Genomic DNA, 112,698 nt, shown 5'->3' with positions numbered 1-112,698 from the left:
CTTCCGCCGCACATGGATCGACAACGCGCTGTTCCTGTTCAAATGGCTGCTGCTGGCCTACCTGTTCGAGGCGCTGATGTTGCACTACGTGCCGTCCGAGACGATCGCCCGCGTGCTGGGCGGCGAGGGTGTCGGCACGGTGCTGCTGGCTGCGCTGGTGGGCATGCCGGCCTATCTCAACGGCTATGCCGCCGTGGGGCTTCTCAGCGGCCTGCTGGATCAGGGTATGGCGCAGGGGGCGGCGATGTCCTTCGTCCTGGCCGGTGGCGTCAGCTGCATCCCCGCCGCCATCGCGGTCTGGGCGCTGGTGAAGCCGCGCGTCTTCGCCGCCTACCTTGGCATCGCATTGGTGGGCGCGGTGATCGCCGGGCTTGCTTGGGGTCTTGCCGCCGGGATGCTTGCCTGACCCAACACACCGCGCGATCACACACGGACCGCCCCGCCACGCCCCAGCGTGCCGGGGCGTTTGTATTGGTCGGACTGGCCCCGCAGTCTTATCCGCTCCTTGGGACTGTTTCTCCTGCGACGACAGATCGCGTGACAATCCGATGGATTCCCGTAGATTGACCACCCAACGTGGCCGATACACGCCATCTTGTTACCACAATCCCCGGCGCGTCCTTCCGAAGCGTTGAAATCAATCGGGCCTACCAGACATAATTGGGCCTAAATAGCTGCCTATAGCTCATCGTTAACGATGCGCGCGTTAAGCGGGACGGGGCAGGACAGCGGAACCGGAACACGGATGCTCGAATTCGAGAACGTCAGCAAATCCTTCTGGACCGGAAGGCAGCGCAAGGTGATCCTTGACCAGGCGACATTCCGGGTCGAGCTTGGGCAGTCGCTTGGCATCCTTGCGCCGAATGGCACCGGCAAGACCACCATCATCAACATGATGGCCGGGCTGGAGAAGCCGGACGAAGGGATCATTCGCCGCAACTGCCGGGTGTCGTTCCCGCTGGGCTTCATGGGCGGGGTCGTCTCGCGCCACACGGCGCGGGAAAACACCCGCTACATCGCGCGGCTCTACGGACTGGACCCCGACTATGTCGAGGCGTTCTGCCGCTGGATCTGCAACCTTGAAGAATATTTCGACATGCCCGTCGGGACGTACAGCCAAGGGATGCGGGCGCGCCTGAACTTCGCTTTGCTGCTGGCATTGGACTTCGACATCTACCTGATCGACGAAGGCATGCCGTCGACCACCGATGTGGCCTTCAACAAGCGCGCCGGCCAGATCCTGCGCGAACGCCTGAAGGATTCGACCATCGTCGTGGTCAGCCACAAGCCTCAGACGCTTGAGAAATTCTGCCGCTCCGCCGCCGTGCTGCGCGACGGCAAACTTTATATGTTCGACACCTTGGAAGAAGCACAGGCCCTTTATGACTACCAAACCCAAGGCTAGAAAATACCGCATACGCCGCAGCCCGGTCACGCCGGGTGGGCCGGGCGCCGATCCGTCGCACCCGCCGCGCCGGCTGTCGCCGGACGCCGGCGATCCGATGCCCTTCGCGGGCGACGATTCAGACGACGGCTTCGGCGAAGAACGGTTCCCGACGGCCAGCGCACCGAAGGGTATGCCCCGCACCGCGCCCGGCACCCCCGGACGCAACATGCCCCCGACGAAAGCGCCGGGCACCGACCCTGCCCTGACGGTCGAAGGTGAGCTTGCCGCGATCCGGCGCGAGGGGCTGACCGGCCGCCAACTGCGCATGGCGCGCCGCGTGGCTCAGAAACACGGGCTGGCCCCGACCAGCGACTTCGACGCCGTCCGCCTGTTGCGCAAACAGGGCGTCGACCCGTTCCAGCGGTCCAACATGCTGGAACTGGTGACCGACCACCCGCGCCCCGAACCCTCGCGCGAACTGACGGTGCCGAAAACGCAGCCCCGCCCGCAGCTTCCGTCCACCGAAGTGGCCGCCGAGGACGAGCGCGCGCGCGAAATCGTGCGGATGCAGCGCGACATCGTTCGCCGCCGCCGTCGCAAGCTGGCGCAGCTGGGCGCCCGACTGGCCTTTTTCGTGCTGCTGCCGACGATCATCGCGGGCTACTATTATTACAAGATCGCGACCCCGATGTACGCGACCCACTCGGAATTCGTGATTCAGCAGGCGCAGAACCCGGCGGCCGCCGCCTCGGGGCTGGCCGGGATGTTCTCGGGGACCACCTTCGCGACCAGCCACGATTCAATCGTCGTACAGGGCTATCTTCAGTCGATCGACGCGATGCTGCGACTGGACAACGATCTGGGCTTCCGGGCGCATTTCAGCGACGACGACGTCGACCCGCTGCAACGCCTTGAACTGGATGCCACCAAGGAAGAAGCCTACGGCGTCTACAAGAAGAACGTGAAGATCAGCTACGACCCGACCGAGGGCGTGATCAAGATGGACGTCGTCGCCGCAGAGCCGGAGATGAGCCAGATGTTCTCGGAACGGCTGATCCGCTACGCCGAGGAACAGGTCGACGCGCTGTCGCTGCGGCTTCGGTCCGACCAGATGGCGGGCGCCGAGCAAAGCTACGAGAACGCCGAAGCGGCGATGCTGGCGGCACAGCAGAAGGTGCTGGGGCTTCAGGAAAAGCTTGGCGTGCTGGACCCGATGACCGAGTCGAACTCGCTGATGACGCAGATCACCGCGCTGGAAACCCAGCTGTCGGAGAAGCGGCTTCAACTGCAGCAGCTGATGGACAACCCCAACCCGAACCAGGCCCGCGTGGACGGCGCCCGGGGCGACATCCGGCGGCTGGAAGGGCTGATCTCGGAACTTCGGTCGCAGCTGACGGTGACCACCTCGGACGGCCAGTCGCTGGCCCGGATCACCGGCGAGTTGCGGCTGGCCGAGCGCGAGTTGCAGACGCGCGAGCTGATGGTGACGCAGGCGCTGCAACAGCTGGAAACGGCCCGGATCGAGGCGAACCGCCAGACACGCTATCTGTCGATGGCGGTGGCCCCGATCGCCCCGGACGAGGCGAGCTATCCCCGCAGCTTCGAAAACACGATCCTCGCCTTCCTGATCTTCAGCGGCGTCTACCTGATGATCTCGCTGACGGCGTCGATCCTGCGCGAACAGGTCTCGAGCTAGACGCGGCACGCGCCTGCAGCTAGGTCTGTCCCGGCATCGCCTGCGGCGATCGGGGGGCTCTGCCCCCCGCCGCGCGTGCCGCGCGCCCCCCGGGATATTTCCGGACAGAAGAAGGATCTGGAGATGGCAGAACACCACGAGGTTAGCATCCGCGACGTGACGGTCGGAACCACCCGCCCGCTTACCGTGATCGCCGGCCCGTGCCAGTTGGAAAGCGCGGACCACGCCCAGATGATCGCGGGCCGCATGGCAGAGGCCTGCGCCGAAGCGGGCGCGGGCTATGTGTTCAAGGCAAGCTTCGACAAGGCGAACCGCACCTCGGTGTCGGGACGGCGCGGGCCGGGGCTGGACGAGGGGCTGAAGCTTTTGGAAGGCGTACGCAAGGCCATCGGATGCCCGGTGCTGACGGATGTACACCTGCCCGACCAGTGCGCCGCCGCCGCCCAAGCGGTGGACGTGCTGCAGATCCCCGCCTTCCTGTGCCGCCAGACCGATCTGCTGGTCGCGGCGGGCGAAACTGGCGCGGTGGTCAACGTGAAAAAAGGTCAGTTCCTTGCCCCGTGGGACATGCCGAACGTCGTCTCGAAAATCGAAAGCACTGGGAACCGCCGGATCCTTCTGACCGAGCGCGGCACCTCGTTCGGCTATAACACGCTCGTCACCGACATGCGTGCGCTGCCGCAGATGGCGGCCACGGGCTATCCGGTGGTGATGGACGCCACCCACTCGGTGCAGCAGCCCGGTGGCCTTGGCGGCGCGTCGGGCGGCCAGCGCGAATTCGCGCCGGTCATGGCGCGTGCGGCCGTGGCGCTTGGCGTTGCGGCGGTGTTCATCGAAACGCACGAAGACCCGGACTCTGCCCCGTCAGACGGGCCGAACATGATCCCGCTCGACCAAATGCCCGCGCTGATCGCGTCGCTGATGCGCTTCGACGCGCTGGCGAAGGCAGAGCCGCTGTAACCGCGCAGCCGCGTCTTTGGTCCGCAAATGTCCCGCCGGAGGCAGCCGCCACCGGCGGCTTGACCACCGTCCGCGCGGGCGCGGTCAATTCCGGATTGCGCGCCCCTTCCCCCCGGCTAATCTGGCGGCACAGATCCTTTTTACGTTCAAGGTTTCCATGCGCCGCATCATCTTTCTCGTCTGCCTTTTCCTCGCCGTCGCCCCGCACTCGCTGTCCGCCCAAGAGACACAGCCCTCTGGCACCATCGAGACAGAGAACAACGCGTCGACCGACGCGGCCATCGCGGTGCGGATCCGCGAGATTCTCGGCCAGCTTGACGGGTATGCCGATGTCACGGTTCAGGTGAACTCAGGCATCGTGACCCTGCGGGGCCGGACGCTTGACGGAGACGCGATCACGCGGCTGGACGGGCTTGTCGCGCGCGTGGCGGGCGTCGTCGCGATCGAGAACGAGGTTGTCGAATCCACCGATCTTGTCGAGCGGCTGAACCCCGCCGTGGACCGGTTCCGCAAGCGGATGGAACAGATGGTGGCCTTTCTGCCGCTGCTGGTCGTCGCGGCGATGGTGTTCCTTGTGGTCGCCTTCATCGGCTTTCTGCTGGCGCGGGGCCGCTGGCCGTGGGACCGGCTGGCGCCGAACGCGTTCATTGCCGACATCTACCGCCAGATCGTCCGGCTGGCTTTTCTGGTCGGCGCCGTCGTCATCGCCTTGGACATCCTGAACGCCACCGCTCTGTTGGGCACCATCCTGGGCGCGGCGGGGATCATCGGCCTTGCCATCGGTTTCGCCGTGCGCGACACGGTCGAGAATTTCATCGCCTCGGTGCTGCTGTCGATCCGCCAGCCGTTCCGCCCCAACGACGCGATCGAGATCAACGGCGACGAGGGCAAGGTGATCCGCCTGACCTCGCGCGCGACGATCCTGCTGAGCTGGGACGGCAACCACATCCGGATCCCCAACGCGACCGTGTTCAAAAGCCGTATCGTCAACTATTCGCGCAACAAGGAGCGGCGGATCCTGTTCCAGCTGGGGCTGGACTCCAGCTGCGACTATGCCGCGATGCGAAAGCTGGCCGAAGAGACGGTGCAGGCCCTGCCCTTCGTCCTGTCCACCCCCGCCGCATCGGTGTGGATCGAGGAGTTGGGCGACTCGGGCGTGGTCCTGACCGTCACCGGCTGGATCGATCAGAACGAAACGTCCCTGGTGCTGGCCCGCGGCGAGGCCCTGCGGCAGGTCAAGCTGGCGATCGAGGCTGCCGGCGTATCCATCGCCGACACCACCTATCGCGTTCTGCTGGACGGAGCAGCGCCTGCCGAGCGGCCCGCGACCGCGCCGTCCGCCCCCGGCACGCCCCCGCGCCAAGAGCCCCCCAAGGCCCCCGATGCCAGCACAGAGAACGTCGCGGCCGAGACAGAGCACGAGCTGGAACGCATCGTCGATGCCGAGCGCGCCGAGACCGCGCACGCCGACCTGTTGGACGACGGCGCCCGCACAGAATGACGTGTCGAAAATTTACCCTTTCAGGGCTTGCGGAGCGTGTCACGAATCCGTAAGACACGCCTCGCTGCTGGGGTGTAGCCAAGTGGTAAGGCAGCGGTTTTTGGTACCGTGTACCGTAGGTTCGAATCCTACCACCCCAGCCAAGCACTTTCCTGAAATCGGGCGGTACGCGTTTGGCTCCACTATGTGGCGTCAATTCAGTGGCTTGCGCGTGTGCGGCTCTTGCTGAGACCGCAGTATGGGGCTGAATAGAGCCCATTTCCGGCCCCGGTCTCAGATCGGTAATTCCATGGTAGCAGGTTGAGTTTTAGGGTCGTCAGAGCGCGGCGACGATGGCGCGCTGCTCGTGCCAATCGGGCGGCAGGTTGTTCCGCTTGAACCAGTCGGAGGTGAAGCCCGCGGGTTGGTTTCCATCCATGACCATTCGAATGATGTCTGGCGCGAGGAAGGCCAGGCCGATCATCTGCTGGATACGGCGCTTCGAGGTGTCGCTGTTCTTTGCAATTTCGTCGAAGGTCTCGCCGGCGCGCACCCTATCGAACCATGACTGTGCCCGCGCGATGTTGCAAATGAGCCTGTCGTCGGTTTCGAGCGGAGCATCGGCCAGGATGATCCGCGTCTCGACGCCACGCTTACGGAGCTGGAACGGGAAGCTGCGCTTGAGCAGATCGGGACACATCGCCTCCACATCGTTCCCAAGGCGGCTTGCGATGGCAGCAGTTTCCAGTGCGAGCTGCAGAGTGGCGGGTGCAATCTCGACCCGACTTACAAGTTCCAGCAGCGCGGCTGCGTTTCTTTCGGCCTTCAATGCGTCAAGCCCTGCTGCGAGCATGCAGATCGCATCCGCCGTCGGCTGAACCAGTATCCTTGCAGGCAGGCTGGGTTCTGCAAGCATCCTCCCAACCAACTCGGCCACGTGGCGTTCGAGCTCCTCCGCGGGCAGGCGCCAGGCATCGGGGTGCTGTTCTGCTCGCCCCACAACCAGCCGGTTAGAGATGTAGTAGCGCAGACGGGTTCCCGCCCGCGTCTTGCTGTGCGACGGGGTCAGACGGTCGCCGGTTTCATCGAATACCTTGCCGCAGAGCAGGCTGGTGCGTGCCGCCTTTCCCTGCCCTCGTGGCCGAGCTGAGGCCTGTTGCAGCAAGGTCTGGATATGATCCCAGCGCGCCGGATCAATGATTGCCGGATGCGCGCCGTCGTAGACCTGTGTCCGATGCCGGATCCGGCCTGCGTAGAGCGGGTTGGTTAGGATGTGATGTATATGGCCGCGGTCTAAAGGGCGCCCGCCGGTGTTCTTTCCGCCCGCCTTGCTTCTGAGGCGACTCCTGAGCCCAAGATCCGAGGCTGCATCGCGGACCGCAACGACGGTGCCATGTTTCTCGTAGAGATCATAGATTTGCTGGATGGTCTCGGCCTCACCTTCGTCGATCGCCAGTGTCCGGCCGTCCGCCTGGTAACCGAGGGGCACCAGCCCCCCCATCCACAGACCCTTGCGCTTGGACGCTGCGATCTTGTCTCGAATACGTTCGGCCGTGACCTCGCGCTCGAACTGAGCGAAGCTGAGCAGCATGTTCAGTGTCAACCGCCCCATGCTGGTGGCTGTATTGAACGACTGGGTGACCGAGACGAAGGAAGCGCCGGCCGCGTCGAGGATGTCGACGATCTTCGCGAAGTCGGCGAGTGAGCGGGTCAGCCGGTCGATCTTGTAGACGACGATCTGGTCGACCCGGCCCTGTCGCGTGTCCTCCAGAAGCTGCTGCAGCGCAGGGCGTTCGAGGCTCCCGCCGGACAAGCCGCCGTCGTCATAGTGCTCCGGAAGCGCCACCCAGCCCTCGTGCTTCTGGCTGACGATGTAGGCAGCACAGGCCTCCCTCTGGGCGTGGAGCGAATTGAACTCCTGCTCCAGCCCGTCCTCGGAGCTTTTGCGGGTGTAGATGGCGCAGCGGGTTCTATTCACTGCTTTGCGCCTCCCCTGCCCTTCAACCCAAAGAACCGCGGTCCTGACCATGCGGTCCCGGTGATATGCCTTGCCACCGCCGAAAGTGAGGGCCAGGTTTTGCCGTCCAACCGGTAGCCGTCCTCGACCACCTCCACCTGGTAGGTTCTCCCGTTCCACTCCCGAACGAGATGAGCACCTGTACGGACCTGTCTGCCAACAGCTCTTGAGACGCTCTGGCCCGCCGCTATGCTGCGCAACTCGCGCCGAAGCTTGTTCGGCAACCTACCGTGTCGCCGGCACTGTTCCTCGTGCGCCATAGCGCGATGCATGAAATCCACCGACAGATAGGCTGGCGGAGGATACCCAAAGGCCTCCTTCCATCCTCTGACGGCCCGTTGGCGTTCCGGGTCCGGCTTACCCATTGGCCGCCTCCGGCTCGGCGGTAATACGGTAGCGCGGCGGCTTTCCTTCGGAGCGATCCATACTCAGGACATAGCCAGCCTTGCGCAGGCCAGAGAGGGCCGCCCGGGTCGTATGCGGCTGCCAGCCCAGCCGCTTGCTGATGCTCGCAATATCTGCCCCCGCCTTCGCCTTCAGCAGGCGGATCAGCTGCGCCTTCTTGGTCCCGCGGGATTTGGGCTTGGTCGCTTGTATTGTCTCGGTCATCTGGCTCTCCTGTGCTCGGAGCAGGAGCACGCTTGCCCCTGCTACCGAGCAGAGCCCGGAAGGCCGGGCGGAGAGCGGTGAAATACGTGTGTCGCTAACTTCACCGACAGTACCGCTCTGGTGGGCAACGAAGTCCAGCGACGTCTTCAGTTCTGAGGCTCAAACTCTAGGCAACGCTTAATCGCCATTCGTAAAAGGGCGGACACCGGACCTTCGCCGCTTGCACAACGAAAGTCCGGTCTGCGCCTCCTCGGCGGGGCATCAGCAGGCGAGGTCACCCCGACAAAGTCCTCGCCTACGCCTTCCGTCCGGGGTTTCCCCCGGATCAGCTCCTTACCCTCGGATGAAGTGGAGCCGGTCAAACCCCCCGCGCCACGCGGCGACATCCGGTGCCAGCGTTTCGGACTGCGATGATCGCAGGGCCCGGGCGATGAAGTTTGCCAGCTGCGCCATGTCCTGGTCCGTCATGCCCCAGCGACAGAGCTCCGGCGTGCCGAGGCGCAGGCCGTTGAGGTCTTCGTCCACGTTCGCGATCGGCAGGCCGATGCCACAGGCGAGAAGGTTGGCCTTGCGCAGGTGTTTCGACGCGGCTTGCCCGCCCCCGAAGGCCGCGGCCTCCAGGGCAAACTGGTGCGAGCCGGTGTAGCCTTGCGAGGTTGCGAAGACCGGCATGCCCTCGGCCGCGAGGGCCTCGGCCAATGCACTGGAGGTCGAGACCATCGCCTCGGCGTAGGCGACACCATGTTCCCGCCAGTCCAGGAGCCCGATCGCGAGCGCCGCCGATTTCGCGACGTCGAAGTTCGCGGTCAGCCCGGGGAAGGCGATCTGCTCGAGCCGCTGCGCCAGGTCATCGTCGTTGGTCACGATGAGGCCGCCTGCCGGACCGCCGAGGCTCTTGTAGGTGCTCATGGTCATCAGGTGGGCGCCTTCGGCCAGCGGGTTTGCGAAGATGCCGCCCGCGATCATGCCGCATTGGTGGGCGGCGTCAAACAGGACCTTTGCGCCGACCTCGTCCGCGATGGCGCGGATCTCGCGGATCGGATGCGGGAAGAGGTTCAGACTCATCCCGATGGTGATGAGCTTCGGACGCACCTCGAGGGCAAGGTCGCGCAGCCGGTCGAGGTCGACGGTGTAACCGTCGGCATTCACCGGCGCGGCATGCGTCTTGAGGTGATAGAGGCCGGCGCATCCGGCGCCATGATGCGTCACGTGCCCGCCGATGCTGGCCGGCGGCGCGATGATCGCATCGCCCGGCGCGCAGGTGGCCATGAAGGCGTAGAGGTTCGCGAGCGCGCCGGAGGCCACGCGGATCTCGGCGTGCTTGGCATGGAAGATCTCGGCCGCGAGTTGTGCGGCGATCACCTCGATTTCCTCGATCGCCTCCAGCCCCATCTCGTACTTGTCGCCGGGGTAGCCGAGCGACGGACGCGATCCGAGCCCGCTGGCGAGGATCGCCTCGGCCCGGGGGTTCATGACGTTGGTCGCAGGATTGAGGTTGAAGCACTCGCGCTCGTGGATGGCGCGGTTGCGTTCGGCGAGCTCAGCGACACGCGCTTCGAGCCGATCCGACGGCGCGCGCCCGGTCTCGGCAGTGATCTCGGCAATGCGGGTGGTAACGGTGTCGGGCAGCCAGGGGCGAAGGTCTTGAATGGTCATCTGAGGTCTCCAATCCGGGTGACGGCATCCTCGGCAGATCCCGGCTTTCCGGCAACGCAGATTTCAGGAATAATAGGCTTAGAAAAAATGAGGCTGATATGTCCGTCGCGCCGCCGTTTCCCCGCCTGCCTTCGCTCAATGCCCTGAGGGCGTTCGAGGCTTCCGCCCGGCTCGGCGGCTTCGCCCTCGCCGCCGAGGAGCTGCGGGTCACACCCGGCGCCGTGGCGGCGCAGATCAAGAAACTCGAGAGCGAGGTCGGGGCTCCGCTCTTCAAGCGGAACGCCCAGGGCGTGACGCTGACCGAGATCGGGGCACGCGCGCTGCCGGGGTTCGTCGAGGCGTTCGACCGACTGGGGGAGGCCGTCCAGGCGCTGCGACAGGACGCGGCGCCGAAGCGCATTCACATTGCCACCCTGCCGGCGCTCGCGCAGCTGTGGCTGGCGCCACGCCTCCCTGCCCTGCGGACGGCGATGCCGGGTGTCGAGCTCTCCGTCACCGCCGTCGAAACGCCACCGAACCTGAAGCGCGTCCCCTTCGACATTTCCCTGTTCTACGTCGATGATCGTCGTGACATGGGCGGACGCATCACCGACGACGAGATCCTTCCGGTATGCGCCCCCGACCTGGCCCCGATGATCCGGACGCCCGATGATCTGCGGACGATGACCTGCCTGACAGACGCCATATGGGCCGACGACTGGACAACGTGGGCGGCCTCGGCGCTGTCCGGGCAGGCCTTCGCCCCTCGCGGACCGGTCTTTTCTCTCTACGCGGTCGCTGTCGAGGAGGCGCTGAACGGCGCGGGTGTCCTGATTGCGCGGCGGGCGCTGGTGGCCAGGCACCTCGAGGCCGGGACCCTTGTCGCCCCGCTCGGGGCAGGCGTCAGGGCCCCCGAGGCGATCAGCGCCTGGGCCTTGCCGGGCCTGGATTTGCCCCGCCACCGGGAGCTGCTGAAAACGCTGCGCGATCTGCGTTAAATGGAAGTGGGCCAGGCGAGCAAGAAGCGGTCAATCGTTTGGCCGGCTTGGAATGTCGGCTATGGGCCGGGAGCGACCACGGCTGCTGCGGGATGGAAGGCGGAAGCTCCCTTCAAGGGCGCGGTCTCGACCTAATTAATCATCGCTGACGTTGAAATGTAGCAGTACGAAGCCGCTGTAGCGTTCACTACGATATTTAGCTTTTCGAGGAAACTATGCTCGACTTTGCTCTATAGCGGCAGCTGTGTCGTGTATTTCAGCTCGTCCAGCAACACTGAGCTCTGGAGTTCTTCGACCCCCGGAAGCAGGACCAGCTGGTCGCGCAGAAGGGCGTGGAAATGATCCATATCGCGCACCACAACGCGGACGTTAAAATCGTAGTCCCCGAGCATGAGTTGAACGACCTGGACCTCGGGAATTCGCAACACGGCCTGCTGAAATTTCTCAAACGACTTGCGACCGTGCGACGTCAGCTTGATCCGCACCAGGATGATCGCGTTGAAGCCAAGCTTCTTCCGGTCCAGTACAACCGTCTTGCCAAGAATGATGCCACTTTCGGTGAGCCGGGAAACACGTCGCGAACACGGCGATTGAGAAAGGCCAATCCGGTCAGCGATCTCCGTGACCGAAAGCGTTCCGTCAGCCTGCATGACTCGCAAGATACGCCGGTCAACCTCGTCAATCTGGTGCATATCGCATTCCTTTTACTGCCGCCCCGTGGCTGCCTTATGCAGGAACTCCGGCGATTCTTAGCAAGAAAACAAAAAGAATTTCCGATTTCTTGCATAGAGTTTCCGTCGGAGACAGTCAGGGGCGGTGCTGATAGCCAGTACAAAACCCACGAAGGGCGGGTTTCGCGAGGACAGGCACTGTCAGGGAGGATGACAATGGCCAAGATGACGTTCAGCGCGCAGGGGGCCTACACGCAAGGCATCCTGCTGATGTGTGTGGGGGTGGCCTGTCTGAGCGCCAATGACGCGATTGCGAAGACGTTAACCTCCGGCTATTCGCCACTGCAGATCCTGTTTCTGCGCAACGCGATCGCCCTGCCGATCACCATAGTCATCGCGTTGGTCATGGGCGGCCGGTCGGCCCTGCGTTCGCACCGGCCCGTTGCGCATCTGATGCGCGGCGCGCTCTGGGTCGTTGCGACAATGATGTTCTTCACGAGTTTCATCTATCTCGGGTTGGCCGAGGCCACCGCGTTGATCTTCGTCGCGCCGTTTTTCATCACCCTGATCTCGGCCCTTTTCCTGGGGGAGGAGGTCGGTTGGAGACGCTGGCTGGCCGTACTGGCGGGGTTCTTGGGCGTTCTCGTGATCATCCGCCCCGGCGGGACAACGTTTCAGTTGATCTCTCTGCTCCCTGTCGCGACGGCGCTCGTTTATGCCCTGTTGATGCTGAGCGCTCGTTGGGTAGAAGCCCGCGAAAGCGTGTGGACCCTGCTTGTCTACCTGACCGGGGCGGGGGCGTTGCTGAGTGCGCTGATCGTGCCGTTCGTCTGGGTTCCTGTCAGACTGCGCGACCTGTGGCTGTTTGCCGGGATCGCCTTATTCGGCACCGCTGGGATGACGATGATGACACAGGCCTTCCGCCTTGCCCCTGCGGTCGTGGTGGCGCCGCTCGATTACACAGCCCTCGTCTGGGCCACACTCTTTGGCTGGCTCATCTGGCGCGAGAGCCCGGACGCGATGACCTTTCTAGGCGCGGCGATCATTATTGCGAGCGGTGTCATCACCATTTTGCGTGAACAGAGACAAGCCGGTTCATAGAATTCTGAGATTAAGGAAAAAGGGAGTGCGGGCATTGTGTATAGCCCCGCGTTTCTTAAACGCCTTCGTGTCTCAGTCTTTGCTGTCGCCCGTTGACTTCGAAATCAGACAGCAAGAACTGAACCAGGTAGGTGTCTAAGAAACTAGTGGCACCTCACCGGTTACCTCACTACGGGGTCAATTTTGCACGCCGGTTCACAAAAAAATTTTTTCGCTACATGCAGGGACCTTGACCTTCCCCCTGCTGGAAGCCCCATCTGCGCTTCGAAACCAAACCGGAAAGGGTCCGACATGGAATTCAAAGTTCCCGCCATGAGCTGTGGCCACTGCGCTTCTGCGATCGAGAAATCCGTCAAGGCGGCCGACCCCGCTGCCTCGGTCAACTGTGACTTGGGTGTACGCAGGGTGAAGGTCGAAAGCACACTTACTCCCGAACAGCTCAGCGCCGCGATCAAGAACGCCGGCTATGACGCACAGCCTATCGCAGCCTGAAACATCGCCCGCGCCGGTCAGCATCGGCGCGGTACATACCGTTACTCCAAGGCATCCCGCGCCTCGCCCACCAAGTCGGAAAGACGCTCTTTTTCGACGAAGCCGGGCACAAGTGCGTCGCCTATGACGAAAGACGGTGTCCCATTGAACCCAAGCGCCTGTGTCAGTTGCATTGATGTTTCTATGTGTTCGATAACATTCGGAGCCTCCATGTCCCTTCTAAGCTGATCTAGGTTCAGCCCAACCTCCTCTGCGACACGCATAACAGAATCCTCGTTTGCGCGGCCGTTAATAGCCATCATCGCCCAGTGAAATGCTTCGTATTTGCCTTGTTCACGCGCCGCGAGCGCAGCCTTGGCGGCAAAGACGGATCCGTCGCCGAGGATGGGCCATTCGCGGTAGACAAGCCGAATGCTCGGGTCTTCCTCGATAAGGGCCCGAATCTCCGGTTTTGCGCGGCGGCAATAGGGGCAATTATAGTCGAAGAACTCCACCACGGTCACATCGCCGTCCGGGTTGCCGAGCACGGGCGCGTTCGGATCATGCTCGATCAGGTCACGCTGGTTGCGCAGCACGTCTGACTGGTTCTGGGCCTGGGCATCCGCCTGCCGCTGTTCGAGCAGCGCGACCGCCTCCATGATGATCTCGGGGTTCTCGCGTATCGCCTCAAGGACCAGCTCCTTGACCCGCGCCTCGTCAAGCTCCTGCGAGAGCGCAGGCATCGGCAGAAGGGCTGCCATCGCCAGCACAAGGATGGGTTTCTTCAGCGTCATTTCAGTTCGCTCCATTGTCCGCTTTCGTTCGTTCTGCCTGGGCTTGTTTCACGTCTTCGGGCCAGGTCGACCTGATGTAACTCAGAATGTTCCGGATCTGTTGATCCGTCAGGCTGTCACCGAAACCCGGCATGCCACTGTCGAATTCCATGCCGCGTTGCGCCATCAGGGCCCCTCCGCCCAGCTTGGTGTAGTCGAACAGTACGCTGTCCGGGTGGTGCCAAGTATGACCCGTCTCGTCATGCGGAGGCGCCGGCAGACGCCCATCAGGGCCGGGTGAGCGCCAGTCGGGCTGGCCCTCAAGGTCGTCCCCGTGGCAGGAGGCGCAGTTCTCGGCGTAGAGCGCCTTGCCTTCGGCGATGTTCACCGGCGCCGCAGAGCCATTCTCGGTCGTACCCTGCCCGAGGACGAACCAGAAGCCCGCAGCCGCAAGAACCGCGAGGACTGTCCCGATGGCAACGCCCCTCATGTGACCCGCACCCATGTCGTCATGCCCGAGGCCGCGTGACCAAGCATGTGGCAATGGAACAGCCAGTCGCCGGGATTGTCGACGATGAAGGCGATCTCGCGCGTCTCCCTGCCGCCAACAAGGATCGTGTCCCGAAGCGGTCCCAACGCGCCGTCCTTGGACACCTCTCGGAAATGCATGCCGTGCAGGTGCATGGCGTGCGGGAAAACGGTATCGTTGACGATCTCCAGCCGCACGGGCTCGCCCAGCCCCAAGTCGGCCAGCGGCGTATCTGTCATCTCTGCCACGCCGTTGAATGCCCAGAACCGACCCGCGGCCGCCAATTCGCGGAAACCCATGCGTTCGCCGTTCAGGATGGCGGAGTCCATGCCCCCCATCGCGCCACCCGACATGACGAGCCGCAGCGGAGTCGCCCCGGCCAAGTCCGGCCGATCCATCTTCGGGTTCGGCGGCAGGGCCACGGGCGCCGCGCGCCGCGTCTGGCTTGCCGTGCCCGACACAGTAAAAACGACCTGCGAAAAATTCTCGGCATCGCCGACATGGACCAGGTCTGCCGTTTCCCCTTCATCTGCCAAAACGTCGACGATCAGGTCCGTCCGCTGTGCCGGGCCAAGGACTAGGACATCCTCTACCGGGGCTGGCGTGGCGAGCGGCATTCCGTCCAGGGCCACGATCCAGCCCTCCAGCCTCGACAGCCTCAGCGGGAAAATCCGGGCGTTCGATGCGTTGATCAATCGCAGGCGCAGCCGCTCGTGCCGTCGCACGGGCAGCGACAGGTTGTAACGCCCGTTAGTGGTGACGTAATTCCCGGTGCGTCCGCCGTGGCTCATCATCATGGGATGGTCGAAACTGTCATCGATCTGGCCGGTCTCGGGATTCAGCAACCAGTCGTCGAGAATGAGCACCTCTTCGCGATCGACATCCGGCGCCTCGGCTTCGTCGACGATGAGCGGGCCATGCAGTCCGCGTGCCACCTGTTCCCAGGACCTGTTGTGCGCGTGATACCAGTAGGTCCCGGCATCCGGCGTTACGAAATCGTAGTCGAAGGTGCCGCCTGGCGCGACGGCGTCCTGCGTCAGGCCTGACACCCCGTCCATCGCATTGTCGATGCGTATCCCGTGCCAGTGGATCGAACTGGCCTGCGGCAGGTCGTTGACAAAGCGCCGGCGCAGTCGCTGGCCCTGCCCCAGCCGGATCTCGCGTCCCGGGATGGTGCCGCCATAGCCCCAGACCTCGGTCTGCGGGTAACTGTCGGGCAGCAATTGAAGCCGAGCGACCTGCGCCGCGAGTTCGGGGATCTCCTCGGCGGCGAAGAGCCCCCGCGGAAGGCCCGCGCCAAGCCCAGCAAGTCCGGCCAGTTTCAGGGCATCACGCCTTGTGGCTATCATCGGTTCATTCCTTTTAGAGCGGGGCCGAAGGCCCCGCCGTTCTCTCAGTCGATCCGGGTCTTCCGCTCTGCGGACTCCCCTTCTTCCTTCACGATGTCGTCGGCCCCGCCTACCTCCGCGTCGAACAGGTAGATCGCCATCGCCTCGCGATCCTGTAGAGACAGGAACCGCGTGCTTTCGCGGACAACCTCGGCCATGCTGCCGCCAAAGGCGTCGCCCGAGGGCGTGAGGCCCGATTGCAGCGCATAGGCCAGCGACGAGACCGTCCATCCGTTCTCTTCGAGGTCTTCGGCCCGGATGGACGGCGCCTTGCTGCCGCCCGGAAGCTCGGCATTGCCGGCGAAGACGGCGCCAAGGTCACGGCCACCCGCCAGGTTCCGTGGCGTGTGGCAGGCCCCGCAATGCGCGGCACCACGCACCAGTTCACGGCCCCGGTTCCAGGCGTCGCTGCGGTCCGGCACAGGCTGCGTATTGGGCTCGTAGAAAAAGGCGGCGCGCCAGAGCTTCAGTCCCCACCGCTGATCGAAGGGAAAGCTCACGTCGTGTTCGGGCGCGGGTTCGGAGACCGTCGCGACGGTCTGGAACGCGGCCCAGAGATCGGCGATGTCCTGGTCCGAGAACTCCGCAAAAAACGGATAGGGGAAGGCCGGGAAATAGGGCTCGCCGTCCGGGCTTATGCCCTGACGGACGGCCTTGGCAAAGCTCTCTGCCGTCCAGTCTCCGATCCCGTGCTCAGGGTCCGGGGTCAGGTTCGACGGGTAGAAGGTGCCGAACCCGGTCTCGAGTGGAGCGCCGCCGGCAAGGGGGGCGCCTCCGGCCTCGAAATTCGAATGGCAGGCGATGCAGCCGCTGGCGCGCGCCAGGTAGGCACCCCTGTCGACGTTACCCTCCAGCTCGATCGGCGCCGGTGCGCTGCCGACCGGCCACGCGATCACCGCGGCCAGGGCGGCGCCGCCAAGCGCCGCCACCCCAACCGACCAATAGATTATCCGACGCATGGTCAGTCGTCTTCCGCCCGGAACCGCGAATGGCAGGCCGAGCAGAGCTGCGTCGTCATGTTGAACGCCGCATCCGCCGGCATCTGGGCGATATCCTCTGCGCTCATCATGCCGGTCGCGGCATCGCCCATCATGCCGGAACCGGAGCCCATCATGGAACTGCCTCCCATCATGGAGCCTGACCCCATGCCGGAGCTGCCGCCCATCATGGATCCTGCGCCCATGTTGCCGCCGCCGGCCATGCCGTTCCCGGCGGCGCCTTCCAGGCCCTCGGCGTAGACGTCGAGCTGCCGGGCCAAATCCTCGAACCGCTCCCAGTCAGACCAGATCAGGTCCTTGGCTTCGGAAGGCGCTTCGTTGGAACCTTCTGGGAAAAGCTCGATCATGGCCTCCCCTGAATGCTCCTGAAAGATTCGCGCAGCCTCGCGCATGACGTCGGCATCATACTCGGCCTCGCCCCGCATCATCGGCGTTACCGTCTTCACGGCGTCGCCCATGGCTTTCATCGCTTCCATGCGATCCATGACGACGCCGGTCGCGCCGCTGTGAGCAAGGGCCGCCGCCGCCGTTCCGGTCACGGCAATTGCCGCCAGAATGGTCGTTCTCTTCATCGTCTTGATCCTCCTTAATGTTGGCTTTTTGACAATTCAGAAGAGCAGACGCGGCGGCGGGAGAACCGCTTCGAGGCAAACGTCTTCAACGATTTGAAAGGGCGTGTGGTATTTTGCAGTGGTAACGACAACAGACGTTGTGATGTCCACCGACAGAACGAAGACGGCCGCCGTGAAGCAATCTAGTCCGGGATGGCAATGCCCCGCAGGTTCCTTGCCCGCGGAGCGGCTCGAAGCGTTGTGTAAATCATGCAGGACTGCCGCGTCGGCTGGCGTGTGATCGTCCTCGTGGGCCAACGTTGCATCGGGCGCGCTCGCAAAAAACATAACAGCAAACAAAACCAATGCATTCAGTAATTGGTTCGCGCGCCGCAAGTTCATGACTCTATCCCGTTTGCCCTTTGCAGCTCGCGGACGTACGCCACGACCATCTTGACTTCGCGGGCCGTTATGCCTTCGAGCGGGGGCATGTTACCGAAACCCCAGTGATGGGACCGCACCCCGTTCTGAGCCGCCGCGACGAATGCCATGTCGGAACGGTGGTTTGGCTCGTAGATCTTATGCACCAATGGCGGCGCGACTCCTTTCTGTCCTGCTGCGTTTCGGCCGTGGCAACTGGAACACTTGACCTCGAAGATCGATTTACCCAGTCGGGCGTTACCGGAAAGCTCTTCCGGCAGGCTGACCTCCACAATCGGGGCACCTTCTGCAACCTCGCCGGTGTCAGTTGGTATCATCGAATGCCCCGCCGGTGCGGTCGCGGGCGGCAGAAACTGCCAGCCCGCAACCCCCAGGCCCACGGCCAGTACCACGGCCACCATCAAGGTCAGCTTATCCATGCACCCGTCTTTTCTAGGCTTTCCGTGAATCAGAGGAGCTTGACCTGGGTTCCCACGGGCGCCCTTTCATAGACCTCCTCGATCTGCCGGTTGTAGAGACCGATGCAGCCGCTCGAGGAGCGGCGCCCGATCTTGCGCGTGTCCTGCGTGCCGTGGATCCGGTAGTACTGCCACGAGAGATAAAGCGCGCGGGTGCCGAGGGGGTTTCGCGGGTCGCCGCCTTCGACGTAGGCGGGCAAGGTCGGATCGCGCTCCCGCATCGACGCCGTGGGCCCCCAGCCCGGGTTCTCGCGCTTTTCGACAACCTCAGTGTATCCGCGGCGGGTGAGTTCCTCGGTCATCGGCACGGACGTTGGATAGATGCGCATTTCGCCGTCTTCCGTCCAATGCTGAAGCGCCCTGGATGTCGTGTCGGCTATGATGATGCCCTTGCCGATCCGGTCGAAATGGTCGCGCCAGTTGTGCGTGCGGAACGACGAAATATTGCGCAGCGCCTTATCGCCGGCGGCGTGAACGATACCCGGCGTGGCTATCAGGGCGAGAGTGCCGCCGATCAGTCCGCGCCGGTTCAAGTTGATCGAACGATCTGCCTTCATCGGCCTGTGTCCCTCTGCCTTGCGTCTTCCAAGAAGATGAATACCCGAGAAGGTGCATGCGACAACCTGACAAGCCTGCGAGAAATGTATCGGTTTGTATCCTTGACCTTCCACTGCGGAAGGGCGGCAGATGAAATGGCGATTTCTGAGGGGTAAGACGACCATGTTACACGCAAATCGACCAGGCAATCGCCAGGGCAACAAGCTCTTTCGATACGGAATGATGGCTTGCTGCGCGGTTATGCTGATTCCCGTCGGCGTATTCTTCGTTGCGGGAAATAACGTTTCAGGTCTCTGGGCCAAAGCCGGGATTTTCGCCCCGTTGATCCTGTGCGCCGGGGGCCATGTTGTCATGCACAGGATGATGGGCAAGTCATGCCACGGGGGCGGTGTAGAAGATCCCAAGCTCCTCCCTGCGCCCGTTCCTGTTGTCGACCATCTGCCAGAGTTCGAAAACCGGATGGGGAGCCAAGGTGGCCGGTCCACAAGCCTTGAAAGTTAGCGCGTTGCTATTTGTGCTCGGCGGATGCTCGACCTCGATTGCCGAGTGTTTTCGCGATACCGGCGTGATGTCGGCCCGGGAAGAGGGGATCGCACTTTCTACGGGGTGTCGCGTGGCGGGCGGAACCGGCACAGACCTGCGAACGCTCCAATGCGAAGATGGCCGCCAGGGCTTTTTGATTTGGCCGTGAGCCGACCGAGGCGAGGATGACAGGTATCACGAGAAGGTGCTTTATTGTCGTCGGTGGCATCGTAGCGATCGGCGCGGGCTATCCGTTCGCGCGAAAGTTCGCCGGTCACTTCACCCCACCGCCGGAATTCGAGCCAATCTCGGACCCGGCCGGATTTCGCCGTGTTTCGGGCGGGTCGAGCAGCCTCGGGGCAGCCCCTTTTGCGGGACTGGACGGGACGTCGGAGGAATTTTCCGGCCTCCCGGTGACGGAAGTGAGGGACAGCATTTGCACCGCGCTATACGGCGAAGAGCCGTTGGCGCCAGGAACGGTGCCTGTAGCATCGTTTTCGGATTTCTATTGCCCTTATTGCAGGGTTCAGACCAAAGAACTGGCGCGGCTCGAAGACCGGATGGGGTACAAAGTTAGGGTTGCGTGGCACGAGTTGCCTCTCCTCAGCGAGGCATCGCTTCTCGCATCCAGGGCAGCGCTCGCCGCGAAACGACAAGGGGCCTACGTGCGCTTCCAGGAACGCCTGATCTCGACACCCTTCCGCGCCAACCCAGGCTATCTCAAAGCACTATCCGAGGAAATCGGCATAAGTTACTTGCGGTTGACCGCCGACATGAACAGCGACGAGGTGGGTCATGACATCCGGGTCAGCGCGGCACTGGCTGACATTTTCGGATTTGTCGGCACCCCGGCGCTGGTGATCGGGAGGACGGTCATCCAAGGCCAGGTTGGTGCCGCGACCCTGAAAAAGATTATCGAACTGGAACGCGCTGACGGATGGTCACAGGTATGCTGAAGATGCTCCGTTCCGCCATTGGTGTTGCCGTCACGGCGGTCGGACTTGCTCCGGCCGCGCAGGCTGCATCTTCGGAAAAATTCGACTCCCCCGCCCTCACCGCGCGCCTGATCGCCGCCCAGGACGGTGTGCCACAAAGTGGCCGCACACTTTCAGCGGGTCTGGACCTTCAGCTTGGCGACGGCTGGAAGACCTACTGGCGGTCGCCGGGCGAAGTCGGCATCCCCCCATCGGTGGACTGGACAGGATCGGAGAACGTCTCGGAGGTGGAATTCCTCTGGCCCGCACCCAAACGCTTCACGGCCTTCGGCATCGAGAACTTTGGCTACCACGGCGAAGTCGTATTTCCACTCCGGATCGAACTCGCTCGGCAAGGAGAAGCAGCAAGGCTCCAAGCCGAGATCTCTCTGCTAGTTTGTTCCGACATTTGCGTGCCGCAGGATTTTGACCTGAGCCTCGATCTGCCCGCCGGCAACGGAATCGATCAGCCGGCCGCTGAACGGATCGCCGGTTTCCTCACTCGTGTTCCAGCCGAGGGGGACGGCATCGGCATAGAACAAGCACTCGTGCATCTCGACGATGAGACCAGGGCACTTACCGTATCGCTCCGCAGCGCGACACCGTTCGACGACCCGGACATCTTTACGGAACTCGGCGCAGGCAACGCGCTCGGCAAACCAGAAATCCGGCTTGGCGACGGCGGGCGCAGCCTCTGGGCGACGCTGCCGGTCCTTTCAACCGACGACACGACGCGTCACGACCCGGTCCTCACCGTAACAGACGGGCCGGACCGGGCCTTCGCCATAACACCGAACCGTGCCGCCGAGGCCCCTGCCCCGCCTTTCAGCATCACGGCCGTGTCCCCTGGCATCGAAACCCTGATCTGGATCGCCTTGGTCGCTTTCCTCGGAGGGCTGATCCTGAACGTTATGCCATGCGTGCTACCGGTCCTTTCGATAAAACTCTCCACGGTTATCAAGTACGGCGAGCAGGATAGGCGCACGGTGCGCGCGGGTTTCCTCGCGGCAGCCGGGGGCGCCCTGACATTCATGTGGGGCCTGGCGCTAATCCTCTTCTTGTTGCAGCGGGCCGGTGTCGTGGTCGGCTGGGGACTGCAATTCCAGAACCCCCTGTTCCTCTCGGCGATGGTGCTGCTGCTGTCAGTTTTCTCGGCCAATATGTTGGGCGGTTTCGAGCTCAGCCTGCCCTCCGGCCTGCAGACGCGGCTGGCTAATGCAGGACGCGGGCAAGGGCATGCCGCGGATTTCCTGACCGGCATGTTCGGCGCCGTCATGGCAACGCCCTGTTCGGCCCCGTTTCTCGGGACGGCCATCGCATTTGCGCTGGCCGGGCACGGTATCGACATCTTCATCGTCTTCACCAGCCTCGGGATCGGGTTGGCCGTGCCGTACCTCGTGGTCGCCGCCGTGCCGTGCGCCGTGGCGCTCCTGCCGAAGCCCGGGCGCTGGATGGGGGTGTTGAAAATCGCCCTTGGAATCTTCCTCGTGGCGACCGTGGCCTGGCTTCTCTGGGTGCTGGACGGGGTGGCGGGGACAGCCGCCGCAGCCGCCGCGGGCGGGCTGTCGTTGTTTCTGGCGGTCGCTCTCTCGGTCCGGCGCCTCCCCCGTCTCGCGCGATGGCCGATCGTCGCAACCTGCGCCGGGCTGGCACTGATCACCGTCCCTCGTCTAATCGAGCCGGAGGCGACCGAGCTCGCGGCCTCGTCCTTCCACTGGGAAACCTTTGACCGGGCCGAAATAGCGCGGCGCGTGTCGCGCGGCGAGGTCGTCTTCGTCGATGTGACGGCCGACTGGTGCCTCACCTGCAAGGCCAACAAGGCCCTCGTGATCGAGCGCAATCCGGTGCTGACGGCGCTGCGCGCCGAGGGCACAGTCCCAATGCAGGCCGACTGGACACGACCGGACAAGAGCATTTCACGCTATCTCGAAAGATTCGGGCGCTACGGCATCCCGTTCAACGCCGTCTACGGCCCCGGCGCGCCCGATGGAATCGTGCTGTCGGAAATCCTATCGAGCGATGCGGTGATCGATGCGCTGCGCTCCGCCGCGGGCAACCAGACGACCACGTCTGGCCTTTTCGATCAGAACTGGTAAGTCGCGGCAATAGTGACCAGCACGCCGCCCCTCTGTCTTTCGTTACTTGGCTTATATGCGTCGCGACTCATTCGTCGAGGGCGGCCTTGCGGCGGCGGTATTCCTCTTCATCAATCTCGCCCTTGGCGAGCCGCTCTCGCAGGATGTCGAGCGCGTCTGGGGACCGCTTGCCGCCGGTACCGCTGTTGTCACGCAGCCAGTGAACCGCCAGCACGATCAGGGCGATGATCACGCCCCAGAAGACCAACATCATCAGGCCGCCGAAGACGCCATAGCCGCCGCCCCAAGTCATGTGCCCGTCCCATGAGCCGTCGGGACCGGCCAGGGCCGTCGAGGCTGCAAGGTTCGCAAGGGCGGTCATGCTCCAGAGTTTGAAGGTCATCGTTCTCTCCTTTCTTCAGGTGGTTTCGGTGCGAGCGGGATCGAAACCGCCGCGCGCAGCCCGCCGGTTTCCCGGATTGCGAGCGTGATGTCGCCGCCATGCGCCTGGACGATTGTCCGCGCGATCGACAGGCCCAGGCCATGTCCCCCGGTTTCGCGCGAGCGCGACTCCTCGATCCGGTAGAACGGATCGAAGACCTTATCGAGCTTGTCCTGCGGAATTCCGGGACCATCGTCCTCGACCGTCACCACAACGGCATCATCCTGGCGATGCCAACCGACCATGACGCCGCCCCCGTAGCGGCTGGCATTCTCGATCAGGTTGCGTAGTGCCCGTCGCATGGCGTTCGGCCGCAGGCGCGCTTCGATCCGGGGGCCGGCGTCGATGGCGAACTCGCCGGGCATGTCCGCGCGCAGCGCCTCGAGGAAGTCGTGCAGATCGACGGTCTCGGGCCGCTCCGACCCGGTCAGCCCGCGCGCGAAGGTCAGCGTCGCATCGACCATACCCTGCATTTCCTCGACCGAGGCGACGAGGCTGTCGCGCGTCTCGGTGTCGTCGACCATCTCGGCCTGCACGCGCATGGCGGTCAGCGGCGAGCGGAGGTCATGCCCCAGTGCGGCCAGCATCCGCGTCCTGTCGCCCACAAATCGCGTCAGGCGATCCTGCATGCGGTTGAAGGCCCCGGTCAGGTCACGCACTTCGGTCGGCCCAGCAACGGGAAGCGGGGCCACATTCTCACCTCTACCAAGGCTATCGGCCGCCCGGGCCAGCCGACGCAACGGCCCGGTAAGGCGCGTCATGACGAACCAGATCACGGCGACCAGCAGCAGCCCCGCCGATATGGTGAAGGTCAGCATCGAATAGAGTGGCCACTGTATCGGCGGACGCTCGAACCGGGTGCCCACGTTGAGCCACTGGCCGCCCCGGATGGCGATGGAGAGGTTCATCTCGACCGCCGTCAATTCGCCACGCATCATCGCCATGTGCATGTCGGTCATCTCGCGCGACAGGTTCGGCAGCGGCATCAGCTCGCCTTCGACCTGGTGCAGTTCCACACGGATGTCGCGGCTGTAGCTGTCGTCGAGCAAGGTCCGGATCCGCGCTTCGACAAGTCCGCCATCAGAATGATCCGTATGCTGAACCGACGCGGTCTCGGACAAATCGAAGCGCACCAGCGGCGAATTCGCGGCCCTGACTATCGAGGGGTGCAGTTCGGCGGGCGCCTCCTCGATCAGCCGCGCCACGTTCGCCGCCCGGCCCGCCGCCTCGAACCCCAGGGCGGCACGGATTGCAAGGCTCCGCTCATCGGCAAACAGAAACAGGCTGACTAGTTGGGCCGCCAAAAGTGCCGTTACGACAAGTAGGATCAACTGGACCCGCAGTGAATTCAGATGCTGCGAGGTCACCCCTCCTCCTCCACGTCGGTGCCTAGGCAATACCCGCCGTTGCGCACCGTCCTGATAATTCTCGGGCGCAAGACATCGGGCTCGATCTTGCGGCGCAGGCGGCTGATCTGGTTGTCGATAGTGCGGTCGAGCGGGCCGGCCGTGCGGCCCGCCGTCAGGTCGAGCAATTGATCGCGGCTCAGCACCATCCGCGGGCGCTCTAGCAGAACGATCAGCAGCCGAAACTCAGAGTCGGTTAGAGAAATCTCTCCCTGATCGTCATCGATGAGGACTTGCCGGTCGGTGTCGAGGACCAGATGCTCAAACCGGACCTTCCGGCCCGCCAACCGCGTGACCAGCGGCTCCTTCCGGTTGCTCCGTCGCAGGACGGATCTGATCCGGGCCAGAAGTTCGCGAGGGTTGAACGGCTTGGCAAGATAGTCGTCCGCCCCGATCTCGAGCCCGGCGATGCGATCCGCGTCTTCGCCAAGGGCCGTCAGCATTATGACCGGCACCGCCCCTTCCGCGGCAAGCCTTCGGCAGACCGAGAGGCCGTCTTCGCCGGGCATCATCACGTCCAGCACGACGAGGTCGAAATGTCCCGCTGCAAACTTCGCGTCCATGTCGGCGGCGTCCTTCGCCGAGGTTGCGCGCAGCCCATTCCTTTCCAGGTAGCGCGTCACGCTCTCGCGTATCTGCGCGTGGTCGTCCACGACAAGGATATGTGGCAGCGGTTCCATGACTTCGTCCTACTGGAACGGAGGATCCGATTTCAGCAACGGATTTGTAGCGGATTGTATCAGGCAATCGCTTTGCGACAGACGGATACAATTCGGATAATGCGGAGACATTCAATTCCGCGCAATCCTCCCCACGTCATTGGTGGCAACCCAGTTAACAGGAGGGATCCATGCGAAAAGTCGCAAGAACAGCAAGCATTCTAGCCATCTCCGTGCTGACCGCCGGAGCAGCCTTGGCCGACACCGGACATCACGACAAAGATACCACAGGGCCTGATGTTAGCCGCGACGCCCGACCGATGGGCGCTGAGCGGCACGAGATGATGCAAAGCATGATGCGGATAATGATGCAGATGCACGGCTCGGGCGTAGTGAGCCCGGGAATGGGCTTCATGGCTGGGCCCGGAATGGGCGGGATGTCCATGATGGACCGTGACATGATGCAGATGATGATGGGTCCAGCCATGATGCAGGGCTTGCCCGACGGTATGCCCGGCCGGATGATGCGGTCGCGCCTGGAGGACTACGACGCCAACGGCGACGGCGAGCTAAACCTTGAAGAGTTTGCCGCCTGGCACGCTTCGATGCTCCGCGAAACGATGGTCGATCGCTTCCAGCACATCGACGCGGACGGGGATGGCGCGGTCACTTCCGAGGAAATGAGAGCCCTCGCCGGCCGAATGAACCGCATACGCGCGAACGACGAAGACGACCGCCCGGTGATGCGAGACATGCCGGACCAGAACTGAATCGGGGACATTGCGTTACGTATGGACCAGGTAGAACAGACCGGGCCCGGTTATTGGGAGAGGAACAGTTCCATGAGCTACACCCACGACCGCCTGCCGAAAGACATCTCTATCGACGATACCGACGCCCGTGTCCGCGCGGCGCTTTCAGATGCCGGCTTTGGCGTCCTGACCGAGATCGACGTCAAGGAGACGATGAAAAAGAAGATCGGCGCCGAGATGGACGGCTACCGCGTCCTCGGGGCCTGCAACCCCAAGATGGCCCACCAAGCGATCAGGGTCGAGCCCCGCGTAGGCGCTGTGCTGCCGTGCAACGTGACCTTGCGCGAAACCCATGGAGGGACCGAGATCAGCGCAATCGACCCCGTCGCCTCGATGACGGCCATCGACAACGACGACCTGCACACAGTAGCCGGCCAGGTCCGCGACATGCTGGTCGGTGCCGTCGATGCCGCCTGATCCCGTCCGGTCATGACGCTTGCCGCGATTGCAATCGGAGTGGGCCTCGTCGCCCTCGTGGGCCTTGTCCACCACTACGCCCTCTAAGCCCTCGGACGGGCGGCGCCGCGGCCGGATTCCAGCTCGACGCTGGCGATACAGTCGACCTTCATCGGTCTGCTGCTTCTGCACATCGCCGAGATCCTGGGCCTCGCCGCGGCTAACCGATGGCTGCTGGGCTGGGACGGCCTGGGCGGACCCGCCTCCGCTACGCTGTCCTGGGCCGACCTCATCTACCTGACCGGGGTGAACTTCACCACGCTGGGCTTCACGCAGATCAAGCTGGCCGGGGACATCAGGTTCGTGACCATGCTGCAATCCCTAGGCGGCTTCATGATCCTGACCTGGTCGGCCACATACCTCTTCACCGTTTACCAGAGGAACTGGCGACGCGCCGAAAACGAATGACGGAAGCCACGGGCAAGCGAACACTCAGGATCGTCGCGCCGGGCGCCGGGGTCCTGCTGCTGGTCGCGTTGGTCGCGGCCTGGCTGACCGGCTGGCAACCCGATGACCTCGACCGTGAGACGATAACCCGCTGGGTCGCGGGCGCCGGACCATGGGGGCCGCTTGCAGTGATCGCGTTGATGACGGCGGCGGTCGTGGCAAGTCCGCTGCCCAGTGCGCCGATCGCGCTCGCTGCGGGGGCGGCCTACGGGCATTACGCGGGTGCGGCCTATGTCGCGCTCGGCTCCGAGCTCGGCGCGGTCTCGGCCTTTCTCATCGCGCGCGGGGCCGGCCGCGGCGCGGTCGAGCGCATGCTCGGCGACAAGCGCGACTACGGCCTGCTCGGCTCGCAGAACGCGCTGACACTGACCGTCTTCGTCAGCCGCCTGCTGCCCTTCGTGTCCTTCGACGCGATGAGCTACGCCGCCGGGCTGAGCCGCCTGCATTTCTGGCGGTTCGCCCTGGCCACGATGGCCGGGATTCTTCCAGCGAGCTTCGTGCTCGCGCACTTCGGCAGCGTTGCCATGGAGGGCGATTTCGGCACGGCGGACTGGATCGTCCTCGCCCTCGGGCTGCTGACCGCGGTGCCGCTGGTGCTGCTCGCCCTGCGCGGCGGAACGGGCGCGAACCGACGGCAGACCGAACAGATACAGGACAAGGAACACACCGGATGAGCTTCGACTACCGGGAAAACAGCATCACCCTTCTCGACGCCATCGCCATGGGCACCGGCGTGATGATCGGCGCCGGCATCCTCGCGCTGACAGGGCAGATCGCCGACCTGGCCGGCCGGCTCTTTCCCTTCGCCTTCATCGCCGGCGCGGTCGTCACCGCCTTCAGCGCCTATACCTACGTCAAGATGTCGAACGCATACCCGTCGGCGGGCGGCATCGGGATGATCCTGCAGAAGGCCTACGGGGCGACAACCATCGCTGCCGGCGCCGCCCTGCTCATGGCGCTGTCGATGGTGATCAACGAAAGCCTCGTGGCGCGCACCTTTGCGAACTACCTGCTGCGCGGGCTCGACATGCCGCGCGACACATGGATGGTGCCCGCCATCGGCGTCGGGGTGATCGTCTTCGCCTGGCTCATCAACGTCTCGGGGAACCGTTCGGTCGGGTGGCTCTCGGTGCTGATGGCCGCCCTCAAGGTCGGCGGCATCACGCTCTTCGGCGCGGCGGCGCTCTGGGCCGGCGGGTTCAGCTTCGAGGCCACGGGCCGCGGCGGCGAAACGACCGTGGCCGCCGGCTTCGTCGCCTCGATGGCGCTGGCCATCCTCGCCTTCAAGGGCTTCACCACCATCACCAACAGTGGCGCCGAGATAACCAAGCCGCACCGCAACGTCGGCCGCGCCATCGTCATCTCCATCGCGGTCTGCACGCTGGTCTACCTGCTGGTCGCCTTCGCCGTCGGCAGCAGTCTGCCGCTCGACCAGATCGTCGAAGCCAGGGACTATGCGCTGGCCGAGGCCGCCGAGCCCGCGCTCGGGCGCACCGGCTTCTACCTCACCGTTGCGCTCGCGCTTGTTGCCACGGCCTCGGGTCTGATCGCGAGCGTCTTTGCCGTGTCGCGCATGCTGGCGATGCTCACCGACATGAAGATGATCCCGCACAGCCATTTCGGGATGCCCGGCGTCATCCGCGACCACACGCTGGTCTACACGGTGGTGATCGCCTCGCTGCTGACGGTCTTCTTTGACCTCAGCCGCATCGCCTCGCTCGGGGCGTTCTTCTACCTGATCATGGATATCCTCATCCACTGGGGCGTTTTCCGTAACCTGCGCGAGGAAGTCGGCGCCCGAGGCTGGATCCTGTTGACGGCCATCGGGCTTGACGCCGTGGTGCTTGCTGCTTTCGCGGCGATGAAATGGCAGGCAGACCCGTCGATCGTGCTGATCGCCGTCGCCGGGATCGGTGTGGTCTTCGTCTTCGAACACGTCTTCCTGCGACTGCGCCCGCCGCCCCGTCACAACCATCGACACGGCGCTTGACCTTCCAGTCGCTGGATAGCTCATCAAGGCGGCCTGAAAGGGAGTCGGTCATGTCCGAACACGCGAAACATCACCACCACGATCACGGCGCCCCTGTCCCCGACGGGTCCGAAACCGCGAAAGACCCTGTCTGCGGCATGACCGTCGAGGTCAAGGACGACACCCGAAGTGTGGATGTCGGCGGCAAGACCCATTATTTCTGCTCGGACGGCTGCGAGGAGAAGTTCAAGGCCGATCCGTGGTTCTACGTATCGGGCAACACCGACGACGCCGGTCAGCAGGCAAAGCCGGGCACGCAATGGACCTGCCCGATGCACCCCGAGATCTTGCGGGACGCGCCGGGCGATTGTCCGATCTGCGGCATGGCACTGGAGCCGATAGTGCCCAGTGCCGAAAGCGGCCCGAACCCGGAATTCGCGGACTTCAAGCGGCGCCTCTGGATCACGGCGCCCCTTGCCGCACTGGTATTCCTGCTGGAGATGGGTGCCCATGTCGGCATCCCGTTCGCGGACTGGATCGGACACACTCTGTTCGGCTGGGTCCAGTTTGCGCTGGCCACTCCGGTGGTCCTTCTATGCTGGCCCTTCTTCAAGCGCGGCTGGGCTTCGATCGTGAATCAAGCGCCGAACATGTGGACGCTTATCGCGCTGGGAACCGGCGCGGCCTACCTTTTCTCCGTGGTGTCGCTCCTGGCGCCGGGCCTGTTCCCCGCGGCCATGCGCGACGGCATGGGCATGACACCAGTATACTTCGAGGCTGCTGCCGTGATCCTTGTGCTCGTGCTGGTGGGCCAGGTCATGGAACTGGCGGCACGCGAAAGGACAGGCGACGCGATCAGGGCGCTGCTGGACCTTGCGCCGAAGACCGCTCGGCGGGTTAAGGACGGCGCAGAGACAGACGTTCCTCTGGACGAGGTTCAGACCGGCGACGTGCTAAGGGTGCGTCCCGGTGAAAGTGTGCCGGTGGACGGCATCGTGACAGAAGGGCGTTCCTCTGTGGACGAAAGCATGATCACGGGCGAGCCGGTCCCCGTCGAGAAAACCGACGGCGAACCTGTAACCGGGGGCACGCTGAACAAGACCGGCAGCTTCCTGATGCGGGCCCAGAATGTCGGCGCAGACACCACGCTTTCGCGGATCGTCGAGATGGTATCGAAAGCCCAGCGTTCCCGCGCGCCAATCCAGGCTATGGCCGATCGCGTCGCGGGCTGGTTCGTGCCGGCGGTTGTCGGAATTGCCGTGCTGGCCTTCCTGGCATGGGTTTCATTCGGCCCTGCTCCGGCCTTGTCTTATGCCTTCGTCGCGGCGGTTTCCGTTCTGATTATCGCCTGCCCCTGCGCACTGGGGTTGGCGACTCCTATGTCGATAATGGTGGCCACCGGGCGCGGCGCCCATGCCGGGGTGTTGATCCGGGATGCCGAGGCGCTGGAGCGTTTTTCCAAGGTCGACGTACTGGTTGTCGACAAGACTGGGACACTGACAGAAGGCAAGCCGACCCTGACCAACGCTGAGCCGCTGGAAGGCGACCGCGCGGAATTTCTCTCGCTGGTAGCCGCACTGGAACGCGGGTCCGAGCATCCCCTCGCCGAGGCGATCGTAAACGGTGCGCGTGAAGCCGGCGCCCAGGTTCTTGACGCTTCGGATTTCGATGCCGTCACAGGCAAGGGCGTAACGGGTACCGTTTCCGGCAGGCGAGTGGCGCTTGGAAATTCCGCGCTCATGCAGGAAGAGGGGGTCGACACTGGTGCGCTGTCAGACCGCGTGGCGGAACTGCAATCTAACGGCAAGACTGCTATGTATGTTGCCGTGGACGGCGCCGCGGCAGGCCTGATCGCTGTGGCCGACCGTGTTAAGGAAACGACACCGGGCGCGATCCGTTCCCTTCACGAGGCAGGTCTACGGCTGGTCATGGCCACGGGCGACGCAAAGGCGACTGCGGATGCCGTGGCAGGCCAATTGGGAATAGACGAGGTCCATGCCGGCGTCAGTCCCGAAGACAAGCACGCTTTGATCGAGAATCTGCAGAAAGAAGGCTTTTCGGTCGCGATGGCCGGGGACGGTGTAAACGACGCGCCTGCCCTTGCAGCAGCTGATGTCGGGATCGCCATGGGTACCGGCGCGGATGTTGCAATGGAAAGCGCGGGCATCACGCTGGTAAAGGGCGATCTGGGCGGCATCGTCCGGGCGCGGCGGTTGGCGCAGGCCACCATGCGCAATATCCGGGAGAACCTGTTTTTTGCCTTCGTCTACAACTCCGCCGGCGTTCCGCTGGCGGCGGGCATCCTGTACCCGTTCTTCGGCGTCCTGTTGTCGCCCATCGTGGCCGCGGCCGCCATGAGCCTGTCCTCCGTTTCCGTCATCGGAAATGCGCTGCGCCTCAGGGGTGCGAAGCTTTGAACCGGCGCGCGGTGACGGCGGGGGTATTGGGCCCCTCCGCCCGAGCCGTCTGAAATTGAAGTGGGCGGACTCTATCCAGCCGGCGCAGATAGAAACACCCCACGGCACGGCAATAATCTCGGAACCTTCCAGCGCTGTAACCCCGTTGTCCCTGAAAGAGGAAAACAGGAGACGACATGACCTATTCCCGATTTGCGCTGATGATCTTCGCTTCGACGGTCATCATGTTCGGCTTGATGTACCTGAACACCTACGCCTTCAAGCACATATTCTTTAGCGAAACGCGCGCCTACATGGCGATTGTGATGGGATCCACAATGGCCTTTGTCATGATGGCCTTCATGGTTTCGATGTATCCCAGCCGGGCTATGAACCTTGCCATCTTCACGGGCAGCGTAATGGTCTTCGCGATCTCTCTTTGGCTGGTCCGCAGCCAGGTAACGGTAAATGGCGTCAGCTACATGCGCGCGATGATCCCTCACCATTCGATCGCGATAATGACCTCGGAAAGGGCCGGCATCGAAGACGCCCGCGTTCGGAAGATGGCCGATGGTATCATCGACGCCCAGAACAAGGAAATTTCCGAAATGCGAGCGCTGATTGCCGATGTGGCGGGCGGCAACTTGGTTTCCGAAGTTTACCGCGACCCGCCGGCGCGACCCGGTTCACTGGAAGACGCGCTGAACAATACTCTGCTTTCCACTTTGGACCCGGCCCCGCTGACCGCCGAGGAAGCGACCGAGGCGATGCCGGAAGGAGATACCTGTGTGTTCCGCCGGACGCGGTCCGAAGCTCCGGTGCTGATCGCCTCCAGCGATGGAAGTGCGGCCGTCGCCAAGTTGAACGGAATCATCCTGACGCTGGAAAGCGGATCTGCCGAGGGTACCTATGCATCGGACGGCCTGAGCATGACGGTTGAACCGGTTGACACCATGCGCTCTGACAGCCTGCTGACCTTCCGCCTCAATCCCGGTCCCGAGGCGATCTACCGAGGGTTCTGGAGTTGTAGCGGATGACGATTTCCGAGCTGACTTGGCCATTTCCCAAGGCTGGAGATTCATGCCGTGAACGTGATCTGACGCGTCCCGTTAATGGGCGTAGCGTGCGCCAATGATTTGGCATGCGCTTCGGGCGTTGATATTGACGACACTGGTAATCTGGACGGCGCTGCCGCCCGGACCGGCACGTGCCATGGCCCTAAGCGCGCTGTGCTGCGACCATCACGTCCAGCTAAATTCGGTTGATAACGAAGCTTCGACGCATCACGGCAAACCGGACTCGGGGCATGCGCAGATATGCGAGAATTACTGCATCCTGGTGGATGCGCTGCGCATGCCAGTCCTGTCGGCCGGCGTGACAGGTCGCGTCTGGCGCGTGACCGCCCCGAGCGAAGAAGCCACGCACGCGTCTCGCGAGATTGCGCCCTCTTCCCCACCACCACGCGCGTGATCTCCACGGGAGACTGTCCCGCATCCGCGAAACACAATTCCTGCCGGAGATCACGATGACCCGACTTTCCCGCCGCGGCTTTCTTGCCGCTTCTGCCGCCATGTCCGCCTCGCTGGTCGTGCCCGCTCGCGCCCGCGCGGCATCGGACAGCCTTAGCCTCGTCGCGGAGACCCGCACGATAGATGTCAACGGTCGCGCCGCCACGGTGATGGGCCTGACCGGTCCCTCCGGGCAGCAGGGCCTGACTCTTAGTCCAGGCCAACGGTTCCAGGTCGAGCTGCTTAATGGCATCGACACGGACACGATCATCCATTGGCACGGGCAAATCCCGCCCAATGCGCAGGACGGCGCCCCCAATACGAACCGCATGCTGACCCCGGGCGAGCGTCGTGCCTACGACTTTGCGGCCCGCCCCGGCACCTACTGGATGCACAGCCATATCCCGCAGCAAGAGATCGCAATGCTTGCGGCACCCCTTATCGTCCGCAGTCCCGAGGACGTCGCCTCGGACCGCCAGGAAGTGGTGATGTTCCTGCACGATTTCAGCTTCCTGTCGCCTGAAGAAGTGATTTCCCAAACCGCAAGGGGTACTGGTGGCCATCACGGCATGGCCCATGCTCCTACGCCCGTGGACCACGGCGCGATGCACCATAATGGCGACAACGCAGCGGCAGCCCCGGACATGCCGCCGCTGCACGGGATGGACGCCACGGGCGCCATGCCGATGGATCTGAACGATTTCGACTTCGACGCCTATCTGGTGAATGACCGGACTCTGGAAGACCCCGAGATCGTACCGGTCGAATCCAACGGCCGGATCCGCCTTCGGATCATCAACGCCGCGTCCATGACGGCATTCTGGATTGATACGGGTGATCTCACCGGCCGACTCGTCGCAGTGGATGGCGATCACGTTCAATCATTGCCCGGCACGCGTTTTCCGATAGCTCCGGGGCAGCGACTGGAGATCGACCTCGATCTACCCGGCGACGGGATCGCGCGGCCGGTTCTGGCCCTTCGCGAAGGCGCACACGAACAGACGGGGCTTGTCCTTGCCCCGGCTGGCGCTCCGGTATCCCGCCTGTCGTCACGGGCCAAAACGGAAACCCCGCCAGTCGCCGGCGACATGCGCATGGAACTGGCCATGCGCGCCATGTCGCCCCTGTCGCAAAAGCAGCCGGACGACCGCCACATGGTCATGCTGGGCGGATCCATGAGCCCCTATGTCTGGACCATCAATGGCTCTGTCTGGAACGAGCACACGCCCATATCAGTCGCGCAAGGCGCGCGGGTCGCGATGATGTTCCACAACATGTCAATGATGGCCCATCCGATGCACTTGCACGGCCATGTTTTCCAAGTGATCGCTATCGGCGGCCAGTCCATTTCGGGAGCGCTGCGGGACACGGTACTCGTGCCTGCAATGGGATCGGTCACCGTCGCATTTGACGCCGGTGAGGCCGCGGCTTGGATGATGCACTGCCATCACATGGGGCATCTGGCTACGGGCATGATGACGGAATTGCAGGTCAGGGCCACGGCCTGATGTCGTAATCGGTAGCGCCGCGTGGAAAGCGGCGTTACCGAGTGTTCGGCGCCGTGCTCCGGTTGATCGCTGCGCATCCCGTGCGTGGCCATATGCCAGAAGTCCTGGCCCGTGACGACGTCTTTCATCCACCGCGCCCACGTCGCAGGTTGCGCGCGGCAGGCGGCAATTGACCTTGCCGTGCCGGATGAGGCAGATTTGTCCGGCACCTAATCGGAGGCACCGTGCGCCTGATCGTCTCCCTTTTCCTCGTTGGGCTTGTGGCAGTGATCACGCTGCCAGAGGCAGGCATGGCTGGCAGTATGGCCCATGGGCATGACTGCGTGACCTGCCCCGAGGACGTGAATGTTCAAGGCAGTCTTGACGATCCGGCCGCGCCTGCCTGCGCAGGTATGGAAAACTGCACGCTGGCACTTTTGCCCGCGGCGCCCTTGGTATCCGGAAACGGGGAACCCGTTCATCTCGGACGCGTCCGGCCGGACGGGACGCCCATTTTTTCGATTTCCATTCGCTTCGACCTGCCACCGCCGCGCGGCTGAAGCGATCGACTTCAGCATATTGGCGGAGCGTTTCCGCCTGACGGAACCGGTGCGCGGGAAGCTCCGCGCGATGCAGGATAGAAGAATGAACAGAACACTCGTCATCGGGGCCACGACTTGCGTCATCGCAGCAGCGGCCTATTTCGCAACCCACGGGACGGAAACCAAGACCCAGCCAGTGCCCGCGGAAGGTGATCCCATCGTTGCCATCACCTTGCCCGATAGCCTTTCACCCGAAGCTGAAATCGGCAAGCGTGCCTTCGACGCGATTTGCATGTCCTGCCATGGGGTGGATGCAACCGGGGTTCAGGGATCTGGCCCGCCCCTGGTGCACAAGATCTACGAGCCTTCGCACCACGCAGACATGGCATTCCAGATTGCCGTACAGCAGGGCGTGCGCGCCCACCATTGGACGTTTGGCAACATGCCACCGCAGGAAGGCCTGACCACCGCCGATGTCGGGGCGATCGCAACCTACGTGCGCGAGCTGCAGCGCGCCAACGGCATCAACTGAGACGTCTCAGATAGCGCTGAGCCGTCCCCGCTTAGTGTGCCCTCTCGGCCAGAACACAGCCGCTGCAAGGCTGGGGCGTCCTACATCAGCGGCAGCCCAACTTAACTTGCGTTTCGCTTCGCCTCTGTCTCTATAGAACAGCCTTTCTACCCGTCTCGGATATTTATATAACATGCAACGAATGTCCGCTGTGCGCCTTTCTTCCGGTGTTTCTTCGGAAGTGCAAAGTAATTTGAACAGGTGCGACGAACTGTAAGAAGGTCCCGCACATCTGAATTTCTTCCATACGATTTTGCTACGCTATATTGCGCAAGCCTATTTCGGAAAAACTGCGCCGCAGCGACGACCAAGCTCGCTAACGTTTGACTAGGGCCGCCATTGCCATCGCGACCCCGCCGCTCAAATCTCACTAGCGTCGGCGTTGGTTAGCGCATCTCCGAGCTAGGCGCCGGGTGAGTGCAACCTGCTATCCATCTTCAGATTACTCAAGCGGGGGCTGAGACCCGAAGGCCTCTACAAATCCGGGGCCTATTCAACCCAAGATCATGTGCCGCGCTCACCCTCGCCAGACCCTATTGAGATCCGCTAGTTTGCGTTCCCCCATTTCGATGAACTTCAAGTTGTCTTGGATCTCTGCCGGATCTGTTGCTGTTTCGTTGGCAGAGCGGAGTTGCGCAATGCAATCTTCCAACATCTCTTTCTCACGGAATACCTCATCCCAAATTGCCTTTTCCTCCCGGGTGGCAGGTCCAACGATCCGGACGCTTCCGCTGCGAACATCTACAACAACGTGATCGGGATGCGGGAGCGGCGGTGGCAGGTCCGTGACGCCAAGGGCCTGCCTTCGCGCGAGCTCACGTTCCCATTCAACCTTGTATTCAACCGCTGTTTCAAAAAAGCGCACTTGGAGGTCTCTGCGAGAGCTTTCCACCGCAGACAACAACTCCGAGAATAGCCGTTGCGCCCGATGCTGCCCTTTTGCTGCGTTGACAGCAAGCGACCGGATAACCGCCTGCGCCATCGGGACAGAGACACTGCGGTCTCCGTCCCGGACTGTAATGGTCCGATAGGCCTCCTCCAGAATGATGTTCTGCAACCGCTCTTCACTCAGCGAGGCGTGCTTGTTTTTCGCGCCCTTGGGCCGTCCGCGCGGATTGCCCGACTGGCCGGGCTTAAACCTCGTGTCCTTCGGCGGCTTGCCATAACCGACGTCATAGCTCGGTCGTACTTGGAGCGCCCTGCCCGCCCCGTCATCCTTATGTCGAGTCATTCGGATGTCTCCAGATGTTCGCCAACTCGGGGCCAGCCGCAGATGACGCACTCGGCATCATCCTTCGCCCAACCTTCCCAACGCTTGAGAATGCGGTCACAATAGAGTTCATCGAGCTCGACAACATACCCGCGCCGGCCCGTCTTGTCGGCCGCAATCAAGGTCGACCCCGAGCCGCCAAAGAGATCCAGAACGATCTCGCCGCGACCGGATACGTCACGGATGGCATCCGCGATCATCTGTACCGGCTTCACAGTCGGGTGGAGCGCCAGTTCGTCCATGCGACCGGTGCGCATAGTATTCACGCCTCTGTAGTTCCACACGTTGGTTCGGTAGCGACCATGTTGACCAAGCTCGAACGTATTGACGTGTGGCACCTCACCCTTCTTGAAAGCGAAGATCAGCTCATGGCGAGAGCGGTAGAAACTACCCATTCCGCCGTTGTCCTTGGCCCAGACGATCAGGTTCTTGAGTTCGTCATAGACGCTGTGCCCCGCCTCAAGCATCTCCCCAATGTGGCGCCAGTCCATGCAGAGGAAATGGATTGAGCCATCCAGACTGTGGTCCGCCATATTCCGGAACGCTTTGGCCAGAAACTCAGTGAACTCGGGAACCGACATCTCTCCGGACGCCATGGCAAACTCGCGGTGCTTGGTTTTGCCGGACCCTCCGACGTGTCCATCAATCTTCACATTGTAGGGCGGATCGGAAAACACCATCCGTGCCAATTCCCCAGCCATCAGCTGATCGACCACTGAGCTGTTGAGCGCATCCCCGCACACGAGCCGGTGACGGCCGAGTTGCCAGACATCACCGGGATGAACGCGACGCGGAGCAATAACTGGCAGAACGTCATCTTCAGGGTCGCCCGGTTCAACAACCGAAACATCACTCACAAGGGCATCAATTTCGCCGAGATCGAAACCGGTGACGCCGATGTCGAAGCCAATGTCTTCCACACCAAGGAGGGCCTGGAGTTCCTCGGCCAGGAGCTCCTCATCCCACCCCGCATTCAGCGCGAGTTTGTTGTCAGCAAGCACGTAGGCTCGTTTCTGCGCCTGCGTCATCTTTTCCAGACGAACGCAGGGGACCGCCGTCATGCCGATCATCTTTGCGGCCTCTACTCGCCCATGCCCCGCCAGGATGGTGTTGGACGTGTCAATCAGCGCGGGGTTGGTGAAACCGAAGGTACGTATGCTCTCGCCGAGCTGGCGAAGTTGTTTTCTGGAATGGGTGCGGGCGTTTTTAGCCCAAGGTTTGAGATCACTGATCGCGATCTCTTCGATGGCCATCGCCATAATCCTACTCCTTGTATTGAACTCGCGGCCGCAAAGGGTCGGAGAAAATACGGGAAACGCCCATAGAGGGCCTAAGAAGTTGAAGGCTATGCCGCTGCCCGTACACCGGGGGCGGACTGGTTGGGGTCCCATCGGGGTGGCCTGTCCTTTCCGGAGGGGCCGTATCCGTTCGGGGTGTCCCGCACTGCGTATCCGGGTGCAGGGGCGGCTTCTTCAGCGGCGCCTTTTCGGAAACGCGATGATCGATCGTCGTCAGCCTGAGCTGATTCCCATCACGTGAACATAATAGGAACACCGCGGTGAAGTCCAGCGCTCCCAAAAAACAAAATGAGGGCCCATTTGGAGAGGGCATCGAGTTGGGGCAGGACACGATCGCATTCACTCGCGACGATCCGCCGGATAGCGCCTGTTGCCTGCCGCAAAGGTTCCCTGCTCCGCGACGCCCAAAACCCTAATCCAGGGCAAGAAATTCCCTGTTTTACTACACAGGGAAATCCGCCTGAACCCTTTGAAATTGCGTTCGTTTCCGGGGCTCACTGCGCCCGAACCGACCCCAAACCGTCGAAATACCCTGTATTTTCCCTGTAAATCCGACCTCCAAAGCCGAGACCAGATAGCCCGGGAGTGGCTGCCCAGCCAGCGAGTTCCCCTAATTCAGATCTCGCGACGCAGGATGCGAATCCTGCACTGGCCTCCGTGCGCGGCGGTCATCCAGTCGACTCATTGATTGCCACCCTGAGGTCCCAGCACGGCTTGGGTGGAGCCGGACGCGCGGAGAGGACGGGAAGCGCACGCTGCGGCGAAGCGTTGCCCCGCCGCGATCGCCTTCGGCACTTTCGAGATTCTTAAGCTTGTTCGAAGCGCAACGCCCGGTCGGACGTTGGAGGGCACCCCGAGGTGCACAGCGCCGCCAGTTGGCTTTGAAAGGTTACCTGTCGGCCCCCATCACCCTATCGGCGCACGGTCCGACCTTAAGCCACCACCCGAGGCGGAACGCTCGGGTGGGGTCGATCAGGCGCGTTGGTCCGGCGCCCGGCGCCATCTGCGCGCCAGGTTCAGGCTTCCAAGACCCGCCAGCATGAGCAGAACGCTTTCCGGCAAGGGCACCGGCACCGGGATCACCGGGTCCGGAGACACCGGTTTGTCCGTGGGCCCGGGGGACAGCGGCGGGTTCGGCAAGGGCCCGTCCGGGTCGCCCGCGAACAGCCGCGGCTTGCTGGTCGGAATTCCACGGCTCAGGATAATGCCGTCGCCCGTCGGCGTGGGGCCCGGCTGGAAGATCGAATCCTGGTCCGGATCGGCAGGCGCCGTGGCCAGGGTGGGGCCGGTTTCGCCCTGCTTGATGATCGCCCAGTTGTCGCAGGCGTCCAATTTCACGAAGGACCAGCCGGCCATGTGCCACCCACGCGCCGTTTCCGGGTCGGACAGCAGGGCGACGGTGTAGGTGCGATAGGCGTAGGGGACGCCGTCCTTTTGATAGGACATCATCGAAAACACGGTTCCGTCGTCGACGATAACGGGCTCCGGCTCTGGATGCGCGGTCATCGCGGCCTCCAGCTCTGCCAGTTCGACATCCGTCAGCTGTTCCTTGGCCCAGTCCAACGAACAGTTGCCGCGGCAGGCGTTCGGCCCCGGACCGCTCCACGTCGACAGCGAGACCGCCGCGGCGGTCTGCCCCCATAGGAGTAACACGAATACAAGAAATGCGCGTTTCACCGCACCACCCACTGAACAACTGTTTTCGGCATCGTTTTCGGTACCTGATATATGGGCAGGCGCCACATAAATTCCACAAACCTGCCCAAAAGGAGATGCGTTTCCGCCCATGCATTTCATCAATGCCTGACGTCAAGTTAATATTGTCTTTACGCGTGAAACGAAGCCCGCAACCTGTTGCTTTTCTGCTTCGTTTTTCGGGTCGAAATGGGTGTATCGGCTGAGGTAATCGACCGTGCTTAGCTGCGCCGCGCCCCCAAAAAGCCGCAATTCACCAAGCTGTTAGCAGGGTCGTGCAATGCGGGCCGCGGCGGGAACCAAGGCGGCGTCGGTCGCAACGACCAATATATTTGCGAGCGGTCGCTCAGGACATGACGCGCATCCGCTGAACGCCAGTCCAGCGAGAGCGTTCCTTAGGCCCGAAGGACGCAACGCCCCTGCCCCTCACGGGCGCGCCGCGCCAAGGACGCTCCGGCGTCGCCCGCTCAGGCGCGCCGAAGGACGTGGTGGCCGGGTTCGACCTCGGTCATCACGTCGTCGGGCCTGTGCGGATGATCCGACGGGTCGAACCGGATCCGCTGGCGCGCGCGCTCCTGCGCGGGGTTGGGGATCGGGATCGCCGACAAAAGCGACCGCGTATAGTCGTGCTGCGGGTTCTCGAACAGCATCTCGGTCGGGGCGATCTCGACGATGCGGCCGCGCATCATCACGGCCACCCGGTGGCACAGGAACCGCACCATGCTGAGGTCATGCGCGATGAACAGGTAGGCAAGGCCAAGCTCGGCCTGCAGGTCACTGAAAAGGTTGACGATCTGCGCCTGAATCGAAACGTCGAGCGCGGTGATCGGTTCGTCCGCGACAATCAGCCGGGGGCGCACGCCGATGGCACGCGCGATGTTGATGCGCTGTCGCTGGCCACCCGAGAACTCGTGCGGGAAGCGTTCCATGAAATCCACCGGCATGCCGACCTGCGTGAACAGGTCGGCGACCCGGTCGCGGGTCTCGGTCCGGTTCTTCGTAAGGCCGTGGATCTGCAGCGGTTCGGCCACGAAGTCGCCGACCTTCATGCGCGGGTTCAGCGCGGCATAGGGGTCCTGAAACACCACCTGCATCTCGCGCCGATACATTTTCATCTGGCGCTGGTCGATGCCGTGGATCGGGTTGCCGTCGAAATGGATCTCGCCCGCGGTGGGGTCTTCCAGACGCAGGACCAGTCGGCCGGTCGTGCTTTTGCCCGAGCCGGATTCACCGACAAGGCCGAGGATCTCGTTCTGCCCCACCTCGAAGTCGATGCCGTCGACGGCGCGCACCTCGTGGCCAGAGCCAAGAAAGCCCGATTGGCCGTAGATCTTTTGCAGGCCTGCGACGGACAGCAGCGGTGTCTTGCTCATGCCCCTGCTCCGTTCTGGTCCGCCAACAGTTTCGGCAGGTCGTACCATGCCGCGACCATGTGGCCGGGTGCGCCGCCTTCGACGGGACGCAGCGGCGGCATCTCGGTGTGGCAACGGTCGGTCGCGAACCGGTTGCGCGGCGCGAAGGGATCGCCCGGCGGCGGATCGCGCAGGTCCGGCGGCGCGCCCGGGATCTGGTACAGGCGGCCCATCTGGCGGCGTTCGTCGGTCGGCAGCGACTGCAACAGACCCCAGGTGTAGGCGTTGCGCGGCGAGGCGAACACGTCGTCGATCGGCCCGCGCTCGACCACGCGGCCCGCGTACATCACCTGAATCGTGTCGGCGAGCCCGGCCACCACGCCCATGTCGTGGGTGATCCAGATCACGGTCATGTTGTTCTCGCGCTTGAGGTCCTGCATCAGTTCAAGGATCTCGGCCTGCACGGTCACGTCCAGCGCGGTCGTCGCCTCGTCCGCGATCAACAGGTTGGGGTCGCAGGCGATGCCGATGGCGATCATGACCCGCTGACGCATCCCGCCCGAGAACTGGTGCGGATAGTTACGGATGCGCCGGGCGGCGTCGGGAATACGGACCATTTCCAAAAGCTCGATCGCGCGCCGGGTGGCGGCCTTGCCGGTCAGGCCCATGTGGCGATTGAGCGCCTCGACCAATTGCCGCTCGACGGTCAGGACCGGGTTCAACGACGTCATCGGGTCCTGAAACACGAAGCCGATCTCGCGGCCCCGGATCGACCGGCGCTCGGCCTCGGACATCTTCAGCAGGTCCCTGCCGCGATACAGCACCTCGCCCGACACGATGCGGCCCGGAGGCTGCGGCACGAGACCGGCCATCGCCAGAACATGCACGCTTTTACCGGACCCGGATTCGCCGACGATCCCCAACGTCTGCCCCTCTTCGAGGGTGTAGGACACGTCGTTCACCGCGTGCACGGTGCCGCCGCCGCTGTCGAATTCGACGGTCAGATTGCGGACTTCCAGAATGGGGGCCATGTCGCGTCTCTCTCCGGCAGTCATCGGCGCAGTTTCGGGTCAAAGTAGTCGCGCAGCCAGTCGCCCATCAGGTTCACCGACAGCACCGTCAGCGCGATGGCGATGCCCGGGAAGGTCACCACCCACCACGCGGTGTTGATATAGGTGCGCCCGTCGGCCAGCATCCGCCCCCAGCTGGGCGACGGCGGCTGCACACCCAGCCCAAGGAAGCTGAGTGCGGCGTCCATGACGATCACGCGGGCCAGTTCAAGCGTGCCGACCACCAGCGCGGGTGTGACCACGTTGGGCAGGATGTGCCGCACCATGGTGCGCATCGGCCCCGAACCGGCGGCGCGGGCCGACAGGATGAACTCGCGCTCGCGCAGGCCCAGCACCTGCCCGCGCACGATCCGGGCATAGTTGGTCCAGCTGGTGAGCCCCAGCACGATGATCAGGTTCATCAGGCTCGGCCCCAGCGCGGCCACGACCAGCAGCGCGAACAGCACAAGCGGAAAGGCCAGCTGGATGTCGACAAGCCGCATCAGCACGCGGTCGGTCCAGCCGCCGAAATAGCCGGCCACGATGCCGATGGCGAGGCCGATCACCGCCCCCACCAGCACCGCGCAGATCCCGATGGTCAGCGTCACCCGCGCGCCATAGACGATGCGGGACAGCACGTCGCGGCCAAGCTCGTCGGTGCCCAGCGGGTGCGCCCCGGGCGAAAACAGGCCCTCCCACGTCGGCGGCGCAAGGCGGGCCAGCAGGTCGGGGCGGACCGGGCTGGCCAGTCCGAAATAGGGGGCGAACAGCGCGCCGAGGATCAGCACCAGCAGCAGCACGGCCCCGATCAGGCCCGAGCGGCTTTTCAACAGTGCGGGGAAGAACGTGGTCATGTCAGCTCCGCCGTTGTTTGATGCGCGGATCGAGGACGGCATACATCAGATCCACAAGGAAGTTGGCGAGCACGAAGATCGTGGCCACCATCGCGACGCCCGCCTGAATCAGCGGGAAGTCGTTGGAATCGATCGCCTGGAAGATCAGGCGTCCGACGCCGGGCCACGCGAAGACGGTCTCTGTCACCACGGCGCCGCCCAGAAGCTCGCCCACGAGGATACCGATCATCGTGACCACCGGGATCAGCGCGTTGCGCAGGGTGTGCCACATCAGGATCGTGCGCGGCAGCAGGCCCTTGGCGCGGGCGGTGCGGACGTAGTCCTCTTTCATGGTGTCCAGCATCGACGACCGCAGCAGGCGCGCGATCGACGCGCTGATGAAAACCGCCACGGTAAAGGCCGGCAACAGCAGGTGCGACCAGCTGCCATAGCCACCGGTGGGCAGCCAGCCAAGCTGCACCGCAAACAGCAGGATCAGCATGATCCCCAGCCAGAACACCGGCGTCGCCTGCCCCAGCATGGCAAGGCTCATCACGATGAATTCGGCGAAGGTGCCACGCTTGAGCGCCGCGATCAGGCCCGCGGCCCCGCCCAGAACGATACCGATCGCCAGCGCGGCCGAGGCCAGCTGGATCGTCGCGGGCATCCGTTCAAGGATGACCTCGGCGGCGGGGCGGTTGTGAACGAAGCTGTCGCCGAAATCGCCGCGCAGCACGTCGCCGAGGAACGAGAGATACTGGACGATCAGCGGCTGATCGAGCCCCAGCTGCGCGCGCAGGGTGTCCATCTCGGCGGTCGAGGTCCCGACGGGCACCAGCAGCGTGACCGGATCGCCCAGCAGGCGCGTGACGAAGAACACGATGGTCATCACGCCCCAGATCGAGATCACCGCCTCGAGAAACTTGGTCAGTACGTAACGGGTCATGCTGGCTCCTGCCCGGCTGGGGCGGGGCGACGGCGCGCTGCTGTCGCTCTACCCCGGATTGATCTGTTTCTCTGCCTCACGAGCCGACTGTCCTCGCCCACTCTTCGTATGTGATTTTCACATACTAAAGGGTTACAGATGCGCGTCAAGAATTTGCGAAGACGTCGCGTCCTCCGCTCCGAAGCCGTTCAGGACCTGCTCTGACAGGCTTTTTAGGCTGTCATTTTCAAGGTCCAGACCGGCCAGAAGATCGTTCTCGGCCACGAAATCGCGGCCATATATGGCATTGCACAGGATCAGGCCAGCGGAATGCACCGGTGTCGGCACCCCCGCAAGCTTGCCCAGCGCCACGATGAAAGCGATGCCGAAGGGCACGTCTTCGGTGATGAAACGCGTGGACACGTCGCGCGGCCCCGGCGAGGTGCCCTTGCGGCGCGCCGCGATGGCCTGCGCCAGTTCGTGGACGCTGTCGGTGTCGGGCAGGTCGTCGTGGGACTTGCGATAGTGTTCCAGAGCGGTGCGGACGGTGACGCCCATCCGGTCGGCAAGGGCCAGACGTTCGGCATCCAGTTCCTCGACCAGCTGGCCCACCGCGGCGGTGATGCCGCCGTAATTGCTCCAGTCCTCGGCATTTTCGATGCGGGTGAAGTTCAACAGCGCGTTCGCCATGTGGAACGGCGGGTTGAGGTTGCTGAGCGAGATCGCGAACAGGTTCGGACAGACCCCGAAGCGGTCGCCGAACAGCGCGGCGGACAGGGCCACTCCCTCGTCCGCGCGGTCCGCCGGGATCGTCGCGACCTCCAGCATGTTCCGCAGCATCCCGATCCGCACCTTGCCGTCAGCCATCGGGCCGCCGGTCACGGTCGTCGCCCAGCAGGCGATCAGCGGCCGGATGCCGCGCGCCGCCAGCATCCGCGCAAGGTACAGCCCGCCGAGCGACGCCTGCGAGCTGATGATCACCGACTGATCTGCGCGCAGGTACGGCGCCACCGCATCCATCGCGGCGCGGTGGCCGTTGCCCCGCAGTGCGAACATGACGACATCGGCGTCGGCCACGGCCTCGGGACCGGCGGCAACCGCGACATCGGTGGTGATCTGGGCCAGACCCGCCGTGGTGATGGTCATGGGTCCTCCCTGCCCCAGCGAGCCGCGCGGCGACCACAACATTGCCGTGTGGCCCCGCTCGGACAGAAGCGCGGCGGCGCCTTGTGCAATGGGTCCGGAACCGATGATGGCGACGTGCATTTTATTTCCTTCGAAGCGCGGTCAGCATCCCGAAACGCTGCCGGTCGAGGCGTTGCCAGACAATGAATAGCAGCTATTCAGGCTGCCCTCTTCCATCCCTTGCTCAAATCGTAGTCTGATTGGCGCCAATCCGAAAGAGAGGCCGTCATGCTTGATTCCCGACCCACAGATTCTGGCACCCAAGCCGGTGTCGAACGCCTGCGCGTAGGCGTGGATTCGGGGGGAACGTTCACCGACGTGACGCTGTACAGCGAGACGACGGGCGAGTTCTTCATCTGGAAGGTATCGAGCACCCGCGACGATCCCTCGCGCGCTATTTCCGAGGGGGTGCAGCAGGCCATCACCGCATGGCGCGACGACGCCCCGACCGAGGTCGTCTATTTCGGGCATGGCACCACCGTGGCCACGAACGCCCTGATCGAGAAGCGCGGCGCGCAGACCGGGCTGATCACCACCCGTGGCTTCCGCGACGTGCTAGAGATCGCGCGGCAGGTCCGGCCGGGCCTGTACGACCTTGCCCACCGCCGCCCGACGCCACTGTCGACCCGCGACCTGCGATTCGAAGTGACCGAGCGCATGACCTACGAGGGCGCGGTGCAGGCCCCGCTGGACGAAGCCGAGGTCCGCGAGGCCGCCCGCGCGCTGAAGGCCGCCGGGATCGGCGCCGTGGCCGTCTGCCTGATCAACAGCTACCGCAACCCCGCCCACGAGGCCCGCATCCGCCAGATCATGGCCGAGGAATACCCCGAGGTCTTCCTGACCGTCTCGACCGAGATCGCACCGGAATACCGCGAGTTCGAGCGCACCTCGACCTCGGTGGTGAATTCATACGTCGGCCCGATCATCCGCGATTACCTTCAGAACCTCGTCGGCAAGCTGGAAGATCAGGGCATCGTCACCTCGCCAAACCTGACCCAAAGCACCGGCGGCGTGATCTCGTTCGCGCAGGCCCAGCGAGAGCCGGTGCGCACCATCCTGTCCGGCCCGGCCGCAGGCGTCATCGGCGCCACGCAGATCGCCAGCGCGGCGGGCTTCGACAACATCATCACCTTCGACATGGGCGGCACCTCGACCGACGTGGCGCTGATCGAAGGCGCCTCGCCCCGCATGGCGGCCGAGGTCGAGGTGCACGGCTATCCGCTGTCGATCCCGATGCTGGACATCGAAACGGTCGGCGCCGGTGGCGGGTCCATCGCACGGGTCGACGCGGGCGGGCTGCTGGAAGTCGGCCCCGCAAGCGCGGGCGCCAATCCGGGACCGGCCTGTTATGAAAAGGGCAACACCGAACCCACGGTGACCGACGCCAACGTTTTGTTGCAGGCGCTGAACCCGGTGTCGCTGCTGAACGGGCGGATGCCGATCTCGCAAGAGGCGTCGCGCAACGCCATCGCGGGGCTGGCCGACCGCATGGGCGTGGACGTGATGGACGCCGCAACCGGCATCCTGCAGATGGCGATCGCCAACATGGTCAAGGCGGTCCGCGTGATCTCGGTCGAGCGCGGCCACGATCCGCGCGACTTCGTCCTGATGGCCTTTGGCGGCGCCGGGCCGCTGCACGCGACGCGGCTTGCGCGCGAACTGGGCATCGGCCGGGTGCTGCTGCCAAAGACGCCCGGCGTGTTGTGTTCTCTGGGGCTGCTGCTGTCCGACCTGCAGACCAGCTTCGCCGCCAGCCGCCCGATGGTGCTGGAGGCAAGCGCGCTGGACGACGTGCGCGCGGTGTTCGAAGACCTGTCCGCGAAGTCGGCCGACTGGTTCGATGTCGAAGGCATCGCCGACGAGGACCGGGCGACGACCTGTTCCGTCGACGTCCGCTATGCCGGTCAGGGGCACCAGCTGAACGTGCCCTGCGACCCCGCCTTGGACGCAGAGGCGTTTGTCGCCTCGGTCCGGACCGCATTCGAGGCGCTGCATGAACAGATGTATGGCTACATCGTCGACGGCGAAGCGATGCACGTCACCACCTTCCGGATGGAAGCCTCGGCCCGCGTCCCCAAGGTCCCACTGGCCGAGCACGCCCCAGCGACCACCCCGCTTGAAGACGCGGTGCAGGACCATCGCGACGTGTGGCTGACCGAGGTGGGCGGCATGGTCCGCTGCCCGGTCTACGACCGCGACCGGATGGGTCCGGGCCACGTTGTCGAGGGACCCGCCATCATCGAGCAGTTCGACTCGACCGCACTGGTCCTGACCGGCCAGACCGCGACCGTCGACCGCTTCCTGAACATCATCATCGAGGGCTGAGCCATGAGCGACACCGTCACCGCCGTCAAAGCCGATCCGTCCACCGGCACGACCGCCGCGCTGGATCCGATCACCGTGTCGGTCATCGGCAGCGCCCTGTCGACCATCGTCGAAGAAATGTCCCGCGTGCTGGTGCGCGCTGGCTATTCCACCTCGATCAAGGAACGCAAGGACGTCTCGACCGCGATCATGGATGCGGACGGGCTGGCGCTGGCGCAGGCCGCGCACCAGCCGGTGCACCTTGGTTCGCTTCTGGGGATCACGCAGGAGGTGCTGGCCTCGTGCGATCCGGCGACGATCCGGCCGGGCGACATCTTCGTGGGCAACGACGCCTATACCGGCGGCGGCACCCACCTGAACGACATCACCTTTATCGAGCCGGTGTTCTCTGGCGACAGGATCGTCGCGTGGATCGCCAACATCGCCCACCACGCGGACTTCGTGGACCGCAGCCACCAGCATATCTTCCAGGAAGGCCTGCGCATCCCGCCGGTGCGCCTGTACCGCGAGGGCAAGATTCAGGACGACGTGCTGAACATGATCCTGCTGAATTGTCAGGTCCCGCACGAGCGCATCAACGACTTCCGCGCGCAAAGCGCCTCGAACCGCTTCGGCCGCACGCGGTTCCTTCAGCTGATCGAGAAATACGGCCTGACCACCGTGCAGGCCGCCAGCCGCGCCGTGCTGGACCACACCGAGGCGCGCACCCGCGCCGGCATCCGCCGCCTGCCCGACGGCGTCTACCGCGCCGAGGGTCTGCTGGACTCGGGCCGGTACGACCCCCTGGTGCCGCTGAAGGTCGAGATCACCATCGCGGGCGACGAGATCGAGATGGATTTTTCCGGCAACCCGGAACAGGTGCGCGCGCCGATCAACCTGACCTACATGGGTCTTCTGGTGTCGGCCTATTTCGCGATCATGGTGCTGGTCGACCACGAGGTCCCGCCGAACGCGGGCTTCCACCGCCCGATCAAGGTGAAGGCCGACAGCGGCACCATCGTCTGCTCGGCCCCGCCCGCCGCGGTCTATAGCCGGACGGACACCTCGGAACGGCTGTGCGACCTGATCTTCAGCGCGTTGGCCCCGGCCTGCCCGGAACGCGCGCTGGCGCCCTGCACCGGCCGCGGGCTTTTGACGCTGTCGGGGATAGACCCGCGCACCGGACGCTTCTACGTTTACAACGAAAGCATGGGCGGCGGCGAAGGGGCTCACATGACGATGGACGGGGCGGACGCGGTACAGATCCACGTATCGAACTCGCACAACATCCCCGTCGAGGTGGTCGAGGCCGAGTATCCGCTGCAGGTGGAAAGCTATGGCCTTGTCGCCGACAGCGCCGGCGCGGGCCGCTGGCGCAGCGGGCTGTCCTACCAACGCACCATCAAGGTCGTCGGACACGAGGCGAAGGCCGCCGTGGCGGGCAACTGCTTCCGCGATCCGGGCTGGGGTCTGGACGGCGGGCAACCGGGCGCGCTGGGCTACCGCGAGCTTTCCGAAGGCGTCGAGCCCTTCGTCAACGGGCGCGGCACGCTGCGCGACGGGCAGACCGCTCGGCTGGTGACCTCGGGCGGCAGCGGCGTCGGCGTCCCGACAACGCGCGACCGGGCGCTGGTGCGGCGCGATCTGGCCGAAGGCAAAATCTCTCAGACGGCGGCCCGCGACGTCTATGGGCTGTCGGAGAGCTGAATGAAGACGGACGCCGCGACCTCGCCGGACCACACGCCGGACCATGCGCCAGCCCCCTCGGCCGACGCGATGCCGGAAACCGTGGTCGAGCGTCTGCGGCGTGACATCTTCTATGGGCGGCTGGAGCCGGGCACACGACTGAAGCAGATCGTGCTGGAACGCCGCTACGGCTGCACCCGGATCGCGTTGCGGCAGGCGCTGGACGCGATGACCCGTCAGGGGTTGGTGGTACACGAGCCGATGCGCGGCTACAGCGTCGCGACCTTCGACCGGGCGACAGTGAAGAACCTGACCGAAGCCCGCGCCGTGGTCGAGGCCGAGTCGGTCGTGGGCGCCCTGCCCCACGTCGACGCGGACCTGATCGACCAACTGACCGGCCATGCCGAGCGGTTCCGCGAGGCCTGCGAGACCGGCACCACCGAACAGATCGGCGAGGCGAACATGTCGTTCCACCGCACGCTGATGAGCGCGGCGCCGAACCCCGTTCTGGCGGAACTGGCGTTCGAACTGCGGCAACGGCTGCCGATTGCGGTGTCACGCTCGATCAACACGCCCGAACGTATGAGCGTGCTGGCGGACCAGCATTTCCAGATGATCGAGGCGTTGAAGGCCCGTGACGCGGCAACGCTGCGCAAGCTTGTCTGGGATCACATCGCCTACGCTGGCGACTGACCGCCGCCCGGTCAGGCGCTGGCCCGCGCCTGTTCCGCATCCTCCCATTCGTCGCCCAGCAGTTCGGGCTCGTCATAGGCTTCCAGCCGGGCGTAATGCTCGGCCACGTCTTCGACGAACAGGCTTTCGGTGATCCCGCGCACCATCCGGTCAGCCCCCTCGCTGACGGCGGGAATGTCCCCGGTCAGCTTGCCGTGGCTCAGCGTCGCCGGGAAGTTGAAGCCGTAGATGCTGGACAGCATCGGGCACGCGCCCGGCTCTTTCTCGGTCAGTTCGAAGTGATCGCCCAGCACCGGCGAAAACGCCAGACCGTCCTGCGCCCGCGCGCCGTCCACCTTGCCATCGCGCCACAGGCGGACATGGGGGGCGATCAGGGCCAGTTCGGGCCGCTGTTCGAAATCCACCGCGAAGCCGGTCGCGAAGATCGCGTAGGCGGTGCGGAACTCGCCGCGCGGGGTCGAGATCACCAGCCGGTCGCCGTCCTCGCGGAAGCTGTCCAGCCGGGCGCCGAACCAGAAGCGCGCGTTCTCGTGCTGCGACACCCGCAGCGTCGAGTTGCGCGGCGGCGGGGTCTGGCAGCGGCCGATGTAATCCTGAAACTTCCATTTCCAGTCGTCGGGCAGCCCGCGGAAGCCGTGCGTCATACCGGGCGAGCCGACGCCCATACCCTTGTTGATGGTCGGCATCCGGTCGCGACGGATCAGGATGTCGACCCGCTCTGCCCCGGCTTCCAGCGCGGTCGCGGCGTTGTCCATCGCCGAGGCCCCTGCCCCGACGACCACCACCGGCTTGCCGCGCAGGGCTTCGAAGTCGATCTCGTCGGCGGAGTGGGCCCAGAACTTCGGGTCGATGTCACGCACGGCAGGTGGGACGTAGTTGCCGCCCAGACCGTCGCGCCCGGTGGCCAGCACCAATTTGCGCGTCAGCACGCTTTCGGTCCGGCCCGCGACCGACAGCGTAACCTCGATCAGCCCGTCCGGCCCTTCGGCCAGCCCCGTCATCCGCGCGTCATTGACCACCGGCACGTCCATCACGCGGCGATACCACGTCAGATAGTCCATCCAGTCGGCGCGATCGATGCGGCCCAGCGCGTCCCATGCCTTGCGGCCACGGGTCGCCTCGAACCACGCGCGGAAGGTCAGCGACGGCAGGCCATAGGCCGGCCCCGTCAGTTGCTTGGGCGAGCGCAGCGTTTCCATCCGGGCGATGGTGATCCACGGCCCCTCGCGGCCCTCGGGGGCCATGTCGTACAGGACGTGGTTGCGGATGCCGTGGCGGCGCAGCGCGACAGAGGCGACCAGCCCGCACATCCCGGCGCCGATGATCACCACGTCCCGCACCTGCTGGCCCGCGACGGTGCGCTGCGGCACCCAATCCTTGCCGTCGAAATTCAGCCGGTCGAGATCCTCGCGAAGGCGCGCCTCCAGCCCGTCGAGGCCGCCGCAGAAAAGGTCGTTGGTCATGTCACGCGCTCCCGGATGATTCGTCTCAGCATAGCTTCGCCGCTCATGCGATTTCAGCATTCATATATTCTTCGCATCCGTTTTCAACATATATGACCGTTTTTTGCCCCTGCGTCGGCTCGATTTGCTCTTTATGCAAAAAACGACTTTCAAACACACCCAGATTGGCGCCAATATCAGGCAGGCCCGATACCGCAAGGATACCCGAATGCCGACAGTCACCATCGATGGCGCCACGTTCAACTACGCGGTCGCCGGAGAAGAGAACAAGCGCACGATCTTCACCCTGCACGGCGGACGCGGCGCCGGCGATCACAAGAGCGATTTTGCCACCTACTCCAAGCTGGCCGACGAATACCGCGTGATCAGCTTCGACCAGCGCGGCCACGGCAAGTCGTCTGAAACGCCCCCCTTCACCTTCAATCAGCTGGCCGACGACGTGGAATTGATGCGCAAGCACTTCTGCGGCGACGACCAGTGCATCGTGATCGGCGGCTCGTTCGGCGGCTTCATCGCGCTGACCTATGCCGTCCGCCATCCCGGCAGCTATTCCCACCTTGTCCTGCGCGGCACCGCGCCCAGCTTCCAGACCGAGGTGGAAGCGATCGAGATCATGAAGGAACGCGCCCACCGCGTGCCCAGCCTGACGCCCGAGATGATCGACAAGCTGTTTTCGGACCGGGTGGAAAGCGACCTTGAGTTCCGGCTGATCTGGCTGGCGATGCAGCCGCTGTATTCCGAGAACTTCAACGCGCAGGCCGCGTTCGAACGGACCCGCGACATGGACGTGCACGTCTGGCCGCACAACGATCTCTATAAGAAGGAAGAGTGGGAGCAGTGGGACGTCCGGCCGCAACTGGACAAGATCACCGCCCCCACGTTCATCATGGTTGGCGAAAACGACTGGATCTGTCCCCCGTCGCAGTCGCAAGCCATCAAGGACGGTATCCCGCACGCCGAACTGCATGTCGTGCCGGACGCGAACCACGCCGTCCATGCGCAGAAGTCCGAGGTCGTGCTGCCGCTGCTGCGCACGTTCCTGAAAACCTGACCGACAACCAGAACCGGGGACCACAACCCCGAAAACCCCGACCCGAAACCCGACAGAGGATCCCATCATGACTTACTTGGCCCGAACGGCACTTTCCTCGCTGGCGCTGTGCGCCGCGCTGTCCAGCCCCGCGCTGGCCCAGCAGAACGATGACGATACGCTGATCATCGCGCTGGGCAGCGACGTGAACACGCTTGACCCGCACATGACCGCTTCGGTCGGCACGGACCTTAGCGTCGCCAGCCACTTCTACCCGGCGCTGGTCATCCGTGGACCCGACATGAAACTGCAGGGCGAGGTCGCGACCTCGTGGGAAGCCGTCGACGACCTGACGTGGCGCTTCACCCTGAACCCCGACGCGGTCTTCGCCAACGGTGAACCGATCGACGCCGAAGCCGTGAAGGCGAACCTCGAGCGCGTGACCGACCCCGAGCGCCAGTCGCGCATCTCGTCGTGGTTCCGCGTGATCTCGGAAGTGAACGTGATCGACGCGACGACCATCGAACTGAAGACAGAAACCCCCTCGGCCGCTCTGGCCGACCAGCTGTCGATGTTCTTCCTTGTGCCGCCCGCATGGGCCGCGGAGAACAACCCGGCCAACGAAGTCAGCGCCGGTGGCCGCTATATCCTGACCGAGCGCGTGCCCGGCAGCAGCATCACGATGGAAGCGAACCCGGACTACTGGGGCGAGGAGCCTCCGTTCCAGACCGTGATCTTCCAGATCATCCCCGAAACCGCCGCCCAATCCGCCGCCCTGCGCGCCGGCGAGGTCGACTTCATCGAGGGCTTCCCGGTCAACGAGGTCGAGCTTCTGAGTGCAGAGGACGGCATCGAGGCGGACGCCATCAGCTCGACCCGCTCGGCCTTCCTGAAGATCAACACCTTCAAGCCGCCGATGGACAACAAGCTGTTCCGTCAGGCGCTGAACTACGCGGTCGACAAGGAAGCCATCGCGCAGTCGCTGTACGGCGGCGCCGCCGAAGTGTCGGCCTGCCAGTGGATGACCGACGACTACTTCGGCTTCAACGCGGACCTCGAGCCCTACCCCTATGACCCGGAACGCGCGATGGAACTGATCGCGGAATCGGGTGTGGACCTGAGCGAGCCGCTGACCTTCGAAGTGCCGGTCGGTGTCTACGTGCAGGGCGAGGAAGCCTCGCAGGTCATCGCCGCGATGTTCGAGGCCGTCGGCGTGCCGACCACCCTGAACGAGATGTCCTTCGGCGCGTTCATGGAAAAGCACGTTCCCGCCAAGGACCTCGGCCAGATGGCCTATCTGACCTACGCTTGGGCCACGCTTGATGCCGACGGCATCCTGGGTCTGACCGAGCCGGGCACCGCCTACGACTACTGGAACAACGCCGAGTTCGGCGAGTACTTCAACGAAGGCCGTTCCAGCACCGATCCCGAGGTCCGTATGGAAGCCTATCGCAAGGCGACCGAGGTGATGTGCGACGACGCCCCGGCGGTGTTCCTGTACGCCCAGCCGGTGACCTACGCGCTCAGCGACGCCGTGACGTGGGAAGCCCGCGGCGACGACTGGAAGCGCGCTTGGGACTTCGCCCCGAACTGATCGTGACCGTCCTGTCCCCCGACCCCGGGGGGCAGGACCACCCCGGCGGGACGACCGCGCCCCGCCCCCTTTTCGGCATTTCCTTTCCCCGACACGATGCGCGCCCGCGCACTGGATGGATGACGGCTATGGAACTTTGTGAAATCAAGAGCTTTCTGGCCATTGCCGACCTTGGCAGCATCTCTCGCGCGGCGCTGCGGCTTGGGGTTCCCCAACCGACGCTCAGCCGCCAGATCAGCCGGCTTGAACAGGACCTCGGCGCCGCGCTGCTGTACCGCCACGGTCGGGGCGCAAGCCTGACCGACACCGGGCGGCAGTTCCGCGAAAAGGTCGTTCCGCTGATTCAGGATCTCGAACGCCTGCGGACCGAAATCTCGGCCCGCGCGGGCACCGACGCCGGGACCGTGCGGCTTGGCATCCCGCAATCGGTCAGCCGTTCGATCGCGGCCTCTGTCGCGGCCAGTTTCCACCGCCAGTGCAGCCCCGCCCGGCTTCAGCTGGTCGAAGCGAACAGCAGCACGCTTGCCGAATGGCTGGCCGACGGCGAGGTCGACGCTGCCATCTTTTACGAACCCCACAAGGCACCGCATATCTCGGTCGAGCCGGTCTTCTCGGAAGAGCTGTTCCTGATCACCGCCGCCGGTCCGGCGCAGCCCGCCGGTCCCGCGCGCATCGCCGACATCGACCCCGGGCGCCTGATCCTGACCACCGACGGACAGGGCCTGCGCCGCAGCATCGAAGCGGCCTTCGACGATGCCGGTCGCGCGCTGGACGCCGCGATGGAGATCGACTCGATCGCGGCGGTCAAGGAACTGATCGAGACCGAGGGTTTCGTGGGCATCCTGCCCTTCGGCGTGGTCCACCGCGAGGTCGAGGCCGGACGCCTTGCCGCCCGCCCGATCCTCGCCGGCGTGCCGATGACGGCAGAACTGGTGGTGGGGACCGCCCTATCGCAGCCCGTCACCTCGGCCACGCGACAGTTGTTGCGCATCATCGGCACCGAGGTCTCGACCTTCACCGCGCGCGGCATCCTGCGGGGCCGTGCCCGGCGCATGGGCACCGCCGCGCCGACGGAAGAGCGCCCTGCCCGGGCGCTGCACGCCTAGGCGGCGCCTTGACCGGGTTTGTCTTCTCCGTCGGCGTCGAAGTCGTGGATGTTCTTCAGGATCGCCTCGAGATCGCGCACATCCCGCTCGCGGTAGCCGGGAAGACCCACCTTCGACGCGTCGGCCATCGCCTGGATCAGCAGCGGCATCACGGGCGAACCCGGCACGCCGACCGGTGTCACCACGCCCCAGAGATAGGGGATGTGAACGCTCAGCGGGCGCACCGCCAGCCCTTCGATGTTCTGGATGATCGGCGACACGGGTTCCAGCAACGCGGCGCCGAGGCCCGCCTTGACCATCTGAAGCGCCGCCGCGGACGAGTTGGTGCGGATGACCGAGGGCGTTTCCAGATGCACCCGCTCGATCGCCGCCGAGATCCGTCCCAGCACGCGGTAGGGATTGAGAAGCGTCACCAACTGCCAGTCGGCAAGGTCGGTAAGGTCGATCGTCTCTTTGCGGGCCAGCGGCGCGTCCTCGGGCAGGACGCAGACACAGGACACCTCGGCGATCCACTGCACTTCCAGACCGGGGTGGTTCAGCGGCATCGACGCGATACCGATGTCCGCCGCGCCCGAGGCGACGGATTGGATCACCGCCTCGGAGGTCTGGATGCGCACGGTGACGTTTGGCGGCAGGTTGCCACGCTCTTTCAGGATGCGCAGCGCCGAGGGCACGATGGTCGATGCCATCGCGGCGGTCGACACGATCTCGACGGACTCGGTGCGCCGGGCGGACATGTCCTCGGCCCGAAGCCGGGTGCGGCGCGCGTCGTCAAGCAGCCGCTCGACCTCGCGATAGAAACTGACGCCATTCTCGGTCGGAGTGATCCGGCGGCCGTAGCGGGTGAACAGGTCGAACCCAAGGTCGCTTTCCAATTCCTGGATCAGGCGGCTGACCACCGGCTGGCTTTTTCCAATGACCTTGGCGGCCCCGGTGACCGAGCCCGTGGAAATCACGGCGGCAAATGCCTCGAGTTGCCGAAGGTCGAAAAGTCGTTCGCTGTCCATGAAAATCCCGCCTTGATCAAAGCCTTCATACAATCGGTCGTCCGGCGCGTCAAAACTCCTGAACCTGTAACGCAACGCCTGCGCCAAAGCCGTCTCTTTATACCTATAGGACATTTGCACTTGAATCACATGCTATTTTCGCATCAGATCACACCGTCCGGCGAAAGACCGGATCTGCAACGAAAACAGGGCAATTGACCGCGCTTATGGACGATACTCAGACCGACACCCCGCCATCGCACGTCGGCCCGCGCCCCGAGTTCGCGGATGGCACGGACGCCGCGCGCCAGTCGGTGATCTCTCCGGTACAGACCCACGGGCTGGACAGCGACCTGCGGCGGGCGCTGGTCGCGCGCATCTGCGCGATGGCCGGGCAGGACGACCTTGCGGCCCGCTACCGCGCCGAGATGCAGGACACCACCTTTGCCGCGATCGCCGAGGGCGCCGAGGCCGGGACCGATCCCTTCCTTGCCGCAATCCTGCGCCACGCCGATCACGTCACCACCCGCCCCATCGACAGCACCGCCGCACATATCACCGCGCTTGAAGACGCGGGCCTGACGGCTGCGCAGATCGTGGCGCTGTCGGAACTGATCGCCTTTGCGAACTATCACGCCCGCGTCCACGCCGGACTGGCCCTGCTGGGAGCCCCGTCATGAGCACCGGATTCACCATGCGCCCCCTCGTCTGGCACCCACACATCGCGCCGCTGGAGATGGAGGACGCAAGCCCCGCGCAACTGGAAGCGATGCAGGTGACGCCCTCGGGCGGCAAGGTGTCGCCCTATGTGCGGACGCTGGCCCACGACCCGGAATCCTATGCCGCGCGGACCAAGTTGTATAACCTGGTGATGTACGCCAAGGGCGGTCTGGCGAACGAGTGGCGCGAGCTTGGCGCGCTGGTCGCGTCGCGCGTGAACGGCTGCGTCTACTGCGCGTCGGTCCACGCCAAGCGGCACATGCAGATCACTGGCGAAGACACCGTGGTGAAAGAACTTTACCTCAAGGGGCTCGACGGCGACTTCGACGCGAAGACGCGCGCGGTGATCGCCTTTTGCCGCGATCTGTCGGCCACACCTTCGACCGCCACCGCGGACCAGGTCGCGACGTTGCGCGATCTTGGGTTCTCGGATGACGACATATCGGACCTCGTCCATTCCGCCGCGATGTTCGGCTGGGCGAACCGGTTGATGCACACGCTGGGGCACGCCGTGCCCAGCGACAAGAAATAAGGAGACCGCGCCGTGCCTGAACACGCATCCGGCGGCCACACGCTGCGGGTCGGCGCCGACACCGGCGGGACCTTCACCGACATCACCTTCTTCGACCCGGCGACGCAAAAGCTGACGGTCTGGAAGGTGTCCAGCACCACCGGCGACCCGTCCGAGGCCATCGCCACCGGCATCCGCGAGGGGCTGGAGCATTACGGCCGCGACGCGGGCGAGATCGGCTATGTCGGTCACGGCACCACGGTCGCGACCAACGCGCTGATCACGGGACAGTTCGCCCGCACCGCAATGGCGACCACCAAGGGCTTCCGCGACGTGATCGAGATCCGCCGCCAGATGCGCCCGGACCTGTATGACCTGCAACAGGTCAAACCCGCCCCCCTGATCCCGCGCGACATGCGGTTCGAACTGGACGAGCGGGTCGATTTCGACGGCTCGGTCCGTCAGCCGCTGGACCCCGAGGCGGTCCGTGCGCTGGCGCGCGAGATGAAGGCGCAGGACGTCGAGGCGGTCGCCGTCGGTTTCCTGTTCTCGTACCTGTTCCCCGGTCACGAAGCCGAAGCGAAGCGCATCCTTGCCGAGGAACTGCCGGACGTCTTCATCTCCACCTCGTCGGAGGTGGCTGCGGAATACCGCGAATACGAACGCTTCTCGACCACCGTGATCAACGCGGCGCTGGGGCCGGTGATGCAGGGCTATCTGAACCGCCTGCGCCCGCGCCTGCGCGAGCTGGGTATCGCCGAGGACCCGCACCTGACCCAATCGAACGGCGGCGTGATCTCGGCGACCGAGGCCGCGACTTACCCGGTGCGGACGGTCCTGTCCGGCCCCGCCGCGGGCGTCATGGGCGCGCGAGAGATCGCGGTCGCCGCCGGGATGCCCGACGTGATCACCTTCGACATGGGCGGCACATCGTCCGACGTCGCGATGATCTCGGGCGGGCGGCCGCAACTGGCGACCGACACCGAAGTACATGGCCATCCGCTGAAGGTGCCGATGCTGGACATCCACGCCGTTGGCGCGGGCGGCGGCTCAATCTCGGCTGTGGACAGCGGCGGGCACCTCAAGGTCGGCCCGCGAAGCGCGGGCGCCGTGCCGGGGCCGGTGTGTTATGGCAAGGGCAATACCGAGCCGACCGTGACCGACGCGAACGTCGTCCTGCAAGTGCTGAACCCCACCCACCTTCTGGCCGGGCGGCTGGAGATCGACCGCGACGCCTCGGTCGCCGCGGTTCAGCGGCTGGCGGACCGGCTTGGGCTGGGCGTGATGGAAACCGCGCAGGGCATCATCTCGGTCGCGACGGCGAACATGGCCAAGGCGATCCGCGTGATCTCGGTCGAGCGCGGCCACGACCCGCGCGACTATGCGCTAATGGCCTTCGGCGGCGCAGGCCCGCTGCACGCGGCGCGGCTGGCGCGCGAACTGGACATGCCGCGCATCCTGATCCCGCGCAATCCCGGCATCCTGTGCTCGATGGGCCTGCTGCTGACCGATCTGAAATCCTACTTCTCGCTGGGCCGCATGACCCCGCTGGACGCCGACCGGATCGACAGCATCTCTGCCGACTTCGCCACGCTCGACGCCGAGGCGGACGCTTGGTTCAAGCGCGAGGACATCGCCCCCGACGCACGCGAGACCGCGCGCACGCTGGACCTGCGCTACGAGGGACAGGCCTTCGAACTGTCCGTCGACTGCCCCGAAGGGCCGGTGACCCCCGACCTGCTGGCCGAGGTGCGGCGGCGGTTCGAGGACGCGCACCGTCAGGTCTATGGCTATGCCTCGCCGGACGAACCGGTGCACATCATCGCGATCCGCCTTGTGGCGACCGGCAAGGTCGACAACGCGCGGCTTGTGACCTCGGACCCCGCGACCACGCCGGTGTCGGACGCCCAAACCGGCACCCGCGACGTGTGGCTGCCCGAAACGGGCGCCTTCACCCCCTGCCCGTTGTACGACCGCGATCTGCTGGGCCCCGACCACGTCATCGACGGCCCCGCCATCGTGGAACAGATGGACACCACCGTGTTCCTGCTGCCGGGCCAGCGCGCCACCGTCGACAGCTATTTGAACCTCGTGATCGAGGAGACCGCAGAATGACCGCAGACCAGACGCTTGACCCGATTACCGTCGAGGTGATCGGCAACGCGCTTTCCACCGTGGTAGAGGAAATGGGCCGCGCCCTGATGCGCGCCTCGTATTCGGCCAACATCAAGGAACGCCGCGACTGTTCCGCCGCGATCTTCGACACCGAGGGTCATGTGATCGCACAGGCGCAGCAGATCCCCCTGCATTTCGGCTCGCTGCTGGGCATCCTGCAGGAAACCGTCAAGCGCACCGACATGTCGCAGCTGCGGCCCGGCGACGTGTTCATCGGCAACGACGCCTTCACCGGCGGCGGCACGCACCTGAACGACATCGTGTTCCTTGAACCCGTGTTCTACGACGATGCGCTGGTCGCTTGGGTGGCCAACATCGCGCACCATTCCGACTTCGTGGACCGGGGCCATGCCCACATCTTCCAGGAAGGTCTGCGAATCCCGCCGGTCAAGCTGTACCGCGAGGGCGTGCTGCAAGACGACGTGATGAACCTTGTGCTGCTGAACTGTCAGGTTCCGGACGAGCGGGTGAACGACTTCCGCGCCCAGTACTCGTCCAACCGGCAGGGTCTTCAGCGGTATCAAAGCCTGTGCGAACGCTATGGCGTTGCCAAGCTGCACGCGGCGCAGAATGCCCTTCTGGACTATGCCGAACGTAAGGCGCGCGCCGGGATCACCGCCATCCCGGATGGTGTCTACCCGTTCGAATGCGACTTCGACACCAGCCTGTGGCCCGATATCCTGCACCTGAAGGTGCTGGTCGAGGTCTCGGGCGACGAGATCCGCTTCGACTTCGACGGCTGCCCGGATCAGACGCGGTCCGGTCTGAACATGGTATTCACCGTGCTTCAGGCCTGCGTCTACCTTGTCGTCAAAAGCCTGATCGACCGCGACACCCCCGCCAACGCGGGCTTTCACCGGCCGATCCGGATCGAAGCGCCGTACGGCTCGATCGTCAACGCCGCTCCGCCGGCGGCGGTGTATTCGCGTCACGACGTGGCGCAGCGGCTGGTGGACATGATGTACGCCGCCCTTGCACAGGCGATCCCGGAACGCGTGCCCGCCGCCTCGACCGGCGTCACCGTGCAGACCATGAGCGGCATCAACCCGCGCACGGGCGCGTTCTATGTCTATAACGAAAGCATGGGCGGCGGCATGGGCGCGCGGGCCACGCTGGACGGGCTGGACGGGGTGCACGTAAACACCACGAACTCGGCCAACATTCCGGTCGAGGCGCTGGAGACAGAGCATCCGCTGCGGGTCGAGGCCTATGAACTGGTGCAGGATTCCGGTGGTCCCGGCCGGTTCCGGGGCGGCATGGCGATCCGGCGCAAGATCTCGCCCGTCGGCCACGCCGCCACGGCCAACCTTGGCGGCCCGCTGACCCGCATCCCCGCGTGGGGGCTGGACGGCGGCCATGACGGCAGCTTGTCGCACATCGAGATGTCGGCGGGCGCCGCGGCTCTGAAGGAACGCAACGGCGTGCTGACCGATGGCCAAAGCGCGGCGGTGCACACCTCGGGCGGCGGCGGTCAGGGCGACCCCAAACTGCGCGACCGCGACCTGGTACGCCGCGACCTGCGCGAGGGCCGGATCTCGGAGAAGGCCGCGAAAGAGATCTACGGTCTGGAGTGACCCGGTCCGCGTCGCTCTAACTGCGGCGTTCCAAGAACTGGTGGCCGAAGACGATCCCGGCGATGCGAACATGAAAAAGGGCCCCCGCGCAGAGGCCCATCTCTTTAATAAACGGGTCGACCGCCGGGCGGACTGTCCTTCAAGGACGTTCGTTAAGGTCCGCGGCACAAGCTTGGGGTTTCGCTTCGCCTTGGGGCTCTGCCATAAGCGCATCATGAAGAAATACGGACGCACATTTCATTTGCCCAATTCACCCGGCGTTGGGAGCGACGACAAGATCATTCAAGATCTTGCTCAATTGCGTGCGGCCCCCGAGGTTGTGTTCACCGAGAAAATGGATGGTGAAAACACGACCATTTTCTCTGGTGGCTGCCATGCGCGAAGCCCTGACAGCGGCTACCACCCATCTCGCGACTGGATGAAGGCGTACGCCGCTGGCATCTCACCAAGTCTCTCTGCCGATGAACGAATTGTTGGCGAGTATTTGTTTGCAAAGCACTCGGTCGCCTACGACCACCTTCCATCATACTTCCTTGGCTTTGCTTGGTTCGTTGGCGACGAGGTTCAAGGCTGGGACGATACGATAGAGAGGTTCACAGAATTGGGCATAGCGCCCGTGCCAGTCTTGCATCGGGGTCAGTTCAATGACGCTATGGTCAAAATGGTTTTGGAAAGCCTCGATCTTCAAAAACAAGAAGGCTTCGTTGTGAGATCAAGCGCGTCATTCCTCGAGCGTGAACAGCCGACTCATATCGCGAAGTACGTCCGCGAGGGCCACGTTCAAAGCGACACGCATTGGACCAAAGCCGAGATCGTCAAGAATGGGCTTCGTCGCACCAGCTGACGTTTGCCGTGCTTAATCATTCGGTTGGTTAGGTCTGGCGCAGTCATCAGACCGCCTGCCACAGCGGGTCCTACCGTGGTCCATCAAGGACAAGGGCCCTCCGCGCGGGGGCCCTTTTCCGTTCGCTGCAGCGGGGCAAAAATGCCCCGCCCGCTTGCCACACGCCGTCAGCCCAGTTCCGCCGCCCGCGCCAGCGAGTTGAACATGCCGATGCGTTGCAGGAACGACCTCCGGACGTCCGCGTCTTCCATACGGCGCGCCATCGCGTCGCGATAGGCGGCGCGGTCCTCGGGCGTCTTCGCCTCGAGGTCGCGCTTGTTCTGGATGGTGATGGTCTGGACGTGTTCCTCGGTGACCTGACGACGCTGCAGATCATAGCGGTTCAGTTCGTCGTCGCCCGCGTCGCCGTTCCAGACCGAGATCATCCGACCGGTCAGGTTCACCGCGTCATGGATGCCGCCGTTCATCCCCATTCCGCCCAGCGGGTTGTTGATGTGCGCGGCATCCCCGGCAAGGAAGATGCGCCCCTTCTGGAAAGTGTCCGCCACACGCTGGTGCACCCGGTACAGCGTCCGGTGCTCGACCGGCAGGTCCATGTCCGTTTTGGGCAAAACCTTTTGCAGCAGGCCGTCCCCATAGCCGGGTTCCAGTGCCTGATCGTCCGACATGTCGTTCGGAACCGGGAACATCACGCGCCACGCGGTCGGGATTTCTAGGAAGAAGTTCCACTGCTCGGGATCGGCCACGTAGGTGACGGTGTCGAGATCGGGCACCAGCGCCCGCAGATCCGCCGTCGTGGTGACGACAAGGAACCGCTCTGCCCACGTGAACCCCTCGAAACCGATGCCATTCGACTGACGCACGACCGAGCTTGCGCCGTCTGCGCCAATCAGCCAGCGGCCGGTCCGGGTGCGGGCCGCGTCGCCCTCTCCCAGCGTGACCGTCACGCCGGTTTCGTCCTGAGTCATTTCCTTGACCGGACTGTCGAAGCAAATCTCGAAATCGGGCTCGGTTCCAAGCTTCTCCAGCAAAGCGCGGCACAGGCGCCATTGTTCACACTGAAGCCGGTAAGGATGGTCCGTCAGGTCCGCGATCTCGCCAAAGTCGAACCGCCCCAGAAGTCCCTCGGAGCGCGAGCGGTACTGGACGTAGGGCGCGGCAAGGCCCTGCTCGATCAGCCGATCGGCCACGCCCAGTTCGGCCAGCATGTCCAAGGTTGGCGGGTGGAACGTGGAAGCCCGCGACTGGGTCGACAGGTCGCTTCCGGCCTCGAACACGGTCACGGGGATGCCAGCCTGCACCAACCGCGCGGCGGCAACCATGCCGACCGGCCCGGCCCCTGCGATGAGAACTCTGTTATCGGTCATGTCTTCCTCGTGGATCAGTATGAGAGAATGTCGGCCAAGTGCATCGAAAGGCCCAGAACCTGCGCATCGGCGCCGGCGATGCCTGCGACCGACAGGCCAACAGGGGCGCCGCGCGCGCCAAGCAGGGGAAGGCTGGACGCGCAGCCGCCCAGAAGATTGATGGCGGTGGGATTGCGCAGCATCAGCAGGTTGGCCACGCCATAGGCGGCGTCGTCCGCAAGGTCGTCGATACGCGGCGCGATGGTCGGGACGGTGGGCATCAGCAAGCCGTCATAGCCCTGCAACTCGGCCTGTAGCTCTGACACATAGGTCGCGCGGACCCCGTCCAGCCGGTCCTTCGCGTCTTCCGGAAGGTGTCCGGCCGCAAGGATGCGCCCCGCCACGCGCGGGTCGAAGCCGTCGGGGTCCGCGGCCAGCCGTTCCTTCTCGGCCGCGAAGGCCTCGATCCCAGGGTAGGCGCCGATCTTGCCCATTTCGGGCAGTCGGTCGAAGGCCGCAACGCGCTTGCGGTCCAGCGTGACGCCAGCAGCCTCAAGCCGGTCCAGCGCCGCCTCGAACGCCTCGGCGACGGTGTCGTCGATCCCGTCCGCCACGAAGTTGGTCGGCACCAAGACGCGCGGCGGCGCGGTGTAGGTCGCGTGCAAGATATCGGCGCCGCTCAGGACCCCGTGCAGCAGCACGCAATCCGCGAGGGTCGGCGCGATGGGGCCGATGGAATCCAGCGTCGGCGACAGTGGGTAGACCCCTTTGCGCGAAACCGTGTTTTGCGTCGGCTTGAATCCGGTCAGGCCGCACAGCGCCGCCGGGATGCGGACCGACCCGCCCGTGTCGCTGCCGATGCCAGCCGCCGCCATGCCATCGGTGACGGACACCGCCGCCCCCGAGGACGAACCGCCGGGAATGCGACGCGCAGCGCGGTCCCACGGATTCGCGGGCGTGCCGTGATGCGGGTTCAGGCCGAGGCCTGAAAAGGCGAGTTCGGTCATGTTCGTGCGCCCAACGATCACGGCCCCCTCAGCCCGCAACCGCGCGACGACCTCGGCATCGGCTTGCGCCGCCGGATCGCTGGCAAGCGCCACCGAACCGGCCATCGTCACGCGCCCGGCAATGTCGAACAGGTCCTTGACCGAGACAGGCACACCGTCCAGCCGCCCCAGCGGTTCACCGTCCGCCCGGCGCCGGTCGGACGCCTGTGCCTCGGCCATCGCCGTGTCGGCAAACACGTCGCGGAAGACGCGCGCTCCCTCGCCTTCCGGATCGGCGATCCGGTCCAGCGCGGCGGTCAGAAGTCGCACGCTTGTCGTGTCCCCTGCCGCGAGCGCGGCAAGGCAATGGGTCACACCCTGTTCCAGCATGTCAGATCACTTTTAGAATTGTGCTTCGGAAAGACTTGATATGCGCCTCGGCCGCTTGCCGCGCCCCGTCCGGGTCGCGCGCGCCGATGGCGCGCAGGATGGCCTTGTGCTCTTCGTGGACCTGTTCGACATGCGGCGCGTCGCTCAGCGACAGGAACCAGAACCGCGCCGAGCGATCCTGAAACTGGTCCAGCACATCCGCCAGAACCCTGTTGCCGCCGACACGGTTGGCCCACGAATGGAACGCCCCGTCCAGCTTCATCAGCGCCTCGATCCGCGCCTCGCCGCCAAGCTCGGCCTCGGCTTCGGTCAGGATGCGGCGAGGGTGTTCCAGCTGGTCCTGCGTCACCCGCTCGGCGGCGCGGGCGGCGCAATAGGGTTCCGTCACCAGTCGCGCTTCGATCAGTTCGGCGATCTCGTCTTGCAGCACGGGCCGGACCCGGACGCCCTTACGCGGCAGGATGTCGACCAGTTCCTCTTGCGCGAGACGGTGCAAGGCGTGGTGAACCGGCGTGCGTCCGATCTCTAGCTCTTCGGACAACTGCGCTTCGTTCAGACTAGCCCCGGGAGGATAGGCCGTCGTGACGATGCGGTGTTTGATGCTTTCATAGGCCTGGTCGACAAGCGAGATCCGCTTGCCGTCCTTGCCGGCATCTGCGCCGCGACGGATCACCGGGGCCATTGGGGTCAGTCCTCGAAATAGTGGATTTCGAACAGAACACAGCCGTTCTCGGACTTGAAAGGTCCGTGATAGGCCCCCGGCGGCCGCGAGGCATAGGTCGGGCCGGTGAAGGACTCGCCGCCTTCGCCGTTCTCGTCGTTGCCCACGGTCAGATCGCCCGACACAAGGAAGACCTCTTCGAAGTACTCGTGGACGAACGGCGACGTGGTGTAGACACCCGGCGCAAAGCGCAGCAGGCGCGACCGGTTTCCCTTGCCGTTCTCTTCGTCAAGGCTGCCCGCAAGGATCTTCTGCTCGATGCCCTCCGGGTAACCCGGCGGGACCTCCCAGCCTTCGTCCATCGAGACCCGGAAGAATTCGAGGTGCGGCTTGCTTGTCATGTTGCTCATCATCTGTCCTTCTATCTTACGTTCAGCCAAGCCTGTCAGTCGGCAATCTGCAATGCGTTGACGCCAAACTCGTGCCGCAAGGTGCGTTCCAGCACCGGGTCGACCAGTTCGAGGGCCATCTTCTCGGCGAAGTATAACGCTCCGATGATCGGGACGGTGCCGCAGAACATCACGCTGCCCGGCCCAAAGGTCCCGCCCTCTTCGGCGTACTGTTCCAGCAACATGTCCGGAGACATCAGCCCCGCCAGTGTGCCCTCCTGGTACAGCTGCCATTCGCCATCGCGCCAGACGAGCGAACGCAGGACCAGCTGGTCCCAGTGCCCGCGCAGGTCGTCCAGCTTCCACAGCGCGGCGCCGACCGGCTTGCCGCAAATCTGCTTGGACAGGGTGACACCCACCGCTTCCAGCTTGCGGTCGGTATGGTCCGATCCGATCCCGATGCACAGCGCGCCATCCGCGTTCACCAGCACGACTTCCGCCTCGCCCGTCGCTTCGCGCCCCACCACGTCCATCGCCGCGTCGACCGTCACCAGCGACGGAGCCAAGCGATAGAACATCGGCGTCCGGCGCGGGCGTGCGACACCGATTTCCTCCAGCTCCTTGATATGAGCCTCGACCGCCGCCGAATCGCGGCCCGCCCACCCGGCGATCACCAGCGACGCGGGGTCGATACTCACCAAGGTCGCCTCGCCAGAGGCGGCAGTACACTGGAATTCCAGGGAGTTGGTGGACATGGGATCTCCGCATTCATTTGTGATGTATCACTGTATGGATTCGCACCATTCCAGCGTCAACGCAAAAACGAAATTCTCAACAAAACACGCTACAACCGCTCTGCCGAGCAAACATAATCGTGCGTGAAGTGCATATAATTTCATCGAGGTAAGTAATTTTCAGCCCTATTTCGCGAGGTTTTCCGAAATTCTGGCCTTCCCCTTGCGCGAAACAGATTGATACGTCATCACTGTGAAGTATCACAGATACAAAGGATCGCCACACAGGCGACCCCAAACAACAGGAAGGTCTTTCATGTTCCTCAGAAATTGCAGCTACGCCGGGCTGACGGCCCTTGGCCTCCTTAGCGCGACCGGCCCCGCCGCCGCGCAGGATTCGGTCGACCTGACCGTTGCCTCCTTCCGCGCCGGATCCAGCTGGTTCGTCTATTCCGCGACGATCGGCGAGATCCTTCGCGACGCCCTGCCGGAAGGCTCCACCATCGACACGCCCCCGCTGGGCGGCGGCCATGCAAACGTGCGCCTTGTCGGCGCCGGTCAGGCGGACATCGGCCTGAGCCACGCGATGACAAACAGCTGGGCCGCCGAGGGCATCGTTGCCTACGACGCCCCGATCGAGAACATCCGCGCCCTGATGGGTGGCCTTGATGTCTACTTCCTGAACGTCACCGCCGCCGGTGCCGAACCGGGCACGACGGTGTCCGAGTACTTCACCGAGGTGAACCCCGAGGCCGTGATCGGCCTGAACCCGCCGGGCAGCGTCGCGACCTTCGCGGGCGAACTGCTTCTGGCCGAGGCCGGAGCCTCGGAAGACGAGCTTGAGGCAACCGGCGGCCGCTACAACTACATCCCGATCCCCGACACCATCTCGGGCTTCGCGGACGGCAGCGTCAGCGCCACGCCGCAGATGATCACCATCGGCCACCCGATGACCACCGAGATCTCGCAGACCTCGGACGTCGTGCAACTGACGCCCTCGCCCGAGTTGCTGACCACCATGACCGAGAAATACGGCTTCGGCACCGCCGTCCTGCCGGCCGGGTCGTTCCGCGGTCAGGACGCGGACATCACCCTGCCCTCGTCGACCACGACGCTGATCGCCTCGACCGACCTGTCGGACGACGTGGCCTATACCATCGTGAAAGCGCTGGTCGAGAACACCGAACGTCTGGTCGCCGGTCACGGCGCGCTTGCGGACTTCGATCCCGAGAACGCATGGCGTCCCGAAGTCGTGAACCTGCCGCTGCACCCCGGCGCAGAGCGTTATTTCCGCGAACGCGGCTGGATGGAATAAACTGACCCGGCCCGCGCGTTCCGGCGCGCGGGCCAAACGACCCCGAATTCCTGGAACGTGTCCGGAGCCCTCGAATGAAACGCATCGCTACCGCCACGGCCCTTGTCTGGGCGCTGTTCCAGATCTGGATCTGGTGGGACAGGGAACTGGACCTGATTTTCGTGCGCTCCGCGCACCTTGGGCTGGCGATGGCGACCGGCGCGGCGATGCTGGCTGCGCGAAGTACCCGTCGCGCCGAGCAGGTCATCCTGCTGTTGATCGGCGTGCTGTCGCTTGTTCCGCCCCTGTATCACTATCTTGGCCACGACCGCTGGCTCAGCCGGATCTCTGGGCTTGATCCGGTCTACGCGATGGACTTCGCCACTGCCGCGGTTCTGCTGCTGACGCTTGGCGCGCTTGCGTGGCGACTGGTCGGCAAGGGCATGGTCTTCGTCGTCGCCGCCTTCGTGATGTACCAGCTGTTCGGCGGTTCGCTTCCCGGAGACTTCGGCCACCGTCAGGACAGCATCGGCCTGTTCGTCGACCAGCAGTTCATGTCGATGGAAGGGATCTATGGCATCCCTCTCGGGATCTCGGTGTCGGTCGTCTTCTACTTCATCCTTTTCGCCGCCGTGTTCGAACTGTTCGGCGGCGGCAAGATGATCGTCGACCTGGCGCTTGCCATGACCGGGCGCTATCGCGGCGGCCCGGCGAAAGCCGCCGTTGTCGGCTCGGCCCTGACCGGGCTGGTGTCTGGCAGCGCGGTCGCCAACGTCATGAGTTCCGGTATCTTCTCGATCCCGCTGATGAAGCGCGCGGGCTACAAGGCGACCTTCGCCGGCGCGGTCGAGGCGGTCGTGTCGACCGCCGGGCAGATCATGCCGCCGGTCATGGGCGCCGCCGCCTTCATCGTGGCCGACATGCTGCGCATCCCCTACACCCAGATCATCACGGCGGCCGCCCTGCCCGCGCTGCTGTACTTCGCGTCGGTCTTCATCACGGTCGACTTCACCGCCCGCCGCGACCGGCTTCCGCTGCTGTCGCTGAAAGAGATGACGCCAGCCGCCCAAGTACTGCGCACCTACGGCCATATGCTGCTGCCGCTGGGGTGGCTCGCATGGCGCATCGTCAGCGGCTACAGCGTGTCCAGCGCCTGTATCGAGGGCATCATTGCCACCGTGGTCATCGGCAGCTTGCGCGGCACCACGCGGCAGAACGTGAAGGACATCGTCCTGAGCCTGTCCACCGGGGCGCAGCGCGCGGTCAGCGTCGCCATCCCCTGCGCGCTGGCCGGCGTGATCGTGGGCGTGGTCGCCTTCACCGGGATCGGCACCAAGTTCACAGGCATCATCGTCGACCTGTCGGAAGGCTCGATCGCGCTTGCGGTGCTGCTGACAATTGCCGCCGCCATCGTGCTGGGGTTCGGGATGCCCACGACCTCCGCTTACGTGATGTCGGCGATCCTGCTGGCGCCCGCGATGATCAGCATCGGCTTCGACCCGCTGGCGACGCACCTGCTGCTTTTGTACTTCGCCGTGCTGGCGATGGTCACCCCGCCGATCGCCTTGGCGGCCTATGCTGCGGCGGGCATCGCCGAGGCGCCCGCGAACAAGACTGGCTGGGTGGCCTTCGGCCTGTCGGTACCGGTGATGCTGATCCCCGTCATGTTCCTGTACCGGACAGAGCTGCTGATGGTCGGCACCGTCCCACAGATCATCGGGGCGACGCTGATCACCATCGTCGCGCTGGTGGCTTCGTCCGCCGCTTCGACCGGCTGGCTGTTCACACGGCTTTCGGTGCCCGTTCGCGCACTTCTGGCGGTAAGCGCGGTGCTGATGGTGCTGCCGCGCGACAACTTCCCCTACTGGGCCGTGGGTGGCGCGCTGTTGGGTGCTGTGGCCGTCGTTTCGTGGCTTCGCAGGCCGCACGAGCCAGTGCCGGACCGGGGCATCGCTGCCGACGCTACCGAAGCCGCTTCGGGCGCATAGGCGGTCCCCGGACGCCGCTACGCCTTGACTTTGCGCCGGATGTGGATATGTCGGGCGGGTCGCTGCGCTGCCGCGTGAGTATGCCGCGCCCAACACCCTGCCCCGACCGGGCCGGAACCGGGCCATCAGCGACGCCAGACTTCAGTTCCCCATCACGCAGGGTTCCTGACGCGACGGCCGGACAGTACGGGACACGCCCGCACATCCCGAGGCCAGCGCCAACCCTACGCGGCCGCACACCCTGTGCGGCCCTGTCCATCGGTCACGTCCGTGTGGCCATGAAGGAAGACACTTGCTCGATTTCGACATGCTCGGCCTTGCGCCGACTCTGAACGCCGCGCTGAAGCGCGCCGGCCTGACCGAACCGACCCCGATCCAGAACCAGGCGATCCCGCTGGCGATGGACGGCCATGACGTGCTGGGCCTTGCCCAGACCGGCACCGGTAAAACGCTGGCCTTCGGCCTGCCGCTGATCAACACGCTGCTGGACCAGCCCGGCAAGCCCAAGCCGAAGACGGTCAAGGCGCTGATCCTTGCCCCCACCCGCGAGCTGGTGAACCAGATCGCCGACAACCTGCGTCCGCTGACGGAAGGGTCGAAGATCTTCGTCGCCACCGTCGTGGGCGGCCAGTCGATCAACCGCCAGATCGGCGTCCTTGCCCGTGGCGTGGATGTGCTGGTGGCGACCCCCGGTCGCCTGATCGACCTGATGGATCGCGGGTCCGTCGACCTCAGCCAGACCCGGCACCTTGTGCTGGACGAGGCTGACCAGATGCTGGACCTTGGCTTCATCCACGCGCTGCGCCGGATCGCGCCCAAGCTGGGCACGCCGCGCCAGACCATGCTGTTCTCGGCCACCATGCCGAAGCAGATGGAGGAACTGTCGCGCGCCTATCTCAACAACCCGCGCCGGGTACAGGTCAGCCCTCCGGGCAAGGCCGCCGACAAGATCACCCAGTCGGTGCACTTCGTGGAAAAGCCGGGCAAACCCGGCAAGCTGCGCGAGATCCTGTCGCGCGATCCCGATGCCCTGACGCTGGTGTTCTCGCGCACGAAACACGGCGCCGAGAAGCTGATGAAGGGTCTTGTCGCGGACGGCTACAACGCCGCCTCGATCCACGGCAACAAAAGCCAGGGCCAGCGTGACCGCGCCATCAAGGCGTTCCGCGAAGGCTCGATCACCACGCTGGTCGCCACCGATGTCGCCGCGCGCGGCATCGACATTCCCGGCGTGTCCTATGTGATCAACTACGACCTGCCCGAGGTGCCGGACAACTATGTCCACCGCATCGGCCGGACCGCGCGTGCGGGCCGCGAGGGCGAGGCAATCGCCTTCTGCTCGACCGAAGAAGCGGACCTGCTGCACCAGATCCAGAAGCTGATGAAGATCGAGGTGCCGGTGGCCAGCGGCGACAGCCCGCTGGAAAACGGCGCACCGGGTCGCAGCCGCAAGCCCTCGAACCGCCGTGGCGGTGGTGGTGGTGGCGGTGGCCAGCACAAGCGGGGCGGCGGCAAGCCGCAGGGCCAGAAGTCGAAGGGCGGCAAGCCCGAGGCCGCGAACGCCGACGGGGCGAACGGCAATCGCCGTCGCCGGTCGCGGGGTCGCCGTCGCGCGGCATAATCGCAGAGAAGTTCGGAACCCGGCGGCTTAGGCCGCCGGTTTCATTTCGGCGTCCAGCAACAGCAGGTCATCCGCCGACCACCCGTCGCAGATCGACTGCGGCGGCAGGCCAAGGACCTTGCGCGGGATGTCGGTGACCATCGGGATCGCCTGCGCCAGCGGGATGCCGAAGGTCAGAAGGTTCGCAAGCGAAGTCACCATGTCGATATGCGCGCCGGCAAAGGCGCCCTCGGCGTTGATCAGGTGACCATCGACCGCGCGGATCTCGTTTCCATACAGCCAGAAACTGTCCGGCCCGCCGACGGTGGCCATCGCGTCCGACACGACGAAGGTCAGCCCCGTCGAGGGCCTGCCCCGCAGCGCGATGCGCAGCATCTCGGGCGTTACGTGCAGGCCGTCCGCGATGATGCCGCAGTACACCTCGGAATCGATTGCCGCCCCCAAAAGGCCGGGCGCGCGGGACGACATCTGGTCCATCGCGTTGAACAGGTGGGTCACACAAGTCACGCCCGCGTCGAATGCCGCCCGCGCCTGCGGCAGGTCGGCGCCGCTGTGACCGGCAGAGACCACGGCGCCGGTATCGACCAGTTCGGCCAAAAGCGCGGGGTCCGCCAGTTCCGGCGCAAGCGTCACGATGACCTGCAACCCCGCCGCTTTCAGCGCGCGGGCGTGGTCCACTGTCGCGCGGTCCAGCGGGCGGATGTAGCGGGTGGCATGGGTGCCGCGTCGCCGCTCGGCCAGATGCGGCCCCTCGATGTGCAGCCCCAGAAGACCCGGTTCTCCGGCGGTTTCGATGGCGGCCTCGACCGCGTCAGCCAGCACCTCTGGCGCGTCCGTGATGACGGTGGGCATGATCCACCCGGTGCCCAGCGCGCGGTGTGCGGCGGCAATGGTCCGCAGCCCGTCGGCGCCCTTGGCGTCGTTCACCATGACGCCGCCGCCGCCGTTGACCTGAAGGTCGGTGCAGGCGGGCATCGCCAGATGCACCTCTCGGTCGACGGGTCCGCCGTTGCGCGGCCCGCACGACACGACTTTGCCGTCCTCGATCTTAAGCACCGCCTGCTCGCACAGGCGTCCGTCCGACCACAGGTATCGCGCGCCGATCCGCATCACGCGGCCACCTTCGCTTCGCCGCGGATCGCGTCGCCGGACGCGTCGAACAGATGCGCCTCGGACGGATCGAAGGTCAGCCCGACGGTCTCGCCCTCGGTCACCTTCATCGTTCCCGGCCCGCGCAGCGTGACCCGCCCTGCCCGCTCGGTATCGACGTAAACGCTAAGGTCGGCGCCCAGATACTCGGACAACGCCACCTTGCCGGTCACCAGCCCCTGTTCGGGTGCGACCAGCCGCAGCGCCTCGGGACGGATGCCAAGCTGCTCGGCGGGGCGCACCGGAACCGGCAGCGCAGGCTTTCCGGCGCTTAGTTCGACGCCGCGCGCGGTCGTCTCGACCGGCAGCAGGTTCATCTTGGGCGAACCGATGAACTGCGCCACGAAGGTGTTCGCGGGCGCGGTGTACAGCTCGTGCGGGGTGCCGACCTGCATGATGTGCCCGCCGTTCAGCACCACGATACGGTCGGCCAGCGTCATCGCCTCGACCTGATCGTGGGTGACGTACAGCATCGTCGCATCAAGGCTTTTGTGCAGTTCGGCGATCTCGATCCGTGTCTCGGTGCGCAGCGCGGCGTCGAGGTTCGACAGCGGTTCGTCGAACAGGAAGGCTTTGGGCTTGCGGACGATGGCGCGACCGATGGCGACGCGCTGGCGCTGGCCGCCCGACAGGGCCTTGGGCTTGCGGTCCAGATAGGGCTCGATCTGCAGGGCCCGCGCCGCCTCGTTCACGCGCGCGTCGATCTCGGATTTCGGCAGCTTCTCGGTGTGCAGCGCGAAGGCGATGTTCTGGCGGACGGTCATGTGCGGGTACAGCGCATAGGACTGGAACACCATCGACAGCCCCCGGTCATGCGGCGACGTGTTGGTCACGTCCCGCCCGTCGATAGAGATCTTGCCGGACGTCGCCTGTTCCAGTCCCGCGATCAGGCGCAGCAGGGTGGACTTGCCGCAGCCCGAAGGGCCGACGAAGACGACGAACTCGCTATCCCGGATGGACAGGGACAGGTCGTGGAAGATGTCGGTGGTGCCGAAACGCTTTCCGATGTTCTCAAGGGTGATCGTGGTCACGGGAGGTCTCCTAAAGCTCGGGCTCGGCACCGCCCGGATGGACGGTTTCGTAATAGTCGCGCAGGGCAAGGCTGGACGCGGCGGCGGTGTCGACAACGATGGTGGCGCGGCGGTGCAATTGCAGCGCCGAGGCCGGGCACACCGCCGACAGCGGGCCCTCGACCATCGCGGCCACGGCCTCTGCCTTGGCGGTGCCGGTGGCCAGCAGGATGACGTGCCGCGCGTCAAGGATCGTGGCGATGCCCATAGTGATCGCAAAGCGCGGCACCGCGTCCTCGTCGTCGAAGAAACGGGCGTTGTCGGCACGGGTGCGGCGGGTCAGCGTCTTGACCCGCGTGCGCGAGCCAAGCGAGGACGTCGGTTCGTTGAACCCGATATGCCCGTTCGCGCCGATGCCCAGCAGTTGCAGGTCCAGCCCGCCCTCGGCGATCTGCGCCTCGTAGCGGTCGGCCTCTGCCTCGGGGTCCGGCGCGTCGCCGTTCGGCAGATGCGTCTGCTTGCGCGACATACCCTTCGGGCCGAACAGCCGCGCCTCCATGAAGCTGCGGTAGCTTTGCGGATGCTGCGGCGACAGCCCGACGTATTCGTCAAGGTTGAAGGTCGTCACCCGGCGCAGATCCGCGTCCGATTTCACAAGCCCTTCGTAGACCGGCTCCATCGTGCCGCCGGTCGCAAGGCCCAGCCGCGCTTCGGGTTTCTGGTCCACGAGGTCGCGGATTTCATCCACCACGCGGGCCGCCGCTGCGGCGGCATCGGGGAGTATAAGCAGTTTCATGTCGTTATCCCTTTACCGCACCGCCGGTCATCGAGCCGCCGATATGACGGTACATGACAAGCCCAAGCAACACCGGCGGCGCCGCCGATACCATGATGATCGCAGCCGCGACGCCCCATTGCACGCCTCCGCCGCCCGAAGCGAAGAAGAAAGAGGCGCCAACGGTCACCGGAACGGCATCGCGGGTGGTCAACATCAGGCCGAACAGGAACTCGTTCCATGCCGTGATGAAGCCGAAGATGAACACCGTCACGATGGCCGGTCGGCACATCGGCAGCACGATCCGGAACAGAAGCGTCGCCATCGACGCCCCGTCCATCCGCGCGGCTTCTTCCAGTTCATACGGCAGGTCGCGCACGGTGTTGGTCAGGATCAGCAGCGCGATCGGGATGTTCACGACGGCAAGGATCAGGCCAAGGCCAAGCTTGGTGTCCAGCAAGCCAAGCGACTGGTACATCAGGTACAGCGGAATCGCGAAGACGATCAGCGGCAGCGCCCGCAGGTTCACCGCCGCGGGGAACAGCACGTTCAGCCCCACCCCGCGCCGCGCCATCGCCCATGCCGCCGGAAAGCACAGCGCGATCGGAAGGATGGTGCCAATCAGCGCGGCGGTCAGCGAGTTTCCAAGGAACTGCCACACGTCGAACCGGCCCGCCGGATCGAACACGGTGGCATAGTGGGCAAGCGTCGGCTCGCGGATCCACAGCCCCGGATTGCGCGAAATCTCGGCGTTCGACTTGAACGAGGTGATCAGCGTGGCGATCACCGGGAAGTTCAGCACGAAGGCCACCAAGGCGAAGACGATCCAGCGGATCAGCGAAGCGATGCGCATCACGCGGTCTCCTTTCCACGGCCCCGGCGGGCGGCGACGAACAGCACGAGGAAGGCCGCCGCGAACAGGATCATCGACGCGGCGATGGCCTGCCCGATCTCGCCCGACCGGAAGAACGCGACGTAGATGTAGATCGACAAAGAGGTCGTGGACCCGCCCGGCCCGGTGCCGGTCAGCGTCCAGATGTTATCGAACACGCGGAAGCCGTCGATGAAACGGATGAACAGCGCCACGCCGAGCGTCGGCAGCATCAGCGGCAGCTCGATCCGGGTCAGCATCCGCCATGTGCGGGTGCCGTCGACCGACGCGGCCTCGCGGATGTCCTCGGGGATCGATTCATAGGCCATGTGGAACAGAAGCAGCGCGAAGGGCGTCCACTGCAGCGTCTCGATCACGAAGATGGTCGTGAATACGTTCTGCGCCGTCAGAAAGCCGTAGGACACGCCGAACCAGTTATACAGGTAGTTGGGCAGCGGCCCGATGAACTCGTGCAGCACCAGCCGGTACATCAGGCCCATCATGGCGGGCGCGATGATCATCGGCATGATCAGGATCGCCAGCATCCACGGTGCGCGCCGCAGGATGGGCGAGAAATAGATCGCCAGCGCCAGCCCCAGCACGCATTCGGCCACCGAGGTCAGGACCGCGAAGCTAAGCGAGAACCACGTCGCCTGCCAGAAATCGGGATCGGCCAGCACCGCGCGGAAGTTGTCCAGACCGGTGAAAGTCGGCGCGCGCAGGGTCTCGAAGCTGACGTCGGACAGCGAATAGACGATGTCCAATACGGTCGGGAAGCCCAGCAACGCCAGCAGAAACAGCACCAGCGGCGCGGTCAGGATGGCGTTTTCGGAACGTTGGGAAAGGGACATGGCAGCTCGTTTCTGGCGGGTCGGTTCTGGTGGGGCAGCGCCGTCAGAGATCGGAAAGCGCGGGGCCGGACTGCACCGGCCCCACGGCTGGATTACTTCAGCAGGTCGGTCATGCCGGCTTCGGCTGCCGACAGCGCCTCGTCAAGGCTTTGCGTGTCGCCCCAATAGCCGGTGAACTCTTGCGCCTGAAGCTCGTAGATCGACAGGGCATTCGCGCCGGTGGCGCCGTTCATCACGTAGCCATAGTTGCTGGCGAACTCGCCCAGCGGGACAAGGTCGGGCCGTGCTTCGGCGACAGCCTCGATGGCCGTGCCGGTCAGGCCCGGCGCACCGCCCGCGGTGGCATATGCAACGGCGGCCTCTTCGGTCGACAGCCATTCAAGGAACGCTTTCGCCCCGTCCGGGTTCTGCGCATTCTTGTTCAGGCCAAGACCCAGACCGTGGATGTGGGTGAAACGCCCCTCGGGACCCGTCGGCGGCGCGACGCTTGCCGTGACCTCGGCGGTCATCGGGGCGCTTTCGGCACCCGTCAGCGCGCCCGACGCGCCGTTCCACTGCACCATCATCGCCACCTGACCAGAGGTGAAGGCCGCGTTCGCCTCGGGGAACTCGTAGGACAGCGAGTCCGTCGGGGTCGCACCGGCATCGTACAGCATCTTGTACATTTCAAGCGCGGTCCGGTACGCCTCGCTGTCGACCGTGATGTTGCCGTCCGCGTCCATCCAGTCGGCGCCGTAAGCGCGCGGCAGGGACTGGAACACCATCATGTTGAACAGCAGGTTCTTCATCTGAAGCACGGTGCCATAACGCGTCGGGCTGTCGGGGTTGACCGAGCGCGAGAAGTACAGCGCGGTCGCCGCGAAATCTTCCCAAGTCATCTCGTCCGGCGCGACGGGCTCCATCGCGGTGCCAAGGTATTCCTCGGAGATCGACGCATAGGTCGCTTTCGCGTCCTCGTCGCCCATCAGTTCTTCCATCAGGTCGGTGCGGAAGAACAGGAAGTGCATCGACAGGTCGGTCGGCACGCCATACTGGGCGCCCTCGAACTGCATGGTCGACAGCACGGTGTCGCCGAACACGCCCTCGGCTTCGTCCGACAGGGTGATCGGTTCCATGTAGGGCGCGTAGCGGCCGATCGAATAGGTCGCCAGCAGGTTCACGTCGAACGCGTCAGAGCCGGCGGCAAGGTCGGCTTGCAGCTTGTCGAAGAAACCGTCGCGGCTGAAGAACAGCAGCTCGACCTTGTTGTCCTCGGCCACGTCTTCCTTGGCGTTGTAGATCTCGGTCACGGCGCGCAGCGCCTCTTCCTCGGGGCCGCCCGGCCAGCCAAGAACAGTCACCTCGGCCTGCGCGGCCGTTGCCATCAGCGCGCTCAGCGCGGTGGCGGTCAGCATCTTCTTGCGGAAAGTCATTGTCTTACCTCCTGTTGGGATTTTGTTTCGCACTCAGTTACTTGAGAAGTCATCCGCCAGCGCAGCGGCACCCACCGCGCCAGCGAGAACGCCAAGCTGCGCCGGCACAAGCGCGGGCCGCAATGCAGGCGGCAGCGCCGCATGATGCGCGGCCACGTTGTCGATGAAGCCGTCGGACAGCCCGATGCCGCCGCCCATGACGATGCGCACCGGGTCCAGCGTCAGTTGCACGTCGCCGGTCAGCTCCGCCACGCGCCGTTCCGCCGTGTCGCGCAGGTCCTGCGCCCACGCCTCGCCTCGCTTGGCTGCTTCGAACACGCCGCGCGCATCCGCCGGATGGCCAGCGGCATCGGCCGCCTCGGTCAGCCAGCGGCCCGCCATGCGGGATTCAAGCCGGGCGCCGTTGCGGCCACCGATCCGCATCTGGCCGAAGTGCCCGGCAATGCCGCCGCGCCCGCGCAGAAGCTGTCCGCCGGACACGATACCGCCGCCGATGCCCGTCGAGACGGTCAGATAGACCAGATCTTCGCCCCGTCCCGCGCCATAGCGGTATTCCCCCCACGCGGCAGCCTGCGCATCGTTCACGGCCAGTGCCGGAACGCCGAACTTGTCGGCGGCAAGGTCCGTCAGGGGGGTATTGTCGGGAATGTTCAGGGTGCCGGGGTTCAGCGCCGACCAGCGGCCCGTCGCGCTGACGCGTCCGGTCACCGCAAGGCCCAGCCGCTGGTATCGCCCGGTCCAGCCTGCCGCCAGCGATGCGGCTGTCTCCAGCCATGCTGCCGGACCGGACCCGCGCGCGGTTTCCGCGACCGCGTGATCCAGCACCACACCGTCTTCCACCAGCGCGCACAGCACCTTGGTGCCGCCGATGTCTATGGCAAGCGCGGCGCTCATGCGGCTCCCTGCGTCGTCGCGACCTGCGCGGCGACCGCATCCGCGAACCAGCCGGTGACATGTTCCAGACGGGTCAGCGCCGATCCCACGACCACCGCATCCGCCCCCGCCGAGATGGCGGCAGCGGCCTGTTCCGGGCGGTGATAGCGCCCCTCGGCCACCGTGACGTGGCCCAGTTCGGCCAGCCCCCGCACAAGGTCGAGGTCCGGTTCGGCGGGCACCGGCCCGCCCGTGTAGCCCGACATCGTCGATCCGAGGACATCGAAGCCCAGCGCCGCCGCTCGGCGCCCGTCGTCCAGCGTGGCGCAATCCGCCATCGCCAGCGCGCCGCCCGCGCGGATCGCGGAATACAAAGCCTCGACCGTTTCCGGGCGGGTCTGGCTGGTGGCGTCCACCGCCACGAAATCCGCCCCCGCCGCGATCAGGTCGGCGACATCGGTCGCGAACGGCGTGATCCGCACCGGGCTGTCGTCGAGATCGCGTTTCAGAAGGCCGATCAGGGGCGCGCGGGTGGCCGCGCGCACCGCACGCACGTTGTCCAGCCCTTCGATCCGCAGCCCGGCTGCGCCGCCGTCCAGCGCCGCAAGAGCCATCGCGGCCACGATATCGGGCCGGTCCATCGGGCCGCCGGTGACCGGCTGGCACGACGCGATAAGGCGTCCTTTGAGCTGTTCGAGCATGTCGTTTCCCCTGTCTGTGACAGGAAGGTAACCAGAACGCCAACTGGTACGCAACTGGTTTCTACCAGATTGTCGGAATGGTCCGGCCTAGCTGCTCAGCTCGGTGACGAAATCGTAATAATTTCCGTTGTATCGCGTCTCGGTGAATTCGACCGGACGACCTTCGGCGTTGGTGCAGCGGCGTTCGACGATCAGCATGGCGGTGCCCGGATCGGCATCCAGAAGCGCGGCTTCGGCGTCGTCCATCACCCCGGCGCGAATCCGTTGCGTGCCGTGCACGGGCCGTGCCCCAGCCGCATCCAGCGCGGCGTACAGGGAATCCCCCGCGAACTCGGGTTCGGGCAGCAGTTCCTCGGGGATCGTCGCGCATTCCAGCGCGATGGGATGCCCGTCGGCCAGCCGGACCCGGCGCAGACGGACCACCGTCTGATCCGGCATGATGCCAAGGGCCATCACCTCTTTCGGCGTCGGCCGGACGGCATGCCGGGACAGCCAGCGCAGCCCCGGCTCCATGCCCCGGCTGCGAATATCCTCGGAAAAGCCCGACAGGCGCGACAGCGTCTTCTCGACCCGCTTCGCCACGGTGGTGCGGGCGCCGTGCTTGCGCATCAGGATGCCCTGCCCTGCAAGATCCTCGATCGCCCGCCGGACGGTCACGCGGGACACCCCAAGACCGTCGGACAGCACGCGCTCGCCCGGCAAAGCGGACCCGCGCGGCAGGGTCCCGTCGCCGATGGCCTCGGAAATGGTTTCCGTCAGGGCCTGATACCGGGACATGCCGGGCGCGCGGGTTTCAAGCCGTGCGATCAGGGCGTCGATGACCAACTGGTCCTGTTCTGCGCCGTCTTTCATGTAACCAGAATGGCACGAACTTCGCCGCTGGGAAAGACCTCTTGCCCGCGACTGGTCCTAGACGATCCCGCCCCCCGCGCCGCTGACCGCCGGACGCTCGGCCGAGACCTTCGCCCGATAGCCCGCCGCGCGGTAGGTCGCGATGGGGTCGATGGCGCCGCCGTTGTCCAGCCGCGCCATCGCAAGGATCGGCTCGACATCGGTGCGGAACGCCTGCTTCAGCGTGCCCGCCGCCATCATCGCGTCGTTGTCCTGCTGGAACCCGGCCAGCGCCGTCCGATCCACCAGCAGCGCCTGCGCATAGGCGCGGCGCACCTCGTTGGCCGACGACATCAGCGACTCGATGGGGTCGGTCACGTTGTGGCTTTGGTCCAGCATATGCGCCGGATCGAAGCCCGGCTTGCCCTCTGCCGCGACCAGTTCGTTGAACACAAGGAACAGTCGGAACGGGTCGATCGACCCGGTGTCGAGGTCGTCGTCCCCGTATTTCGAGTCGTTGAAGTGGAAGCCGCCCAGCTTTCCGAATTGGATCAACCGCGCGACGATCATCTCGATGTTCGTGTTCGGGGCATGGTGCCCAAGGTCGACAAGACAATGCGCCCGGTCGCCAAGCTCCTTAGCGATCAGATAGTTGGTGCCCCAGTCCTGCACCACGGTCGAATAGAACGCGGGTTCGTACATCTTGTGTTCGGTGAACAGGCGCCAGTCGTCGGGCAGCTGCGCATAGATCGCCTTTGCGCTGTCGAGATAGCGTTCGAACTGTGCGGTCAGGTCGGTCTGTCCCGGAAAGTTGGACCCGTCGCCGATCCAGATGGTCAGCGCCTTCGACCCGATCCCCTGCCCGATCTCGATACATTCAAGATTGTGCTCGATAGCCTGCTGGCGCGTCGCCTTGTCGGTGTGGCTCAGCGAGCCGTAGCGATAGCTAAGCGGCTGGTCCGGCTGATCCTGAAACGTGTTGGAGTTCATCGCGTCGAAGCCGAGGCCGAGTTCGTCAGCCTTGGCCTTCAGGTCGGCGGCGGGTGCCTTGTCCCACGGGATATGCAATGACACGGTGGGCGTGGCGCGGGTCAGCTGTTGGATCACACCGCAGTCGTCGAGCTTGTCAAAAATGCCGCGCGGCTCGCCGGTGCCGGGGAAGCGGGCAAAGCGGGTGCCGCCGGTGCCGACACCCCACGACGGGACGGCGACGCCATAGGTCGCGACCTTGTCCCGGATCGCATCGATCGAGATGCCGCGCCGGTCCAGATGCGCACCCAGCGCGTCATAGTCTGCGCGCAGTGCGGCCACGCGGTCTTCGTTCCCCGCGTCGATAACGGTTTGTTCGATCATTGGTCCTCCCACGGCGGTTCACACCGCCAATCCCGTTCCGAATGTCGGAAATGTCGTAGGATGGGGTTCAACCCCATCCTTACCAGAACGTCAGCGCGTGAACGCCTGCACGTTACCGGCATCGACGTTGATGATATTGCCCGTCGACTTCGCCGACTTGTCGGACGCCAGGAAATAGGCGGCCTCGGCGATGTCCTCGGGCAGCACCGACCGCTTGAGCATGGACCGGTTGCGGTACATCTCCTCCAACCCTTCCTTGTCGGTGCCGTAGGTCGAGGCGCGCTGTTCCAGCCAGTCGCCTTCCCAGATCTTCGAGCCGCGCAGAACCGCGTCCGGGTTCACCACGTTGACGCGGATGCCCGCCTCTGCCCCTTCCAGCGCAAGGCAACGGGCAAGGTGGATTTCGGACGCCTTGGCGGTGCAATAGGCGGATGCGTTGGGCGATGCGGCCAGCCCGTTCTTCGACGCCACGAACACGACCGATCCGCCCATGCCCTGCGCGCGGAACAGCTTGAACGCCTCGCGGCTGACAAGGAAATAGCCGGTCGACAGGATCGACATGTTCTTGTTCCACAACTCCAGCGTGGTCTCTTCGACCGGCGCGGAACTGGCGATGCCGGCATTCGACACAAGGATGTCCGATCCGCCGTATTCCACCGCCGCGAAAGCATAGGCCGCGGCAACGCCAGCTTCGTCGGTGACGTCCATCGTCACGGTGCGCACAACGTCCTTCGAATAGCGGCCCGCAAGATTGTCCAGCGTCGCGCCCAGCGCGGTCTGGTCGATGTCGGCCAGCACCACGCAGGCGCCTTCCGACAGATAACGGTCCGCCGTGGCCGCGCCGATGCCGCCTGCCCCGCCGGTGACCAGCGCCACGCGGCCCGCCAGCGATTTAGGCTTCGGCATCCGCTGCAACTTGGCCTCTTCCAGAAGCCAGTACTCGATATCGAACGCCTCCTGCTCGGGCAGGCCCTGGTAGTCGCTGATCGCGGTCGCGCCGCGCATCACGTTGATCGCGTTCACGTAGAACTCGCCCGAAATCCGGGCCGTCGCCTTGTCTTTGGCGAAGGTGATCATGCCGACGCCGGGCACAAGGTAGACGACCGCGTTCGGGTCGCGCAGCGCCGGGCTGTCGTCGTGCTTGCACCGTTCGTAATAGGCGGCGTAGTCGGCGCGATAGGCTTCGACCTGCGCCGGCAACCCATCCAGCACGGCATCAAGGTTGTGCGTCGCCGGGTCGAAATCCACCACCAGCGGACGGATCTTGGTGCGCAGGAAGTGGTCGGGACAAGACGTGCCCATCGGGGCCAACGTGCCGAGATCCTTGGAGTTCACGAATTCCAGCACCGCGTCCTGATCGTCGAAATGGCCGACCATGTGCTGATTGCCGGACACCATGCCCCGGATCCGCGGCATCAGGGCGGCGGCGACGGCGCGGCGACCGTCCGCATCAAGGCTTTCATGCTTGGCGCCGCCGAAGGCCGGTTTGCCGTCTGTCTTCTCGTCCAGCCACGCGATGGCGCGGTTGATGATGTCGATGGTGCAGGCATAGCAGTCTTCCGCCGTGTCGCCCCAAGTGAACAACCCGTGGCTTTCCAGCACGACGCCCTTCGCGTCCGGGTTCTTCTTGCAGAAATCCTCTAGCCACAGGCCCAGTTCATAGCCCGGCCGCTTCCACGGCAGCCAGCCGATCTCGTCCCCGAACAGCTCGGCCGTCAGCTCTTTCGAGTTCGTCGAGGCTGCGATGGCGATGATCGCGTCGGCGTGCATGTGGTCGACGTGCTTGCGCGGCACATAGGCGTGCAGCGGCGTGTCGATCGAGGCGGCGCGCGGGTTCAGGTTGAACGTGCAGTGCGGCAGATAGCCGACCATCTCGTCCTCGAATTCGACGCCGCGATACTTGCCCTTCAGCGCCTCGAGCTTGTCCATGTACAGGGTCGAGAACCCGTCCAGCTTCATCGAGCCGACGTCGCCGCCAGAGCCCTTCACCCACAGCACCTCGACCTGCTCGCCGGTGAGCGGGTCGGCTTCCATCACCTTGGCCGACGTGTTGCCGCCGCCGTAGTTCGTGATTCGCTTGTCAGAGCCAAGGAGGTTCGAGCGGTAGAGCAGCTTCTCGGGCTCGCTCATGTTCGCCGCCTTGCCTGCATCCCACAGGTTTTCAAGGCGTTTCCCGACGCGTGTCAGCATGTGTTCCTCCCGAATGCGCGGCCTTGTCACCGCCCGATGCTACGCCAGAAGCTGAGACAACCGCCCCCGCAAGTCAATCCGTTTCGATCAAAAACGATCATTCTGCGGCGCAGCATGATTGGTTTTGAAAATTACTGATTGACGAAAGCCGAGAATCGTCCATCCTGAGGCGAACGGGAGGACACCGATGCACGAGACGGAACGCCACAGGGTCATTCTATCCGCCGTTCAGGAACGGCCGGTGGCGACCGTGGCCGAGCTTGTTTCGCTTACCGGCACCTCCGAGGCGACGATCCGGCGCGACATCGCGACGCTGCACGCGGCCAAGCGGCTGCGGCGGGTGCGCGGCGGGGCCGAGGCGATCACGCCCCCCGCCCTGCCGGGGCTGGCCGGTCGGCCCTTCGCGGTGAACCAGACGCTGAACATGGACCACAAGCAGGCCATCGCCCGCGAGGCCGTGGCCCTGTGCGACGATGGCGAGCCGATCATCATCAACGGCGGGACGACGACGTTCCAGATGGTGCATCCACTGGCAAGCCGCCGGGTGCAGGTGCTGACCAACAGCTTTCCCATCGCGGAACACCTGCTGAAGCACACCAAGAACACGGTGATGGTGCCGGGTGGCGCGATCTACCGCGAACAGAACATCATCCTCAGCCCGTTCGAGAACGACATGACCCGGCATTACTATGCCCGGCGCATGTTCATGGGCGCCTACGGCATCGCGCCGATCGGGCTGATGGAAAACGACCCGCTGCTGATCCAGGCGGAGGAGAAGCTGATCGATCAGGCGGACGAACTGGTCGTGCTGGTGGACAGCTCGAAGTTCGAGAACCGCTCCAGCCTTGTGCTGTGTCCGCTGGACCGGATCGACATCGTGGTCACCGACGACCGGGTCAGCGACCGCACGGTGTCGATGCTGGAGGCGGCGGAGATCCGGGTCATCGTCGCGCAGACCGGCGCGGCGCGCAAATCGGACGCGGGGTGACGCCGCGAACGTGATTTAGGGCTCAGTCAGGGAGGAAATGATGAGCATTACGAGAAGACTGTTTGGAGGAGCGGCGCTGGCCGCGATGATGGTCGCCGGTGGCGGCGCCGCACAGGCGCAGGACACCGTGCGTATCGCACTGGTCGTCAAGGCGCTGGGGATCGGCTTTTTCGAGGCCGCCGCGAAAGGCGCCGAGGAAGCCGCAGAGGAACTGGGCAACGTCGAGATCATCTATACCGGCCCAACCGACACCACCGCCGAGGGCCAGATCGAGGTGATCAACTCGCTGATCGCCCAGCAGGTCGACGCCATCGCGGTGTCCGCCAACGACACCGACGCGCTGGTCCCCGTTCTGAAAAAAGCGATGGATCGCGGCATCACCGTGATCAGCTGGGACTCGGGCGTCGCGCCGGAAGGCCGTCAGCTGCACCTGAACCCGTCGTCCAACGCGCTGATCGGGAACATGATCATCAAGCTGGCCGCCGATGAACTGCCCGACGGCGGCAAGGTGGCGCTACTGTCGGCCACCACGACCTCGACCAACCAGAACACCTGGATCGAGGAAATGAACAAGGTGATGGGCGACTATCCCGGCATCGAGGTGGTGGCGACCGTCTATGGCGACGACCTTGCCGACAAGTCCTACCGCGAGGCGACCGGCCTGATGCAGACCTATCCCGACCTTGACGCCATCATCGCGCCGACCTCGGTCGGCATCGTCGCCGCCGCGCGCGCGGTCGAGGATGCAGGCAAGGTCGGCGAGGTCAACGTGACCGGCCTTGGCCTGCCGTCGGAAATGGCGGGTGCCATCGAGTCCGGCGCGTCGAAGTCCTTCGCGATCTGGAACCCGATCGACCTTGGCTATTCTGCCGCCTACCTCGCCTATGAACTGGCGACCGGCGATGCCGAAGCAGGTCCGGGCGCCGAGATCCCGATGGGCCGCATGGGCACCCTGACGCTGGACGACAACGGCGAAGGCGCGATGGCCGACCCGTTCGTTTACGACGCCAGCAACATCGAAGAGTTCAAGAGCATCTTCTAAGCTGTTCCATCGCCCCGGCGCGGCTGCCGCGCCGGGGTTTCTTTATCCGAATTCCAGGGGAAGACCGCGATGCAGGTCAGTCTCGACCCGTCCAACCCGCGGCCCGTTCCGGCGGATGTCGCGCCGGTGCTGCACCTTGACGGCATCACCAAGACCTTTCCGGGCGTGAAGGCGCTGTCCGAGGTGTCGCTGTCGCTGTATCCCGGCCAAGTGACCGCGCTGGTGGGCGAGAACGGGGCGGGCAAGTCGACCATCGTAAAGACCCTGACCGGCATCCTGCAGCCGAACGCGGGCACCATCACGCTGGACGGTCAGGCCGTCGTTTTCCCTACCGCACAGCACGCCACCGACGCCGGGATCACCGCGATCCATCAGGAAACGGTGCTGTTCGATGAACTATCGGTGGCCGAGAACATCTTCATCGGGCACCAGCCCCGCACCCGGTTCGGCCTGATCGACTGGGCGGCGATGCGGGCCCGCGCGCGCGAAATCCTTGACCGGATCGACGCCGACCTTGATCCCGACATGCCGCTGCATGAACTGGGCATCGCGTCGAAGCACCTTGTCGCCATTGCCCGCGCGCTGTCGGTCGACGCCCGCGTCGTGATCATGGACGAACCGACGGCAGCCCTGTCCCACAAGGAAATCGAAGAGCTGTACGAGCTGGTCGAACGCCTGAAGTCCGAGGGCCGCGCGATCCTGTTCATAAGCCACAAGTTCGACGAGATCTTTCGCATCGCCGACCGCTACACCGTGTTCCGCGACGGCCAGCACGTCGGCGAGGGGCTGATCGCCGAGATCGACGAGGGCGAGCTGGTCCGCCTGATGGTGGGCCGGTCGGTCGACCAGATCTTCCCCCCGCGCGACCACCGGGTCGGCGACGAGGTGCTGGCTGTCTCGGGCTATTCCCATCCGACCGAGTTTCAGGACATTTCCTTCACGCTTCGCAAGGGCGAGATCCTTGGTTTCTACGGCCTTGTCGGTGCCGGCCGGTCCGAGGTGATGCAGGCGCTGTTCGGCGTCACCAAACCATCGGGCGGTGAGATCCGCATCGACGGCACCGCGCATCAGGTCCGCTCGCCGTCCGACGCCATCGACGCGGGTATCGTCTATGTCCCCGAGGAACGCGGGCGGCAGGGTGCCGTGATCGGGCTGCCGATTTTTCAGAACGTCACCCTGCCCTCGCTGGCGCAGACGTCGCGCCGGGGATTTCTGAAGCTGTCCGAGGAATTCGCGCTGACCCGCGAGTATACGGAACGGCTGGACCTGCGGGCGGCATCGCTGGATCAGGACGTCGGCAACCTGTCGGGCGGCAACCAGCAGAAGGTGGTGATCGCCAAGTGGCTGGCGACGAAGCCCCGCGTCATCATTCTGGACGAACCGACCAAGGGCATCGACATCGGGTCCAAGGCCGCCGTGCACGCCTTCATGGCGGAACTCGCGGCGCAGGGGCTGGCGGTGATCATGGTCAGCTCGGAAATCCCCGAGGTGCTGGGCATGTCCGACCGCGTGATCGTGATGCGCGAGGGGCTGATCGCGGCGGAATTGACGGGCGACGAACTGACGCCCGAGACGCTGGTGCGCCATGCGGCGGGGATCGGGGCATGACGGTGTCGTTCCAGAACAAGAGCCGCCCCGAACCGAGGGGTGGCGCAAAAGCGCCGCCCCATGGGGGCGGGTCGGCGCTGTCCGGGCTGACGCCCGGGCGGTCCATTCTTTCAAAGCACACTGCCCCGGACACGGTGATCCATACGAAAGGCCCCCGCCCATGACCGCCTTCCTCAAATCGCGCGAGGCGATCCTGCTGGGTGCCATCGCCGTTCTGCTGGTGCTGATCGCCAGCCGGTTCCCGGCCTTCGTCGAGCCGTCGAACCTTGCCCGCGTCTTCACGGACACCTCGCCGCTGATCATCCTTGCGCTGGGGCAGACCGTGGTGATCCTGACCCGCTGCATCGACCTGTCGGTCGCCGCCAACCTTGCGCTGACCGGCATGGTCTGCGCCATGCTGAACGCGGCGATGCCCGGCGTGCCGCTGGCGGCGATCCTGCTGCTGGCCGTCGCGATGGGCGCGGTGATGGGCGCCATCAACGGGGTCATGGTCTGGAAGCTGTCGATCCCGCCCATCGTGGTGACGCTGGGCACCATGACCATCTATCGCGGCCTGATCTTCGTGATCTCGGACGGCGCATGGGTCAACGCCCACGAGATGAGCCCCGCCTTCACCGGTTTCCCGCGCTTCGACATCCTTGGCCTGCCGGTGCTGGCATGGATCGCGATCCTCGTCACCGCGCTGTTCTTCGTGATGATCGCCCGCACCCCGCTGGGCCGCGCCTTCTATGCCGTGGGCGGCAATCCCGGCGCGGCGGTCTACACCGGGATCGACGTGGGCCGGACGCAGTTCATGGCCTTCGTGATCTCGGGCGCGCTGGCGGGGCTGACCGGATACCTGTGGGTCGCGCGTTACTCGGTCGCGTATGTCGATATCGCGGGCGGGTTCGAGCTTGAGGTCGTCGCCGCCTGCGTGATCGGCGGCATCTCGATCGCGGGCGGCGCGGGGACGATCCTTGGCACGCTGCTGGGCGCGCTGTTCCTTGGCATCGTCAAGAACGCGCTGCCGGTCGTGAACATCTCGCCCTTCTGGCAGATGGCCATTTCCGGCACCGCCATCATCGTCGCCGTCGCCTTCAACGCGCGCTCCAGCCGTTCGAAAGGCCGCATCATCCTCAAAAGCGCCGAGGGCCACGCATGACCGACGCCGCCTCCCCCCGCCACGTCCCCGACCGGCTGCAATCGCCCGCCGCGCGCCTGCTGAAAAGCTGGGAAGTCCTGCTGCTGGCCGTCGCCGTGGCGATCTTCATCGCGAACAGCCTTGCGTCGCCCTACTTCCTGAACGCTTGGAACCTCAGCGACGCGACGTTCAATTTCACCGAGAAGGCGATGATCGCCTTCGCGATGGCGCTGTTGATCATCTCGGGAGAGATCGACCTGTCGGTCGCCTCGATCATCGCGCTGGCTTCGACCGCGATGGGCGCGGCGGTGCAGATGGGCGCGGGCACGCCGGAACTGGTGGCCATTGGGCTGCTGACGGGCCTGCTGTGCGGCGCGTTCAACGGGGTGCTGGTGACGGGGCTTGGCCTGCCGTCCATCGTGGTGACGATCGGCACCATGAGTCTGTTCCGGGGCATCAGTTATATCGTGCTGGGCGATCAGGCCTATCGCGGCTACCCGTCCGGTTTCTCGTACTTCGGGCAGGGCTATGTCTGGTGGGTGATCTCGTTCGAGTTCGTGCTGTTCGCGGTGCTGGCCGTGATCTACGGCGTGCTGCTGCACAAGACGAACTTCGGCCGCATGGTCTATGCCATCGGCAACAACGCGACCGGCGCGGCCTTCTCGGGGATCAAGGTTGCGCGGGTGAAGTTCATCCTGTTCCTTCTGACCGGCCTGATGTCCGGCATTGCCGCGATCTGCCTGACCGCGCGACTGGGCTCGACCCGGCCGTCCATCGCCTTTGGCTGGGAACTGGAGGTGGTGACGATGGTGGTGCTGGGCGGCGTGTCGATCCTTGGCGGGTCGGGCACCATCCCCGGCGTCGTGATCGCGGCCTTCGTGATGGGGCTGGTGACATTCGGGCTGGGCCTGCTGAACGTGCCCGGGATCGTGATGTCGATCTTCATCGGCCTGCTTCTGATCGGCGTCATCGCCCTGCCCCGGCTTTGGCAGAAGTGGAGACCGTGATGGAAAAATACGCCTTCCGCATGACGCTGACGCCCGGCTGCGCCGACGAATACAAGCGCCGACACGACGAGATCTGGCCCGAGCTGATGGCGCTTTTGAAGGACGCCGGCGTATCGGACTATTCGATCCATCTTGATGAGGAAACCAACCACCTGTTCGGCGTCCTGTGGCGCACCGACGATCACGGCATGGGCGCGCTGCCGCAGCACGAGGTGATGCAGCGGTGGTGGGCCCACATGGCCGACATCATGGAAACGAAACCGGACAACGAGCCCGTGGCGGTGCCGCTTGTCCCGATGTTCCACATGCCCTGATGAGCAACGTCGCCGTCATCGACATCGGCAAGACCAACGCCAAGCTTGCGGTGGTCGATACCGTCCAGATGCACGAGGTGGGTGTGCTCACCCGTCCCAATGCCGTGCGCCCCGGCGCGCCCTATCCGCATTACGATATCGAAGGCCACTGGGCCTTCCTGCTGGACGCGCTTGCGACGCTGCACGCCGAACACGGCATCGACGCGATCAGCGTCACCGCGCACGGCGCGTCCATCGTGCTGCTGGACGCGGATGGCGGACTGGCCTGCCCGATGCTCGACTACGAAAACGACGGGCCCGACGCGCTGGCAGATGCCTATGACGCGATCCGCCCGGCCTTCGCCGACACCGGGTCGCCCCGGTTGCCGATGGGGCTGAACGTGGGCGCGCAACTGCATTGGCTGCTGGAAACCCAAGTTGGCCTGCGGGACCGGCTGGCGCAGGTCGTCACCTATCCGCAGTTCTGGTCGGGCCGGCTGACCGGCAATTTCGCTTGCGAATACACATCGCTGGGCTGCCACACCGACCTGTGGCTGCCGCGCGAGGGGCGCTATTCGGCGCTGGTCGAAACTCTGGGGCTGACCGACAAGATGGCGCCGCTGGCCAAGGCAGGCGACGTGGCGGGCGCGCTGTTGCCGGACATCGCCACGCGCACCGGGCTGCCTGCCGATACCCCCGTGTTCTCGGGCATCCACGACTCCAACGCCTCGCTGCTGCCGCACCTGATCGCGACACAGGCGCCGTTCAGCGTGGTGTCGACCGGAACGTGGGTCATCTCGATGGCGGTCGGCGGCCCTACGGTGCCGCTGGATGCCGCGCGCGATACGCTGATGAACGTCAACGCGAACGGGGGTGCGACGCCCTCGGCGCGGTTCATGGGCGGGCGCGAGTACGAACTGGCAAAGCCCGAAACCGCGCCCCCCACCCCGGCAGACGTGGACGCCGTCCTGAATGGCAAGTTGTTCCTGCTGCCATCGGTCGAGCCCGGCTCGGGCCCGTTCCAGCACCGCACGGGCGGTTGGTCCGACCCGGCGATGACACCCGGACAGAAAGGCGCGGCGCTGTCGTTCTATCTGGCGCTGATGACGGCGACTTGTCTTGACCTGATCGGCGCAGGCGGCCCCACCATTGTCGAAGGTCCCTTCGCCCGGAACCCGCAGTTTCACGACATGCTGGGCGCGGCGACGGGGCGGGCCGTATCGACCGCCGCGTCGGCCACCGGAACCAGCATCGGCGCCGCGCTGTTGGCGCGGCCCGACGCGCCGGTGCCCGCCCTGACGGTGACGAAAGCACCCACGGGCGACCGCTGGCGCGCCTATGCGACGGCTTGGGCACAGGCCGTGGCCCGCACGCCAGAGCCTGCTACCAGTTCGTGAACGACCCGTCGCGCCGACGCAGGTGCGGCGCTTCCCAGAACTCGAACCCCCGGTGCGACAGCGCCTCTTCGTTGACTTCGATGCCAAGGCCGGGCGTGTCCGGCACCGGCAACACCGCGCCGTCCAACCGGCACTGGACCGGGAACAGGTCGGTATCGTCGAAGCCAAGATGCGTCTCGGCCGGGCTGGCGCGGGTTTCCAGCCAGCTGAAGTTCGGGACGGCGGCCGCGAAATGCACCGTGGCTGCGGTACAGATCGGACCCAGCGGGTTGTGGGGCATCATGTCGACGTAATGCGCCTCGGACCAGCCGGCGACCTTCATGGATTCCGTCAGCCCGCCCACGTTGCAGACATCGATGCGGTTGAACTGGTGGATGTCGCGTTCGATGTACGGCAGGAACTGCCATTTCGACGCGAACTCTTCACCGATGGCGAAGGGCACGTCGGTCATCCGACGGAGCGCCTCGTAGGCGGTGGGGCTTTCGTCGCGGATCGGCTCTTCCAGAAAGTCCAGCGTGCCGGACGGCATCTTCTGGCAGAAACTCGCGGCCTCGGCCACGGTCAGCCGGTGGTGATAGTCGATGCCCAGCACCACGTCCTCGCCCAGCGTCTCGCGCGCTTTGACCAGCCACTTGGCCGAGTTGGCGATATGCTCGCGCGGCTCGTAGGTCGTCTTGTTCTCGTGCCCGTCGGGCGACAGGCGCATCGCCGTCCAGCCGTGTTCGACCAGCATCTGCGCCTGCTCGATCATTTTCGGCCCCGGCGCCTCGAACGTGGTGGCGAAGGTCGGGATCACGTCGCGCTGCTTGCCGCCCAGCAACTGGTAGACCGGCACGCCCAGCGCCTTGCCCTTGATGTCGTGCAGCGCGATGTCCAGCGCCGAGATCGCGGCGGTCAGGACGCGCCCGCCCTCGAAATACTGGCTGCGGTACATCTCCTGCCACAGCGCGCCGATGGCGAAGGGATCGCGCCCCTCGACGAAAGCGGCGTAGTGTTCCAGCGCGCCTGCGACGGCCTTCTCGCGCCCCGACAGGCCGCTTTCGCCCCAGCCGTGAATGCCCTCGTCGGTTTCGACCTTCACGATCAGTTGGTTGCGGATGCCGACGCGGACGGCGAAGGTCTTGATCTTGGTGATTTTCATGTCTGTTACCAGTGCCAGAGTGTGCCGTCCTCCAGCCGGTTCACCGGCAGGTAGGCGCGTTGATAGGGGTGCTTGTCGGCTAGCGTCTCGTCGAAATCGACGCCGTGGCCGGGGGCGTCGCCGGGGTGCAGGTAGCCATCCGAGAAGGTCCATGCATGCGGGAAGACCGACAGCATCTCGTCGGTGTAGCCCGAGTATTCCTGAATGCCGAAGTTCGGCACCCACAGGTCCAGATGCAGGTTCGCGCCAAGGCAGATCGGCGACATGTCCGCCGCCCCGTGGCAGGCGGTGCGGACATGATGGACGCCCGCGAAATCCATGATCCGCCGCAGCGCCGTCGGCCCGCCCGCGTGGACGCAGGTGGTGCGGATGAAGTCGATCAGCTGTTCTTCGATCAGCTGCTTGCAGTCCCAGATCGTGTTGAACACCTCACCCACCGCCAGCGGCGTGGTCGAATGCTGGCGGATCAGGCGGAAGCCGTCCTGATTTTCGGCGGGTACAGTGTCTTCCAGCCAGAACAGCCGGTAGGGTTCAAGATCCTTCGCCAGCCGCGCCGCTTCGATCGGGGTCAGGCGGTGATGGGTGTCGTGCAGCAGGTGAACGTCGGCGCCATGCGCCGCGCGCAGTTCCTCGAACAAGGCCGGGATGCGGGGCATGTATTTCGCGGTCGACCAGACCTCTTCCTTCGGCAGGTCGCTGTCGGCGGCGGTGTTGGTCACCCCGGACGAGCCGGTGCCGTACACATCGGGCAGCCCCGGGATGCCGACCTGCGCGCGCACCGCCTTGTAGCCCTGTTCGATCCGCGCGCCGACCGCGTCAACGGCTTCCGAGATCTCGCGCCCCTGTGCGTGGGTATAGCACAGCACCCGGTCGCGACTGGCGCCGCCCAGAAGCTGGTACAGCGGCATGTTCGCGGCCTTGGCCTTGAGGTCCCAAAGCGCGGTATCAATCGCCGCGATGGCCGCCATCGTCACCGGCCCGCGCCGCCAGTAGGCGCCCCGGTACAGATAGTGCCAGATGTCCTCGGACCGCATCGGGTCGCGGTCCAGCAGGCAGGGCACGACGTGGTCCTTCAGGTAGGACGCAACCGCAAGCTCGCGCCCGTTCAGGGTGGCGTCCCCGACGCCGGTCAGGCCCTGATCGGTATAGACCTTGACGGTCACGAAGTTGCGGCCGGGACAGGTCACGAAGACCTTGATGTCGGTTATCTTCATTCTCAGGCTTCCTCGGGGACGTAGCGCACCCTGTCGTGGATGCGGCGCTGGTTCGGGTCCGGATGCGGGATCGCGGACAGCAGCGCCTGTGTGTAAGGATGTTCGGCCCGGTTGATGACCTGATCGGTCTCGCCGGTTTCGACCACGCGGCCACGGTACATCACCGCCACCCGGTCGCAGATGTAGCGGATCACCGACATGTCGTGGCTGATGAAGACGAAGCTGAGGCCCATCTCTTCCTGAAGCTGCACCAGCAGGTCCAGCATCTGGCTGCGCAAGGACACGTCCAGCGCGCTGGTCGCCTCGTCCGCGATGATCAGGCGCGGTTTCACAGCAACCGCACGCGCGATGCCGATGCGCTGGCGCTGGCCGCCCGACAGGGCGTGCGGGAACCGTTCGCGCCATTCGGGCGGCAGGCCCACCTGCCGCATCAGGTCCGCCACCTTGTCGTCGATCTGCTTCGGCGTGCCGAAGCCCGCCAGCCGCAGCGGCTCGGCCACGATCTGACCGACCGTCTTGCGCGGGTTCAGCGACCCGACGGGGTCCTGAAACACCATGCGCATCTCGCGGCGGACCGCTTTCAGCTCGGCCTTGCCGGCGGTGGCCACATCGACCACCGAACCGTCGGCGCGGCGAAAGTCGATGGCGCCCGCGTCGGGGTCGTAGATCCGCAGCAGGCAGCGGCCCATCGTGGTCTTGCCCGATCCGCTTTCGCCCACCACGCCCAGCGTCTCGCCATCCTTCAGCGTCAGCGACACGTCGTTCACGGCTTTCAGTTCGCCGAAGGTCTTGGTCAGCCCGCGCACGTCCAGCAGGGGCGCCGGCGCCGTGACCGTCTCTGGCGCGGCGTCGGTGCGCACAAGCGCCTCCGAGCGGTGCTCCAGCTTGGTGACCGAGCCGATCAGCATCTTCGTGTAGGGATCTTTCGGCGCATGGAAGATGTCTTCCACGCTGCCGTGTTCCTTGACGTGGCCGCGGTACATGACCAGCACCTCGTCCGCGATCTCGGCCACCACACCCATGTCGTGGGTGATGAACATCACGGCCATGCCATGCTCGCGCTGCAGCTTGCCGATCAGGTCAAGGATCTCGGCCTGCGTCGTCACGTCCAGCGCGGTGGTGGGTTCGTCCGCGATCAGGATGCGCGGATTGCAGGCCAGCGCCATCGCGATCATCGCCCGCTGCCGCATCCCGCCCGAGTATTCGAAGGTATAGCGGTCGATGGCGGTCTCGGGGTTCGGGATTTCCACCTGCCGCAGCAGTTCGATCACCCGCTCGCGCCGCTCGGCCTTGCCCATGCCGAAGTGAATGCGCAGTGCCTCGCCGATCTGGACGCCGATGGTGTGGATCGGCGACAGCGACGACATCGGTTCTTGGAAGATCATCGCGATGTCCTTGCCGCGCACGTCGCGGATCGCCCGGCCGCGCGGGTCCAGCGCGGCGAGGTCGACCTCGGTCCCGTCGCGGTCCAGCAGGATGCGGCCGCCTGTGATCTTGCCGGGTTTGTCCACGATCTGCAGGATCGACCGCGCGGTCACCGACTTGCCCGACCCGCTTTCGCCCACGACGCACAGCGTCTTGCCGGGTTCCAGCGTGAAGGACACATCGTCGACCGCCACGAAATCGCCGGTGCGCGTGGGAAAAACGGTGGTCAGGTTCTCGACCTTGAGGATCGGGCTCATGGCGTCACACCTTTCCATAGGGGTCGGCGGCATCGCGCAGCCCGTCGCCGAGGAAGTTCAGCGACAGCACGGCGATGACGATGGCGGTGGCCGGGGTGAACAGCAGCCACGGGGCCTGACTGACGGCGCGGATGTTCTGCGCCTCTTGCAGCAGGACGCCCCACGAGATCGCGGGCGGCTGAAGCCCGATGCCAAGGAAGGACAGCGCGGTTTCCGAAAGGATCATCACCGGGATCGACAGGGTCAGGACCGCGATGATGTGCGACAGGAAGGACGGCACGAGGTGGCGCACGATGATGCCCATCTCGCTCATCCCGTCCAGCCGGGCGGCGATGACGAAATCCTCGTTGCGCAGCGACAGGAACTTGCCCCTGACCTCTCGTGCAAGGCCGGTCCAGCCGATCAGCGACACGATGATCGTGATCATGAAGTAGACCCGCAAGGGTGGCCATGACAGCGGGATCGCGGCGGCTAGGCCCATCCACAAAGGGATCGTCGGGATCGAGCGCAGGAACTCGATCACCCGCTGGATGACCGTGTCCACCTTGCCCCCGAAGAAGCCCGAGATGCCGCCGATCAGCACGCCCAGAACAAGGCTAAGCGCCACGCCCACCAGCCCGATCGACAGCGAGATGCGCGCGCCATAGACGGTGCGGCTGAAGATGTCGCGCCCCAGCCGGTCGGCGCCGAAGATGTACATCGGCGACCGCGGCCCCGGCTCTAGCGGGCCGAACAGCTTGGTCTCCATCGGGATGAAGCCCATCAACTCGTAGGGCTGCGTCTTGACGAAGAAGCCCACCGGAATCGGGTTGGCCGGATCACGCTCGAACTCGCGCCGCATCGAGTCGGTGTTCAGCGTCATTTTCATCCCGTCGACATGCGGCATGAACTGGCCCTCGTGGAACAGCTGCAATCGCTGCGGCGGCGCGTAGGTGTAGGTTGCCGAGGTCTGGTTCGGGTCGAAGGGCGCCACGAATTCCGCGAAGGCCGCGATCAGGTACAGCACCAGCACCACGGCAAGGCTGACAACCGCCAGCTTGTGCTTGCGGAACTTCAGCCAGAACAGTTTCCACTGACCAGCGGCGGCAAGGTTCGCCTCGTGCCCCGCCGTTTCCTGACTGACCGCGGGGTCTGTCGTCTCGATCGCCGGATCATAGGTGAAGTCCGGCTCTGGTTCCTTGTAGGTCTTGGTCATTCCAGACGGATCCTCGGGTCGGCGATGGCAAGAAGGATGTCGGACAGGATCGTGCCGATGATCGTCAGGACCGAGATCAGCATGATCAGCGATCCGGCAAGATACATGTCCTGTGACAGCAGCGAGCGCAGCAGCAGCGGCCCGGTCGTCGGCAGGCTCATCACCACGGAAACGAGGATCTCGCCCGAGATGACGGTCGGGAGAATCCAGCCCAGCGTTGAGATCAGCGGGTTCAGCGCCATGCGCACGGGATAGCGCAGCAGCAGTTCCAGTTCGGACATGCCCTTGGCGCGGGCGGTGGTGACATAGGGCTTGGACAGTTCGTCCAGCAGGTTGGCGCGCATGATGCGCACCATCGTCGCCAGCGCGCCGGTGCCGATGACGAAGATCGGCAGCCAGACGTGGTTCAGGAAGTCGACGAACTTGCCCCACGACCACGGCGCGTCGATGTACTGCGCCGAGTACAGCCCGCCGACCGACTGGTCGAAGAACGCCGCCAGTACATACATCGCCGCCAGTGCGAGAACGAAGTTCGGCAAGGCGAGAAAGAAGAAGGCGAAGAAGGTCGCGACGTAGTCGGTGACGGAATACTGGCGCACCGCCGAGATGATGCCGATCGGGATCGCGACGGCCCAGACGAAGATCAGCGTCAGGATCGCCAGCAGGAAGCTATAGCCAAGGCGGTTCCAGATCAGTTCCGTCACCGGCTTGCCGAACTCGAACGAGATGCCGAAGTCGCCGCGCGTCACGATGCCCGTGACCCACTTGAAGTACTGGACGTACATCGGCTGGTCGAGGCCGTAGCGTTCGCGCATCGCGGCGAGCGTGCCCTCTTCGACGGCGCCACCCTGACTGGCCCAGTCGGCCATCAGCGTGGACAGGTAGTCGCCGGGCGGCAACTGGATGATGATAAAGGCGACCACCGACACCGCGATCAGCGTGGGGATCGCGTACAGCAGTCTTCTGGCGAGAAAGCTCAGCATCTCGGGTCCGGTCTTTCGGGAATTTCAGTCAGGGGAGACCGGGGCATGGGCGGGAGAGAGAGGCCCACGCCCCGGCAGTCAGCTCAGCGGTCGAACCACCACTGAGTGAGCGTGGGTGCGGGGTGCCAGAGGTTGCCCGTGATCGGGATACCGTCCACCACGTTCCGCAGGTCCTTGGACACCATCATGTACTTCGGCATGGGCCGCGAGATGCCGATGGTCAGGAACTGCTCGGCCGACAGCGACAGGAACTCCTGCATCTCGGCCAGACGGTCGGCATCGGTGGCCGCCGCGTTGACGTCGTCGTAGGCTGCCATCAGCTCTTTCACGGCTTCGGGCGGCTCTTCACCCGTCGAGCGGTCAGAGTACCAGTCCGCCCATTTCGAGGCGAAGAAGATGTCCGCCTTGAGGAACGGCATGTAGCAGCGCACGTCGCTGTAGGCTTCGGACAGACCGCCGACGCAGTTCCACATGTAGGCCTCGTGCTCGTTCGCGTACCACATCGTATTCAGACGCGCCCGGTCGGTGGTGCGGATCTGGATGTCGACGCCGATGTCACGGGCATACTGCTGCACCATCTGCATCACGTCCGGGTAGGACAGACCGAACACGTCGGCGACCATGAAGTTAATCACCATCGGCTCGCCGTTCGGCATCAGGCGGATGCCCTCGCCGTTCTTCTCGGGCATGATGCCGTCAAGGATCTCGTTCGCCTTGGCCGTGTCGTACTCGGTGTACTGGCTGGCGAGCGTCTCGTTGAACAGCTCGTGGTCCGGCTGGATCGCCACCTGCGCCGGGGCGCCTTGCCCGACGTAGATCAGGTCGATGATCTCTTGCCGGTTGATGGCGTGCGACAGCGCGATGCGGAAATCCTTGTTCTGGAAGATCTCGCGCTTGGTGTCGTCCTCGACGTTGAGGTTCAGCAGAACCACCGCGTCGTTCGCCGGCAGGTCCATCACGTCGACGAAGCGATAGTTGCCGCTATCCTGCCCGTCATACAGCACCGACCGGAAGGTCGAGTTGTTGATGTGACGGAAGGCGAAGTCGAAATCGCCCGAGGTCATGCGCAGGGCCATCAGCTGCGGGTCGTCGATCTTGGCCCAGGTGATGCCGTCGATATAGGGCAGCTGGTTGCCGTCCGGGTCGACCTTCCAGTAGAACGGGTTCCGTTCTGCCACGACGCGTTCCTGATCGGCGTAAGGCACGGTCAGAACCCACGGGTTCATCGTGGGCAGATCAAGGTTCTGCCAGAACTGCGGCTGGAACGAGAGCGACACCTTCGAGTTGAACAGCGCCACCCAGTCGCCCGCGGTCGCGTCCGCCTCGATCAGGGCGGGCAGCCCGTCGGCGTTGTACTTTTCGTGGAACTGGCTGAGGTAGTGCTTGGGGTAGATCACCGGATGGTGCCCCTGCCCGTAAGCCAGCTGTTGCAGGAACAACCCGTAGGGCGAGGCGAACTTGAACTCGACCGTGCGCTCGCCCGTCTGGGTCACGACGACGGGTTCGCCGCCGACGGTAAAGGTGGGCGACTTCGACGGGTTCAGCTGTTCGTTCATGAAGACATCTTCATACCAGAACATGATGTCCTCGACGGTGAACGGCGCGCCATCCGACCACTTCAGCCCTTCGCGCAGGGTGAAGGTGTAGGTGGTGGCGTCGTCCGACACCGTGAACTCTTCGGCAAGGCTTGGGACGACCTCGGACCACGTCGGGTCCCAGCGCACCAGAAGCTCGTTCGCGGTGGTCCGGGTCAGGTTGTAGTGGTCGCCGTTCGCAAGGATCGTGGTCCGCAGCGTGCCACCGTAGGTGCCGACGCTGTCGATCATATCCTCGACATAGGGATTGGCCGGCAGCCGCTCCTCTACCGGCGGCAGGTCGCCGCTTTCCACCATCGCATCCAGCATAGGCGCTTGGTGATAGTCCTGCGCCCATGCGCCTGCCGTCACAGCCAAAAGGCCGGCAAGACCCAAGGGCAGCGCGCGCACGCGCCGTCCGAAATCAAGCATTGGATTGTCTCCTCCTCTGTCGCGCCCCTCCTGGCGCTGTCGGAATCGCAGCGATATGCACTGTTCGCCGATTTTCCTACACAAACGGTCCAAGATCGTGCACTATTTGTCAATACTCGTGTATAAAACAGATGAGAAAGCACCTTGGCGAAGCGAGAAAACCTGATAAATCAGGGCCTCATGTCGACGAAAGCAGATAACGTGACCCCTTTGGCCGATCCGGCTCCGGCCGAGAGTCCGGTCTGCGATCTGATCCGCGAGGATATCATCGCGGGGCGGTTGTCCCCGAACGAGCGGCTGAAGGTATCGGACCTTGCCCGCCGCCACGGCGTCTCGACCAGCCCCGTGCGCGAGGCGCTGCAAATGCTGCGGGGCGAAGGCTTCGTCGTCCTGAACCCCAATCGCGGCGCGCGGGTGCGGCCGGTGGACGAAAGCTTCGTGCGCAACGTGTTCGAAGTCGAGATGCTGATCGAACCCTACCTGACCCGCACCTTCGTCGAGATGGTGACCGAAGACCAACTGACCGAGCTTGATCGCATTCAGTCCCGTATCGAGGACCTGAACTTCGCGGACGAACGCAAGCATTCGGATCTGGATACGGCGTTTCACAACGTCACGTACGAAAGCCACTACAACCGGCACATGTTCGACATGTGGCAGAAGCACCGGGAAATTCTGGGCGCGATCAGCCACCGGTATCCGGTGTCGCTGACCCGCCGCAAAGCGGTGATCGAAGAACACCGCGCCCTGCTGAAGGCATTCCGCGAACAGGATGTGGACACGGCCTGTGCCGTGATCACGCGCCATGTCGAGGGCTCTGGCCGCCATATCATCGAACAGATGCGGATGGCGGCGGCGCGCGGCTGAACGGCAAACGGGCGCGCCGGCAAAAGCGCACCCGTCCATGTTTTAGGCGGCTCGACCTCAGTCGAACTTGTACGCAGGCATCCCGAACTCGGTCAGATCGCATCCGTCCTTCTGCTGCTCGCGCGGAAGCCCCGCGCCCATCAGCCCGTCGATCACGGTCCAGACCACCCAAGACACCGTCGCCGCGAAACCGCCCACGGCCACCACGCCCAGCGCCTGAACGGCAAGGCTGGCGTCGGGGTTCGAGAAAGCGACCGCGATGGTGCCCCACGCCCCTGCCGCAAGGTGCACCGGGATCGCGCCGACCGCGTCGTCCAGACCAAGCCCTTCCAGCAAGCGCGTCGCGCCCAGCATCGCCAGTGCGCCGACCGCGCCGATTGCCATTGAACTGGCCATACCGGGGGCCGCTGGCTCGGCCGTGATGCTGACAAGCCCGGCAAGCGCACCGTTCAGCATCAGCGGCAGGTCCATCTTTCCGGACCGCGCGAAGCTGACAATCGCCATTGCAAGGACGCCCGCTGCCGCTGCGGCGTTCGTGTTGACGAAGATGTTCGACACCGCCACCGCGTCTTCGACCGTCGAGAAAGACAGTTGCGAGCCGCCGTTGAAGCCGAACCAGCCCAGCCACAGGATGAACGTGCCCAGCGTCACGTAGGGCAGCGAGGACGGTGCAAGCGCCAGCGGCTGACCCGTCGGGCCAAAGCGCCCCAGGCGCGGACCAAGGATGACGATCCCGGTCAGGGCGACCCATCCGCCGACAGAGTGCACGATGGTCGAGCCCGCGAAGTCCGCGAAGCCCAGCGATGCAAGCCAGCCACCGCCCCAGGTCCAGTGTCCGACCGCCGGGTAGATGACCGCCGCCAGCACCACGGTCGAGGCGACGAAGGCCCAGAAGCGAACCCGTTCCGCCAGCGCACCCGACACGACCGATGCCGCCGTGGCCACAAAGACCATCTGGAAGAACCAGTCCGCGCCCGAGGCATGACCCGACAGGTCCGCCCCACTAAGCGCCGCCGCGTCGTCGGCGTGCCAGATGCCCGGAATGCCGATCAGCCCCGAAAGGCTTTCGCCGTACATCGCCTGATAACCGAAGAGGTAGAAGACGACCCCGGCCACGGCATACAGCGCGACGTTCTTGGCGCAGACCGCGGTGACCGACCGGTTGCGGACGCTGCCGGCCTCGAGCATCGCGAAACCGGCGGCCATGAACATGACCAGTGCCCCGCAGATCAGCAGAAACAGGGTGTTGAGAAGATAGGCCCCCGTGGCGTCCGCCAGCTCTGTGGCGGACGCGGGGCCTGTCGCCAGGGCCACCGCAAGGGCAGCACCCGGCACCAGGTATTTCCGTTTCATGTCGAAACTCCTTTTGCGCGGGGCCCTAGCCGGCCACCGCCATCTCGGGCAGCGCGCCGCCAGTGGTTTCAGGCAGGCACACCGTCTCGACGAGGCAGGCGCCCACCAAGTACGGGTCCGCGTTCGCACCGGGGCGGCGATCCTCGAAATAGCCGTAGCCCTTCAGCGCCACGGGCTGCGGGATGCGGATCGACGCGCCGCGATGCGCGATGCCCGAACGGAACTCTTCGATCGAGCAGGTCTCGTGCAGCCCGGTCAGACGCTCGGCCAGCCCCGCACCGTAGTTGCGGATGTGCATGGCGTGGTGCCGTTCCAGCGCCGTGACGGCGCGGTCGATGGCCGCCTTGCCGGTCTTGGGCGACCGGATCTCGGCGGTGGAGAAGTTGGTGTGCATCCCTGCCCCGTTCCAGTCGCCGACCATCGGCTTGTTGTCGAACGAGATGCGGCACCCGAACCGTTCCGCCTCGCGGTGAAGCAGGAAGCGCGCCAGCCACAGGTGGTCGGCCATGGTCAGCACGTCCGAGGGTTCGCCCTCGATGCCGCGATAGCCGATCTGGAATTCCCACTGGCCGGGCATGACCTCGGCGTTGATGCCGTAGATCATCAGACCGGCGTCGATGCAGGCCTTGGCGTGTGCATCCACAAGGTCACGGCCGAACGCCACGTCGGCGCCGACGCTGCAATAGTACGGTCCCTGCGGCGCGGGGAAGCCGTTGGTCGGGAAACCCAGCGGGCGTCCGTCCTGATAGATTGTATACTCCTGCTCGAAGCCGGCCCACGGCGCGGCGTCGGCCCCGGCGTCGGACAGCAATCCGCGCAGGTGGGCGCGCTGGTTGGTGGGATGCGGCTGGCCCTTGGCGTCCAGCACCTCGCACAGCACCAGCCAGTTGCCAGCACCGCGACGGGGGTCGGTGGCGATGCGCACCGGAACCAGCAGGCAGTCGGAATCGTCGCCTTCGGCCTGATTGGTCGACGAACCGTCGAAGCTCCACTCGGGGAAATGCGCCGTCTCGGGCTGATCCGGGACGCAGACGAACCGCGCCTTGGACCGCAGCTTCTGCGTGGGTTGGGTGCCGTCCAGCCAGATGTATTCGGCAAAACCGGTCGTAGTCATCTTATAATATCCTTCTTTGGATTTTTTGGGGGGGGGAGCAACTGGGCTCAGTAGAATCGCAACCGCGAGGCGGCGGCGACGTCGGCGCGGGTCAGGCCCACGTCATCGAGCAGGTAGTCGGGCAAGGCTTCCAGCCGCTGGTAATCCCGGCGGCTGCGGAAGTAGCCGAAAAGCGTCGCCACTATGGACGGGCGGCGCCGACGGTGGCGCAGGTGCGCCTGCGACTGTCCGACAATGCTGCGATAGGAAAGGTCTAGGCCGGTAAAGGCCATCGCCATCTGATTGTTGTACATCTTGAATCTCCAATGGTTACGAGGCGGCCCGCCGCAATGCGCGGACCTGTCTTCCCGCCCCCCTCCTCCAAGGGGCGTGGGATCGGGTGACGCCACGCGTCGGGCGCGGCTGTTCTGGGGTCGGGTCGGTTCCGCGGTCAGGACAGCAGGCGCTGTCTTTGCCGGGATCCGTGCAATTGCCCGCGCCTGCGGCGGGCAAGGTCGGTCAGCGACAGGCCAAGGTGCTCTTGCACCTGCTGCCGCAGGATTTCGGGTGTCTCGAAGCCGCAGGCGGCGGCGACCTGATCGGTCGTAAGCGCGCCTTCGGACAGAAGCTTGCGGGCATGTTCGACCTGCGCGATCTCGAAATACCGCGCAAAGGTCATGTGGCGCCCATCGGACCCGGTGCGCGGCGTCTCGCAGGGGCGGGCCGGTGCGGTCATCACCTCGGCGTGCGACCGCGCGATACGGTCAAGCCGCACAGCCTCTGCCCGGCAGATCGAAGCAAGGGCCGTATCCACATCGTCTTCGCATTTCAGAAGCGTACCGAACCCCAGCCCCATCAACAGCGCCCGCGCTGCGGCGTCCGGCCCGGCAAGACGCATCTCGCCGCGTACGCCCTGCATCAGCTTGCCGGCCACGACCAGCCCGCGCACACCGGCTCGTGTCAGGCGCCCCGCGTCTGACAGATCGACGATCAGGCGGGTCCAGCCTGCTTCGAGCACGTCCACCAATGCGTCGTACAACGGACCGGCGGCGCGGCGATCAATCTCGCCGTGGATCGAAAAGATAAGACAATCGCCAATGGTATCGGTTTTGAATTTCATGATCTCTGCTTTCTGGAACGCTTTCGCCGTCCCGGACGCGAACCGCCCGGGTTGGGAAAGGACATCGGGTTTGGTCAGCGGATGCGGACTTGCATCGGGGTGATGGCGCGGATGCCGTCGATCCCGCGCATCGCGGGGGGCACCAGCACTTCTAGGTCGGGGGCGTTGGCCGTCAGCGCCGCTAGCCCCTCTTCCAATTCGATCCGCGCCAGCATCTCGCCGATGCAGCGGTGCGGACCCAGCCCGAAGGCGGGATGATGCGGGGGCCGGTCCGCCCGGTGGATGTCGTACACATCGGGCCGCGCGCAGACGTCGGGATCGCGCAGGGCGGACAGCAGGCTGGCGCAGATGGTCGCGCCCTTCGGGATCGTCGCGTCCCCGAATGTCACCGGCCCGCGCGCATAGCGCGAGACCGAGGCCAATGGCGGTTCGACCCGCAAGGCTTCCGAGACGGCAGCCGGGATCAGGCCCGGATCGTCCCGCAGCCCCTGCCAGTCGCCGCCCGGCCCCGCGGCAAGCGCGACCGCCATCGCGAAGGCAGCAGGCGTGGCATCGGCGCCGCCAACGATCAGCCCAAGTACCTGATGCACAAGACTTTCGAACGGCACCTCGCGGTAGGCGTCCCAGTTCACGGCAAGGGCGGTCAGCAGATCGTTCTGCGGCGCCGCAAGCCGTGCGCGCAACTGCACCTCGATGAAATACACCAGCTCGACGACTGCATCCTCAAGCTCGGCGTGGGTCTCGTGCGGGTAGTTTCGGCTCATGGCCGGGGCCACGACCGACGCGCGGTGCGCGAAATAGGTGGCCTCAGCTTCCGGCAGGCCCAGCATGGCCGCCGTCAGCTCGGCTGGCAGCCGCGTCGCCATGCCGGCAAGGAAATCGAACGCCTCGCCGCGCGGCAACGCGGCTACCATCTTGTCGGCGGCAGCCCGTACTCGCGGACGGGCGGCAAGGATCTCGGCCCGCCCGAAAGCGCGCGAGAAAAGCCCGCGTTTGCGGCGGTGATCCTCGCCATTCGCGAACAGGAAGAAATCCGTCAGGAAGGTCGCGACGGCGCCCGGCGGAATGCCGTTCAGGCGAACGTAATCGACCCCGTCGATCTGTTGCGTGTCTGGATGCGTGAGAAGTTCGTAAACATCACATGCACGAAGGACCATGTATTGATCCCCTGCGCGCCGTATAATCCGATGCTGCGCCCGACGGGCGGCAATCTCGGCATGCGGATCGACCGCGAGAACATCAATCTCGACGTCGACAATTTTTTCCGGCCACCGCGCCGCTATCTCATACATTTCTGCCTCCGTCGCAAAATATTTCCGGCGGCGCGCCCGTGTCTTGATCCGCGCCGTGCGATATTTCGAAAGAACGGCAATTCGCCGCCCACGAATCCCTTTTGACGGTGAAGCGTTGTTGTCAGCGTTGTCGGCGGGGTGGTAACGGGTACACGGGGACGTTGTATTTCTCGGAGCCTGAATTGCCCGAAGTCATGGAAATCTCGCTTTTCGGCGAGCTCAAAGTCATTTCGAACGGACGCGAAGTCCCCCTGCCCGCATCACGCAAGGCACGGGCGCTGCTGGCCTTTCTGGTCGCCACCGGGCGGCCGCACCGCCGCGAACGCCTGTGCGAGATGCTGTGGGATCTGCCCGACGACCCCAAGGCCGCGCTGCGGTGGTCGCTTAGCAAACTGCGAAAGGTGGTCGACACCGAGACGCAGCAGAGAATCATCGCAGACCGCGAACGGGTGCAGTTCGACATGGATGGCGTCGAGGTCGACGTGCGTTCCATGCAAGCCTGCCTGCGCGACCGCAACGCCGCGCCGTCGGTCGAGACATTGGAGCGGCTTGCCGGCACGTTGTCCCACGTGTTCCTCGACGGGCTGGACGGCGCAGGCGACGACGCGTTCGACAACTGGCTGACCGCCGAGCGCGAGGACGCGCGCATCGCCCGCGTCACGGTGCTGAAATCGCTTGCCGGTCATCCCGAGGTCGACAGCATCGCCGCGCAAAAGTGGCTGCGGCTGTGGCAAGAGGAAGACCCCGAGGGCGCGGAAGGGTTCGAACGAGAGGTGCCGAACCGCGAGGCGTCGAAAGCTTCGGCCCCGCGACAGGTGCAGCCGACGCGATCCTCTGGCCCGGTGCCGACCTTCGACGATCCGTCGCAGCGGATCGCCAACGCGCGCGCCCGTTCGCTGCAGGCCCAGCGCATCGGCTTTTGCGAGGTGCAGGACGGCACCAAGATCGCTTACGCCTCTATCGGTGAGGGGCCGCCGCTTTTGAAGGCCGCGAATTGGCTCAACCACCTCGAATTCGACTGGAGCAGCCCGATCTGGGGCAAAAGCTTTGCCGAGATCGCCCGCACCCGTACCTTCATCCGCTACGACGAGCGTGGATGCGGCCTGTCCGACTGGGACGTGGACGACCTGAGCTTCGATGCCTTCGTCGAGGATCTGGAAGCGGTGGCCGACAAGCTGGGGCTGAAACGCTTTCCCCTGCTGGGCATCTCGCAGGGGGCGGCGGTGTCGATCGAATATGCGGTGCGGCATCCCGAGCGGGTCAGCGGGCTGATCCTGATCGGCGGCTACGCGGCCGGATGGCGCCACCTAGCCACGCCAGAGGAACAGGCCCGGCGCGAGGCGGTGCTGACCCTGACCGAAGTCGGCTGGGGCACCGACAACCCCGCGTATCGGCACATCTTTTCGCAGACCTTCATGCCCGAGGCGACGCAGGAAGACCTTGCGTGGTTCGATGAATTCCAGCGCCTGACGACCTCGCCCGCCAACGCGGCGCGGTTCCAGAACGCGTTCGGGCACATCGACGTGCGGGACCGCTTGAAAAAGGTGAAAGCGCCGACGCTTGTGCTGCACTCGCGCCACGACCAGCGCATTCCGCTGGACCTTGGCCGCGAACTGGCCGCTGGCATCCCCGACGCGCATTTCGTGCCGCTGGAAAGCCGCAACCACATTCTGATGGATACGGAACCGGCCTGGCTGCACTGCGTGCAGGCCTCGGCCGCGTTTCTGGCGGAACACCGGATCTGAGGTGACCGGGCGCCGGTGAAAGGATCGGGAAAGGTCGGAGGACGCGCCGATGGGGATCGGACAAGATGGCGCGCCCTCCTTATCGCACGGTACGACGCTCACGGTCGCCGCCCGCACGAGGGGCAGCCCGGCCCAAGGGCAATGGGCCGAGCCGTCTGTCGAAGGCAGCCACTCCTGCCTTCGAAAACGCTTAGTTCAGGACGTGCCAGACACCGCCGACGCCATCGCCGTTGATGTCGCCCGGCTTGCGGTCACCCGCCCAGTAATACAGCGGCTGACCATCCAGGGCCCACTGCATCGCGCCGTCTTTGCGCTCGACAAGGGTGAACGCCCCTTCGGCCGACGCGCCCGCCGCGGCGATGAACGGCGGCCAGCTTTTGGCGCAGCCGCCATAGCAGTTCGAGGTGCCCGCCGTGTCGTTGTCGAAAATGTAAAGCGTCATGCCGTCACCATCGGCGAGGACGCCATTCGACTGCCCGGCCGGCGCCGCGATAGCGGCAGAGCTTGAAGCGGCCAGAACGGCGGCGATGAGGGTAAAGGATTTCATTGTCTCGTTTCCTTGGGTCTGCTGCCCGGCAAAGGCGCCGGGCGTTGAAATCGTCGGCGGTCTGGGTCAGGGACGCTGCAGTCCGCACACGCCCGCGCCACACCGACAGCCGATGTGTCCTTGTGGCTTGCCACCGTTGTCGCCACCGTTGTCAGATCGGGCCCAAGTGTCTGCGTGACCGTTGTTTTTTGGGTCTTCCAAAAGAAAAAGGGGCGGTCGACTTTTGGCCGTCCGCCCCCTGCCCGCGTGTGGTTTGGCTGGCCGCTACAGGATGAAATCCGCGAGGGTCAGCCCCTGCACGCCAAGGATATCGACCCGCATGTCGGTCGACCCGTCGCCATCCACGTCGATCCGCAGCACGGTGTCCCCGAACGAGTTCTCGAAGGTGCGCGCGCTGGGACCGTTCCCGGTGAACGAGCCGCCGATCGACAGGTCCAGCCCGCCGCCCGACAAACCGGACAGGTCGATCGCATCGATACCGGTTTCAAAATCCGTGATCGTGTCGCCCACCCCGTTGGGGCTGTCGGACAGCCGCGCGAAGACGAAGACGTCCTGCTCGCTTCCGCCGGTCAACTCGTCCGCACCCTGACCACCGATCAGCGTGTCGTTGCCGTCGCCACCGTCGATGAGGTCGGCGCCAAGCCCGCCGAAGATCCAGTCGTTGCCCTCGCCCCCGTTCAACTGGTCGATGCCAGATCGGCCCGCAATCGTGTCGTCGCCTTCACCGCCATCGACGATGTCGTCCCCGCGACCGGCGTCGATCACGTCATGTCCGCCCCGACCGTCGATCAGGTCGCGCGATCCGCCGCCCGACAGCCGGTTGTTGCCGTCGTTGCCGGCAATCTCGTTCTGCAGGCCGTTGCCGGTTCCGTCGATATCGTCGGCACCGCCGAGTTCGAGAATCTCGAAGTTGTCTTCCAGCGCATAGCTTACGTAAGTCCGGACCGTATCGGTGCCGAGGTTCTCGTTTTCTTCAAGCTGAATGGACGCGTCATCGATGATATAAAGGTCGTCGTTAAAGCTGCCGTTGACTTTGCCCACGACAGTACCGCCGCGCCCGTCGAAGATATCGTCGCCGAAACCAAGAAAGACATTCCCGACAAGGGTGCCCGAATTTATCACGACGTCCTGGTCTTCGCTGGTCTGGATCGAACCATGCTGGAACAGCGCGCCCGAGTTCGACCGGAATGTGCCACCCACGATCGTGCCCGTATTCACGATCCGGTTCGCGTCGCCGCCGGCAACGCTGGTGGTCGCGGCGAACAAAAGGATCGCAGTATCCTCAAACCCGATGATTTCGCCACTGTTGTGGATCACGTTGCCGCCGCGTTGGGTGATAATCGTCGGCCCGGTGTCGCCAGCCGACTGGATGATGCCGGTGTTGGTCAGGGTCAGGTTAGACACCGAACTCCCGTTGCTGCCGACGTCCACGACGTTCACGTCAGTGGCAGACATAACTCCGTTGTTGGTGACGGTCAGGCCCAGACCGGTCGAGCGAATGCCGCCAAAGAGGTCTCCGTTGTTGGTGACGACGACGTCGTCCCCGCTGGTCAGGACCGCTTCGTCGCCGAAGACCAGCGCGCCGCCGTCCGTGATCAGAATCGTGTCGTTCGCACCCGGGGTTTGCTGCGTTTCCACAAGCCCGGTGATTGTCGAAATTGCCATGTTGTCCGTTTCCCTTGCTTCCCCTCCGGGCGCGGGGGCGCGCGCGGAGGGGTGATGTCCAAAGACGACGCCCAATCAGCGTCGCCAGCACGCAAGGGCCGGACGGACCGTTGTAACCACCGTTGTATTTGAAGAGGCGAAACCGGGATTTATCGAATTTCTTGACCTTGGGGTCAAAAAAGCCACGCCCCATTGCCGCAAATGCCGTGGCTTTGCACGTTTCGCAGGCAGACCGTGAACGTATCGACCTTCCGATCGGTATGGTCTACGGTCCCGCTGACGCCGGATTCCCGCCGCACCCCATCGCCCCTCGCGCCTCAACCTCGCCCGTGCATGCGCCACGGACCCGGTTTCGACGACATCCGAGACACGCGACGGACAGTCCCGGCCGCCCCCGTATTGCGCGGCCCGTTCCCGGCCCGCGGGAGAAGACAGAGATGACAGATCAGACAGCCCCGGCCCGGGACGCCGCAGACCCGCGCCAGTTCCGCCGCACGAACAGCGTCGACCGCAAGCAGGGGCTGGGCGCCATCGCGCGGATCACCCGCATGTGCCTGAAATACCCGGGCCGTGTCGCGCTTGCGATGCTGGCCACGGTCGCGGCGGTCAGCATGCAGCTGTCGATCCCGCTGATCCTTGGCCGCGCGGTCGATGCGACGCAGGCGATGGCCGGGGACGGCGCGGACACCCGCGCACTGGTGCTGATCGCACTGACGCTGCTGGTGGCCTCTGTCCTGCGCGGGCTGTTCACTCTGGTGCAGAACTACACTGCGGAATCCGTGGGCCACGCGCTGGCGCGGGACCTGCGCAACGCGATCTACGACAAGATCCAGCGGCTGCCGTTCTCGTTCCACGACCGCACCCACTCGGGCGACCTGATCACGGTCGGGATGCTCGATCTGGAAGGCGTGCGGATGTACTTCTCGACCGCTCTGGTGCGCACCGTTCTGCTGGCCCTGCTGATCGGGATTGGGGCGTTCATGCTGATCTCGACGGACGTGGTTCTGGGTCTGCTGGCGCTGTCCTTCGTTCCCTTCGCCGCATGGCGCAGCTCGGTCATGCAGCTGACGCTGCGCCGGACGTGGCTGGTGCTGCAGGAGAAGCTGGGCGTTCTGAGTCAGGTGATGGAAGAGAACCTTGCCGGTATCCGCGTCGTGCGCGCCTTCGCCGCCGCCGACCACGAGATGGCCAAGTTCGACCGCGCGTCGAAGACCGCGCTGGACCTCAGCCACCAACGTGTCGACGTGCGGGTGCGGAACACGTCGATGATGACGCTGGCGTTCTTCATCGCGATGGGGCTGGTCCTGCTGGTGGGCGGCCGTCAGGTGGCAAGCGGTGACATCACCGTGGGTACGCTGGCCACCTTCCTGACCTTCATGACGATCCTGCAGATGCCGGTGCGCCAGCTTGGCCTGATGGTCAACGCCTATGCCCGCGCCTCGACCACCGGCGCGCGTCTGTTCGCGCTGCTCGACATGCCGATGGAGATCGACGACGCCCCGGGCGCGAAGCCCCTGGAGATCACAGAGGGCACGCTGACGCTGGAGAACGTCGGGTTTGCCTATGCCGGATCCGGCGACCGGCGCGCGGTGTCGGGGATCAGCTTCAGCGCCCGCAAGGGCGAGACGGTCGGCATCGTCGGCGCGCCGGGATCGGGCAAGACGACGCTGATGCACCTGCTGCCCCGCTTCTACGATCCGACCGAGGGATCGATCCGCATCGACGGGCAGGACCTGCGCGACGTGACCCTGTCGTCGGTGCGGCAATCGGTTGCGGTGGTGCAGCAGGACAGCTTCCTGTTCACCACCTCGATCGAGAACAACATCGCCTATGCCGAGCCCTACACGCAGGACCGTCGCATCCGGGGCGTGGCGGAATCGGCGCAGCTGCACGACTATGTGCTGGGCCTGCCGCGCAAGTACGACACCATCGTGGGAGAGCGCGGCGTGTCGTTGTCGGGCGGCCAGCGGCAGCGTCTGTCGATCGCACGCACGCTGATGACCGAACCCGCCGTGCTGATCTTCGACGACTCGACGGCGGCCATCGACGCGGGCACCGAAAGCCGTATCCGCGCAGCGATGAAGGATTATTCCAAGGATCGCGTGACCCTGATCGTGGCGCACCGGCTGGCGTCGCTGATGCACGCCGACCGCATCCTGTTCCTAGAGGACGGCAAGGTCGTCGAACAGGGCACCCACGAAGAACTGCTGGCCCTCGGCGGCCGCTATACCGCCCTGCACGACTTGCAGATGCGCCCCGAAGGCGACGTGCTGGACGAGATGGAGACGACACGATGAGCCCGACCCGTACCGGCGAACCCCGCGACCCCCACGACGACGGCCGCCCGCGGATGCGGGCCGTTGTCGGCTCGGACCGGATCGAGGAAGAGATCTTCGGCCGCGCCTTCGACGGCAAGGTCGTGCGGCGGATCTGGGACTTTGTCGGCCCCTACCGCAACCGCGTCTGGATCGCTGTCGCGGCGGTGATCATCTTCACCCTGTCCCAGCTGTCGATCCCGCTGCTGATCCGCTTCGCCATCGACCACGGCATGGCCGCCGACGCGGCTCCGGGCACGCTGACCCTGATCGTCGGACTGTTCGCGCTGGCCATCGTGATCAACTACATCGCGTCGCTGGTGCAGGAACGTGTGACGGGCCGCATGGCGGAACACGTCCTGTTCGACATCCGCCGCAAGATGTTCGGCCACCTGCAGCGCGTGTCGCTGTCCTTCATGGACAAGACCGAGGTCGGGCGCCTGATGTCGCGGCTGCAGGGCGACGTGAACTCGATGCAGGAATTTCTAGAGACATCGATCATGTCGGTTGGGGATATCCTGCTGCTGGTGGGCATTGTCGTCGTCATGCTGTGGCTTGACTGGCAACTGGCCGCGATGGTGCTGATGGCGCTTCCGATCCTGTTCGGCGTGCGGGTGCTGTGGCTGTCCAAGGCGCGCGCCGCCTTCATGGCCGCGCACGAGGCGAACTCGGTCACCAACGGCGCACTGGCCGAGGCGATCCACGGCGTGCGCGCCGTTCAGGCGATGGACCGGGCGGCGCTGAACGCGAAGCTGTACGGCGAGCTGGTCGACACCAATTACGCCTCTCACCTGCGCGCGTCGCGGCTGGCGCAGATCATGATCCCCATCGTGGACAGCCTGACCGGCATCGCGATGGCGGTGGTCGTGGTGGCGGGCGGCCTGATGGTCGTGTCCGGCCGGATCGAGGTCGGGGTGATGGTCGCCTTCCTGTTCTACATCCAGCGGTTCTTCGACCCGATCCGGTCGCTGACCATGCAGTATTCGGTGATGCAGCGCGCAATGGCCTCGGGCCACCGCCTGACCGAGGTGCTGGACGTCGAGGTCTCGGTCGAGGACGCCCCCGATGCGGTGGCCCTGACCAAGGACGATGACGGTTCGGTCGAGTTCCGCAACGTGACCTTCGGCTACAACCCCAAGCACCCGGTGCTGAAAGACGTGTCGTTCAAGGTGAACTCGGGCGAGACGGTCGCGCTGGTCGGCCCCACAGGGTCCGGCAAGTCGTCGTCGATGTCGCTGATCCACCGCTTCTACGACGTGCAGGACGGCGCCGTGATGGTCGGCGGCAAGGACGTGCGCGACGTGACGCAACACAGCCTTGGGCGCCACATCGCGATGGTTCTGCAAGAGCCCTACCTGTTCACCGGCACGGTTATGGACAACATCCGCTATTCCTCGCACTGGGCGACCGACGAGGACGTGATCGAGGCGACGAAGGCCGTCGGCGCGCACGACTTCGTCGCCGCCCTGCCCCACGGCTACGACACGATGCTGGAAGAACGCGGGTCCAACCTGTCGCTGGGCCAGCGGCAGCTTCTGTCGTTTGCCCGTGCGCTGGTGGCCGACGCCAAGATCCTTGTGCTGGACGAGGCGACGGCCAACATCGACAGCTATACCGAGATGCTGATCCAGAAGGCGCTTCAGACTCTGCTGGAAGGCCGCACCGGGCTGGTGATCGCGCACCGGCTTGCGACCATCCGCAACGCCGACCGGATCGTGGTGCTGCAACAGGGATCGCTGATCGAGGAAGGCAACCACGACGCGCTGATGGCAAAGAACGGTCTGTATTCGAAGCTGTATTCGTTGAACTATGCCAGCTTCGACGACCTGCCGGACGATCTGAGCGATGCGGATCGGGCGATGGCCACCTAGGCCACGCGCCCCTGTCTTCGTTGCGGCCTAGTGGGCCGTTGCCTCGGCCGTTTCGCGCCGCCAGTAGTTCGACGCCTTCAGGTTCTCGCCGGGATGGCCCAGCGCCTCCATCCGGGCGCGGGCCTTCGACACGTCCCCGGCTTCTGCCGCGACGAACACGAAGCCCTCGCCCTCGGGCAGATCCTTCAAGCCGTCAAGATAGCCGCCCAGCGTCTGGCCACGGTCGCGGCACAGCCACAGGACCGTCAGGTCGTCGTGATCGGCGAACGGCTGGATCTCGTCGTTGTTCGCGACCTCGATGATCGCCTCGATCCGGGTGCCTGACGGAAGTTCCTCGATCCGGCGGGCGATGGCCGGCAGCGCGGTCGCGTCGCCGATCAGAAGGTGCCAGTCGGTCTCGCCCTCGACAAGGAACGACCCGCGCGGCCCGCCGACACCCAGCAGGTCTC

General features: G+C 64.9%; 104 protein-coding genes and 1 tRNA gene (2 of these 105 only partly in view). 49 read left to right on the top strand and 56 right to left on the bottom strand.

Going from position 1 to position 112,698, the window contains the following annotated elements; all coding sequences use genetic code 11:
* From P1K30_RS12735 to P1K30_RS12710, 6 genes are all read left to right on the top strand, one after another.
* Nucleotides 1-406 carry the final stretch of a permease gene (locus P1K30_RS12735; protein WP_275633122.1) on the top strand. Its footprint begins 641 nt before the window's first position, so 406 of the gene's 1,047 nt are visible here — the last part of the coding sequence; the start codon falls outside the window, past its left edge; the stop codon is at nucleotides 404-406.
* A 339-nt stretch (nucleotides 407-745) separates the two neighbouring features.
* Nucleotides 746-1,405, top strand: coding sequence for an ABC transporter ATP-binding protein (locus tag P1K30_RS12730; protein WP_275633121.1), 660 nt, complete (start codon nucleotides 746-748; stop codon nucleotides 1,403-1,405).
* Nucleotides 1,383-3,083 (top strand): KpsE/RkpR family capsule polysaccharide export protein, encoded by a 1,701-nt coding sequence (locus P1K30_RS12725; RefSeq protein ID WP_275633120.1) that lies wholly within the window; start codon nucleotides 1,383-1,385, stop codon nucleotides 3,081-3,083. The genes P1K30_RS12730 and P1K30_RS12725 overlap by 23 nt, the downstream gene beginning before the upstream one ends.
* A gap of 123 nt (nucleotides 3,084-3,206) precedes the next feature.
* A complete protein-coding gene (kdsA, locus tag P1K30_RS12720) occupies nucleotides 3,207-4,043 on the top strand; it encodes a 3-deoxy-8-phosphooctulonate synthase (RefSeq protein ID WP_275633119.1) in 837 nt (278 codons plus the stop codon).
* A gap of 157 nt (nucleotides 4,044-4,200) precedes the next feature.
* The gene (locus tag P1K30_RS12715) at nucleotides 4,201-5,544 is read left to right on the top strand and encodes a mechanosensitive ion channel domain-containing protein (protein ID WP_275633118.1); all 1,344 of its coding nucleotides are present in this window, start codon (nucleotides 4,201-4,203) and stop codon (nucleotides 5,542-5,544) included.
* A 68-nt stretch (nucleotides 5,545-5,612) separates the two neighbouring features.
* Nucleotides 5,613-5,687: transfer RNA gene (locus P1K30_RS12710), tRNA-Gln, on the top strand.
* Between the two features lie 173 nt (nucleotides 5,688-5,860).
* On the opposite strand, the gene P1K30_RS12705 is transcribed toward P1K30_RS12710, so the two are convergent.
* The 4 genes from P1K30_RS12705 to P1K30_RS12690 form a co-directional block, all read right to left on the bottom strand.
* Complete coding sequence (locus P1K30_RS12705; RefSeq protein ID WP_275633117.1) at nucleotides 5,861-7,501, bottom strand: recombinase family protein; 1,641 nt, start codon at nucleotides 7,499-7,501, stop codon at nucleotides 5,861-5,863.
* Complete coding sequence (locus P1K30_RS12700) at nucleotides 7,498-7,905, bottom strand: DUF2924 domain-containing protein (protein WP_275633116.1); 408 nt, start codon at nucleotides 7,903-7,905, stop codon at nucleotides 7,498-7,500. Before P1K30_RS12700 ends, P1K30_RS12705 begins: the two co-directional genes overlap by 4 nt.
* Nucleotides 7,898-8,149: a DUF3489 domain-containing protein gene (locus P1K30_RS12695; RefSeq protein WP_275633115.1), complete on the bottom strand. Its 252-nt coding sequence runs from the start codon at nucleotides 8,147-8,149 to the stop codon at nucleotides 7,898-7,900. The genes P1K30_RS12700 and P1K30_RS12695 overlap by 8 nt, the downstream gene beginning before the upstream one ends.
* A 333-nt stretch (nucleotides 8,150-8,482) precedes the next feature.
* Entirely contained in the window at nucleotides 8,483-9,805 is a 1,323-nt protein-coding gene (locus P1K30_RS12690) for a serine hydroxymethyltransferase (RefSeq protein ID WP_275633114.1), read from the bottom strand.
* 98 nt (nucleotides 9,806-9,903) lie between these two features.
* Here P1K30_RS12690 and P1K30_RS12685 point away from each other — a divergent pair, with 98 nt between their 5' ends.
* Nucleotides 9,904-10,782 (top strand): LysR family transcriptional regulator, encoded by an 879-nt coding sequence (locus P1K30_RS12685; protein WP_275633113.1) that lies wholly within the window; start codon nucleotides 9,904-9,906, stop codon nucleotides 10,780-10,782.
* A 230-nt stretch (nucleotides 10,783-11,012) separates the two neighbouring features.
* Here P1K30_RS12685 and P1K30_RS12680 read toward each other — a convergent pair whose 3' ends face one another.
* Nucleotides 11,013-11,474, bottom strand: a complete 462-nt coding sequence (locus P1K30_RS12680) for an Lrp/AsnC family transcriptional regulator (protein ID WP_275633112.1) — start codon at nucleotides 11,472-11,474, stop codon at nucleotides 11,013-11,015.
* A 195-nt stretch (nucleotides 11,475-11,669) separates the two neighbouring features.
* Here P1K30_RS12680 and P1K30_RS12675 point away from each other — a divergent pair, with 195 nt between their 5' ends.
* Together P1K30_RS12675 and P1K30_RS12670 are read left to right on the top strand one after the other, a co-directional pair.
* On the top strand, nucleotides 11,670-12,554 hold the full coding sequence (locus P1K30_RS12675; RefSeq protein WP_275633111.1) for a DMT family transporter: 885 nt from the start codon (nucleotides 11,670-11,672) through the stop codon (nucleotides 12,552-12,554).
* A 291-nt stretch (nucleotides 12,555-12,845) separates the two neighbouring features.
* The gene (locus P1K30_RS12670) at nucleotides 12,846-13,046 is read left to right on the top strand and encodes a heavy-metal-associated domain-containing protein (protein WP_275633110.1); all 201 of its coding nucleotides are present in this window, start codon (nucleotides 12,846-12,848) and stop codon (nucleotides 13,044-13,046) included.
* Between the two features lie 41 nt (nucleotides 13,047-13,087).
* Here the strand turns inward: P1K30_RS12670 and P1K30_RS12665 are convergent, their stop codons facing one another.
* The 8 genes from P1K30_RS12665 to P1K30_RS12630 are packed head-to-tail and all read right to left on the bottom strand — an operon-like array spanning nucleotide 13,088 to nucleotide 18,720.
* Nucleotides 13,088-13,819, bottom strand: a complete 732-nt coding sequence (locus tag P1K30_RS12665) for a DsbA family protein (protein ID WP_275633109.1) — start codon at nucleotides 13,817-13,819, stop codon at nucleotides 13,088-13,090.
* Nucleotide 13,820: 1 nt separating this feature from the next.
* Nucleotides 13,821-14,288 (bottom strand): c-type cytochrome, encoded by a 468-nt coding sequence (locus P1K30_RS12660; RefSeq protein WP_275633108.1) that lies wholly within the window; start codon nucleotides 14,286-14,288, stop codon nucleotides 13,821-13,823.
* The gene (locus tag P1K30_RS12655; protein ID WP_275633107.1) at nucleotides 14,285-15,676 is read right to left on the bottom strand and encodes a multicopper oxidase family protein; all 1,392 of its coding nucleotides are present in this window, start codon (nucleotides 15,674-15,676) and stop codon (nucleotides 14,285-14,287) included. Before P1K30_RS12655 ends, P1K30_RS12660 begins: the two co-directional genes overlap by 4 nt.
* Nucleotides 15,677-15,720: 44 nt before the next feature.
* The gene (locus tag P1K30_RS12650; RefSeq protein WP_275633106.1) at nucleotides 15,721-16,674 is read right to left on the bottom strand and encodes a c-type cytochrome; all 954 of its coding nucleotides are present in this window, start codon (nucleotides 16,672-16,674) and stop codon (nucleotides 15,721-15,723) included.
* Nucleotides 16,675-16,676: 2 nt separating this feature from the next.
* A complete protein-coding gene (locus P1K30_RS12645) occupies nucleotides 16,677-17,285 on the bottom strand; it encodes a c-type cytochrome (protein WP_275633105.1) in 609 nt (202 codons plus the stop codon).
* Nucleotides 17,286-17,321: 36 nt separating this feature from the next.
* Nucleotides 17,322-17,666 (bottom strand): hypothetical protein, encoded by a 345-nt coding sequence (locus P1K30_RS12640; protein ID WP_275633104.1) that lies wholly within the window; start codon nucleotides 17,664-17,666, stop codon nucleotides 17,322-17,324.
* Complete coding sequence (locus P1K30_RS12635; RefSeq protein ID WP_275633103.1) at nucleotides 17,663-18,124, bottom strand: c-type cytochrome; 462 nt, start codon at nucleotides 18,122-18,124, stop codon at nucleotides 17,663-17,665. Before P1K30_RS12635 ends, P1K30_RS12640 begins: the two co-directional genes overlap by 4 nt.
* A gap of 29 nt (nucleotides 18,125-18,153) precedes the next feature.
* Nucleotides 18,154-18,720, bottom strand: a complete 567-nt coding sequence (locus tag P1K30_RS12630) for a L,D-transpeptidase (protein ID WP_275633102.1) — start codon at nucleotides 18,718-18,720, stop codon at nucleotides 18,154-18,156.
* 130 nt (nucleotides 18,721-18,850) lie between these two features.
* On the opposite strand from P1K30_RS12630, the gene P1K30_RS12625 reads away from it, so the two are divergent.
* From P1K30_RS12625 to P1K30_RS12615, 3 genes are all read left to right on the top strand, one after another.
* Entirely contained in the window at nucleotides 18,851-19,222 is a 372-nt protein-coding gene (locus tag P1K30_RS12625; RefSeq protein ID WP_338052362.1) for a DUF2933 domain-containing protein, read from the top strand.
* 206 nt (nucleotides 19,223-19,428) lie between these two features.
* Nucleotides 19,429-20,199 (top strand): DsbA family protein, encoded by a 771-nt coding sequence (locus P1K30_RS12620; protein WP_275633100.1) that lies wholly within the window; start codon nucleotides 19,429-19,431, stop codon nucleotides 20,197-20,199.
* Nucleotides 20,193-22,313 (top strand): protein-disulfide reductase DsbD family protein, encoded by a 2,121-nt coding sequence (locus tag P1K30_RS12615; RefSeq protein ID WP_275633099.1) that lies wholly within the window; start codon nucleotides 20,193-20,195, stop codon nucleotides 22,311-22,313. The genes P1K30_RS12620 and P1K30_RS12615 overlap by 7 nt, the downstream gene beginning before the upstream one ends.
* A 67-nt stretch (nucleotides 22,314-22,380) precedes the next feature.
* On the opposite strand, the gene P1K30_RS12610 is transcribed toward P1K30_RS12615, so the two are convergent.
* From P1K30_RS12610 to P1K30_RS12600, 3 genes are read right to left on the bottom strand one after another with little or no spacing between them, the layout of a single operon-like run.
* Nucleotides 22,381-22,695, bottom strand: coding sequence for an SHOCT domain-containing protein (locus tag P1K30_RS12610; protein ID WP_275633098.1), 315 nt, complete (start codon nucleotides 22,693-22,695; stop codon nucleotides 22,381-22,383).
* Nucleotides 22,692-24,101 carry an ATP-binding protein gene (locus P1K30_RS12605; RefSeq protein WP_275633097.1) on the bottom strand — a complete coding sequence of 470 codons (1,410 nt, stop codon included), beginning with the start codon at nucleotides 24,099-24,101 and terminating at the stop codon, nucleotides 22,692-22,694. The genes P1K30_RS12610 and P1K30_RS12605 overlap by 4 nt, the downstream gene beginning before the upstream one ends.
* Complete coding sequence (locus tag P1K30_RS12600) at nucleotides 24,098-24,820, bottom strand: response regulator (protein WP_275633096.1); 723 nt, start codon at nucleotides 24,818-24,820, stop codon at nucleotides 24,098-24,100. Before P1K30_RS12600 ends, P1K30_RS12605 begins: the two co-directional genes overlap by 4 nt.
* 170 nt (nucleotides 24,821-24,990) lie before the next feature.
* On the opposite strand from P1K30_RS12600, the gene P1K30_RS12595 reads away from it, so the two are divergent.
* The 11 genes from P1K30_RS12595 to P1K30_RS12545 all read left to right on the top strand — a co-directional run bounded on the left by P1K30_RS12595 (nucleotide 24,991) and on the right by P1K30_RS12545 (nucleotide 34,948).
* The gene (locus tag P1K30_RS12595) at nucleotides 24,991-25,569 is read left to right on the top strand and encodes an EF-hand domain-containing protein (protein ID WP_275633095.1); all 579 of its coding nucleotides are present in this window, start codon (nucleotides 24,991-24,993) and stop codon (nucleotides 25,567-25,569) included.
* Between the two features lie 72 nt (nucleotides 25,570-25,641).
* A complete protein-coding gene (locus P1K30_RS12590) occupies nucleotides 25,642-26,028 on the top strand; it encodes a DUF302 domain-containing protein (protein ID WP_275633094.1) in 387 nt (128 codons plus the stop codon).
* Nucleotides 26,029-26,157: 129 nt separating this feature from the next.
* A complete protein-coding gene (locus P1K30_RS23935) occupies nucleotides 26,158-26,475 on the top strand; it encodes an ion channel (protein ID WP_338052368.1) in 318 nt (105 codons plus the stop codon).
* Nucleotides 26,472-27,188, top strand: coding sequence for a TVP38/TMEM64 family protein (locus P1K30_RS12580; protein ID WP_275633093.1), 717 nt, complete (start codon nucleotides 26,472-26,474; stop codon nucleotides 27,186-27,188). Before P1K30_RS23935 ends, P1K30_RS12580 begins: the two co-directional genes overlap by 4 nt.
* Nucleotides 27,185-28,504, top strand: coding sequence for an APC family permease (locus tag P1K30_RS12575; protein WP_275633092.1), 1,320 nt, complete (start codon nucleotides 27,185-27,187; stop codon nucleotides 28,502-28,504). The genes P1K30_RS12580 and P1K30_RS12575 overlap by 4 nt, the downstream gene beginning before the upstream one ends.
* A gap of 50 nt (nucleotides 28,505-28,554) precedes the next feature.
* Nucleotides 28,555-30,900 (top strand): heavy metal translocating P-type ATPase, encoded by a 2,346-nt coding sequence (locus P1K30_RS12570; protein WP_275633091.1) that lies wholly within the window; start codon nucleotides 28,555-28,557, stop codon nucleotides 30,898-30,900.
* A gap of 176 nt (nucleotides 30,901-31,076) precedes the next feature.
* Nucleotides 31,077-31,916 carry a DUF305 domain-containing protein gene (locus tag P1K30_RS12565; RefSeq protein ID WP_275633090.1) on the top strand — a complete coding sequence of 280 codons (840 nt, stop codon included), beginning with the start codon at nucleotides 31,077-31,079 and terminating at the stop codon, nucleotides 31,914-31,916.
* Between the two features lie 94 nt (nucleotides 31,917-32,010).
* Nucleotides 32,011-32,349, top strand: coding sequence for a hypothetical protein (locus tag P1K30_RS12560; protein WP_275633089.1), 339 nt, complete (start codon nucleotides 32,011-32,013; stop codon nucleotides 32,347-32,349).
* Nucleotides 32,350-32,404: 55 nt separating this feature from the next.
* Nucleotides 32,405-33,895, top strand: a complete 1,491-nt coding sequence (locus tag P1K30_RS12555; protein WP_275633088.1) for a multicopper oxidase family protein — start codon at nucleotides 32,405-32,407, stop codon at nucleotides 33,893-33,895.
* 224 nt (nucleotides 33,896-34,119) lie between these two features.
* Nucleotides 34,120-34,434: a hypothetical protein gene (locus P1K30_RS12550; RefSeq protein WP_275633087.1), complete on the top strand. Its 315-nt coding sequence runs from the start codon at nucleotides 34,120-34,122 to the stop codon at nucleotides 34,432-34,434.
* An 85-nt stretch (nucleotides 34,435-34,519) separates the two neighbouring features.
* A complete protein-coding gene (locus P1K30_RS12545) occupies nucleotides 34,520-34,948 on the top strand; it encodes a c-type cytochrome (protein WP_275633086.1) in 429 nt (142 codons plus the stop codon).
* A gap of 556 nt (nucleotides 34,949-35,504) precedes the next feature.
* Here the strand turns inward: P1K30_RS12545 and P1K30_RS12540 are convergent.
* From P1K30_RS12540 to P1K30_RS12505, 8 genes are all read right to left on the bottom strand, one after another.
* On the bottom strand, nucleotides 35,505-36,218 hold the full coding sequence (locus P1K30_RS12540) for a DUF5681 domain-containing protein (protein ID WP_275633085.1): 714 nt from the start codon (nucleotides 36,216-36,218) through the stop codon (nucleotides 35,505-35,507).
* Nucleotides 36,215-37,516, bottom strand: coding sequence for a site-specific DNA-methyltransferase (locus P1K30_RS12535; RefSeq protein ID WP_275633084.1), 1,302 nt, complete (start codon nucleotides 37,514-37,516; stop codon nucleotides 36,215-36,217). The genes P1K30_RS12540 and P1K30_RS12535 overlap by 4 nt, the downstream gene beginning before the upstream one ends.
* A gap of 1,011 nt (nucleotides 37,517-38,527) precedes the next feature.
* Nucleotides 38,528-39,208 (bottom strand): hypothetical protein, encoded by a 681-nt coding sequence (locus P1K30_RS12530; protein WP_275633083.1) that lies wholly within the window; start codon nucleotides 39,206-39,208, stop codon nucleotides 38,528-38,530.
* 509 nt (nucleotides 39,209-39,717) lie between these two features.
* On the bottom strand, nucleotides 39,718-40,623 hold the full coding sequence (locus P1K30_RS12525; protein ID WP_275633082.1) for an ABC transporter ATP-binding protein: 906 nt from the start codon (nucleotides 40,621-40,623) through the stop codon (nucleotides 39,718-39,720).
* A complete protein-coding gene (locus P1K30_RS12520; RefSeq protein WP_275633081.1) occupies nucleotides 40,620-41,633 on the bottom strand; it encodes an ABC transporter ATP-binding protein in 1,014 nt (337 codons plus the stop codon). The genes P1K30_RS12525 and P1K30_RS12520 overlap by 4 nt, the downstream gene beginning before the upstream one ends.
* A gap of 20 nt (nucleotides 41,634-41,653) precedes the next feature.
* A complete protein-coding gene (locus tag P1K30_RS12515; protein ID WP_275633080.1) occupies nucleotides 41,654-42,505 on the bottom strand; it encodes an ABC transporter permease in 852 nt (283 codons plus the stop codon).
* A gap of 1 nt (nucleotide 42,506) precedes the next feature.
* Entirely contained in the window at nucleotides 42,507-43,430 is a 924-nt protein-coding gene (locus P1K30_RS12510) for an ABC transporter permease (RefSeq protein WP_275633079.1), read from the bottom strand.
* A 132-nt stretch (nucleotides 43,431-43,562) separates the two neighbouring features.
* Nucleotides 43,563-44,555: an NAD/NADP octopine/nopaline dehydrogenase family protein gene (locus P1K30_RS12505; protein ID WP_275633078.1), complete on the bottom strand. Its 993-nt coding sequence runs from the start codon at nucleotides 44,553-44,555 to the stop codon at nucleotides 43,563-43,565.
* 267 nt (nucleotides 44,556-44,822) lie between these two features.
* Here P1K30_RS12505 and P1K30_RS12500 point away from each other — a divergent pair, with 267 nt between their 5' ends.
* Genes P1K30_RS12500 through P1K30_RS12490 form a run of 3 tightly spaced genes read left to right on the top strand, consistent with a single transcriptional unit; the run spans nucleotide 44,823 to nucleotide 49,277 of the window.
* A complete protein-coding gene (locus tag P1K30_RS12500; protein ID WP_275633077.1) occupies nucleotides 44,823-46,919 on the top strand; it encodes a hydantoinase/oxoprolinase family protein in 2,097 nt (698 codons plus the stop codon).
* A gap of 3 nt (nucleotides 46,920-46,922) precedes the next feature.
* The gene (locus P1K30_RS12495; RefSeq protein WP_275633076.1) at nucleotides 46,923-48,605 is read left to right on the top strand and encodes a hydantoinase B/oxoprolinase family protein; all 1,683 of its coding nucleotides are present in this window, start codon (nucleotides 46,923-46,925) and stop codon (nucleotides 48,603-48,605) included.
* On the top strand, nucleotides 48,606-49,277 hold the full coding sequence (locus P1K30_RS12490; RefSeq protein WP_275633075.1) for a GntR family transcriptional regulator: 672 nt from the start codon (nucleotides 48,606-48,608) through the stop codon (nucleotides 49,275-49,277). It begins immediately after the preceding gene.
* A gap of 11 nt (nucleotides 49,278-49,288) precedes the next feature.
* Here P1K30_RS12490 and P1K30_RS12485 read toward each other — a convergent pair whose 3' ends face one another.
* A complete protein-coding gene (locus P1K30_RS12485) occupies nucleotides 49,289-50,740 on the bottom strand; it encodes an NAD(P)-binding domain-containing protein (protein ID WP_275633074.1) in 1,452 nt (483 codons plus the stop codon).
* A 208-nt stretch (nucleotides 50,741-50,948) separates the two neighbouring features.
* On the opposite strand from P1K30_RS12485, the gene P1K30_RS12480 reads away from it, so the two are divergent.
* The 3 genes from P1K30_RS12480 to P1K30_RS12470 all read left to right on the top strand — a co-directional run bounded on the left by P1K30_RS12480 (nucleotide 50,949) and on the right by P1K30_RS12470 (nucleotide 54,470).
* Nucleotides 50,949-51,791 (top strand): alpha/beta fold hydrolase, encoded by an 843-nt coding sequence (locus P1K30_RS12480; RefSeq protein WP_275633073.1) that lies wholly within the window; start codon nucleotides 50,949-50,951, stop codon nucleotides 51,789-51,791.
* Between the two features lie 67 nt (nucleotides 51,792-51,858).
* The gene (locus P1K30_RS12475) at nucleotides 51,859-53,364 is read left to right on the top strand and encodes an ABC transporter substrate-binding protein (RefSeq protein WP_275633072.1); all 1,506 of its coding nucleotides are present in this window, start codon (nucleotides 51,859-51,861) and stop codon (nucleotides 53,362-53,364) included.
* Nucleotides 53,365-53,492: 128 nt separating this feature from the next.
* Nucleotides 53,493-54,470 carry a LysR family transcriptional regulator gene (locus P1K30_RS12470; RefSeq protein WP_275633071.1) on the top strand — a complete coding sequence of 326 codons (978 nt, stop codon included), beginning with the start codon at nucleotides 53,493-53,495 and terminating at the stop codon, nucleotides 54,468-54,470.
* Here the strand turns inward: P1K30_RS12470 and P1K30_RS12465 are convergent.
* Complete coding sequence (locus tag P1K30_RS12465; protein WP_275633070.1) at nucleotides 54,467-55,477, bottom strand: LysR family transcriptional regulator; 1,011 nt, start codon at nucleotides 55,475-55,477, stop codon at nucleotides 54,467-54,469. The genes P1K30_RS12470 and P1K30_RS12465 overlap by 4 nt on opposite strands.
* Nucleotides 55,478-55,683: 206 nt before the next feature.
* On the opposite strand from P1K30_RS12465, the gene P1K30_RS12460 reads away from it, so the two are divergent.
* The 5 genes from P1K30_RS12460 to P1K30_RS12440 are packed head-to-tail and all read left to right on the top strand — an operon-like array spanning nucleotide 55,684 to nucleotide 61,280.
* Nucleotides 55,684-56,136, top strand: coding sequence for an esterase (locus P1K30_RS12460; protein ID WP_275633069.1), 453 nt, complete (start codon nucleotides 55,684-55,686; stop codon nucleotides 56,134-56,136).
* Nucleotides 56,133-56,708, top strand: a complete 576-nt coding sequence (locus P1K30_RS12455; protein WP_275633068.1) for a peroxidase-related enzyme — start codon at nucleotides 56,133-56,135, stop codon at nucleotides 56,706-56,708. The genes P1K30_RS12460 and P1K30_RS12455 overlap by 4 nt, the downstream gene beginning before the upstream one ends.
* Before the next feature lie 12 nt (nucleotides 56,709-56,720).
* Complete coding sequence (locus tag P1K30_RS12450) at nucleotides 56,721-58,802, top strand: hydantoinase/oxoprolinase family protein (protein ID WP_275633067.1); 2,082 nt, start codon at nucleotides 56,721-56,723, stop codon at nucleotides 58,800-58,802.
* Complete coding sequence (locus P1K30_RS12445; protein ID WP_275633066.1) at nucleotides 58,799-60,436, top strand: hydantoinase B/oxoprolinase family protein; 1,638 nt, start codon at nucleotides 58,799-58,801, stop codon at nucleotides 60,434-60,436. The genes P1K30_RS12450 and P1K30_RS12445 overlap by 4 nt, the downstream gene beginning before the upstream one ends.
* A gap of 40 nt (nucleotides 60,437-60,476) precedes the next feature.
* The gene (locus tag P1K30_RS12440; protein WP_338052361.1) at nucleotides 60,477-61,280 is read left to right on the top strand and encodes an RNA ligase family protein; all 804 of its coding nucleotides are present in this window, start codon (nucleotides 60,477-60,479) and stop codon (nucleotides 61,278-61,280) included.
* Between the two features lie 167 nt (nucleotides 61,281-61,447).
* Here the strand turns inward: P1K30_RS12440 and P1K30_RS12435 are convergent, their stop codons facing one another.
* From P1K30_RS12435 to P1K30_RS12415, 5 genes are read right to left on the bottom strand one after another with little or no spacing between them, the layout of a single operon-like run.
* Nucleotides 61,448-62,647, bottom strand: coding sequence for an FAD-dependent oxidoreductase (locus P1K30_RS12435; protein WP_275633065.1), 1,200 nt, complete (start codon nucleotides 62,645-62,647; stop codon nucleotides 61,448-61,450).
* A 14-nt stretch (nucleotides 62,648-62,661) separates the two neighbouring features.
* Nucleotides 62,662-64,002: an amidase gene (locus tag P1K30_RS12430; RefSeq protein WP_275633064.1), complete on the bottom strand. Its 1,341-nt coding sequence runs from the start codon at nucleotides 64,000-64,002 to the stop codon at nucleotides 62,662-62,664.
* A gap of 1 nt (nucleotide 64,003) precedes the next feature.
* Nucleotides 64,004-64,684: a GntR family transcriptional regulator gene (locus tag P1K30_RS12425; protein ID WP_275633063.1), complete on the bottom strand. Its 681-nt coding sequence runs from the start codon at nucleotides 64,682-64,684 to the stop codon at nucleotides 64,004-64,006.
* A 5-nt stretch (nucleotides 64,685-64,689) separates the two neighbouring features.
* Entirely contained in the window at nucleotides 64,690-65,073 is a 384-nt protein-coding gene (locus P1K30_RS12420; RefSeq protein ID WP_275633062.1) for a cupin domain-containing protein, read from the bottom strand.
* A 35-nt stretch (nucleotides 65,074-65,108) separates the two neighbouring features.
* Nucleotides 65,109-65,807, bottom strand: a complete 699-nt coding sequence (locus P1K30_RS12415; protein ID WP_275633061.1) for a DUF2848 domain-containing protein — start codon at nucleotides 65,805-65,807, stop codon at nucleotides 65,109-65,111.
* Between the two features lie 295 nt (nucleotides 65,808-66,102).
* On the opposite strand from P1K30_RS12415, the gene P1K30_RS12410 reads away from it, so the two are divergent.
* From P1K30_RS12410 to P1K30_RS12400, 3 genes are all read left to right on the top strand, one after another.
* Nucleotides 66,103-67,101: a TAXI family TRAP transporter solute-binding subunit gene (locus P1K30_RS12410; RefSeq protein WP_275633060.1), complete on the top strand. Its 999-nt coding sequence runs from the start codon at nucleotides 66,103-66,105 to the stop codon at nucleotides 67,099-67,101.
* Nucleotides 67,102-67,175: 74 nt separating this feature from the next.
* Complete coding sequence (locus P1K30_RS12405; RefSeq protein ID WP_275633059.1) at nucleotides 67,176-69,068, top strand: TRAP transporter permease; 1,893 nt, start codon at nucleotides 67,176-67,178, stop codon at nucleotides 69,066-69,068.
* A 292-nt stretch (nucleotides 69,069-69,360) separates the two neighbouring features.
* The gene (locus P1K30_RS12400) at nucleotides 69,361-70,689 is read left to right on the top strand and encodes a DEAD/DEAH box helicase (RefSeq protein WP_275633058.1); all 1,329 of its coding nucleotides are present in this window, start codon (nucleotides 69,361-69,363) and stop codon (nucleotides 70,687-70,689) included.
* Between the two features lie 27 nt (nucleotides 70,690-70,716).
* Here P1K30_RS12400 and P1K30_RS12395 read toward each other — a convergent pair whose 3' ends face one another.
* The 11 genes from P1K30_RS12395 to P1K30_RS12345 all read right to left on the bottom strand — a co-directional run bounded on the left by P1K30_RS12395 (nucleotide 70,717) and on the right by P1K30_RS12345 (nucleotide 82,705).
* Nucleotides 70,717-71,799: an N-acetylglucosamine-6-phosphate deacetylase gene (locus tag P1K30_RS12395; protein WP_275633057.1), complete on the bottom strand. Its 1,083-nt coding sequence runs from the start codon at nucleotides 71,797-71,799 to the stop codon at nucleotides 70,717-70,719.
* Nucleotides 71,799-72,869, bottom strand: coding sequence for an ABC transporter ATP-binding protein (locus P1K30_RS12390; RefSeq protein ID WP_275633056.1), 1,071 nt, complete (start codon nucleotides 72,867-72,869; stop codon nucleotides 71,799-71,801). Before P1K30_RS12390 ends, P1K30_RS12395 begins: the two co-directional genes overlap by 1 nt.
* A 10-nt stretch (nucleotides 72,870-72,879) precedes the next feature.
* Nucleotides 72,880-73,644 (bottom strand): glucosamine-6-phosphate deaminase, encoded by a 765-nt coding sequence (gene nagB / locus P1K30_RS12385; protein WP_275633055.1) that lies wholly within the window; start codon nucleotides 73,642-73,644, stop codon nucleotides 72,880-72,882.
* A 4-nt stretch (nucleotides 73,645-73,648) separates the two neighbouring features.
* Nucleotides 73,649-74,476 carry a carbohydrate ABC transporter permease gene (locus P1K30_RS12380; RefSeq protein WP_275633054.1) on the bottom strand — a complete coding sequence of 276 codons (828 nt, stop codon included), beginning with the start codon at nucleotides 74,474-74,476 and terminating at the stop codon, nucleotides 73,649-73,651.
* A complete protein-coding gene (locus tag P1K30_RS12375; protein WP_275633053.1) occupies nucleotides 74,476-75,345 on the bottom strand; it encodes a carbohydrate ABC transporter permease in 870 nt (289 codons plus the stop codon). Before P1K30_RS12375 ends, P1K30_RS12380 begins: the two co-directional genes overlap by 1 nt.
* 92 nt (nucleotides 75,346-75,437) lie before the next feature.
* Complete coding sequence (locus P1K30_RS12370; protein ID WP_275633052.1) at nucleotides 75,438-76,757, bottom strand: extracellular solute-binding protein; 1,320 nt, start codon at nucleotides 76,755-76,757, stop codon at nucleotides 75,438-75,440.
* 33 nt (nucleotides 76,758-76,790) lie between these two features.
* Nucleotides 76,791-77,651: an ROK family protein gene (locus P1K30_RS12365; protein ID WP_275633051.1), complete on the bottom strand. Its 861-nt coding sequence runs from the start codon at nucleotides 77,649-77,651 to the stop codon at nucleotides 76,791-76,793.
* Nucleotides 77,648-78,331 (bottom strand): N-acetylmannosamine-6-phosphate 2-epimerase, encoded by a 684-nt coding sequence (locus tag P1K30_RS12360; protein WP_275633050.1) that lies wholly within the window; start codon nucleotides 78,329-78,331, stop codon nucleotides 77,648-77,650. The genes P1K30_RS12365 and P1K30_RS12360 overlap by 4 nt, the downstream gene beginning before the upstream one ends.
* Before the next feature lie 87 nt (nucleotides 78,332-78,418).
* Nucleotides 78,419-79,183, bottom strand: coding sequence for a GntR family transcriptional regulator (locus P1K30_RS12355; protein WP_275633049.1), 765 nt, complete (start codon nucleotides 79,181-79,183; stop codon nucleotides 78,419-78,421).
* Nucleotides 79,184-79,240: 57 nt separating this feature from the next.
* Nucleotides 79,241-80,515 (bottom strand): L-rhamnose catabolism isomerase, encoded by a 1,275-nt coding sequence (gene rhaI, locus P1K30_RS12350; protein ID WP_275633048.1) that lies wholly within the window; start codon nucleotides 80,513-80,515, stop codon nucleotides 79,241-79,243.
* A gap of 90 nt (nucleotides 80,516-80,605) precedes the next feature.
* Complete coding sequence (locus P1K30_RS12345) at nucleotides 80,606-82,705, bottom strand: bifunctional rhamnulose-1-phosphate aldolase/short-chain dehydrogenase (RefSeq protein WP_275633047.1); 2,100 nt, start codon at nucleotides 82,703-82,705, stop codon at nucleotides 80,606-80,608.
* A 187-nt stretch (nucleotides 82,706-82,892) separates the two neighbouring features.
* Between P1K30_RS12345 and P1K30_RS12340 the strand changes: the two genes are divergently transcribed.
* The 7 genes from P1K30_RS12340 to P1K30_RS12310 all read left to right on the top strand — a co-directional run bounded on the left by P1K30_RS12340 (nucleotide 82,893) and on the right by P1K30_RS12310 (nucleotide 90,160).
* Nucleotides 82,893-83,693, top strand: a complete 801-nt coding sequence (locus tag P1K30_RS12340; protein WP_275633046.1) for a DeoR/GlpR family DNA-binding transcription regulator — start codon at nucleotides 82,893-82,895, stop codon at nucleotides 83,691-83,693.
* Between the two features lie 40 nt (nucleotides 83,694-83,733).
* Nucleotides 83,734-84,735, top strand: coding sequence for a rhamnose ABC transporter substrate-binding protein (gene rhaS / locus P1K30_RS12335; RefSeq protein WP_275633045.1), 1,002 nt, complete (start codon nucleotides 83,734-83,736; stop codon nucleotides 84,733-84,735).
* A 69-nt stretch (nucleotides 84,736-84,804) separates the two neighbouring features.
* Entirely contained in the window at nucleotides 84,805-86,343 is a 1,539-nt protein-coding gene (locus tag P1K30_RS12330; protein WP_275633044.1) for a sugar ABC transporter ATP-binding protein, read from the top strand.
* 160 nt (nucleotides 86,344-86,503) lie between these two features.
* Nucleotides 86,504-87,484: an ABC transporter permease gene (locus P1K30_RS12325; RefSeq protein ID WP_275633043.1), complete on the top strand. Its 981-nt coding sequence runs from the start codon at nucleotides 86,504-86,506 to the stop codon at nucleotides 87,482-87,484.
* On the top strand, nucleotides 87,481-88,470 hold the full coding sequence (locus tag P1K30_RS12320) for an ABC transporter permease (protein ID WP_275633042.1): 990 nt from the start codon (nucleotides 87,481-87,483) through the stop codon (nucleotides 88,468-88,470). The genes P1K30_RS12325 and P1K30_RS12320 overlap by 4 nt, the downstream gene beginning before the upstream one ends.
* Nucleotides 88,470-88,784 carry an L-rhamnose mutarotase gene (gene rhaM, locus P1K30_RS12315; RefSeq protein WP_275633041.1) on the top strand — a complete coding sequence of 105 codons (315 nt, stop codon included), beginning with the start codon at nucleotides 88,470-88,472 and terminating at the stop codon, nucleotides 88,782-88,784. The genes P1K30_RS12320 and rhaM overlap by 1 nt, the downstream gene beginning before the upstream one ends.
* A complete protein-coding gene (locus P1K30_RS12310; RefSeq protein ID WP_275633040.1) occupies nucleotides 88,784-90,160 on the top strand; it encodes an FGGY-family carbohydrate kinase in 1,377 nt (458 codons plus the stop codon). The genes rhaM and P1K30_RS12310 overlap by 1 nt, the downstream gene beginning before the upstream one ends.
* Here P1K30_RS12310 and P1K30_RS12305 read toward each other — a convergent pair.
* The 6 genes from P1K30_RS12305 to P1K30_RS12280 all read right to left on the bottom strand — a co-directional run bounded on the left by P1K30_RS12305 (nucleotide 90,147) and on the right by P1K30_RS12280 (nucleotide 98,381).
* Entirely contained in the window at nucleotides 90,147-91,301 is a 1,155-nt protein-coding gene (locus tag P1K30_RS12305; protein WP_275633039.1) for a mandelate racemase/muconate lactonizing enzyme family protein, read from the bottom strand. The two genes, P1K30_RS12310 and P1K30_RS12305, sit on opposite strands and share 14 nt — an antisense overlap.
* Nucleotides 91,302-91,306: 5 nt before the next feature.
* A complete protein-coding gene (manD, locus tag P1K30_RS12300; RefSeq protein ID WP_275633038.1) occupies nucleotides 91,307-92,515 on the bottom strand; it encodes a D-mannonate dehydratase ManD in 1,209 nt (402 codons plus the stop codon).
* 2 nt (nucleotides 92,516-92,517) lie between these two features.
* The gene (locus tag P1K30_RS12295) at nucleotides 92,518-94,197 is read right to left on the bottom strand and encodes an ABC transporter ATP-binding protein (protein ID WP_275633037.1); all 1,680 of its coding nucleotides are present in this window, start codon (nucleotides 94,195-94,197) and stop codon (nucleotides 92,518-92,520) included.
* A gap of 4 nt (nucleotides 94,198-94,201) precedes the next feature.
* Complete coding sequence (locus tag P1K30_RS12290) at nucleotides 94,202-95,392, bottom strand: ABC transporter permease (protein WP_275633036.1); 1,191 nt, start codon at nucleotides 95,390-95,392, stop codon at nucleotides 94,202-94,204.
* Nucleotides 95,389-96,375 carry an ABC transporter permease gene (locus P1K30_RS12285; protein WP_275633035.1) on the bottom strand — a complete coding sequence of 329 codons (987 nt, stop codon included), beginning with the start codon at nucleotides 96,373-96,375 and terminating at the stop codon, nucleotides 95,389-95,391. The genes P1K30_RS12290 and P1K30_RS12285 overlap by 4 nt, the downstream gene beginning before the upstream one ends.
* Nucleotides 96,376-96,458: 83 nt before the next feature.
* Complete coding sequence (locus P1K30_RS12280; RefSeq protein ID WP_275633034.1) at nucleotides 96,459-98,381, bottom strand: ABC transporter substrate-binding protein; 1,923 nt, start codon at nucleotides 98,379-98,381, stop codon at nucleotides 96,459-96,461.
* 180 nt (nucleotides 98,382-98,561) lie between these two features.
* On the opposite strand from P1K30_RS12280, the gene P1K30_RS12275 reads away from it, so the two are divergent.
* Nucleotides 98,562-99,248, top strand: coding sequence for a GntR family transcriptional regulator (locus tag P1K30_RS12275; RefSeq protein ID WP_275633033.1), 687 nt, complete (start codon nucleotides 98,562-98,564; stop codon nucleotides 99,246-99,248).
* A gap of 57 nt (nucleotides 99,249-99,305) precedes the next feature.
* Here P1K30_RS12275 and P1K30_RS12270 read toward each other — a convergent pair whose 3' ends face one another.
* From P1K30_RS12270 to P1K30_RS12250, 5 genes are all read right to left on the bottom strand, one after another.
* Complete coding sequence (locus tag P1K30_RS12270) at nucleotides 99,306-100,601, bottom strand: ammonium transporter family protein (protein ID WP_275633032.1); 1,296 nt, start codon at nucleotides 100,599-100,601, stop codon at nucleotides 99,306-99,308.
* Between the two features lie 25 nt (nucleotides 100,602-100,626).
* Complete coding sequence (locus P1K30_RS12265) at nucleotides 100,627-101,715, bottom strand: glutamine synthetase beta-grasp domain-containing protein (RefSeq protein WP_275633031.1); 1,089 nt, start codon at nucleotides 101,713-101,715, stop codon at nucleotides 100,627-100,629.
* Nucleotides 101,716-101,762: 47 nt separating this feature from the next.
* On the bottom strand, nucleotides 101,763-102,008 hold the full coding sequence (locus P1K30_RS12260; protein WP_275633030.1) for a DUF1127 domain-containing protein: 246 nt from the start codon (nucleotides 102,006-102,008) through the stop codon (nucleotides 101,763-101,765).
* Between the two features lie 137 nt (nucleotides 102,009-102,145).
* Nucleotides 102,146-102,814 (bottom strand): STAS domain-containing protein, encoded by a 669-nt coding sequence (locus P1K30_RS12255; protein ID WP_275633029.1) that lies wholly within the window; start codon nucleotides 102,812-102,814, stop codon nucleotides 102,146-102,148.
* A gap of 74 nt (nucleotides 102,815-102,888) precedes the next feature.
* Nucleotides 102,889-103,971, bottom strand: a complete 1,083-nt coding sequence (locus P1K30_RS12250; RefSeq protein ID WP_275633028.1) for a cytochrome P450 — start codon at nucleotides 103,969-103,971, stop codon at nucleotides 102,889-102,891.
* 30 nt (nucleotides 103,972-104,001) lie between these two features.
* Here P1K30_RS12250 and P1K30_RS12245 point away from each other — a divergent pair, with 30 nt between their 5' ends.
* Together P1K30_RS12245 and P1K30_RS12240 are read left to right on the top strand one after the other, a co-directional pair.
* On the top strand, nucleotides 104,002-104,211 hold the full coding sequence (locus P1K30_RS12245; RefSeq protein ID WP_275633027.1) for a hypothetical protein: 210 nt from the start codon (nucleotides 104,002-104,004) through the stop codon (nucleotides 104,209-104,211).
* A gap of 89 nt (nucleotides 104,212-104,300) precedes the next feature.
* Entirely contained in the window at nucleotides 104,301-105,851 is a 1,551-nt protein-coding gene (locus P1K30_RS12240; RefSeq protein WP_275633026.1) for a bifunctional AfsR/SARP family transcriptional regulator/alpha/beta hydrolase, read from the top strand.
* 190 nt (nucleotides 105,852-106,041) lie between these two features.
* On the opposite strand, the gene P1K30_RS12235 is transcribed toward P1K30_RS12240, so the two are convergent.
* Together P1K30_RS12235 and P1K30_RS12230 are read right to left on the bottom strand one after the other, a co-directional pair.
* A complete protein-coding gene (locus P1K30_RS12235) occupies nucleotides 106,042-106,398 on the bottom strand; it encodes a COG4315 family predicted lipoprotein (protein ID WP_275633025.1) in 357 nt (118 codons plus the stop codon).
* Between the two features lie 264 nt (nucleotides 106,399-106,662).
* On the bottom strand, nucleotides 106,663-108,063 hold the full coding sequence (locus P1K30_RS12230) for a calcium-binding protein (RefSeq protein ID WP_275633024.1): 1,401 nt from the start codon (nucleotides 108,061-108,063) through the stop codon (nucleotides 106,663-106,665).
* Between the two features lie 437 nt (nucleotides 108,064-108,500).
* On the opposite strand from P1K30_RS12230, the gene P1K30_RS12225 reads away from it, so the two are divergent.
* Together P1K30_RS12225 and P1K30_RS12220 are read left to right on the top strand one after the other, a co-directional pair.
* On the top strand, nucleotides 108,501-110,360 hold the full coding sequence (locus tag P1K30_RS12225; protein ID WP_275633023.1) for an ABC transporter ATP-binding protein: 1,860 nt from the start codon (nucleotides 108,501-108,503) through the stop codon (nucleotides 110,358-110,360).
* Nucleotides 110,357-112,249: an ABC transporter ATP-binding protein gene (locus P1K30_RS12220; protein ID WP_275633022.1), complete on the top strand. Its 1,893-nt coding sequence runs from the start codon at nucleotides 110,357-110,359 to the stop codon at nucleotides 112,247-112,249. Before P1K30_RS12225 ends, P1K30_RS12220 begins: the two co-directional genes overlap by 4 nt.
* A 27-nt stretch (nucleotides 112,250-112,276) precedes the next feature.
* On the opposite strand, the gene P1K30_RS12215 is transcribed toward P1K30_RS12220, so the two are convergent.
* Nucleotides 112,277-112,698 carry the 3' portion of a siderophore-interacting protein gene (locus P1K30_RS12215; RefSeq protein WP_275633021.1) on the bottom strand. The gene runs 352 nt beyond the window's last position, so the window shows 422 of its 774 coding nt (coding positions 353-774); its start codon lies beyond the right edge, outside the window; its stop codon occupies nucleotides 112,277-112,279.

The sequence above is a fragment of the Psychromarinibacter halotolerans genome (assembly GCF_029168315.1).
Lineage (GTDB): Bacteria > Pseudomonadota > Alphaproteobacteria > Rhodobacterales > Rhodobacteraceae > Psychromarinibacter > Psychromarinibacter halotolerans.
Note: the sequence above shows the minus strand (reverse complement) of the source record. Positions and strands in the feature narration are given on the sequence as shown.

What these genes read in the sequence shown, in the direction of transcription:
- P1K30_RS12290 (WP_275633036.1), bottom strand. Translation starts at nt 95,392, where the DNA reads ATGACCAAGACCTACAAGGAACCAGAGCCGGACTTCACCTATGATCCG.
- nagB (WP_275633055.1), bottom strand. Translation starts at nt 73,644, where the DNA reads ATGAAACTGCTTATACTCCCCGATGCCGCCGCAGCGGCGGCCCGCGTG.
- P1K30_RS12525 (WP_275633082.1), bottom strand. Translation starts at nt 40,623, where the DNA reads ATGAGCAAGACACCGCTGCTGTCCGTCGCAGGCCTGCAAAAGATCTAC.
- P1K30_RS12725 (WP_275633120.1), top strand. Translation starts at nt 1,383, where the DNA reads ATGACTACCAAACCCAAGGCTAGAAAATACCGCATACGCCGCAGCCCG.
- P1K30_RS12670 (WP_275633110.1), top strand. Translation starts at nt 12,846, where the DNA reads ATGGAATTCAAAGTTCCCGCCATGAGCTGTGGCCACTGCGCTTCTGCG.
- P1K30_RS12465 (WP_275633070.1), bottom strand. Translation starts at nt 55,477, where the DNA reads ATGGACAGCGAACGACTTTTCGACCTTCGGCAACTCGAGGCATTTGCC.
- P1K30_RS12675 (WP_275633111.1), top strand. Translation starts at nt 11,670, where the DNA reads ATGGCCAAGATGACGTTCAGCGCGCAGGGGGCCTACACGCAAGGCATC.
- P1K30_RS12435 (WP_275633065.1), bottom strand. Translation starts at nt 62,647, where the DNA reads ATGACCGATAACAGAGTTCTCATCGCAGGGGCCGGGCCGGTCGGCATG.
- P1K30_RS12280 (WP_275633034.1), bottom strand. Translation starts at nt 98,381, where the DNA reads ATGCTTGATTTCGGACGGCGCGTGCGCGCGCTGCCCTTGGGTCTTGCC.
- P1K30_RS12235 (WP_275633025.1), bottom strand. Translation starts at nt 106,398, where the DNA reads ATGAAATCCTTTACCCTCATCGCCGCCGTTCTGGCCGCTTCAAGCTCT.
- P1K30_RS12625 (WP_338052362.1), top strand. Translation starts at nt 18,851, where the DNA reads ATGAAATGGCGATTTCTGAGGGGTAAGACGACCATGTTACACGCAAAT.
- P1K30_RS12555 (WP_275633088.1), top strand. Translation starts at nt 32,405, where the DNA reads ATGACCCGACTTTCCCGCCGCGGCTTTCTTGCCGCTTCTGCCGCCATG.
- P1K30_RS12380 (WP_275633054.1), bottom strand. Translation starts at nt 74,476, where the DNA reads ATGCGCATCGCTTCGCTGATCCGCTGGATCGTCTTCGCCTTGGTGGCC.
- P1K30_RS12685 (WP_275633113.1), top strand. Translation starts at nt 9,904, where the DNA reads ATGTCCGTCGCGCCGCCGTTTCCCCGCCTGCCTTCGCTCAATGCCCTG.
- P1K30_RS12545 (WP_275633086.1), top strand. Translation starts at nt 34,520, where the DNA reads ATGAACAGAACACTCGTCATCGGGGCCACGACTTGCGTCATCGCAGCA.
- manD (WP_275633038.1), bottom strand. Translation starts at nt 92,515, where the DNA reads ATGAAGATAACCGACATCAAGGTCTTCGTGACCTGTCCCGGCCGCAAC.
- P1K30_RS12270 (WP_275633032.1), bottom strand. Translation starts at nt 100,601, where the DNA reads ATGAAACGGAAATACCTGGTGCCGGGTGCTGCCCTTGCGGTGGCCCTG.
- P1K30_RS12580 (WP_275633093.1), top strand. Translation starts at nt 26,472, where the DNA reads ATGACGGAAGCCACGGGCAAGCGAACACTCAGGATCGTCGCGCCGGGC.
- P1K30_RS12360 (WP_275633050.1), bottom strand. Translation starts at nt 78,331, where the DNA reads ATGCTCGAACAGCTCAAAGGACGCCTTATCGCGTCGTGCCAGCCGGTC.
- P1K30_RS12405 (WP_275633059.1), top strand. Translation starts at nt 67,176, where the DNA reads ATGAAACGCATCGCTACCGCCACGGCCCTTGTCTGGGCGCTGTTCCAG.
- P1K30_RS12260 (WP_275633030.1), bottom strand. Translation starts at nt 102,008, where the DNA reads ATGTACAACAATCAGATGGCGATGGCCTTTACCGGCCTAGACCTTTCC.
- P1K30_RS12680 (WP_275633112.1), bottom strand. Translation starts at nt 11,474, where the DNA reads ATGCACCAGATTGACGAGGTTGACCGGCGTATCTTGCGAGTCATGCAG.
- P1K30_RS12665 (WP_275633109.1), bottom strand. Translation starts at nt 13,819, where the DNA reads ATGACGCTGAAGAAACCCATCCTTGTGCTGGCGATGGCAGCCCTTCTG.
- P1K30_RS12345 (WP_275633047.1), bottom strand. Translation starts at nt 82,705, where the DNA reads ATGCTGACACGCGTCGGGAAACGCCTTGAAAACCTGTGGGATGCAGGC.
- P1K30_RS12600 (WP_275633096.1), bottom strand. Translation starts at nt 24,820, where the DNA reads ATGGAACCGCTGCCACATATCCTTGTCGTGGACGACCACGCGCAGATA.
- P1K30_RS12700 (WP_275633116.1), bottom strand. Translation starts at nt 7,905, where the DNA reads ATGGGTAAGCCGGACCCGGAACGCCAACGGGCCGTCAGAGGATGGAAG.
- rhaI (WP_275633048.1), bottom strand. Translation starts at nt 80,515, where the DNA reads ATGATCGAACAAACCGTTATCGACGCGGGGAACGAAGACCGCGTGGCC.
- P1K30_RS12375 (WP_275633053.1), bottom strand. Translation starts at nt 75,345, where the DNA reads ATGTCCCTTTCCCAACGTTCCGAAAACGCCATCCTGACCGCGCCGCTG.
- P1K30_RS12485 (WP_275633074.1), bottom strand. Translation starts at nt 50,740, where the DNA reads ATGACCAACGACCTTTTCTGCGGCGGCCTCGACGGGCTGGAGGCGCGC.
- P1K30_RS12320 (WP_275633042.1), top strand. Translation starts at nt 87,481, where the DNA reads ATGACCGACGCCGCCTCCCCCCGCCACGTCCCCGACCGGCTGCAATCG.
- P1K30_RS12225 (WP_275633023.1), top strand. Translation starts at nt 108,501, where the DNA reads ATGACAGATCAGACAGCCCCGGCCCGGGACGCCGCAGACCCGCGCCAG.
- P1K30_RS12540 (WP_275633085.1), bottom strand. Translation starts at nt 36,218, where the DNA reads ATGACTCGACATAAGGATGACGGGGCGGGCAGGGCGCTCCAAGTACGA.
- P1K30_RS12615 (WP_275633099.1), top strand. Translation starts at nt 20,193, where the DNA reads ATGCTGAAGATGCTCCGTTCCGCCATTGGTGTTGCCGTCACGGCGGTC.
- P1K30_RS12285 (WP_275633035.1), bottom strand. Translation starts at nt 96,375, where the DNA reads ATGCTGAGCTTTCTCGCCAGAAGACTGCTGTACGCGATCCCCACGCTG.
- P1K30_RS12515 (WP_275633080.1), bottom strand. Translation starts at nt 42,505, where the DNA reads ATGACCACGTTCTTCCCCGCACTGTTGAAAAGCCGCTCGGGCCTGATC.
- P1K30_RS12445 (WP_275633066.1), top strand. Translation starts at nt 58,799, where the DNA reads ATGACCGCAGACCAGACGCTTGACCCGATTACCGTCGAGGTGATCGGC.
- P1K30_RS12695 (WP_275633115.1), bottom strand. Translation starts at nt 8,149, where the DNA reads ATGACCGAGACAATACAAGCGACCAAGCCCAAATCCCGCGGGACCAAG.
- P1K30_RS12495 (WP_275633076.1), top strand. Translation starts at nt 46,923, where the DNA reads ATGAGCGACACCGTCACCGCCGTCAAAGCCGATCCGTCCACCGGCACG.
- P1K30_RS12500 (WP_275633077.1), top strand. Translation starts at nt 44,823, where the DNA reads ATGCTTGATTCCCGACCCACAGATTCTGGCACCCAAGCCGGTGTCGAA.
- P1K30_RS12715 (WP_275633118.1), top strand. Translation starts at nt 4,201, where the DNA reads ATGCGCCGCATCATCTTTCTCGTCTGCCTTTTCCTCGCCGTCGCCCCG.
- P1K30_RS12590 (WP_275633094.1), top strand. Translation starts at nt 25,642, where the DNA reads ATGAGCTACACCCACGACCGCCTGCCGAAAGACATCTCTATCGACGAT.
- P1K30_RS12425 (WP_275633063.1), bottom strand. Translation starts at nt 64,684, where the DNA reads ATGGCCCCGGTGATCCGTCGCGGCGCAGATGCCGGCAAGGACGGCAAG.
- P1K30_RS12325 (WP_275633043.1), top strand. Translation starts at nt 86,504, where the DNA reads ATGACCGCCTTCCTCAAATCGCGCGAGGCGATCCTGCTGGGTGCCATC.
- P1K30_RS12565 (WP_275633090.1), top strand. Translation starts at nt 31,077, where the DNA reads ATGACCTATTCCCGATTTGCGCTGATGATCTTCGCTTCGACGGTCATC.
- P1K30_RS12295 (WP_275633037.1), bottom strand. Translation starts at nt 94,197, where the DNA reads ATGAGCCCGATCCTCAAGGTCGAGAACCTGACCACCGTTTTTCCCACG.
- P1K30_RS12510 (WP_275633079.1), bottom strand. Translation starts at nt 43,430, where the DNA reads ATGACCCGTTACGTACTGACCAAGTTTCTCGAGGCGGTGATCTCGATC.
- P1K30_RS12520 (WP_275633081.1), bottom strand. Translation starts at nt 41,633, where the DNA reads ATGGCCCCCATTCTGGAAGTCCGCAATCTGACCGTCGAATTCGACAGC.
- P1K30_RS12655 (WP_275633107.1), bottom strand. Translation starts at nt 15,676, where the DNA reads ATGATAGCCACAAGGCGTGATGCCCTGAAACTGGCCGGACTTGCTGGG.
- P1K30_RS12505 (WP_275633078.1), bottom strand. Translation starts at nt 44,555, where the DNA reads ATGACCATCACCACGGCGGGTCTGGCCCAGATCACCACCGATGTCGCG.
- P1K30_RS12630 (WP_275633102.1), bottom strand. Translation starts at nt 18,720, where the DNA reads ATGAAGGCAGATCGTTCGATCAACTTGAACCGGCGCGGACTGATCGGC.
- P1K30_RS12730 (WP_275633121.1), top strand. Translation starts at nt 746, where the DNA reads ATGCTCGAATTCGAGAACGTCAGCAAATCCTTCTGGACCGGAAGGCAG.
- P1K30_RS12610 (WP_275633098.1), bottom strand. Translation starts at nt 22,695, where the DNA reads ATGACCTTCAAACTCTGGAGCATGACCGCCCTTGCGAACCTTGCAGCC.
- P1K30_RS12650 (WP_275633106.1), bottom strand. Translation starts at nt 16,674, where the DNA reads ATGCGTCGGATAATCTATTGGTCGGTTGGGGTGGCGGCGCTTGGCGGC.
- P1K30_RS12620 (WP_275633100.1), top strand. Translation starts at nt 19,429, where the DNA reads ATGACAGGTATCACGAGAAGGTGCTTTATTGTCGTCGGTGGCATCGTA.
- P1K30_RS12535 (WP_275633084.1), bottom strand. Translation starts at nt 37,516, where the DNA reads ATGGCGATGGCCATCGAAGAGATCGCGATCAGTGATCTCAAACCTTGG.
- P1K30_RS12460 (WP_275633069.1), top strand. Translation starts at nt 55,684, where the DNA reads ATGGACGATACTCAGACCGACACCCCGCCATCGCACGTCGGCCCGCGC.
- P1K30_RS12330 (WP_275633044.1), top strand. Translation starts at nt 84,805, where the DNA reads ATGCAGGTCAGTCTCGACCCGTCCAACCCGCGGCCCGTTCCGGCGGAT.
- P1K30_RS12570 (WP_275633091.1), top strand. Translation starts at nt 28,555, where the DNA reads ATGTCCGAACACGCGAAACATCACCACCACGATCACGGCGCCCCTGTC.
- P1K30_RS12635 (WP_275633103.1), bottom strand. Translation starts at nt 18,124, where the DNA reads ATGGATAAGCTGACCTTGATGGTGGCCGTGGTACTGGCCGTGGGCCTG.
- P1K30_RS12420 (WP_275633062.1), bottom strand. Translation starts at nt 65,073, where the DNA reads ATGAGCAACATGACAAGCAAGCCGCACCTCGAATTCTTCCGGGTCTCG.
- P1K30_RS12250 (WP_275633028.1), bottom strand. Translation starts at nt 103,971, where the DNA reads ATGGTCCTTCGTGCATGTGATGTTTACGAACTTCTCACGCATCCAGAC.
- P1K30_RS12245 (WP_275633027.1), top strand. Translation starts at nt 104,002, where the DNA reads ATGCTGCGCCCGACGGGCGGCAATCTCGGCATGCGGATCGACCGCGAG.
- P1K30_RS12275 (WP_275633033.1), top strand. Translation starts at nt 98,562, where the DNA reads ATGTCGACGAAAGCAGATAACGTGACCCCTTTGGCCGATCCGGCTCCG.
- P1K30_RS12430 (WP_275633064.1), bottom strand. Translation starts at nt 64,002, where the DNA reads ATGCTGGAACAGGGTGTGACCCATTGCCTTGCCGCGCTCGCGGCAGGG.
- P1K30_RS12230 (WP_275633024.1), bottom strand. Translation starts at nt 108,063, where the DNA reads ATGGCAATTTCGACAATCACCGGGCTTGTGGAAACGCAGCAAACCCCG.
- P1K30_RS12370 (WP_275633052.1), bottom strand. Translation starts at nt 76,757, where the DNA reads ATGACTTTCCGCAAGAAGATGCTGACCGCCACCGCGCTGAGCGCGCTG.
- P1K30_RS12490 (WP_275633075.1), top strand. Translation starts at nt 48,606, where the DNA reads ATGAAGACGGACGCCGCGACCTCGCCGGACCACACGCCGGACCATGCG.
- P1K30_RS12415 (WP_275633061.1), bottom strand. Translation starts at nt 65,807, where the DNA reads ATGTCCACCAACTCCCTGGAATTCCAGTGTACTGCCGCCTCTGGCGAG.
- P1K30_RS12305 (WP_275633039.1), bottom strand. Translation starts at nt 91,301, where the DNA reads ATGAAAATCACCAAGATCAAGACCTTCGCCGTCCGCGTCGGCATCCGC.
- P1K30_RS12395 (WP_275633057.1), bottom strand. Translation starts at nt 71,799, where the DNA reads ATGCGGATCGGCGCGCGATACCTGTGGTCGGACGGACGCCTGTGCGAG.
- P1K30_RS12660 (WP_275633108.1), bottom strand. Translation starts at nt 14,288, where the DNA reads ATGAGGGGCGTTGCCATCGGGACAGTCCTCGCGGTTCTTGCGGCTGCG.
- P1K30_RS12410 (WP_275633060.1), top strand. Translation starts at nt 66,103, where the DNA reads ATGTTCCTCAGAAATTGCAGCTACGCCGGGCTGACGGCCCTTGGCCTC.
- rhaM (WP_275633041.1), top strand. Translation starts at nt 88,470, where the DNA reads ATGGAAAAATACGCCTTCCGCATGACGCTGACGCCCGGCTGCGCCGAC.
- P1K30_RS12595 (WP_275633095.1), top strand. Translation starts at nt 24,991, where the DNA reads ATGCGAAAAGTCGCAAGAACAGCAAGCATTCTAGCCATCTCCGTGCTG.
- P1K30_RS12365 (WP_275633051.1), bottom strand. Translation starts at nt 77,651, where the DNA reads ATGAGCGCCGCGCTTGCCATAGACATCGGCGGCACCAAGGTGCTGTGC.
- kdsA (WP_275633119.1), top strand. Translation starts at nt 3,207, where the DNA reads ATGGCAGAACACCACGAGGTTAGCATCCGCGACGTGACGGTCGGAACC.
- P1K30_RS12575 (WP_275633092.1), top strand. Translation starts at nt 27,185, where the DNA reads ATGAGCTTCGACTACCGGGAAAACAGCATCACCCTTCTCGACGCCATC.
- rhaS (WP_275633045.1), top strand. Translation starts at nt 83,734, where the DNA reads ATGAGCATTACGAGAAGACTGTTTGGAGGAGCGGCGCTGGCCGCGATG.
- P1K30_RS12240 (WP_275633026.1), top strand. Translation starts at nt 104,301, where the DNA reads ATGGAAATCTCGCTTTTCGGCGAGCTCAAAGTCATTTCGAACGGACGC.
- P1K30_RS12480 (WP_275633073.1), top strand. Translation starts at nt 50,949, where the DNA reads ATGCCGACAGTCACCATCGATGGCGCCACGTTCAACTACGCGGTCGCC.
- P1K30_RS12310 (WP_275633040.1), top strand. Translation starts at nt 88,784, where the DNA reads ATGAGCAACGTCGCCGTCATCGACATCGGCAAGACCAACGCCAAGCTT.
- P1K30_RS12475 (WP_275633072.1), top strand. Translation starts at nt 51,859, where the DNA reads ATGACTTACTTGGCCCGAACGGCACTTTCCTCGCTGGCGCTGTGCGCC.
- P1K30_RS12340 (WP_275633046.1), top strand. Translation starts at nt 82,893, where the DNA reads ATGCACGAGACGGAACGCCACAGGGTCATTCTATCCGCCGTTCAGGAA.
- P1K30_RS12560 (WP_275633089.1), top strand. Translation starts at nt 32,011, where the DNA reads ATGATTTGGCATGCGCTTCGGGCGTTGATATTGACGACACTGGTAATC.
- P1K30_RS12645 (WP_275633105.1), bottom strand. Translation starts at nt 17,285, where the DNA reads ATGAAGAGAACGACCATTCTGGCGGCAATTGCCGTGACCGGAACGGCG.
- P1K30_RS12220 (WP_275633022.1), top strand. Translation starts at nt 110,357, where the DNA reads ATGAGCCCGACCCGTACCGGCGAACCCCGCGACCCCCACGACGACGGC.
- P1K30_RS12470 (WP_275633071.1), top strand. Translation starts at nt 53,493, where the DNA reads ATGGAACTTTGTGAAATCAAGAGCTTTCTGGCCATTGCCGACCTTGGC.
- P1K30_RS12265 (WP_275633031.1), bottom strand. Translation starts at nt 101,715, where the DNA reads ATGACTACGACCGGTTTTGCCGAATACATCTGGCTGGACGGCACCCAA.
- P1K30_RS12455 (WP_275633068.1), top strand. Translation starts at nt 56,133, where the DNA reads ATGAGCACCGGATTCACCATGCGCCCCCTCGTCTGGCACCCACACATC.
- P1K30_RS12640 (WP_275633104.1), bottom strand. Translation starts at nt 17,666, where the DNA reads ATGAACTTGCGGCGCGCGAACCAATTACTGAATGCATTGGTTTTGTTT.
- P1K30_RS12255 (WP_275633029.1), bottom strand. Translation starts at nt 102,814, where the DNA reads ATGAAATTCAAAACCGATACCATTGGCGATTGTCTTATCTTTTCGATC.
- P1K30_RS12690 (WP_275633114.1), bottom strand. Translation starts at nt 9,805, where the DNA reads ATGACCATTCAAGACCTTCGCCCCTGGCTGCCCGACACCGTTACCACC.
- P1K30_RS12355 (WP_275633049.1), bottom strand. Translation starts at nt 79,183, where the DNA reads ATGAAAGACGGCGCAGAACAGGACCAGTTGGTCATCGACGCCCTGATC.